The 113,718-nt window shown below is 59.5% G+C and carries 106 protein-coding genes (2 of these 106 cut by a window edge); 49 read left to right on the top strand and 57 right to left on the bottom strand.

Going from position 1 to position 113,718, the window contains the following annotated elements:
* The 5 genes from ACM6IK_RS19990 to ACM6IK_RS20010 all read right to left on the bottom strand — a co-directional run.
* A protein-coding gene (locus ACM6IK_RS19990) for a hypothetical protein (protein ID WP_414875692.1) crosses the window boundary here: on the bottom strand, positions 1 to 1,629 show its 5' portion. 486 nt of this gene lie to the left of the window's left edge; 1,629 of the gene's 2,115 nt are visible here — the first part of the coding sequence; the start codon lies at positions 1,627 to 1,629; the stop codon falls past the left edge of the window.
* Entirely contained in the window at positions 1,616 to 2,812 is a 1,197-nt protein-coding gene (locus tag ACM6IK_RS19995; protein ID WP_414875693.1) for a DUF3142 domain-containing protein, read from the bottom strand. Before ACM6IK_RS19995 ends, ACM6IK_RS19990 begins: the two co-directional genes overlap by 14 nt.
* Before the next feature lie 276 nt (positions 2,813 to 3,088).
* Positions 3,089 to 5,119 (bottom strand): pyridoxamine 5'-phosphate oxidase family protein, encoded by a 2,031-nt coding sequence (locus tag ACM6IK_RS20000; RefSeq protein WP_414875694.1) that lies wholly within the window; start codon positions 5,117 to 5,119, stop codon positions 3,089 to 3,091.
* Between the two features lie 63 nt (positions 5,120 to 5,182).
* Positions 5,183 to 5,809 (bottom strand): glutathione S-transferase family protein, encoded by a 627-nt coding sequence (locus ACM6IK_RS20005; RefSeq protein WP_414875695.1) that lies wholly within the window; start codon positions 5,807 to 5,809, stop codon positions 5,183 to 5,185.
* Positions 5,810 to 5,935: 126 nt separating this feature from the next.
* Positions 5,936 to 6,838: a LysR family transcriptional regulator gene (locus ACM6IK_RS20010; RefSeq protein ID WP_414875696.1), complete on the bottom strand. Its 903-nt coding sequence runs from the start codon at positions 6,836 to 6,838 to the stop codon at positions 5,936 to 5,938.
* Positions 6,839 to 7,416: 578 nt separating this feature from the next.
* Here ACM6IK_RS20010 and ACM6IK_RS20015 point away from each other — a divergent pair.
* Genes ACM6IK_RS20015 through ACM6IK_RS20030 form a run of 4 tightly spaced genes read left to right on the top strand, consistent with a single transcriptional unit; the run spans position 7,417 to position 12,226 of the window.
* Positions 7,417 to 8,574 (top strand): AI-2E family transporter, encoded by a 1,158-nt coding sequence (locus ACM6IK_RS20015; protein ID WP_414875697.1) that lies wholly within the window; start codon positions 7,417 to 7,419, stop codon positions 8,572 to 8,574.
* A 14-nt stretch (positions 8,575 to 8,588) separates the two neighbouring features.
* Entirely contained in the window at positions 8,589 to 10,100 is a 1,512-nt protein-coding gene (locus ACM6IK_RS20020) for an efflux transporter outer membrane subunit (RefSeq protein ID WP_414875698.1), read from the top strand.
* The gene (locus tag ACM6IK_RS20025) at positions 10,093 to 11,211 is read left to right on the top strand and encodes an HlyD family secretion protein (protein WP_414875699.1); all 1,119 of its coding nucleotides are present in this window, start codon (positions 10,093 to 10,095) and stop codon (positions 11,209 to 11,211) included. Before ACM6IK_RS20020 ends, ACM6IK_RS20025 begins: the two co-directional genes overlap by 8 nt.
* Positions 11,201 to 12,226, top strand: a complete 1,026-nt coding sequence (locus tag ACM6IK_RS20030) for a DUF2955 domain-containing protein (RefSeq protein ID WP_414875700.1) — start codon at positions 11,201 to 11,203, stop codon at positions 12,224 to 12,226. The genes ACM6IK_RS20025 and ACM6IK_RS20030 overlap by 11 nt, the downstream gene beginning before the upstream one ends.
* Before the next feature lie 46 nt (positions 12,227 to 12,272).
* Here ACM6IK_RS20030 and glmS read toward each other — a convergent pair whose 3' ends face one another.
* The 21 genes from glmS to rpmH form a co-directional block, all read right to left on the bottom strand.
* Positions 12,273 to 14,105, bottom strand: a complete 1,833-nt coding sequence (gene glmS, locus ACM6IK_RS20035) for a glutamine--fructose-6-phosphate transaminase (isomerizing) (protein WP_414875701.1) — start codon at positions 14,103 to 14,105, stop codon at positions 12,273 to 12,275.
* 1 nt (position 14,106) lies between these two features.
* Positions 14,107 to 14,883 carry a DeoR family transcriptional regulator gene (locus tag ACM6IK_RS20040; protein WP_108218803.1) on the bottom strand — a complete coding sequence of 259 codons (777 nt, stop codon included), beginning with the start codon at positions 14,881 to 14,883 and terminating at the stop codon, positions 14,107 to 14,109.
* A gap of 204 nt (positions 14,884 to 15,087) precedes the next feature.
* Positions 15,088 to 16,455, bottom strand: a complete 1,368-nt coding sequence (gene glmU, locus ACM6IK_RS20045) for a bifunctional UDP-N-acetylglucosamine diphosphorylase/glucosamine-1-phosphate N-acetyltransferase GlmU (RefSeq protein ID WP_414875702.1) — start codon at positions 16,453 to 16,455, stop codon at positions 15,088 to 15,090.
* A gap of 114 nt (positions 16,456 to 16,569) precedes the next feature.
* The gene (locus ACM6IK_RS20050) at positions 16,570 to 16,995 is read right to left on the bottom strand and encodes a F0F1 ATP synthase subunit epsilon (protein ID WP_007985046.1); all 426 of its coding nucleotides are present in this window, start codon (positions 16,993 to 16,995) and stop codon (positions 16,570 to 16,572) included.
* A 45-nt stretch (positions 16,996 to 17,040) separates the two neighbouring features.
* Complete coding sequence (atpD, locus tag ACM6IK_RS20055) at positions 17,041 to 18,420, bottom strand: F0F1 ATP synthase subunit beta (RefSeq protein WP_108218801.1); 1,380 nt, start codon at positions 18,418 to 18,420, stop codon at positions 17,041 to 17,043.
* Between the two features lie 27 nt (positions 18,421 to 18,447).
* Positions 18,448 to 19,308, bottom strand: coding sequence for a F0F1 ATP synthase subunit gamma (gene atpG / locus ACM6IK_RS20060; protein WP_007934344.1), 861 nt, complete (start codon positions 19,306 to 19,308; stop codon positions 18,448 to 18,450).
* Between the two features lie 50 nt (positions 19,309 to 19,358).
* Positions 19,359 to 20,903, bottom strand: coding sequence for a F0F1 ATP synthase subunit alpha (atpA, locus tag ACM6IK_RS20065; protein WP_108218800.1), 1,545 nt, complete (start codon positions 20,901 to 20,903; stop codon positions 19,359 to 19,361).
* 21 nt (positions 20,904 to 20,924) lie between these two features.
* The gene (locus tag ACM6IK_RS20070) at positions 20,925 to 21,461 is read right to left on the bottom strand and encodes a F0F1 ATP synthase subunit delta (RefSeq protein WP_108218799.1); all 537 of its coding nucleotides are present in this window, start codon (positions 21,459 to 21,461) and stop codon (positions 20,925 to 20,927) included.
* 12 nt (positions 21,462 to 21,473) lie between these two features.
* Positions 21,474 to 21,944 (bottom strand): F0F1 ATP synthase subunit B, encoded by a 471-nt coding sequence (locus ACM6IK_RS20075; protein ID WP_116262423.1) that lies wholly within the window; start codon positions 21,942 to 21,944, stop codon positions 21,474 to 21,476.
* A 58-nt stretch (positions 21,945 to 22,002) separates the two neighbouring features.
* Positions 22,003 to 22,260 carry a F0F1 ATP synthase subunit C gene (atpE, locus tag ACM6IK_RS20080; protein WP_003097235.1) on the bottom strand — a complete coding sequence of 86 codons (258 nt, stop codon included), beginning with the start codon at positions 22,258 to 22,260 and terminating at the stop codon, positions 22,003 to 22,005.
* Positions 22,261 to 22,394: 134 nt separating this feature from the next.
* Positions 22,395 to 23,264, bottom strand: a complete 870-nt coding sequence (gene atpB, locus ACM6IK_RS20085) for a F0F1 ATP synthase subunit A (protein ID WP_414875703.1) — start codon at positions 23,262 to 23,264, stop codon at positions 22,395 to 22,397.
* A 16-nt stretch (positions 23,265 to 23,280) separates the two neighbouring features.
* Positions 23,281 to 23,688, bottom strand: a complete 408-nt coding sequence (locus ACM6IK_RS20090; RefSeq protein ID WP_108218796.1) for a F0F1 ATP synthase subunit I — start codon at positions 23,686 to 23,688, stop codon at positions 23,281 to 23,283.
* A 148-nt stretch (positions 23,689 to 23,836) separates the two neighbouring features.
* On the bottom strand, positions 23,837 to 24,709 hold the full coding sequence (locus ACM6IK_RS20095) for a ParB/RepB/Spo0J family partition protein (RefSeq protein WP_414875704.1): 873 nt from the start codon (positions 24,707 to 24,709) through the stop codon (positions 23,837 to 23,839).
* 9 nt (positions 24,710 to 24,718) lie between these two features.
* On the bottom strand, positions 24,719 to 25,516 hold the full coding sequence (locus ACM6IK_RS20100; protein ID WP_007969897.1) for a ParA family protein: 798 nt from the start codon (positions 25,514 to 25,516) through the stop codon (positions 24,719 to 24,721).
* Between the two features lie 18 nt (positions 25,517 to 25,534).
* The gene (gene rsmG, locus ACM6IK_RS20105) at positions 25,535 to 26,179 is read right to left on the bottom strand and encodes a 16S rRNA (guanine(527)-N(7))-methyltransferase RsmG (RefSeq protein WP_007969895.1); all 645 of its coding nucleotides are present in this window, start codon (positions 26,177 to 26,179) and stop codon (positions 25,535 to 25,537) included.
* Positions 26,176 to 28,074 carry a tRNA uridine-5-carboxymethylaminomethyl(34) synthesis enzyme MnmG gene (gene mnmG / locus ACM6IK_RS20110; protein WP_414875705.1) on the bottom strand — a complete coding sequence of 633 codons (1,899 nt, stop codon included), beginning with the start codon at positions 28,072 to 28,074 and terminating at the stop codon, positions 26,176 to 26,178. The genes rsmG and mnmG overlap by 4 nt, the downstream gene beginning before the upstream one ends.
* A gap of 550 nt (positions 28,075 to 28,624) precedes the next feature.
* Positions 28,625 to 29,995, bottom strand: coding sequence for a tRNA uridine-5-carboxymethylaminomethyl(34) synthesis GTPase MnmE (mnmE, locus tag ACM6IK_RS20115; RefSeq protein ID WP_414875706.1), 1,371 nt, complete (start codon positions 29,993 to 29,995; stop codon positions 28,625 to 28,627).
* 79 nt (positions 29,996 to 30,074) lie between these two features.
* A complete protein-coding gene (gene yidC / locus ACM6IK_RS20120) occupies positions 30,075 to 31,754 on the bottom strand; it encodes a membrane protein insertase YidC (protein WP_414875707.1) in 1,680 nt (559 codons plus the stop codon).
* 2 nt (positions 31,755 to 31,756) lie between these two features.
* Entirely contained in the window at positions 31,757 to 32,002 is a 246-nt protein-coding gene (gene yidD, locus ACM6IK_RS20125) for a membrane protein insertion efficiency factor YidD (protein ID WP_010207715.1), read from the bottom strand.
* Positions 31,995 to 32,396, bottom strand: a complete 402-nt coding sequence (gene rnpA, locus ACM6IK_RS20130) for a ribonuclease P protein component (protein ID WP_056727027.1) — start codon at positions 32,394 to 32,396, stop codon at positions 31,995 to 31,997. The genes yidD and rnpA overlap by 8 nt, the downstream gene beginning before the upstream one ends.
* Before the next feature lie 16 nt (positions 32,397 to 32,412).
* Positions 32,413 to 32,547 (bottom strand): 50S ribosomal protein L34, encoded by a 135-nt coding sequence (gene rpmH / locus ACM6IK_RS20135; RefSeq protein WP_003213577.1) that lies wholly within the window; start codon positions 32,545 to 32,547, stop codon positions 32,413 to 32,415.
* A gap of 566 nt (positions 32,548 to 33,113) precedes the next feature.
* On the opposite strand from rpmH, the gene dnaA reads away from it, so the two are divergent.
* The 4 genes from dnaA to gyrB all read left to right on the top strand — a co-directional run bounded on the left by dnaA (position 33,114) and on the right by gyrB (position 39,484).
* Complete coding sequence (dnaA, locus tag ACM6IK_RS20140) at positions 33,114 to 34,634, top strand: chromosomal replication initiator protein DnaA (protein WP_414875708.1); 1,521 nt, start codon at positions 33,114 to 33,116, stop codon at positions 34,632 to 34,634.
* Between the two features lie 39 nt (positions 34,635 to 34,673).
* Entirely contained in the window at positions 34,674 to 35,777 is a 1,104-nt protein-coding gene (dnaN, locus tag ACM6IK_RS20145) for a DNA polymerase III subunit beta (RefSeq protein WP_007969885.1), read from the top strand.
* A 180-nt stretch (positions 35,778 to 35,957) separates the two neighbouring features.
* Complete coding sequence (recF, locus tag ACM6IK_RS20150; protein WP_007985068.1) at positions 35,958 to 37,061, top strand: DNA replication/repair protein RecF; 1,104 nt, start codon at positions 35,958 to 35,960, stop codon at positions 37,059 to 37,061.
* A gap of 5 nt (positions 37,062 to 37,066) precedes the next feature.
* Positions 37,067 to 39,484, top strand: a complete 2,418-nt coding sequence (gyrB, locus tag ACM6IK_RS20155; RefSeq protein ID WP_108218879.1) for a DNA topoisomerase (ATP-hydrolyzing) subunit B — start codon at positions 37,067 to 37,069, stop codon at positions 39,482 to 39,484.
* Between the two features lie 263 nt (positions 39,485 to 39,747).
* Here gyrB and ACM6IK_RS20160 read toward each other — a convergent pair whose 3' ends face one another.
* From ACM6IK_RS20160 to glyQ, 4 genes are all read right to left on the bottom strand, one after another.
* Positions 39,748 to 40,527: a lysophospholipid acyltransferase family protein gene (locus ACM6IK_RS20160; protein WP_414875709.1), complete on the bottom strand. Its 780-nt coding sequence runs from the start codon at positions 40,525 to 40,527 to the stop codon at positions 39,748 to 39,750.
* 91 nt (positions 40,528 to 40,618) lie between these two features.
* A complete protein-coding gene (gene gmhB, locus ACM6IK_RS20165; RefSeq protein ID WP_414875788.1) occupies positions 40,619 to 41,164 on the bottom strand; it encodes a D-glycero-beta-D-manno-heptose 1,7-bisphosphate 7-phosphatase in 546 nt (181 codons plus the stop codon).
* 4 nt (positions 41,165 to 41,168) lie between these two features.
* The gene (gene glyS / locus ACM6IK_RS20170; RefSeq protein ID WP_414875710.1) at positions 41,169 to 43,223 is read right to left on the bottom strand and encodes a glycine--tRNA ligase subunit beta; all 2,055 of its coding nucleotides are present in this window, start codon (positions 43,221 to 43,223) and stop codon (positions 41,169 to 41,171) included.
* On the bottom strand, positions 43,220 to 44,173 hold the full coding sequence (glyQ, locus tag ACM6IK_RS20175; RefSeq protein ID WP_003187265.1) for a glycine--tRNA ligase subunit alpha: 954 nt from the start codon (positions 44,171 to 44,173) through the stop codon (positions 43,220 to 43,222). Before glyQ ends, glyS begins: the two co-directional genes overlap by 4 nt.
* 81 nt (positions 44,174 to 44,254) lie before the next feature.
* Here glyQ and ACM6IK_RS20180 point away from each other — a divergent pair, with 81 nt between their 5' ends.
* Together ACM6IK_RS20180 and ACM6IK_RS20185 are read left to right on the top strand one after the other, a co-directional pair.
* Positions 44,255 to 44,812, top strand: coding sequence for a DNA-3-methyladenine glycosylase I (locus ACM6IK_RS20180; RefSeq protein WP_414875711.1), 558 nt, complete (start codon positions 44,255 to 44,257; stop codon positions 44,810 to 44,812).
* Between the two features lie 40 nt (positions 44,813 to 44,852).
* On the top strand, positions 44,853 to 45,740 hold the full coding sequence (locus tag ACM6IK_RS20185) for a lysophospholipid acyltransferase (RefSeq protein ID WP_414875712.1): 888 nt from the start codon (positions 44,853 to 44,855) through the stop codon (positions 45,738 to 45,740).
* Between the two features lie 126 nt (positions 45,741 to 45,866).
* On the opposite strand, the gene ACM6IK_RS20190 is transcribed toward ACM6IK_RS20185, so the two are convergent.
* From ACM6IK_RS20190 to def, 5 genes are all read right to left on the bottom strand, one after another.
* Complete coding sequence (locus ACM6IK_RS20190; protein ID WP_218431485.1) at positions 45,867 to 46,181, bottom strand: tetratricopeptide repeat protein; 315 nt, start codon at positions 46,179 to 46,181, stop codon at positions 45,867 to 45,869.
* Positions 46,182 to 46,348: 167 nt separating this feature from the next.
* The gene (trkA, locus tag ACM6IK_RS20195) at positions 46,349 to 47,725 is read right to left on the bottom strand and encodes a Trk system potassium transporter TrkA (protein WP_104450374.1); all 1,377 of its coding nucleotides are present in this window, start codon (positions 47,723 to 47,725) and stop codon (positions 46,349 to 46,351) included.
* 22 nt (positions 47,726 to 47,747) lie between these two features.
* Complete coding sequence (gene rsmB / locus ACM6IK_RS20200; protein WP_414875713.1) at positions 47,748 to 49,058, bottom strand: 16S rRNA (cytosine(967)-C(5))-methyltransferase RsmB; 1,311 nt, start codon at positions 49,056 to 49,058, stop codon at positions 47,748 to 47,750.
* Positions 49,055 to 50,014, bottom strand: a complete 960-nt coding sequence (gene fmt / locus ACM6IK_RS20205; RefSeq protein WP_414875714.1) for a methionyl-tRNA formyltransferase — start codon at positions 50,012 to 50,014, stop codon at positions 49,055 to 49,057. The genes rsmB and fmt overlap by 4 nt, the downstream gene beginning before the upstream one ends.
* Positions 50,015 to 50,071: 57 nt before the next feature.
* Entirely contained in the window at positions 50,072 to 50,578 is a 507-nt protein-coding gene (def, locus tag ACM6IK_RS20210; protein ID WP_108218782.1) for a peptide deformylase, read from the bottom strand.
* A 184-nt stretch (positions 50,579 to 50,762) separates the two neighbouring features.
* Here def and ACM6IK_RS20215 point away from each other — a divergent pair, with 184 nt between their 5' ends.
* The 3 genes from ACM6IK_RS20215 (at position 50,763) to ACM6IK_RS20225 (ending at position 53,387) form a co-directional block, all read left to right on the top strand.
* A complete protein-coding gene (locus ACM6IK_RS20215) occupies positions 50,763 to 51,587 on the top strand; it encodes a peptidoglycan-binding protein (RefSeq protein ID WP_414875715.1) in 825 nt (274 codons plus the stop codon).
* An 81-nt stretch (positions 51,588 to 51,668) separates the two neighbouring features.
* Positions 51,669 to 52,775, top strand: a complete 1,107-nt coding sequence (gene dprA, locus ACM6IK_RS20220; protein WP_414875716.1) for a DNA-processing protein DprA — start codon at positions 51,669 to 51,671, stop codon at positions 52,773 to 52,775.
* Positions 52,776 to 52,829: 54 nt separating this feature from the next.
* Complete coding sequence (locus tag ACM6IK_RS20225; protein ID WP_414875717.1) at positions 52,830 to 53,387, top strand: L-threonylcarbamoyladenylate synthase; 558 nt, start codon at positions 52,830 to 52,832, stop codon at positions 53,385 to 53,387.
* A gap of 150 nt (positions 53,388 to 53,537) precedes the next feature.
* Here ACM6IK_RS20225 and ACM6IK_RS20230 read toward each other — a convergent pair whose 3' ends face one another.
* Entirely contained in the window at positions 53,538 to 54,515 is a 978-nt protein-coding gene (locus tag ACM6IK_RS20230) for an NADPH:quinone reductase (RefSeq protein WP_414875718.1), read from the bottom strand.
* Positions 54,516 to 54,678: 163 nt separating this feature from the next.
* Here ACM6IK_RS20230 and hemF point away from each other — a divergent pair, with 163 nt between their 5' ends.
* Together hemF and aroE are read left to right on the top strand one after the other, a co-directional pair.
* Complete coding sequence (gene hemF / locus ACM6IK_RS20235) at positions 54,679 to 55,593, top strand: oxygen-dependent coproporphyrinogen oxidase (RefSeq protein ID WP_414875719.1); 915 nt, start codon at positions 54,679 to 54,681, stop codon at positions 55,591 to 55,593.
* A 13-nt stretch (positions 55,594 to 55,606) separates the two neighbouring features.
* Positions 55,607 to 56,428, top strand: coding sequence for a shikimate dehydrogenase (gene aroE / locus ACM6IK_RS20240; protein WP_414875720.1), 822 nt, complete (start codon positions 55,607 to 55,609; stop codon positions 56,426 to 56,428).
* A gap of 114 nt (positions 56,429 to 56,542) precedes the next feature.
* On the opposite strand, the gene ACM6IK_RS20245 is transcribed toward aroE, so the two are convergent.
* The 3 genes from ACM6IK_RS20245 to betC form a co-directional block, all read right to left on the bottom strand.
* A complete protein-coding gene (locus ACM6IK_RS20245; RefSeq protein ID WP_414875721.1) occupies positions 56,543 to 58,111 on the bottom strand; it encodes a SulP family inorganic anion transporter in 1,569 nt (522 codons plus the stop codon).
* A 143-nt stretch (positions 58,112 to 58,254) separates the two neighbouring features.
* Positions 58,255 to 59,175, bottom strand: a complete 921-nt coding sequence (gene choX / locus ACM6IK_RS20250; RefSeq protein ID WP_414875722.1) for a choline ABC transporter substrate-binding protein — start codon at positions 59,173 to 59,175, stop codon at positions 58,255 to 58,257.
* A gap of 17 nt (positions 59,176 to 59,192) precedes the next feature.
* Positions 59,193 to 60,707 carry a choline-sulfatase gene (gene betC / locus ACM6IK_RS20255; RefSeq protein WP_414875723.1) on the bottom strand — a complete coding sequence of 505 codons (1,515 nt, stop codon included), beginning with the start codon at positions 60,705 to 60,707 and terminating at the stop codon, positions 59,193 to 59,195.
* A gap of 114 nt (positions 60,708 to 60,821) precedes the next feature.
* On the opposite strand from betC, the gene ACM6IK_RS20260 reads away from it, so the two are divergent.
* From ACM6IK_RS20260 to ACM6IK_RS20310, 11 genes are all read left to right on the top strand, one after another.
* Positions 60,822 to 61,772, top strand: coding sequence for a choline sulfate utilization transcriptional regulator (locus ACM6IK_RS20260; protein WP_414875724.1), 951 nt, complete (start codon positions 60,822 to 60,824; stop codon positions 61,770 to 61,772).
* 61 nt (positions 61,773 to 61,833) lie between these two features.
* Positions 61,834 to 62,160 (top strand): DOPA 4,5-dioxygenase family protein, encoded by a 327-nt coding sequence (locus ACM6IK_RS20265; RefSeq protein WP_223544842.1) that lies wholly within the window; start codon positions 61,834 to 61,836, stop codon positions 62,158 to 62,160.
* Positions 62,161 to 62,521: 361 nt separating this feature from the next.
* A complete protein-coding gene (locus ACM6IK_RS20270) occupies positions 62,522 to 63,829 on the top strand; it encodes a CitMHS family transporter (protein ID WP_414875725.1) in 1,308 nt (435 codons plus the stop codon).
* 85 nt (positions 63,830 to 63,914) lie between these two features.
* Complete coding sequence (locus ACM6IK_RS20275) at positions 63,915 to 64,682, top strand: TerC family protein (RefSeq protein WP_414875726.1); 768 nt, start codon at positions 63,915 to 63,917, stop codon at positions 64,680 to 64,682.
* A gap of 293 nt (positions 64,683 to 64,975) precedes the next feature.
* Positions 64,976 to 66,634 (top strand): Na/Pi cotransporter family protein, encoded by a 1,659-nt coding sequence (locus ACM6IK_RS20280; protein ID WP_414875727.1) that lies wholly within the window; start codon positions 64,976 to 64,978, stop codon positions 66,632 to 66,634.
* 56 nt (positions 66,635 to 66,690) lie between these two features.
* Complete coding sequence (locus ACM6IK_RS20285; RefSeq protein WP_414875728.1) at positions 66,691 to 68,067, top strand: M16 family metallopeptidase; 1,377 nt, start codon at positions 66,691 to 66,693, stop codon at positions 68,065 to 68,067.
* Positions 68,068 to 68,141: 74 nt separating this feature from the next.
* Complete coding sequence (locus ACM6IK_RS20290) at positions 68,142 to 69,170, top strand: DUF5924 family protein (RefSeq protein ID WP_414875729.1); 1,029 nt, start codon at positions 68,142 to 68,144, stop codon at positions 69,168 to 69,170.
* A gap of 54 nt (positions 69,171 to 69,224) precedes the next feature.
* On the top strand, positions 69,225 to 70,373 hold the full coding sequence (locus ACM6IK_RS20295) for an MlaE family lipid ABC transporter permease subunit (protein WP_414875730.1): 1,149 nt from the start codon (positions 69,225 to 69,227) through the stop codon (positions 70,371 to 70,373).
* Positions 70,367 to 71,173, top strand: coding sequence for an ABC transporter ATP-binding protein (locus ACM6IK_RS20300; RefSeq protein ID WP_414875731.1), 807 nt, complete (start codon positions 70,367 to 70,369; stop codon positions 71,171 to 71,173). The genes ACM6IK_RS20295 and ACM6IK_RS20300 overlap by 7 nt, the downstream gene beginning before the upstream one ends.
* Position 71,174: 1 nt before the next feature.
* On the top strand, positions 71,175 to 72,113 hold the full coding sequence (locus ACM6IK_RS20305; RefSeq protein ID WP_414875732.1) for an MlaD family protein: 939 nt from the start codon (positions 71,175 to 71,177) through the stop codon (positions 72,111 to 72,113).
* On the top strand, positions 72,110 to 72,733 hold the full coding sequence (locus ACM6IK_RS20310) for an ABC-type transport auxiliary lipoprotein family protein (RefSeq protein WP_414875733.1): 624 nt from the start codon (positions 72,110 to 72,112) through the stop codon (positions 72,731 to 72,733). Before ACM6IK_RS20305 ends, ACM6IK_RS20310 begins: the two co-directional genes overlap by 4 nt.
* A gap of 125 nt (positions 72,734 to 72,858) precedes the next feature.
* Here the strand turns inward: ACM6IK_RS20310 and ACM6IK_RS20315 are convergent, their stop codons facing one another.
* Entirely contained in the window at positions 72,859 to 73,509 is a 651-nt protein-coding gene (locus tag ACM6IK_RS20315) for an HAD family hydrolase (protein WP_414875734.1), read from the bottom strand.
* 26 nt (positions 73,510 to 73,535) lie between these two features.
* Positions 73,536 to 74,081: a gamma carbonic anhydrase family protein gene (locus ACM6IK_RS20320; protein WP_414875735.1), complete on the bottom strand. Its 546-nt coding sequence runs from the start codon at positions 74,079 to 74,081 to the stop codon at positions 73,536 to 73,538.
* A gap of 88 nt (positions 74,082 to 74,169) precedes the next feature.
* Here ACM6IK_RS20320 and prlC point away from each other — a divergent pair, with 88 nt between their 5' ends.
* The gene (gene prlC, locus ACM6IK_RS20325) at positions 74,170 to 76,221 is read left to right on the top strand and encodes an oligopeptidase A (protein WP_414875736.1); all 2,052 of its coding nucleotides are present in this window, start codon (positions 74,170 to 74,172) and stop codon (positions 76,219 to 76,221) included.
* Entirely contained in the window at positions 76,218 to 76,505 is a 288-nt protein-coding gene (locus ACM6IK_RS20330; RefSeq protein ID WP_414875737.1) for a YheV family putative zinc ribbon protein, read from the top strand. Before prlC ends, ACM6IK_RS20330 begins: the two co-directional genes overlap by 4 nt.
* 41 nt (positions 76,506 to 76,546) lie before the next feature.
* Here the strand turns inward: ACM6IK_RS20330 and ACM6IK_RS20335 are convergent, their stop codons facing one another.
* The gene (locus ACM6IK_RS20335; protein WP_414875738.1) at positions 76,547 to 77,191 is read right to left on the bottom strand and encodes a dual specificity protein phosphatase family protein; all 645 of its coding nucleotides are present in this window, start codon (positions 77,189 to 77,191) and stop codon (positions 76,547 to 76,549) included.
* Between the two features lie 562 nt (positions 77,192 to 77,753).
* Entirely contained in the window at positions 77,754 to 78,059 is a 306-nt protein-coding gene (locus ACM6IK_RS20340; protein ID WP_414875739.1) for a hypothetical protein, read from the bottom strand.
* Between the two features lie 205 nt (positions 78,060 to 78,264).
* Here ACM6IK_RS20340 and ACM6IK_RS20345 point away from each other — a divergent pair, with 205 nt between their 5' ends.
* The 3 genes from ACM6IK_RS20345 to ACM6IK_RS20355 all read left to right on the top strand — a co-directional run bounded on the left by ACM6IK_RS20345 (position 78,265) and on the right by ACM6IK_RS20355 (position 81,915).
* A complete protein-coding gene (locus tag ACM6IK_RS20345) occupies positions 78,265 to 79,323 on the top strand; it encodes a PA0069 family radical SAM protein (RefSeq protein ID WP_414875740.1) in 1,059 nt (352 codons plus the stop codon).
* 243 nt (positions 79,324 to 79,566) lie between these two features.
* Positions 79,567 to 80,298: a carbonic anhydrase gene (locus tag ACM6IK_RS20350; protein WP_414875741.1), complete on the top strand. Its 732-nt coding sequence runs from the start codon at positions 79,567 to 79,569 to the stop codon at positions 80,296 to 80,298.
* Between the two features lie 90 nt (positions 80,299 to 80,388).
* On the top strand, positions 80,389 to 81,915 hold the full coding sequence (locus tag ACM6IK_RS20355) for a SulP family inorganic anion transporter (RefSeq protein ID WP_414875742.1): 1,527 nt from the start codon (positions 80,389 to 80,391) through the stop codon (positions 81,913 to 81,915).
* A 119-nt stretch (positions 81,916 to 82,034) separates the two neighbouring features.
* Here the strand turns inward: ACM6IK_RS20355 and ACM6IK_RS20360 are convergent, their stop codons facing one another.
* Positions 82,035 to 82,685, bottom strand: a complete 651-nt coding sequence (locus tag ACM6IK_RS20360) for a hypothetical protein (RefSeq protein WP_414875743.1) — start codon at positions 82,683 to 82,685, stop codon at positions 82,035 to 82,037.
* Between the two features lie 369 nt (positions 82,686 to 83,054).
* Here ACM6IK_RS20360 and coxB point away from each other — a divergent pair, with 369 nt between their 5' ends.
* The 4 genes from coxB to ACM6IK_RS20380 all read left to right on the top strand — a co-directional run bounded on the left by coxB (position 83,055) and on the right by ACM6IK_RS20380 (position 87,439).
* The gene (coxB, locus tag ACM6IK_RS20365; protein WP_414875744.1) at positions 83,055 to 84,182 is read left to right on the top strand and encodes a cytochrome c oxidase subunit II; all 1,128 of its coding nucleotides are present in this window, start codon (positions 83,055 to 83,057) and stop codon (positions 84,180 to 84,182) included.
* An 82-nt stretch (positions 84,183 to 84,264) separates the two neighbouring features.
* Complete coding sequence (gene ctaD / locus ACM6IK_RS20370) at positions 84,265 to 85,857, top strand: cytochrome c oxidase subunit I (protein WP_414875745.1); 1,593 nt, start codon at positions 84,265 to 84,267, stop codon at positions 85,855 to 85,857.
* A gap of 117 nt (positions 85,858 to 85,974) precedes the next feature.
* Positions 85,975 to 86,526 (top strand): cytochrome c oxidase assembly protein, encoded by a 552-nt coding sequence (locus tag ACM6IK_RS20375; RefSeq protein WP_414875746.1) that lies wholly within the window; start codon positions 85,975 to 85,977, stop codon positions 86,524 to 86,526.
* Positions 86,527 to 86,551: 25 nt separating this feature from the next.
* A complete protein-coding gene (locus ACM6IK_RS20380; RefSeq protein ID WP_414875747.1) occupies positions 86,552 to 87,439 on the top strand; it encodes a cytochrome c oxidase subunit 3 in 888 nt (295 codons plus the stop codon).
* An 80-nt stretch (positions 87,440 to 87,519) separates the two neighbouring features.
* On the opposite strand, the gene ACM6IK_RS20385 is transcribed toward ACM6IK_RS20380, so the two are convergent.
* The gene (locus ACM6IK_RS20385) at positions 87,520 to 87,723 is read right to left on the bottom strand and encodes a twin transmembrane helix small protein (protein ID WP_223455081.1); all 204 of its coding nucleotides are present in this window, start codon (positions 87,721 to 87,723) and stop codon (positions 87,520 to 87,522) included.
* Between the two features lie 71 nt (positions 87,724 to 87,794).
* On the opposite strand from ACM6IK_RS20385, the gene ACM6IK_RS20390 reads away from it, so the two are divergent.
* From ACM6IK_RS20390 to ACM6IK_RS20410, 5 genes are read left to right on the top strand one after another with little or no spacing between them, the layout of a single operon-like run.
* Positions 87,795 to 88,535: an SURF1 family protein gene (locus ACM6IK_RS20390; RefSeq protein ID WP_414875748.1), complete on the top strand. Its 741-nt coding sequence runs from the start codon at positions 87,795 to 87,797 to the stop codon at positions 88,533 to 88,535.
* Complete coding sequence (locus ACM6IK_RS20395; RefSeq protein WP_414875749.1) at positions 88,501 to 89,094, top strand: hypothetical protein; 594 nt, start codon at positions 88,501 to 88,503, stop codon at positions 89,092 to 89,094. Before ACM6IK_RS20390 ends, ACM6IK_RS20395 begins: the two co-directional genes overlap by 35 nt.
* Before the next feature lie 10 nt (positions 89,095 to 89,104).
* On the top strand, positions 89,105 to 90,178 hold the full coding sequence (locus tag ACM6IK_RS20400) for a COX15/CtaA family protein (RefSeq protein ID WP_414875750.1): 1,074 nt from the start codon (positions 89,105 to 89,107) through the stop codon (positions 90,176 to 90,178).
* The gene (gene cyoE / locus ACM6IK_RS20405; protein WP_414875751.1) at positions 90,166 to 91,065 is read left to right on the top strand and encodes a heme o synthase; all 900 of its coding nucleotides are present in this window, start codon (positions 90,166 to 90,168) and stop codon (positions 91,063 to 91,065) included. The genes ACM6IK_RS20400 and cyoE overlap by 13 nt, the downstream gene beginning before the upstream one ends.
* A complete protein-coding gene (locus tag ACM6IK_RS20410; protein ID WP_414875752.1) occupies positions 91,062 to 91,697 on the top strand; it encodes an SCO family protein in 636 nt (211 codons plus the stop codon). Before cyoE ends, ACM6IK_RS20410 begins: the two co-directional genes overlap by 4 nt.
* Positions 91,698 to 91,865: 168 nt before the next feature.
* On the opposite strand, the gene ACM6IK_RS20415 is transcribed toward ACM6IK_RS20410, so the two are convergent.
* From ACM6IK_RS20415 to zur, 7 genes are all read right to left on the bottom strand, one after another.
* Entirely contained in the window at positions 91,866 to 92,636 is a 771-nt protein-coding gene (locus tag ACM6IK_RS20415; RefSeq protein ID WP_414875753.1) for a MetQ/NlpA family ABC transporter substrate-binding protein, read from the bottom strand.
* A gap of 62 nt (positions 92,637 to 92,698) precedes the next feature.
* A complete protein-coding gene (locus tag ACM6IK_RS20420; RefSeq protein WP_414875754.1) occupies positions 92,699 to 93,373 on the bottom strand; it encodes a methionine ABC transporter permease in 675 nt (224 codons plus the stop codon).
* The gene (locus ACM6IK_RS20425; protein WP_218431444.1) at positions 93,373 to 94,380 is read right to left on the bottom strand and encodes a methionine ABC transporter ATP-binding protein; all 1,008 of its coding nucleotides are present in this window, start codon (positions 94,378 to 94,380) and stop codon (positions 93,373 to 93,375) included. The genes ACM6IK_RS20420 and ACM6IK_RS20425 overlap by 1 nt, the downstream gene beginning before the upstream one ends.
* 367 nt (positions 94,381 to 94,747) lie before the next feature.
* Positions 94,748 to 95,464, bottom strand: a complete 717-nt coding sequence (locus tag ACM6IK_RS20430; RefSeq protein ID WP_414875755.1) for a PA5502 family lipoprotein — start codon at positions 95,462 to 95,464, stop codon at positions 94,748 to 94,750.
* A 37-nt stretch (positions 95,465 to 95,501) separates the two neighbouring features.
* On the bottom strand, positions 95,502 to 96,290 hold the full coding sequence (gene znuB, locus ACM6IK_RS20435; protein WP_007989405.1) for a zinc ABC transporter permease subunit ZnuB: 789 nt from the start codon (positions 96,288 to 96,290) through the stop codon (positions 95,502 to 95,504).
* The gene (gene znuC / locus ACM6IK_RS20440; protein ID WP_414875756.1) at positions 96,283 to 97,068 is read right to left on the bottom strand and encodes a zinc ABC transporter ATP-binding protein ZnuC; all 786 of its coding nucleotides are present in this window, start codon (positions 97,066 to 97,068) and stop codon (positions 96,283 to 96,285) included. Before znuC ends, znuB begins: the two co-directional genes overlap by 8 nt.
* Positions 97,068 to 97,550, bottom strand: coding sequence for a zinc uptake transcriptional repressor Zur (gene zur, locus ACM6IK_RS20445; protein ID WP_108218739.1), 483 nt, complete (start codon positions 97,548 to 97,550; stop codon positions 97,068 to 97,070). Before zur ends, znuC begins: the two co-directional genes overlap by 1 nt.
* 66 nt (positions 97,551 to 97,616) lie before the next feature.
* On the opposite strand from zur, the gene ACM6IK_RS20450 reads away from it, so the two are divergent.
* Positions 97,617 to 98,537 (top strand): zinc ABC transporter substrate-binding protein, encoded by a 921-nt coding sequence (locus ACM6IK_RS20450; RefSeq protein WP_414875757.1) that lies wholly within the window; start codon positions 97,617 to 97,619, stop codon positions 98,535 to 98,537.
* Positions 98,538 to 98,628: 91 nt separating this feature from the next.
* Here the strand turns inward: ACM6IK_RS20450 and ACM6IK_RS20455 are convergent, their stop codons facing one another.
* On the bottom strand, positions 98,629 to 99,579 hold the full coding sequence (locus ACM6IK_RS20455) for a homoserine kinase (RefSeq protein WP_414875758.1): 951 nt from the start codon (positions 99,577 to 99,579) through the stop codon (positions 98,629 to 98,631).
* Between the two features lie 60 nt (positions 99,580 to 99,639).
* Positions 99,640 to 99,927 carry a DUF2782 domain-containing protein gene (locus ACM6IK_RS20460; protein WP_223459216.1) on the bottom strand — a complete coding sequence of 96 codons (288 nt, stop codon included), beginning with the start codon at positions 99,925 to 99,927 and terminating at the stop codon, positions 99,640 to 99,642.
* A 74-nt stretch (positions 99,928 to 100,001) separates the two neighbouring features.
* Here ACM6IK_RS20460 and polA point away from each other — a divergent pair, with 74 nt between their 5' ends.
* Complete coding sequence (polA, locus tag ACM6IK_RS20465) at positions 100,002 to 102,806, top strand: DNA polymerase I (protein ID WP_414875759.1); 2,805 nt, start codon at positions 100,002 to 100,004, stop codon at positions 102,804 to 102,806.
* 349 nt (positions 102,807 to 103,155) lie between these two features.
* On the opposite strand, the gene yihA is transcribed toward polA, so the two are convergent.
* Positions 103,156 to 103,800: a ribosome biogenesis GTP-binding protein YihA/YsxC gene (gene yihA / locus ACM6IK_RS20470; protein WP_008002192.1), complete on the bottom strand. Its 645-nt coding sequence runs from the start codon at positions 103,798 to 103,800 to the stop codon at positions 103,156 to 103,158.
* 191 nt (positions 103,801 to 103,991) lie between these two features.
* On the opposite strand from yihA, the gene ACM6IK_RS20475 reads away from it, so the two are divergent.
* The 7 genes from ACM6IK_RS20475 to ACM6IK_RS20505 all read left to right on the top strand — a co-directional run bounded on the left by ACM6IK_RS20475 (position 103,992) and on the right by ACM6IK_RS20505 (position 111,261).
* Complete coding sequence (locus tag ACM6IK_RS20475; protein ID WP_095942973.1) at positions 103,992 to 104,282, top strand: c-type cytochrome; 291 nt, start codon at positions 103,992 to 103,994, stop codon at positions 104,280 to 104,282.
* 45 nt (positions 104,283 to 104,327) lie between these two features.
* A complete protein-coding gene (locus ACM6IK_RS20480) occupies positions 104,328 to 104,957 on the top strand; it encodes a c-type cytochrome (protein WP_414875760.1) in 630 nt (209 codons plus the stop codon).
* A gap of 200 nt (positions 104,958 to 105,157) precedes the next feature.
* Positions 105,158 to 105,799: a thiol:disulfide interchange protein DsbA/DsbL gene (locus ACM6IK_RS20485; RefSeq protein ID WP_414875761.1), complete on the top strand. Its 642-nt coding sequence runs from the start codon at positions 105,158 to 105,160 to the stop codon at positions 105,797 to 105,799.
* A 14-nt stretch (positions 105,800 to 105,813) separates the two neighbouring features.
* The gene (locus ACM6IK_RS20490; RefSeq protein WP_414875762.1) at positions 105,814 to 106,692 is read left to right on the top strand and encodes an endonuclease/exonuclease/phosphatase family protein; all 879 of its coding nucleotides are present in this window, start codon (positions 105,814 to 105,816) and stop codon (positions 106,690 to 106,692) included.
* A complete protein-coding gene (locus tag ACM6IK_RS20495) occupies positions 106,689 to 108,683 on the top strand; it encodes a diguanylate cyclase (RefSeq protein WP_414875763.1) in 1,995 nt (664 codons plus the stop codon). Before ACM6IK_RS20490 ends, ACM6IK_RS20495 begins: the two co-directional genes overlap by 4 nt.
* Before the next feature lie 103 nt (positions 108,684 to 108,786).
* Positions 108,787 to 109,566 (top strand): N-acetylmuramoyl-L-alanine amidase, encoded by a 780-nt coding sequence (locus tag ACM6IK_RS20500; protein WP_414875764.1) that lies wholly within the window; start codon positions 108,787 to 108,789, stop codon positions 109,564 to 109,566.
* Between the two features lie 75 nt (positions 109,567 to 109,641).
* Positions 109,642 to 111,261 carry an EAL domain-containing protein gene (locus ACM6IK_RS20505; protein WP_414875765.1) on the top strand — a complete coding sequence of 540 codons (1,620 nt, stop codon included), beginning with the start codon at positions 109,642 to 109,644 and terminating at the stop codon, positions 111,259 to 111,261.
* A gap of 7 nt (positions 111,262 to 111,268) precedes the next feature.
* On the opposite strand, the gene ACM6IK_RS20510 is transcribed toward ACM6IK_RS20505, so the two are convergent.
* Complete coding sequence (locus tag ACM6IK_RS20510; RefSeq protein WP_414875766.1) at positions 111,269 to 113,059, bottom strand: ATP-binding protein; 1,791 nt, start codon at positions 113,057 to 113,059, stop codon at positions 111,269 to 111,271.
* Positions 113,060 to 113,069: 10 nt separating this feature from the next.
* Positions 113,070 to 113,718, bottom strand: the 3' end of a protein-coding gene (algB, locus tag ACM6IK_RS20515) for a sigma-54-dependent response regulator transcription factor AlgB (RefSeq protein ID WP_414875767.1). 698 nt of this gene lie beyond the right edge of the window; only the last 649 of its 1,347 coding nucleotides appear in the window; the start codon falls outside the window, past its right edge; the stop codon is at positions 113,070 to 113,072.

Raw genomic sequence — 113,718 nt, forward strand, 5'->3', positions numbered from 1 at the left:
CGCCATTTCGTAGCCCAGGATGTCCATGCCCCACAAGCGGGCCGTCCAGGCCGCATTGAACAGCGCAGCGGCGCGACGGGTCGGCCACCAGGCTGAATCAGCCGCCATACGTTGCTCGCCATACTGTTTGGCCTTGTGCCACAAGCTTTCATTGTCGAAGTACGCCGGTGCTTGCTCGTAATCCCCCTCGCGCAACAAACGCCGGCCCAGCAGATTGCGCAAGCTCGCCGCCACCGGCAAGGGCACGTAGTTGTCGCGGTCCTGCTGGCTGAGCGGCGGCGGGGCCGGCACCTGCGTGTCGACGTAGTGCTTGAGTTCTTCAAGGGTCAACACTCGCTCGGCAACGGTGGCGGCATCGAACCAGTAAATGCTTTGGCTGCGATACAGCTGATCGAAGGCTTGCAGGTAATCCCCGCGTTGCAAGGCCAGGATCGCACTTTCACCCTCGACCCGGCATTTGGGCTGAAGCGTTTCGTAATCGTAGTCCGGGGTCCGTCGCTCGCCCCAGGACTCATTCTGCGGGAAGGCCCGGGCCGCTTTGGCATAGGCTGCGGCGGCCGCGGTTTTATCGCCCTCACGCACCGCCAGTTTTGCCCGCAACCACCAAGCCAACCCGCCATCGCCGGCATGTTCGAGGAAAGCCTTGGCGCTGGCGTAATCGCCCTGTTGATAATTCATCGCCGCCAGACGATCGGCGTTTTCAAGACTGCCGCGGGTGCTGTTTTGCAGCAGCTTGATCATTTTTTGTTCGTTGGCAGGTTGGTCGCCAAACGACCAACCCAACCGGCTGATCAGCGACGCGGTCACCAACTGCTGCACGGGCTGCCCCTTGAGCAACTCGGCCACTTGATCCTCCGGCAGCGTTATCAAGTCCGCCATCAACAGCTTCAACGAGGTGTAGCCCACCGCGGAACCGTGCAGATTTTGCGTGGCGTACAGCTCGATGGCGCGGTTCCAGTCGCCTGCGGTGCGCACCACCCGGGCTTCTTCGCCGAGGCTGGCGACGCCCAGTTCCAGTGGATCGCTGAAGCCGTCGATGCTCAGTTGCCGGGTTTGCTCAAAGGCCTTGCGCGATTGTTCGAGCAGATCCGGGGCCGCATTGGCTTCGACGCTAATGGCGAACAACGCACGCCCCAGCGAGTAAGCCGCCCAGGTACTGCGCGAGGCCCTTTGCTCGGCGGGCAAGGCCAGCACTTTCTTGAAATACCCGGCGGCCAAGGCAGGATCACCCGCGCCAAATGCCACGGCACCCGCCAGGTACAACTTGAGTTCGGGCGGCAGTTGCGCCCCTTGGGTTTCAACCTGGCGGGCATCCGTCAGGCTGCGCAGGTGTTTCACCAACACTTGTTGCTCAGCGGAAAGTCCGGCCTGCTCGGCCTGATCGCGCAGCGCTACCGGGTCAGGTTCATCCGCGTAGTTGGCGCCAGCGGTCACGTTCTTCAACCCGTTGATGGCGTGGCCGAGGCGGCCGATCTCGAAGCGGAAGTTGCCTTCCGGCAGTTCCGCCAGCGACTGGCCTCGGTTATCCAGCAGACGCATGGGGAAGTCCGGGCCGCAGGCCAGCGCCGAACCCAGTGGCAGGCTGAGGCTCAGGCAAAGCAAATGACGCGGCCAGTTACGGGTGAACATTCGAACCTCCTTGATCAATGTGTGCGCAACGAGCCCAACCAATGGCACGCTGTCCGCCGGCCGGTATTCGGCCGTCGCGCAGTCGGGTGAAAGTAAGCAGATCCGGGCGCTGTTGCAACGCGTAACCGGCCAAGGCATCGGCCCCCTCACAACCGCTGACCGCCAGTGTCATGCGTTCGGGCCAGGCACGGTCGAGATTGCCCTGGTTGCTGATGCCGATGTCATAGAGGCCATTGTCGGCCGAGAGTTTCAGCGCCAACTGACCATCGAGGGCATCACCACGCGCCACGGCGCGCAAAGTGATCAAGCTCCAGGCCCGGCGGTCGTTGGCCAATGGCAGGCGAAACCAGATCAGGCCCGCCAGATGTTTCGGTGGATCGGCACGCAGCTCTGTACCGAGGGTGCGCAACGTCTGCGGGTCGGCGAGTAATTCCCGACGCTGGCCTGCACGCTCTAGCGTCACTTCGCTTTCCACCACAGGCGCGCCGCCCACCGACGGCAGCAACGCCACGCCATAAGCCGGCAGCGCCAGAAAGAAAGGTTTTGTTGTGACGCGGCTCCAGGCCTTCGCCCATTGCCGGGCTTGATCGGCATCAAACAAGCCACGACGCGGATCGCTAACCGCGTGCACCTGCAACACGCTGCTGTCGACTGTGGATAACAGCGCCGGCAGTTCACGACTGTCGAGCCAGGACGGCAACGCCGTGATGCTCAGCGACAGCGAAGACGGCAACGCTTCGTGCAAATGCGCGAGAAACTCGCGGTACGCCGGTAGCCGGGCATTACCGGCGTCGTGGTCGATTTCCACGCCGGTGAGGTTCACCCCCTGTCCCTGCCAATCGCTGATCACCTGCCGGATCTGCGCAGTGACCTCGACCTGATCCAGCGCCTTGAGCTGCCCATCCAGGCGAACCACCGCAATCACCGGCCGGCCATCACGCTTGAGCAGTACCGGGTCAATTCGGGCCCGGCTCCAGCCGGCGTTAGGAAAGGCCTGCAGGGCCAGTACTCGCAACGTCGAAAAGTCGGCGCGGCTGTCCCTGAGGGCAGCGTCGTGGGCCGGCGTCCACTGCCGCTGCCAGACGTAGAGTTGTTGGTCCAGCGGCGGTGCATCCTGTCTTTCGCATCCGGTGGTGAGCCCCAGCGCCATCAGCAAGACCATCGAGCGAGTAAAAAAGACCATTGAAACGCCTGTTCCTGAAATGCAGAAAGGGCCATTGCGGCTAATGTCGATCAGTTAAAACACGAAATCTGTGGGAGCGAGCTTGCTCGCGATGGCGGCAAAACACTCAACATCAATGTTGACGGACCTGCCGCTATCGCGAGCAAGCTCGCTCCCACAAGGATTGCGGTGTTCAATGCCTCAACTGATCGGCATAAGCCTCTGCGGCCCTTTTTCGTTCTGCTCACTACCCTACCCAGCCATCGACCGGCGGGCAATGTTGGCCTGCAACGATCTTCAGATATCGAGCACCAACGGCTGCTCCCCCTGCGCCGGAATCGCACAGCAAATCAGCACCTGTCCGTCATCCGGCACCTCCGCTGGCGGCAGTGGGTAATGCACCTGACCGCTGACTAATCGCGTCTTGCAGGTGCCGCATGAGCCACCGCGACAACTGAATTCCGGGCGCAGGCCACGGCTTTCCGCCAACTCCAGCAAGCTGCCGCCCTCCGGCTGCCAGCGCGCTTCCTTGGCCGAGCGCTGGAACATCACGGGCACCGACGTGGTGGCGGCTGGCGGCTGCTCGATGACCACTGCATCGGGGTCCGGTCGCCGACGCAAGGTGGACGGACCGAAGGTTTCGGCGTGAATCCGCGAATCGCGAATGTCCAGTTCACGCAAGCCGTCATACAACGCCTGGGTAAAAGTTCCGGGGCCACAGACGACAAAATCCAGCTGATCGTAGTCCTCGACTGTCAGCAGATCCTTGAGCAGCGCGATGTCGATCCGTCCGCTGAGGTCGAAGTCCTCTCCTGGCATTGCCTCGGCTTCCGGTTGACTGAGCAAACGCACCACCCGCACCGCGTCACCGGCATCCTCAAGCAAGCGATCCAGCTCCCGGCGAAACGGCTGATCGGCCAGTGTGCGCGAACTCTGGATGAACCATGTCGGGCGGATACGGCGGGTGCGCAAGCCTTGGTAAACCACCTCCCGCAACATCGACAACAGCGGTGTGATACCGACCCCAGCCGCCAGCAACACCAATGGCCGACGCTCAAGGGGCGCCACGGTGAAATGCCCTTGCGGCGCCCGCGCCTCCAACAGGTCGCCGACACGAATCTGCTCATGCAAATGCGTAGACACCCGCCCGTCGCGCTTTACGCTGATGCGGAAAAAATCATCGGACGGCGCGCTCGATAAACTGTACGTGCGGATGTGCACTTCACCGTCAATGTTGAAACGCAGGGGCAAATGCTGCCCGGCCTGGAACAGTGGCAACCCGGCTCCGTCGGCAGGCTCCAGGTAAATCGAGCGAATGTTGTGGCTTTGCGCTTCAATCCGCGCCACCCGCAACGGCCGCCATTGATCACCCAAGGCTTTGGCCTGCATACGCGCCTTGGTCTGCTCCCATGTGCCGGTGAGCAAACTGGTGGGTGAAACACCGTCGAAGCGCCAGCGCAAGGCCAGGGCGGCGGGGCGCCGTACCACCTGCTCGACATCGATTGTCCACAGGCGCTCGGCTCCCTGGAACGCCTCGACCTGCGGGCCCTCCAGGATAATTTCAGTGCGTCCGCTGAGCTGCAGCAAATCACCGCTATTGAAATCGATGAACAACAATCCGGCCCGGGGGTTGAGCAGCAGGTTGCCCAAGGTGTTGAAATGCAAATTGCCGGCGAAGTCCGGAATGGTCAGGCGATTGCCTTCCACGCGTACAAAACCACTCTGCCCGCCACGGTGAGACACATCCACCGAGCGTTCACCGTCGACATCCACATAACTGGCAACAAAGAACGTGTCCGCCTCGGCGATCATGGCTTTGGCCGCGTCATCCAGTTCGTTGAAATGCTGGGCGGCACGCATCGAAGGATCGGTCAGCGGCACCGAGCGAAACTGGCGCAACTGAATGTACTGCGGGCAATTGCCGAAGGACTGGTCTACCGTCACCGCGAAACCACCCGTAGACATGGCGCGGACATGGCCATTGATACGGTTGCGACGGCGAGTGTGCAGTTCGATACCCAACAGGCCAATGGCCGAGCCATCGCTCATCTGCGCAGGATCGTCAACGGCAGGCAGGCTGCGAAATTGCAGTAAGCCCGGTTCTGGGGAGTGGGCGAAACCAGGCTCACCTTCAAGGATGCTGGCCCAGGGATGACCGTCGGCATCCACCGCCCCGTACAGCATGAACGGCAATTGCTGATAGAACGTGCGGTGCTGGTCCGGCATCTCGCTGCGAATCACCTTACGACCGAACACCTCCATTCGCTCGGCAACGCCCACATGCGCCTGCAATTGCTTCTCGCCGGCATGCCAGGGTGAACGGTCCATACGGCTGCTCCCTTGCGCCAGTGGCGCAGAACGGGGCGGCCCGGCAATACCGGGCCACCAACATCAGGCGGTTTTTTGCAGACCGGCAACGGTGCGCGGCATGCCGACGAAACCTGGCAAGGCTTCGATGCGGGCCAGCCAGGCGCGAATGTTTGCGTACTCGTCCAGCGACACATTGCCCTCGGGCGCATGGGCGATGTAGCTGTAGGCGGCGACGTCGGCAATCGTCGGCTCAGTGCCGGCCAGATACGGCGTATGGGCCAATTCGTGATCGATCACTTTGAGTACGGTATGGGCGTAGGCAATTACTTCTTCAGCGTTGTAAGGCGCGCCGAACACGGTGATCAAACGTGCCCGGGCAGGGCCGAAGGCAATCGGGCCGGCAGCCACCGACAACCAGCGCTGGACCTTGGCCGCACCCACCGGATCAGCCGGCAGCCAGCGACCGTTGCCGTATTTTTGCGCCAGATACACCAGAATCGCGTTGGAATCGGCCAACACCACGCCCTGGTCATCAATCACCGGCACTTGGCCGAATGCATTGAGCGCCAGGAACGCCGGTTGCTTGTGCTCGCCCTTGGCCAAGTCAACGAAGATCAGTTCGGTCGGCAATTTCAGCAGGGACAGCATCAATTCGACACGGTGAGCGTGGCCGGAAAGTGGGAAGTTGTAGAGTTTGATCGCTTGCATGGTCGACACCTCAGGTGAGTGGTGCTGCTCAGGAAGACCAGCGCCGATGAGGCGAATACTCTACCTTCAACCAAAACAACAGAATCACCATAAAACGCAATCAATTATTTCATTGGGTGAAATAACTCAACACTTGAGCGCCGGATGCTCGCGCAGGGTCTTCACCGCGAAATCAACAAAGCTGCGCACCCGGGCCGGCGCTTTGCGTCCGCCCTGATAGACCACATGGATGGGCAACGGCGGCAGTTCGAAGTCGGCCAGAATGATTTCCAGCTCTCCGGCAGCCACCTTGCTCGCGACTTGATAAGACAGTACCCGCGTGAAGCCCAACCCCAGACAGGCTGCCGTGATGGCCGCCTGATTCGCTGTCACCACCAGTCGCGGTTCAGCCCGCACACTCAAGGTTTCGCCGTCTTCAATGAATGGCCAACTCCGCAATTGGCCTATGGCCGATGTCGCAATGATCGGCGCCACAGCCAGCTCCTGTGGATGCCTGGGCCGACCATGGCTGGCCAGATACTGTGGCGATGCGCAGATCACCCGCCGCACCTCACCCACGCGGATCGCATGCTGGTTGCTGTCGGGGAGTTCGCCGATGCGAATCGCCACATCGACGCCCTCCTCGACCACGCTCACTACCCGGTCCACCAGCAGCGCGTTGATGCAGACTTCGGGGAATTGCGTCAGGTAGCTCACCATCAGCGGCGTAACAAACAGCTCGCCAAACAAAACCGGAGCGGTGATGGTCAATTGCCCACGAGGATAGATATGGCTGCCAGCTGCCGAATCCTCGGCTTCCTGCACCTCGGCGAGAATTCTCCGACAGTCCTCCAGATATCGCTGACCGGCCTCGCTCAAATACACGCTGCGCGTGGTACGTGTGAGCAGTTGCGTGCCAATACGCTTCTCCAGCGCCGCCACCGCTCGGGTAACGCTGGCCGCCGACAGCCCCAGACGCCGCGCCGCCGCCGAAAAACCCTGTTCCTGGGCGACGGCAGCGAAGACCTGCATTTCCTGGAAACGGTCCATGGGCATGTCCTCATTACAGACAGATAAATCGCAATAAAAGGCCGGGATGTTAAACGCAATTGTTCAATAACAAAGTTGGACGTCCGACCATCAAGTAAATCAATGGGCTGCTGCAGCCTAGCGCCTGCGCTGTAAAAACCAAGCGTGGCACAAACCGCAAAGAGCAGACCGCGGATTATTGATAATTAATGAGGATTATTTTCTTGCGACAGACGCGACTGTTCGCAATTATCCGGACCCGTCCGCTGCACCGGCTAATGCCTGACAGGGAAAAAGAGCCACTGGCTCGGCTCCCAACCCGTTTCCAGGCAAGGGCTCGTCAGCGGACGAGATCCACAGCGGCAGAATTCCAGCTTGCATAAACAGGCGGAATATACGACTGCTCCTATACTACAAGCCACCCTGCTACCTATTGAGTATTAGTAGGTACCTCGTTGAAATCTTCCCTACGTGAAATAAGGCGTTAGTTGTTAACACTTGGGCGCCTGTCCATCGATCTTGCTTTCAAGAGTCACTCCGTAGGGAAGAGTGATCTTCAACTAGCTGGCCAACCTGGTGACACCGCAAGGAGTTCGAGAATGTTGCGCACAAACATTTCCACAAGAGCACTGTCCGGTGGTTTGCTCGATGTACTGATACGCGCCGGGCTGATTACCGTGCTGGTGCTGTTCTGCTTCCAGATCTTCCACCCGTTCCTCAACCTCATGCTCTGGGCGCTGATTCTGGCCATCACCCTGTATCCACTGCATGCGCTCATCAAACGCAAGTTGGTCAACAAGGACGGTCGTGCCGCCACCCTGATTGTGGTAGTCGCCCTGGCGTTGCTGATGGTGCCGATCTACCTGCTGGGCACCTCGATCAGTGAATCGATCCATGGCACCCTGGCGGTCCTCAAGTCCGATACGCTGCAGATTCCGCTTCCCAACGAAAAAATCGCTTCCCTGCCGCTCATTGGCCAGCCGCTCTATGACTACTGGACGCAAGCCGCCACCGACATGAGCAGCGTGGTGATGAAGGTGATGCCTTACATCAAGTCCGTCGGCCTGACCTTGTTGGGCAAAATGGCCGACGTTGGTGTGGGCTTTCTGTTGTTCATCGGTGCCCTGATCATTGCCGGCGTGCTCATGGCCTATGGCGAAAACGGCGAAAGAAGCGCCCTTGCCATCACCTCGCGCCTTTCGGGACCTGAGCGTGGCCCACGCATTACCGAGCTGTGCACTGCCACCATCCGCGCGGTCGCCCAAGGCGTGGTAGGCATCGCGTTCATTCAGATGTTGCTGGTGGGCGTGGGCTTCGTGCTCATGGGTGTCCCCGGTGCCGGCCTGCTGGCGATGGTTGCGCTGCTGATGGGGATCATGCAATTGCCAGTACTGCTGGTGACCCTTCCGGTGATCGCGTATGTCTTCGCCACCGATGGGACCAGCCTGGCCACCATCGTGTTCGGCATCTACAGCCTGATTGCCGGGATGGCCGACAACGTCCTCAAGCCATTGATGTTGGGCCGCGGCGTCGATGTCCCGATGCCGGTGATTCTGATTGGCGCCCTGGGCGGTATGGTGAGCGGCGGCTTCATTGGTCTGTTCATCGGGCCGGTTGCGCTGGCGGTGGGCTACCAACTGTTCTGGCAATGGGTCCAGGACCAACCGTCTGCCGAGGTAATGAACGAAACACCCGAGATAGAGGTGGTTAACGAGACACCGAAGATAGAGGCAATGAACGATCAGCGTCCCCTCTGAGGAGTGTGCGCTTGATGCCTCGCCCTGCTCGCGTCAGCCGGCTGCTGCTCTGTGGCACCGTTTTACTGGGCGGCTGCGTGCAACTGGGGCCGGATTTTCAGTCACCGGCCCAGCCCTGGGTCGACCACTGGAACAGCCCGGCCCTGGAGATCGCCGGCCAACGACAAGCGCAACCGGACAGCCGCCAATGGTGGCGCGTATTCAACGATCCGGTGCTGGACCATTTGATCGCCGAAGCCGACGCCCACAACGCCGACCTGCAGGTCGCTGGCCTGCGGGTCATGGAGTCTCGCGCGCAATTGGGCATCGCCCTGAGTGGACGCTACCCGCAATTGCAACAAGCCAGCGCCGACAGCCTGTACCTGAACCGTCGACAGTCGGGCGGCGCCAACCCCCAGGACACGCATTTCTGGCAACACAGCGTCGGCTTCGATATCGGTTGGGAGCTGGATTTCTGGGGGCGTTTCAGCCGTGCCATCGAGTCGGCCGACGCGTCCTGGTTTGCCGCCCAGGCCAACTATGAAAATGCCTTGGTGCTGTTGCACGCGCAACTGGCACAAAACTACTACGCCTTGCGCACCGCCGAGGCGCGCCTGCAAATAGCCCGCAGTAACGCCAAATTGCAAAAGCGCAGCTACGAGATCACCGAGCGCCTGTTCAACAGCGGGGCCGAAGCCGAGCTCGATCTGCAACAAGCCAAGACCCAGTATCTGGGCACCCTGAGCACCATCCCGGATTTCGAAAGCCAGGTAGCCAGCTTGCGCAATGCGTTGTCCACCCTGATCGGCCAACCACCCGGCTCGATCCCGGACCTGAATCGCAACACCGCAGTGGTGCCATTGCTCGATACAGCAGTCTTGCAGGATGTGCCGGCCAACCTGCTGGTGCGGCGCCCCGATGTACGCGCTGCCGAGCTGCAAGTGGCGGCGCAGTCGGCGTTGATCGGTGTGGCCGAGACCGACCTGTACCCCTCCATCAGCCTGCTGGGCAGCATCGTCTGGTCCGCCAACTCGCTCAACGGTGCGCCCAATACCCTCGACATGGTGGCCGGACCCAGCCTGCGCTGGGACATCTTCGACCACGGCCGGATCACCAACAACGTCCGCGTGCAGGATGCCCGCCTGCAGCAGCTGATCGTTATCTACCAGGACAGCGTGCGCCAGGCGGCGCGCGAGGCTGACGATGCCGCTACCGGTTTGATCAAAGCGTTGGAGCGCGACCAGATCCTCAGCGAAGCCTCAATAGCCGCCGAACGTTCGGTGACCCTGGCCAATGCCCAATACCGCGAAGGCTATTCGGATTTCCAGCGCGTGCTGGATGCCCAGCGCGCCCTGTTTGCCCAACAGGATATCTATCTGGTCAACCGTGGCACCGCCGTCAACAGCCTGATCGCCCTGTACAAAGCCCTGGGCGGCGGCTGGTACAGCGACCAGCCGATGATCGACCCGGCCACCCGCCAACAGATGCAACAACGGACCGATTGGGGCGATCTGCTCGACGAACCGAAGGAAAGTGCCCATGACTGACAGCCAACAACCGGCCGCCGAGAACGCCTCGGCCCCCGCCGCCGACCCGGCCAGAAAAGCGATCAACTGGGTGGTGCTGCTGATCATCCTGAGCCTGGTCTGGTACCTGATGGCCGACCGTTATACGCCCTACACGCAACAGGCACGGGTGCAGGCCTTCGTTGTGCCGGTGGCGGCTGAGGTATCCGGCCGGGTGACCAAGGTGCATGTACGCAACAACCAGGACGTCAAGGCCGGTGAGTTGCTGTTTGAAGTCAATCCCGAGCAATACCAGATTGCCGTCGATCGCGCCCGCGCCGACCTTGAGTCGACGCGTCGCCAGGTGGGCGCCAACACCGCTGGCGTCGACTCCAAGCAAGCGTCCCTGCGCGCGTCCCAGGCCAACGAGCTCAAGGCACGCCAGGACATCCAGCGGCTCGAGCGCCTGTACCGCGAAGACCCGGGCACCATCTCGTTGCGACGCCTGGAGATATCCCGCGCCACTCTGGAGGAGTCCATCAGCCAAGTCGCCGCGGCCAAGGCCGAAGTGCAACGTGCACGGGAACAACAGGGCGGTAACGAAGACGAAAACGCCCAGTTGCTCAGCGCCGCCAGCAACCTTGAAAAAGCCGAGCTGGACTTGAGCAATACCAAGGTCCACGCACGCTCGGCCGGCCTGATCACCGATTTGCGCACCGATGTCGGCCAATTCGCCGCCGCCGGTGCGCCGGTGATGACCCTGATCGCCATCCACGATGTGTGGATCAGCGCCGACATGACGGAAAACAATCTGGGAAGTGTCCAGCCCGGGACGCCGGTGTCCATCGTCCTCGACGCCCTGCCAGGAAAAATTTACCAAGGCCATGTGCGTAGCGTCGGCTATGGCGTCGATATCGGCCAGACCACCCAGCCGGGCAGCCTGCCGAAAGTGGAGAACAGCCGCGATTGGCTGCGCCCTGCCCAGCGCTTTCCGGTCATCATCGAGTTCGAGCCCGGTGAGTTGACCAGCCCGCAGGGCATCCGGTCCGGCGGGCAGGCCGAAGTCATGGCATTCCCGAGTGAAGGTAACCCGCTGAATATCCTGGGGCGCCTGTTCCTGCGCCTGATGAGCTGGATGTCCTATGCGTATTGAGCGCCCGGCCCGGGTTCAGCGCGCCCTGCGCCTGAGCTTCGGCACGGCGCTGTGCCTGGCCGCGAGCTTCGGTCTGGCCCTGCCCATCCCGTTCCTCGCGCCGATGCTGGCGCTGATGATGCTGGCAGCGATGAACCGACCGTTGCCGTTCAAGGCCAGCCTGGGTCTGATCCTGATCCTGATGTTGACCACCGGGACCGGCCTGCTGCTCATTCCCCTGCTGCGTTACTACCCGTTCAGTGGTGTGCTGCTGGTCGGACTGTGCCTGTTCATGGCCTTCGGGTATGGCCTGCGCGGCGGCAACCCGCTGGTGGCGACTTTCCTGGTGGTGGGCCTGACCTTGATCAGTTCGGCGGGAACCGCTGAATTCGCCCTGGCGCTTGAGGTGATCGTGGCCCTGGTCAAGGGGCTGTTCCTGGCCGTGACAACGCTGACCATCAGCCATTGGCTGTTTCCCGACCCAGCCAGTGCCCCCGCGGCAAAGCCCGGCCCAAGCCTTTCTCTAACCGAAAGCAGTTGGCTGGCCCTGCGTGCCACGCTGGTGGTGCTGCCAACCTTCCTGCTGGCCATGGTCGACCCGGCCAGCTACCTGCCGATCATCATGAAAGCCGTCAGCCTCGGCCAACAAAGCTGCGCGACCAGCGCCCGCACCGCCGGCCAGGAATTGCTCGGCTCGACCCTGCTCGGTGGCCTGATGGCGATTCTTTTTTGGTGCGCGCTGAGCTTGTTCGTCAACTTGTGGATGTTCTTTCTGTGGATGTTGCTGTTCGGCTTGCTGGCGGCCAGAAAACTCTATGGCCTGGCCCGGACCCGACAACCACCGAGTTTCTGGCTCAACAGCCTGGCGACCCTGATCATTCTGCTCGGCCAATCGGTACAGGACAGTGCAGCGGGCAAGGACGTCTACACCGCCTTCGCTATCCGCATGGGGTTATTCATTCTGGTGACTTTGTATGCCTGTGCGATGGTCCATTTGCTGGATACGCGGCGGCAACGTCGAATTACGTCCACCTAGAAACAGAAAAACCCCCTGAAGAGGGGGTTTTTCATCTGTGGATAACTTATTCCACAGTGACCGACTTCGCCAGGTTACGCGGCTGGTCAACGTCAGTACCCTTGAGCACGGCGACGTAGTACGACAGCAGTTGCAGCGGGATGGTGTAGAGGATCGGCGACAGGATGTCGTGGATGTGCGGCATGTGTACCACGTGGGTGCCTTCACCGTTGGTCATGCCGGCCTTCTCGTCAGCGAAGACGATCAACTGGCCACCGCGGGCGCGAACTTCCTGGAGGTTGGACTTCAACTTCTCCAGCAGCTCGTTGTTCGGCGCCACGGTCACTACTGGCATGTCGTTATCCACAAGCGCCAACGGGCCGTGTTTCAGCTCGCCGGCCGGATAGGCTTCAGCGTGGATGTAGGAGATTTCCTTGAGCTTGAGTGCCCCTTCCATCGCTACCGGGAACTGCGCGCCACGGCCGAGGAACAGCGTGTGGTGTTTCTCGGCGAACAGCTCGGAGATTTTTTCCACGGTGCTGTCCATGGCCAGCGCTTCGCCCAGGCGGGTTGGCAAACGACGCAGTTCTTCGACCAGCGTCGCTTCGACGCCTTTGGCCAAGGTGCCACGAACCTGGCCCAGGGAAAGCGTCAGCAACAACAGGCCAACCAATTGCGTGGTGAAGGCTTTGGTCGAAGCCACACCGATTTCGCGACCGGCCTGGGTCAACAGGGTCAGGTCGGATTCGCGCACCAGCGAGCTGATGCCGACGTTGCAGATCGCCAGGCTGGCGAGGAAGCCCAGTTCCTTGGCATTGCGCAGTGCGGCCAGGGTGTCGGCGGTTTCGCCGGACTGGGAAATGGTCACGAACAAGGTGTCCGGCTGCACCACCACCTTGCGGTAGCGGAATTCGCTGGCGACTTCGACCTGGCAAGGAATGCCGGCCAGCTCTTCGAGCCAGTAACGCGCGACCATGCCGGCGTGGTAGCTGGTGCCACACGCGACGATCTGTACGTTACGCACTTTGGCGAACAGCTCGGCCGCCTGTGGGCCGAATGCCTGTACCAGCACCTGGTTTTGGCTCAGGCGACCTTCCAGGGTGCGCTGCACCACGGACGGTTGCTCGTGGATTTCCTTGAGCATGAAGTGGCGGAACTCGCCCTTTTCAGCGGCTTCGGCACCGTCGCGATACTGCACGGATTCGCGTTCGACAAGCTTGCCGTCAACGTCCCAGATCTGCACGCTGTCGCGGCGGATTTCGGCGATGTCGCCTTCTTCCAGGTACATGAAGCGGTCGGTGACTTGACGCAGGGCCAACTGGTCGGACGCCAGGAAGTTTTCCCCCAGGCCCAGGCCGATCACCAACGGGCTGCCACTGCGGGCTGCGACCAGGCGATCCGGTTGCTGCGCGCTGATCACTGCCAGGCCGTAAGCACCGTGCAACTCTTTGACGGTCGCCTTGAGGGCCACGGTCAGATCGCGCAGATCCTTGAGTTTGTGGTTCAGCAGGTGTGAGATGACTTCGGTGTCGGTGTCCGAGGTGAACACGTAGCCCAGGGCTTTGAGTTGTTCACGCAGGGCTTCGTGGTTTTCGATGATGCCGTTGTGCACCACCGCCAGGTCACCGGAGAAATGCGGGTGAGCATTGCGCTCGCACGGTGCGCCGTGGGTGGCCCAGCGCGTGTGGGCGATACCCAGACGACCGACCAGCGGCTCGCTGGCCAATGCCTGCTCCAGCTCACTGACCTTGCCCGGGCGACGCAGGCGCTCGAGTTTTTCGTCGTTGGTGTAGACCGCTACGCCAGCGCTGTCATACCCACGGTATTCGAGGCGCTTCAGGCCTTCGACGAGGATGGCGGTGATGTTACGTTCTGCGACTGCGCCGACAATTCCACACATGCTATTTCTCCTGACTGACAGCCGCGCAAATCAAATTGATACCGCGGGCCTGAATCTGATCGCGAGCCTCAAGCGGCAGGCGTTCATCCGTAATAAGGGTATGGACACTGCTCCAGGGCAGTTCCAGGTTGGGAATCTTGCGGCCGATCTTGTCGGCCTCCACCATCACGACCACTTCGCGGGCGACTTCGGCCATGACCCGGCTCAGCCCGAGCAGTTCATTGAAGGTGGTTGTACCGCGAACCAGATCGATGCCATCGGCGCCGATGAACAGCTGGTCGAAGTCGTAGGAGCGTAGTACCTGCTCGGCAACCTGCCCCTGAAAGGACTCGGAATGCGGGTCCCAGGTGCCACCGGTCATCAACAGCACCGGTTCGTGCTCAAGTTCGCTCAGGGCATTGGCGACATGCAGCGAGTTGGTCATCACCACCAGACCGGGTTGCTGTCCGAGTTCCGGGATCATGGCGGCGGTAGTACTGCCACTGTCGATAATGATCCGCGCATGCTCGCGAATCCGCGCGACGGCGGCACGGGCGATGGCTTGCTTGTATATGGAAACCGGCTGACCAAGGTCCGCAACCAGCTCCTGAGGCATGGTGATCGCCCCGCCGTAACGACGCAGCAACAGACCATTGCTTTCAAGCGCTGCCAGATCCTTGCGAATCGTAACTTCCGACGTTTCGAAGCGCTTGGCCAACTCATCCACACTGACTTCGCCCTGCTCATTGAGCAAGGCGAGGATGTTGTGGCGACGCTGAGGTGTGTTGCGCTTCGACATAAGCTGATAAGTTTCGATTCGAAAGATAGCGGAAGCAATCAAAACCTATCAGCGAAACTTCGTCAAGCGCCAAGCGATAAAAAGAGCTGTGGATAACTTGCCCGCGATGGGCGTGAACGATAACGCACTCCTTCTGGAAAAATGCGTCGCTCTCGAATTCATCGCGAGCAAGCTCGCTCCTACAAGAAGAGAGTTGTGGATAACTCAGCTCTTCTTGATCTTCTCCGGCCGCTTCCAGCCGTCGATGTTTTTCTGGCGAGCACGTCCGATGGCCAACTGGGATTTATCCACAGTCGAGGTGATGGTCGAACCGGCCGCTGTCGTTGCACCGGCGAGGATATCCACAGGCGCCACCAACGAGTTGTTGGAACCGATGAACACATCTTCGCCCAACACGGTTTTCCACTTGTTGGCGCCATCGTAGTTGCAGGTGATGGTGCCAGCACCGATGTTGGAGCGCGCGCCCACCTCGGCATCGCCCAGATAAGACAGGTGACCGGCCTTGGCGCCTTCGCCCAGGTGAGCGTTTTTCAGCTCGACGAAGTTACCCACATGCGCGCGGGCTTCCAGCACGGTGCCTGGACGCAGACGGGCGAACGGGCCGGCATCGCTGCCTTCACCCAGAATGGCACCCTCGATATGGCTGTTGGCCTTGATGACCACGCCTTTGCGCAGGGTGCTGTCCTTGATCACGCAGTTCGGGCCGATCACCACATCGTCTTCGATGACGACCTTGCCTTCGAGGATCACGTTGATATCGATCAGCACGTCGCGGCCAACGGTGACTTCGCCGCGCACATCGAAACGTGCCGGGTCGCGCAGGGTCACACCTTGGGCCATCAAACGACGGCCGGCGCGCAGTTGATAGTGACGTTCGAGTTCGGAAAGCTGCTTGCGGTCGTTGGCGCCCTGCACTTCCATGGCGTCGTGGGGTTGTTCGGTGGCCACTACCAGACCATCGTTGACCGCCATTTCGATCACGTCAGTCAGGTAATACTCACCCTGAACATTATTGTTCGACAGGCGGCTCGTCCAGTCGGCCAAGCGATCGGCAGGAACAGCGAGGATACCGGTGTTGCCTTCGCGGATCGCGCGTTGCGCTTCGTTGGCATCCTTGTGTTCAACGATGGCAGCGACTTTACCGTCAACGTCGCGCACGATGCGGCCATAACCGGTCGCATCGTCGAGTTCTACAGTCAGCAGGCCCATCTGTCCTGGCACTACCTGAGTCAGCAGGCGTTGCAGGGTTTCCACTTCAATCAACGGCACGTCACCGTAAAGAACCAGCACGGTGTCGGATTTGATGAAGGGAACTGCCTGGGCCACGGCGTGGCCGGTTCCCAGCTGTTTGTCCTGCAGGACGAAGTTCAGGTCGTCAGCGGCCAGACGTTCGCGCACGGCGTCGGCACCATGACCTATCACGACGTGGATGCGCTGTGGATCAAGTTGCCGGGCGCTGTGGATAACATGGCCGAGCATCGAATTGCCGGCAATCGGGTGCAAGACTTTCGGCAAGGCGGAACGCATGCGCGTGCCTTGGCCAGCAGCGAGAATAACGATTTCAAGGGACATGACTGGCTACCAATCCAGGGTGGTCAGCGACTGCGACCAAGGTTATAAAATGTCGAAAAAGAAAAAGGGTAGCCGAGGCTACCCTTTTTTATCAATCACACAACAAGCGCTGCCTTAATGGCCGAACTTCTTGCGGATCTGCTGGACGGTGCGCAGCTGAGCTGCAGCCTCGGCCAGTCGAGCAGCAGCAGAACCGTAATCGAATTCCGCGCCTCGCTCATGCAGGGCTTTCTCGGCAGCCTTAACGGCTTCCAAAGCTGCGGCTTCGTCCAGGTCGGCAGCACGTTGCACGGTGTCGGCAAGAACCTTGACCATGTTCGGCTGAACCTCGAGGAAACCACCGGAGATGTAATACACCTCCTCTTCCCCGCCCTGCTTGACCAGGCGGATCGGACCTGGCTTCAGATTAGTGATCAGCGGCGCGTGACCCAGAGCGATACCAAGATCACCCAGTGCACCGTGCGCAATCACCATCTCGACCAGACCGGAAAAGATTTCTCCTTCCGCGCTGACGATATCGCAATGGACTGTCATAGCCATCTGATTGCCTCAACCTAAATTAGCGCCCGTTGCCGGGCGCCGGGATTACAGTTTCTTGGCTTTCTCGATCGCTTCTTCGATGCCGCCAACCATGTAGAACGCTTGTTCTGGCAGGTGGTCGTAGTCACCGTTGAGGATGCCTTTGAAGCCAGCAATGGTGTCTTTCAGGGAAACGTATTTACCCGATGCACCGGTGAAGACTTCAGCCACGAAGAACGGCTGCGACAAGAAGCGCTGGATCTTACGAGCACGGTTTACCAACTGCTTGTCGGCTTCCGACAGCTCGTCCATACCCAGGATCGCAATGATGTCCTTCAGTTCTTTGTAACGCTGCAGAACGTACTGAACGCCGCGAGCGGTGTCGTAGTGGTCCTGGCCGATCACGTTCGGGTCCAGCTGGCGCGAAGTCGAGTCGAGTGGATCGACCGCCGGGTAGATACCCAGGGAAGCGATGTCACGGGACAGAACGACGGTGGCGTCCAAGTGGGCGAAGGTGGTCGCTGGCGACGGGTCGGTCAAGTCGTCCGCAGGTACGTATACCGCCTGGATCGAAGTGATCGAACCTTCCTTGGTCGAAGTGATACGTTCTTGCAGAACGCCCATCTCTTCAGCCAGGGTCGGCTGGTAACCCACTGCCGAAGGCATACGGCCCAGCAGTGCGGATACTTCAGTACCGGCCAGGGTGTAACGATAGATGTTGTCGACGAACAGCAGAACGTCGTTACCTTCGTCACGGAACTTCTCGGCCATGGTCAGGCCGGTCAGTGCTACGCGCAGACGGTTACCCGGCGGCTCGTTCATCTGACCGTAAACCAGTGCCACTTTGTCCAGAACGTTGGAGTCCTTCATCTCGTGGTAGAAGTCGTTACCCTCACGAGTACGCTCACCCACACCGGCGAACACGGAATAACCGCTGTGCTCGATGGCGATGTTACGGATCAGTTCCATCATGTTTACGGTTTTGCCTACACCGGCACCACCGAACAGACCGACTTTACCGCCTTTGGCGAACGGGCAAACCAGGTCGATAACCTTGATGCCGGTTTCCAGCAGGTCGTTGCCGCCTGCCTGTTCAGCGAACGAAGGCGCTGGACGGTGAATGCCCCAACGCTCTTCGGTGTCGATCGGACCAGCTTCGTCGATCGGGTTACCGAGGACGTCCATGATCCGGCCCAGGGTCGCTTTACCGACCGGTACGGAGATGGCTGCGCCAGAGTCGACAACGTCCAGACCGCGCTTCAAGCCTTCGGTGGAACCCATCGCAATGGTACGAACCACGCCGTCGCCCAGCTGTTGCTGAACTTCCAGGGTGGTCCCGGCCGCGCTTTGTACAGTCAGCGCGTTGTAGATGCTCGGTACGCTGTCGCGTGGAAATTCCACGTCGATAACGGCGCCGATGATTTGAACGATACGTCCGCTACTCATAGCTGGATCCTCTGAATATTTGAACCGTTAAACCGCGGCAGCGCCGCCGACGATTTCCGAGATCTCTTGGGTGATCGCAGCCTGACGCGCCTTGTTGTAGACCAGCTGCAAATCGCTGATCAAATCACCGGCGTTGTCGGTAGCGTTCTTCATCGCGATCATCCGCGCAGCCTGTTCAGCCGCGTTGTTCTCGACCACCGCCTGGTAGACCTGCGACTCCACGTAACGGACCATCAAGCCGTCAAGCAGCTCTTTGGCGTCCGGTTCGTAGAGATAGTCCCAGTGGTGCTTGAGTTCTTGATCCGGGGTTGCCACCAGTGGAATCAACTGCTCCACGGTAGGCTGTTGCGTCATGGTGTTGATGAACTTGTTGGACACCACGGACAGGCGGTCAATACGGCCGTCCAGGTAGGCATCCAGCATCACCTTGACGCTGCCGATCAGATCATTGATCGACGGCTCTTCACCCAGGTGGCTGATAGCTGCTACGACGTTACCGCCGAAGTTGCGGAAGAAAGCCGCACCCTTGCTACCAACAACACACAGATCGATCTCGACGCCGTTTTCGCGGTTTACCGCCATGTCCTTGACCAGAGCCTTGAACAGGTTGGTGTTCAAGCCACCACACAGACCACGGTCACTGCTCACTACGACATAACCAACTCGCTTTACTTCACGGTCGATCATGAACGGGTGGCGATATTCCGGGTTAGCGTTGGCCAGATGGCCAATAACCTGGCGGATGCGCTCCGCATAAGGACGGCTAGCAGCCATGCGCATTTGTGCCTTGCGCATTTTACTGACCGCCACTTTTTCCATGGCGCTGGTAATCTTTTGCGTGCTTTTGATGCTCGCAATCTTACTGCGAATCTCTTTTGCGCCTGCCATGTAACACCTATCAGGTTAGCAAGCGGGAGCCTTGCGGCTCCCGCTGCGGCTTACCAGGTTTGGGTGGCCTTGAACTTCTCGATACCGGCTTTCATGCCAGCGTCGATTTCGTCATTGAAGTCACCTTTCACGTTGATCTTCGCCATCAAATCGGCGTGATCGCGGTTGAAGAAAGCAATCAGCGCTTGTTCGAAGCTGCCGATCTTGGCGATTTCAACGTCAGTCAGGAACCCACGCTCAGCGGCATACAGCGACAGCGCCATGTCAGCGATCGACATTGGTGCGTATTGCTTCTGCTTCATCAGCTCGGTAACGCGCTGACCATGCTCAAGTTGCTTACGGGTCGCTTCGTCCAGGTCAGAAGCGAACTGGGCGAATGCCGCCAGTTCACGGTACTGAGCCAGAGCGGTACGGATACCACCGGACAGCTTCTTGATGATCTTGGTCTGAGCGGCACCACCCACACGGGATACCGAAACACCGGCGTTCACTGCAGGACGGATGCCCGAGTTGAACATGGCCGATTCCAGGAAGATCTGACCGTCGGTGATGGAAATCACGTTGGTCGGAACGAACGCGGAAACGTCGCCAGCCTGGGTTTCGATGATCGGCAGTGCGGTCAGGGAACCGGTTTTGCCGGTCACTGCGCCGTTGGTGAACTTCTCTACGTATTCTTCCGAAACGCGGGATGCGCGCTCCAGCAGACGGGAGTGGAGATAGAACACGTCGCCTGGGTAAGCTTCACGGCCTGGTGGACGGCGCAGCAGCAGGGAAATCTGGCGGTAAGCCACTGCTTGCTTGGACAGATCGTCATAAACGATCAGCGCGTCTTCACCGCGGTCGCGGAAGAATTCACCCATGGTGCAACCGGAGTACGGTGCCAGGAATTGCAGCGCCGGAGATTCCGAAGCACTGGCAGCCACGATGATCGTGTTGGCCAGGGCGCCGTTTTCTTCCAGCTTGCGAACCACGTTGGCGATGGTCGATTGTTTCTGACCGATGGCTACGTAGACGCAGAAAATGCCGCTGTTCTTCTGGTTGATGATCGCGTCGATCGCCAGAGCGGTTTTACCGATCTGACGGTCACCGATGATCAGCTCACGCTGGCCACGGCCGACCGGGATCATGGCATCGACAGCCTTGTAGCCAGTCTGTACAGGCTGGTCTACCGACTTACGCCAGATCACGCCTGGAGCAACTTTCTCGACCGCGTCGGTCTGGGTGTTGCCCAGTGGACCTTTGCCGTCAACCGGGTTACCCAGTGCGTCGACTACGCGACCCAGCAGTTCCTTACCCACCGGAACTTCGAGGATGCGGCCGGTGCACTTGGCGCTCATGCCTTCAGCCAGAGACTGGTAAGCGCCCAATACAACGGCACCTACGGAGTCTTGCTCCAGGTTGAGGGCCATACCGAAGACGCCGCCCGGAAACTCGATCATCTCGCCGTACATTACGTCGGCCAGACCGTGAATCCGCACGATACCGTCAGATACGCTGACGACAGTGCCTTCGTTACGGGCTTGGGAGGTCACATCGAGCTTGTCGATGCGGCCCTTGATAATTTCACTTATTTCGGAAGGATTGAGTTGCTGCATTGCTCTGCTGCCCCTTCAAACTCAAGATTTCAATGCTTCGGCCAGTTTCGCGATTTTGCCGCGAATCGAGCCATCGATAACCAGGTCGCCGGCGCGGATGACGACACCACCAATAAGGGCAGCGTCCTCCGCAACTTGCAGGCGCACTTCCCGGTTGAGTCGTGCACTGAGAACCTTGGCGAGTTTGTCTTGCTGTTCTTGGTTCAATGCAAAAGCACTGGTCACTTCAACGTCTACCGACTTCTCTTGCTCGGCCTTGTACAGGTCGAAAAGAGCGGCGATCTCCGGCAATAGCAGGAGACGGTCGTTTTCGGCAACGACATTGATGAAGTTCTGTGCCTTGGCATCAAACTTGTCGCCACACACGTCAATGAACGTGGTGGCCTTTTCTGCGCTCGTCAGTCGCGGGGCCTTGAGCACGCGCTGCAGGGTGTCGTCTTGCGACACCGCTGCAGCCAGGCCGAGCATGGCTGACCAATTGGCCAGTTGCTGGTGGGCCTGAGCGTGCTCGAAGGCCGCCTTAGCGTAAGGTCGGGCCAACGTGGTCAGTTCTGCCATGATCGCCCTCGCTTAGATTTCAGCAGCCAGTTGGTTAACCAGCTTTGCGTGCGCGTTTTGATCGATTGTGGCACCCAGGATCTTCTCGGCGCCTTCGACTGCCAGCAAGCCCACTTGGGCACGCAGCACGTCTTTGACACTGTTCAGTTCCTGTTCGATCTCGGCCTGAGCCTGAACCTTCACACGGTCAGCGTCGACACGGGCTTTTTCAACAGCCTCTTCGACAATCTGATTACCGCGTTTCTTGGCTTGCTCGATGATTTCAGCTGCCTGAGCTTTCGCTTCGCGCAGTTGCTGACCCGCTTTCTCTTGGGCCAACTCCAGGTCGCGAGCTGCTCGGCTGGCAGCGTCCAGACCATCAGCGATCTTCTTTTGACGTTCATGCAATGCCGCAATGACCGGAGGCCATACGAACTTCATGCAGAACAGTACAAAAATCAGGAACGCAACGGACTGGCCAATCAGGGTCGCATTAATGTTCACGCCAACACCTCGCAGTTACGTTGTCCATCACACCAAATTACCCGGAAGATCCGAGTAATCAGCCAGCGATTTGACCAACGAACGGGTTCGCAAAGGTGAAGAACAGAGCGATACCAACACCGATCATGGTTACGGCGTCGAGCAGACCGGCAACGATGAACATTTTAACTTGCAGCATTGGAACCATTTCTGGCTGACGCGCTGCGCCTTCCAGGAACTTGCCGCCCAGCAGGCCGAAACCAATTGCGGTACCCAGTGCGCCCAGGCCGATCAACAGTGCAACAGCGATAGCGGTTAGACCAACTACAGTTTCCATCTTTCCTCCCGACTTTTACGTCGTATGGTTTAGGTTTTTTTAATTTAAAGCGGTAAAACAAATCGTTTCAGAGGCCCCGTTAAGAGCCCCCTCCCGTTTAACGGGGAGGGACATCAGACTAGTCGAGACTGGCCTTAATGGTTTTCTTCGTGTGCCATCGACAGGTAGACGATGGTCAGCATCATGAAGATGAACGCCTGCAGGGTGATGATCAGGATGTGGAACACAGCCCACGCCCACTGCAGAACAACGCCCAGGCCACTAAGCCAGAGCAGACCGCTGCCGAACATCACAGCAATCAGAATGAAGACCAGCTCGCCGGCATACATGTTGCCGAACAGACGCAGAGCCAGGGAGATCGGCTTGGCGATCAGGGTCACGAATTCCAGCAGGAAGTTCACCGGGATCAGCAGGGCCTGAAGGAAGACGTTCTTGCTGCCGAAAGGGTGCAGGGTCAGCTCGCCGATGAAGCCGCCGAGGCCCTTGACCTTGATGCTGTAGAAAATGATCAGTGCGAAAACCGAGAACGCCATGCCCAGGGTCGCGTTCGGGTCGGTGGTCGACACGGCGCGGAACGGGATGTGGTGGTCGCCGGAGATCAGGATGGCCAGTTGAGGAATCCAGTCGACCGGTACCAGGTCGACGGCGTTCATCAGGAACACCCAGACGAAGATGGTCAGTGCCAGCGGTGCAATCACCGGGCTTCGGCCATGGAAGCTGTCTTTCACGCTGCCATCGACGAATTCGACCAATACTTCAACGAAGTTCTGCAAAGCACCAGGCTGACCGGAAGTCGCCTTCTTGGCCGCCATGCGGAAAAGAAGAACGAAGATCAGACCCAATGCGACCGACCAGCCGAGAGTATCGACGTGGAAAGCCCAGAAGCCCATTTCCTTGGCTTCTGCTGCGGTATGGGCAAAGCCCCAGCCGCCGTTAGGGAGCTGACCGAAGGTCAGGTTCTGCAAGTGGTGCTGGATATAGCCCGAAGCGGTTGTTTCTGCCATGGTTGCCTCAAACGCCCTAAGGTCTCGAAAGTCTTGTTCTCATCAGCAGGGGAGCGAACCAGCTGACCAGTTGGGTCAGCACGAAGACGCCGAATACAGCCAGCGGCGCCAATGGCTTCACACCTGCGAACGTCAATGCAAAAAGCACCGCCGTCAAAATCAGTTTGCCCGCCTCGCCGGCATAAAAAGACCGGACGATGGCTTGAGCTGCCCGGGCGCCGGTAAACCGAAATGCCCTGTGAGCGAAATAAATATTCGGAAGCAAGGCTATCAGGCCTCCGCAGAGTCCCGAGTACCCGGCAACGACTCCATACCGTTGCCAGAGCGCCAAAGCGGCAATGAGCAGAACGACAAATTGAGCCATTAACACCGGAAAAACTGCCAGGCGATGGAAGGGCAGGCGGTTTGGCGTGCGGGTTTCCATCACTTTTACTCCCCAATGGTCGGCTGCCAGAATTCAATAACTTGGCATAATTTGTGCCGACAAAATGCGCGCAGAGTATAGGGGCGGTTCTGCCCCTATTCAACTGTCAGGTAGTGATTTCCGACTTCACGCTACATGAGGAATTGTTTCAGCGGATGTGTGCAAGCACACCTTGAAGCTCATCAAGAGAGTTGTAGCCGATCACCAGTTGTCCCTTACCCTTCTTTCCGTGGCGGATCTGCACCGCAGAGCCTAGGCGCTCGGCCAGACGTTGCTCGAGGCGGGCGATATCCGGGTCCGGTTTTGTCGGTTCAACAGGCTCCGGTTTACCACTCAACCACTGGCGAACCAGTGCCTCGGTCTGGCGCACGGTCAGCCCCCGTGCGACAACATGTCGCGCCCCTTCAACCTGTTGAATTTCCGGCAAACCGAGCAAAGCTCGGGCATGACCCATTTCCAGGTCGCCGTGGGACAACATGGTCTTGATGACTTCCGGCAAGGAAATCAGGCGCAGCAGGTTAGCCACGGTCACCCGGGACTTGCCCACCGCCTCGGCCACCTGTTGCTGGGTCAGCTGGAACTCCTGCTGCAAACGCTGCAGGGCCACCGCTTCTTCAATCGGGTTCAGGTCTTCGCGCTGGATGTTCTCGATCAGAGCGATGGCGATCGCGGTTTCATCGGGTACATCGCGGACCATCGCCGGGATGGTTTCCTTCCCGGCTTGCTGGCTGGCGCGCCAGCGGCGTTCGCCGGCAATGATCTCGAAGCGGCCGCTGCCGATCGGGCGCACCACAATGGGCTGCATGACGCCCTGGGCCTTGATCGACTGCGCCAGCTCTTCGAGCGCCTGCGGATCCATGTCACGACGCGGCTGGTATTTGCCGCGCTGGAGCAGATCCAGGGGAAGGTGTTGCAGCTCACGCTGATCGGCTTGCGCCGCTTGTTCTTCCAGCGAACTGACAGTCGGACCACTCAACAGAGCATCCAGTCCACGTCCGAGACCTCGTTTCTTGACGGCCATGGGGATTCCTTAAGTTGCCTGAGCAGCGGCGATGCGTGAGTTTTTGCGTTGACGACGAACCATTTCGCCCGCCAATGCCAGATAGGCAACGGCGCCTCGCGATGCTTTGTCGTACGCCAGCGCCGGCATGCCGTAGCTTGGCGCTTCGGCCAGACGGATGTTGCGCGGAATGACGGTGTCGTAGAGTTGTTCGCCGAAGTGTTCCTTGAGCTGCGCCGAGACATCGTTCATCAGGCTCAGGCGCGGGTCGTACATCGTCCGCAGCAGGCCTTCGACCTTGAGGTTCGGGTTCAGCAGTTCAGCGATACGCTTGATGTTATCCACAAGGTCGCTCAAGCCTTCGAGTGCGAAATACTCGCACTGCATGGGGATAATGACCCCGTCGGCGGCAACCAGTGCGTTCAAAGTCAGCATCGACAGCGACGGCGGACAGTCGATCAGGATGTAATCGTAGTTTTCCCGGATCGGCGCCAGCGCACTGCGCAGACGGCTTTCCTTCATCTGCATTTCCAGCAGCACCACTTCGGCCGCGGTGAGGTCGCGGTTGGCTGGCAACAACTGGTAACCACCGTGTTCGGAGAAGTGCATGGCCTGGGCCAAGTCGCATTCGCCGATCAGCAGGTCGTAGACCGAGTTTTCCAGGCCATGTTTATCCACACCGCTACCCATGGTGGCGTTGCCCTGTGGATCAAGATCGATCAACAGCACCCGGCGCTTGGTCGCGACCAGGGATGCTGCGAGGTTGATGCAGGTGGTGGTTTTGCCCACGCCACCCTTTTGGTTCGCAATCGCGAATACCTTAGCCATTCTTGCTTGTGTTCCCAATCATGCCGTGCGGCGCAGTATCAGCAGATGGCGTTGGCCTTGGCAACCAGGTACGGCCAGGGCGTGTTCGCTATCGAGGTGGAAGTCTGCCGGCAATGCTACCAGCTCATCGGCCGGATGAACGCCCTTCATTGCCAGCCAGCGTGTTTCGCTATCGCCGAGGTGGCGAGTCCAGTTGCTGAAGTTCTCCATGCTGCTGAACGCCCGGGAAATGATCCCGTTGAATGGCTGGGCAGGCTGGAAGGCTTCGACGCGACTGTGGATAACTTGCAGGTTATCCAGTTTGAGTTCGAGTTTGACCTGAGTCAGGAAGCGGGTTTTCTTGCCATTGCTGTCCAGGCAGGTCACCTGGGACTCGGGAAACAGGATGGCCAGCGGAATGCCAGGCATGCCGCCGCCACTGCCGACGTCGAGCCAGCGCCCGTTTTCGATGAATGACATCACGCTCAGACTGTCGAGCAGGTGACGGGAGACCATTTCGTCCGGATCACGTACGGCGGTGAGGTTGTAAGCCTTGTTCCATTTGATCAACAGGGCCAGATAACCCAGCAGTTGCGCGTGCTGGGTTTCTGTCAGCGTGACGCCAAGCTGGCGGGCACCTGTGGATAACTCTTCTGCGTGTTGCGAAGTGACCAACGAACTCAAGCGCTTTGCTCCAACTGACGGCCCGCGCCGCGTTTTTTCAAATGAATCATCAACAGCGAAATGGCTGCCGGTGTTACGCCCGGGATACGCGAGGCCTGGCCCAAAGTCTCTGGACGGGTCGCGCCGAGCTTGCTCTGGATCTCCTTGGAGAGACCGGAAATGTTCGTGTAATCGATATCCACAGGCAGTTTGGTGTCTTCGCTGGCACGCAAGCGGGCGATTTCATCCTGTTGGCGATCGATGTAACCGGCGTACTTGGTCTTGATCTCGACCTGTTCGGCAACCTGTGGATCTTCTGCGCCCCCACCGGTCACGGCGATCAGACCAGCGTAGTCGATTTCCGGACGACTCAAGAGATTGAGCAGGTTGTATTCGTGAGTCAGTGGCGTGCCGAATTTTTCGGCAATGGCATCACCCTGTTCGGTGCCTGGGCGTACCCAGGTGCTTTTCAGGCGCTGCTCTTCCAGTTCGATGCTTTCGCGTTTTTTGCAGAAAGCGGCCCAGCGCACGTCATCCACCAAGCCCAGTTCGCGACCTTTTTCGGTCAAACGCAGGTCGGCGTTGTCTTCGCGCAGAATCAGACGGTATTCGGCACGGGAGGTGAACATCCGGTACGGCTCTTGGGTACCGAGAGTAATCAGGTCGTCGACCAATACGCCGATATAGGCCTCGTCGCGACGCGGGCACCAAGCGTCTTTTCCTTGTGCACGCAGTGCCGCGTTGGTCCCGGCCAGCAAACCCTGGGCACCGGCTTCTTCGTAACCGGTGGTGCCGTTGATTTGCCCGGCAAAGAACAGGCCGCCGATGACTTTGGTTTCCAGGCTGTATTTCAGGTCGCGCGGGTCGAAGTAGTCGTACTCGATCGCGTAGCCCGGGCGCACGATGTGGGCGTTTTCCATGCCGCGGATCGATTGCACGATCTGCAGTTGCACGTCGAACGGCAGGGATGTGGATATCCCGTTCGGATACAGCTCGTTTGTCGTCAGGCCTTCCGGTTCGATGAAAACCTGATGGCTTTCCTTGTCGGCAAAGCGATGGATCTTGTCTTCGATCGACGGGCAATAACGCGGGCCGATGCCTTCGATCTCACCGGCAGCGGAATACATCGGCGAACGGTCGAGGTTCGCGGCAATGATTTCGTGGGTGCGCGCATTCGTGTGGGTAATCCAGCAACTGACCTGCTGTGGATGCTGTTCCTTGTTGCCCATAAACGACATCACCGGGATCGGCGTATCGCCCGGTTGTTCGGCCATCACCGAGAAATCCACAGACCGCCCGTCGATACGCGGCGGAGTACCGGTTTTCAAACGACCCACACGCAATGGCAGTTCACGCAGACGGTGAGCCAGCGCAATCGACGGCGGATCACCGGCGCGACCGCCGGAAAAATTCTGCAAACCGATGTGGATAAGTCCACCGAGGAACGTACCGGTGGTCAACACCACGGAATCGGCGAAGAAACGCAGGCCCATTTGGGTGACAACACCACGGACTTGCTCCTGCTCGACGATCAGATCGTCAGCGGCCTGTTGAAATATCCACAGGTTCGGCTGGTTTTCCAGGATTTCGCGGACAGCGGCCTTGTACAGAACCCGGTCTGCCTGCGCGCGGGTTGCACGTACGGCCGGGCCTTTGCGGCTGTTCAACACGCGAAACTGGATACCGCCCTTATCGGTAGCCATGGCCATCGCGCCACCGAGGGCATCGATTTCCTTGACCAGATGGCTTTTGCCGATCCCGCCAATGGCCGGGTTGCAACTCATGGCACCGAGGGTTTCCACGTTATGCGTCAGCAACAGGGTTTTAGCCCCCATACGTGCTGAGGCCAGTGCTGCCTCGGTACCGGCATGACCGCCGCCGATGACGATCACTTCAAAACGGGAAGGGAAATCCACCACGCACCTCGTGCCTGCTTAAGTAGGTAATTCAGGAATAGTTTGAGCTCAGGTTTTTGGACCTGGTCGACAAGTATAGGGACTTCGCCGTTCCTAAAGAACCCTTTGCACAAAATTTAACCAGCTGTGGAAAAGTCTGAGTTATAGAAATTAAAAAGAAAGAAATTTATTAAATCTTTGTTTTTATGTTTATTTCTATGCAGACCACTATCTGTGGATAGATCTATGTAGCCCTTTGTTTCCAATATGTACAGAGATTCAAAACCCTGTGTTCATGTGCCAATGAGGCCCTTGGATAACCGGTTTAAGCCTGTGGATGAAAGGGGTGGTTATCCACAGAGGCGGTTATGTTCAGTTTTCGACCCCTGTTATCAACTGACCTTAGCTGCGGTTATTCACAGGGCTTAATCCACAGAAAAGTGCCGTTCGCTCGAAATTCGGGTACAGGAATTTCGCCCAAGCAGACGACGTCCGCTCGGCACTGGAGGTTTTTTTCAGAAAAGGAGGGAGCAGACAGGCACGAATGGCCTGTCTGTGAATAACAGGAGGGCTACTTGCCGATACAGAAGCTGGAGAAAATTCGCCCCAGCAGATCGTCAGAGCTGAAAGCACCGGTGATTTCCCCCAGCGACTGCTGAGCCTGGCGCAAATCTTCGGCCAACAACTCGCCAGCGCCGGCCAGGGTCAATTGAGCACGCCCATGCTCGAGGGCAGCACTGGCATGACGTAGCGCCTCAAGGTGTCGCCGGCGAGCGCTGAAGCTACTTTCTGACGTTTGTTCATAGCCCATGCAGGCCTTGAGGTGATCACGCAGCAGCTCCAGCCCGACACCACCAGACTTGGCGCTCAGGCTGATGGTGACATGGCCGTCGTCGCTGACGTCCATGGCAATGGCTTCGCCCGTAAGGTCGGCCTTGTTGCGGATCAGGGTGACTTTCGCGGGATCGGGACGGATTTCGAGAAACTCCGGCCAGAGTGCAAACGGATCGAGGGCTTCCGGTGCCGTGGCATCGACCACCAGCAGCACCCGATCCGCTTCGCCAATGGCTTTGAGGGCTCGCTCGACGCCGATTTTTTCCACGTGATCATCGGTATCGCGCAGGCCGGCGGTATCCACCACGTGCAACGGCATGCCATCGATGTGGATATGTTCACGTAGGACATCCCGGGTAGTGCCGGCAATTTCGGTCACGATCGCCGCTTCACGCCCCGCCAGGGCATTGAGCAGGCTGGACTTACCGGCATTCGGACGACCGGCAATCACCACGGTCATGCCGTCACGCAGTAAGGCGCCCTGCCCGGCTTCACGCATGACGGTGGATAACTCGTCGCGCACCTTGTCGAGCATGCTCAGAACGTGGCCATCGGCGAGGAAATCGATTTCCTCTTCCGGGAAATCGATCGCCGCTTCGACATAAATCCGCAGGCCGATCAGTTGCTCGGTGAGGTTATGCACACGTGACGAGAAAGCACCTTGCAGAGAGCGCAACGCGTTTCGCGCAGCCTGGGCAGAACTGGCTTCAATCAGGTCGGCAATGGCTTCCGCCTGGGCGAGGTCCAGTTTGTCGTTGAGGAAGGCGCGCTCGCTGAATTCTCCTGGTCGGGCGAGCCGGCAACCCAGTTCCAGGCAGCGCTTGAGCAACATATCCAGAACGATCGGACCGCCATGGCCTTGCAACTCCAGCACATCTTCGCCTGTGAAAGAGTTCGGGCCAGGGAAATACAAGGCAATGCCCTGGTCCAGAACTTCGTCGTTTTCACTGAAGAACGGGCCGTAGTGAGCAAATCGCGGCTTGAGCTCGCGACCACTGAAGGCCTTGGCCGCAACGCTGGCCAACGGCCCGGAAATACGCACGATGCCTACACCGCCGCGACCTTGGGCGGTGGCGACGGCGGCGATGGTTTCACGAGGAATGCTCATAAACCGGTATCCAGACAAAAGTGACAGATAGCAAAACGCCCCACTAGGGGGCGTTTTGAGTGGTTATCCACAGTGTAAATCAGGCAGCTGCTTTGGTAGCCGCTTCGATTTTACGCGTGATGTACCACTGTTGGGCGATCGACAGGCAGTTGTTCACTACCCAGTACAGCACCAGACCCGCCGGGAACCACAGGAAGAAGAAGGTGAAGATGATTGGCATCAGCTTCATCACCTTGGCCTGCATCGGATCCGGAGGAGTCGGATTCAGCTGCTGCTGGATGAACATGGTTGCACCCATGATGATCGGCAGAATGAAGAACGGATCCTTGATCGACAGGTCAGTAATCCACAGCATGAACGGCGCCTGACGCATCTCGACGCTTTCCAGCAGAACCCAGTACAGCGAGAGGAAAACCGGCATCTGCACGAGGATTGGCAAGCAACCACCCAGCGGATTGATCTTCTCTTTCTTGTACAGCTCCATCATGGATTGCGACATTTTCTGCCGGTCATCACCATGTTGCTCTTTCAGCGCAGCCAGTTTCGGTGCCACTGCACGCATGCGCGCCATGGATTTGTAGCTGGCAGCCGACAGCGGGAAGAAAATCCCTTTGATCAGCATGGTCAGGAAGATGATCGACCAGCCCCAGTTACCCACAATGGCGTGGATGTGTTGCAGCAACCAGAAGATGGGTTGGGCGATGAACCACAGAATGCCGTAGTCGACCGTCAGTTCCAGACCTGGGGACAACTCTTTCAGCACGGCCTGGCTTTTCGGACCTGCATATAGAACGGCGCTGGTTTCAGCTTTGGCACCCGGCGCAACACTCATCGATGGGCCGGTGTAGCCGATGATGTAGTTGCCTTTGCTGTCTTTACGGGTCTGGACGACGTTGTTTTCGCCCTTGACCGGAATCCATGCGGTCACGAAGTAATGCTGCAACCAGGCAACCCAACCGCCAGTGACGGTTTCTTTCAGCGCCGCCTTGTCCATGTCCTTCATGGACACTTTCTTGTACGGCTCGGAACTTGTCCACAGGGCAGCGCCCAGGTAAGTCGCGGTGCCGGTGGCGGTTGTGGAAGATGGATCGGCACTGGCGTCACGCTTCAATTGCGCGAACATCGCACCGGACCAGGGCTGAGCGCTCTGGTTGTCGATCAGGTAGGAAACGGTTACGTCGTACAGGCCGCGTTTCAGGGTGAAACGCTTGATGTAGTTGACGCCGTCCTTGCTGAACTTCAGGTCTACGACCAATTGGTCCTGACCGTCAGCCAGTTGATAAACCTTCTTCTCCGAGGAATAAACCGGACGACCGGCCGGATTTGCGTCCGGACCGTTGCTTCCGATCAGACCGCTTTGCGCCAGATAAGTACGTTCGCCGCCGTTATCGAACAGCTGGAACGGAATTTCCGGGTGATCCTGACGACGCGGATACAGCGGCAGGGTCAGTTGGGCAACATCGCCACCTTGTGGATCGACAGCCAGGTCCAGTACATCCGTTTTGATCTGGATGAGGTCCTTGCTCACAGCCACCGGCGTTTCGGCAGGTGCGCTGGTGTCGCTTGCAGCACGTGGAATGTCGTCACTGGCGGAAGCGTTGGAGCCAGATGCCGTATCCGGCAGGCCCGATGCAGTCGTATTGGTGGCAACATTCTGAGTCGGCAGGGCAGCCTGACCATAGTCCTGGTTCCATTTAAGAACCATAACGTAGGACACGATTGCCAGGGCGACGATCAGGATCGTGCGTTTGATATCCATGATTACTCGGCCATCGAAGAAGAACGGGAGGTAGGGATAGGTGGAACCGGGTCATAACCACCGGGATTCCACGGATGACAGCGACCTAAACGACGAAAGGTCAGCCAGCCACCGCGAAGAAGACCATGATTTTCGATGGCTTCTAACGCGTAGCAGGAACAACTGGGGTAGAAACGACAGTGACTGGCCATCAGGGGACTAATGGCATAGCGATAAAACTGGATCGGAACGAGTGCCAGTTTACGCATCTGGACTGTCTACCCCTACAGTTTCGGTTTTGACTGCTGGTACCGGCGAACTGCGAGCCAGACGCTTCCAGAGTTTGCCGAAATGCTGAATCAATTCGGGGTTTTCTACATCACCCAAACCTTTGCGCGCGACGATAACGATGTCCCAGCCGACCAGAGAATCCTGGTTCAGGCGAAACGATTCGCGCATCAGACGTTTGAGGCGATTGCGCTCGACGGAGAGCTTTACGCTCTTTTTCCCGATAACCAACCCGAGACGGGGGTGATCAAGATCGTTGTTGCGCGCAAGGAGCAGGAGATTTTTCCCCGGAACCTTGCCGGTAGGGGAGTCAAAGACTGCCTTGAATTGCCGGGGGGTAAGCAGACGCTTTTCCCGACTGAAGTCCTGACTCACCTCCAGTGCCGGATTATCAAACTGCCAGACGCGCACGACCTTTGGCGCGACGACGCGACAGGACGGCACGACCGTTCTTGGTAGCCATGCGAGCACGGAAACCGTGGGTACGAGCGCGTTTGATAGTGCTTGGTTGGAAAGTACGTTTCATTGTCGTGTTACCTGGTTCGTCCACAACGGGCCGGAATGGCCCCCGTTTTAAGAGACCGGGGATTCTAGAGAAAGCAAGCCTTCAGGTCAATTTCCAACCAGCGTTTCCTTATAAATAGATCTCCGGACGTTTTGCGCTGAACGAACCGTCGGCAAATATAAGAATAAGAAAGGAAAGTATTTAAAGCTTTTCTGTAAAGCTTATAAAAGCTAGGCCCGCAGCCTTCTGTGGATAAGTCGATTTGGCCCTTGTTTTACCTGATGTACAGAGAATGACAACTACAGTGGAAAACAGTGTTCAGCCTGTGCTGCGCTGTCGGATAACCTGTGTGTGGAAGCTCGGTTTATCCACAGGCCGGTTATCCACCGAGTTTCGCCCCCACTTGTGCAATGACCTTAACCCCGGTTATCCACAGAGCTTATACACAGACCGCTGGTCGTCTTTTTTGCGTATGAAACGGCGATTCTTCTTGGTCGATGAGCCACCTTCGTGTGGATAAGTCGGCGTCTGGTCGCTACAATGGCCGCTTGTTTTTGCCTCACCGGCTTTCAACTTAGGGGATATCCGTGTCAGTGGAACTTTGGCAGCAGTGCGTGGAGCTTTTGCGCGATGAGCTGCCTGCCCAACAATTCAACACTTGGATCCGTCCACTACAGGTCGAAGCTGAAGGCGACGAGTTGCGTGTCTATGCACCCAATCGTTTTGTTCTGGACTGGGTCAATGAAAAGTACCTGGGGCGTGTTCTCGAATTGCTCGATGAGCACGGCAATGGCATGGCACCTGCGCTTTCCTTGTTAATAGGCAGCAAACGCAGTTCGGCACCCCGTGCCGCGCCCAATGCTCCCCTGGCTGCCGCGGCTTCCCAGGCCCAGGCTGCTCAAGCGCCTGCCAGTCCACCGCCAGCACCTGCCACCGCGTCGACCAAACGTGCGACGCAAAAAGTGGCTGAGGTCACCGAGCAAGAACCTTCCCGTGACAGCTTCGACCCTATGGCCGGCGCCAGTTCGCAACAGGCCCCGGTTCGCGCCGAGCAACGTACCGTGCAGGTCGAAGGTGCGCTCAAGCACACCAGTTACCTGAACCGCACCTTTACCTTCGAGAACTTCGTTGAAGGTAAATCCAACCAGTTGGCGCGCGCCGCCGCCTGGCAGGTGGCAGACAATCCCAAGCACGGTTACAACCCACTCTTCCTATATGGTGGCGTCGGCCTGGGTAAAACCCACTTGATGCACGCTGTGGGTAACCATCTATTAAAGAAGAACCCGAATGCCAAGGTGGTGTACCTGCATTCCGAGCGTTTTGTGGCGGACATGGTCAAGGCCCTGCAACTGAACGCGATCAACGAGTTCAAACGCTTCTACCGTTCGGTGGATGCTTTGCTGATCGATGACATTCAGTTCTTTGCCCGCAAGGAGCGTTCCCAGGAGGAGTTTTTCCACACCTTCAACGCCCTGCTCGAAGGTGGCCAGCAGGTCATTCTCACCAGTGACCGCTACCCGAAGGAAATCGAAGGCCTTGAAGAACGTCTCAAATCCCGCTTTGGCTGGGGCCTGACCGTAGCGGTCGAGCCGCCGGAGCTGGAAACCCGCGTGGCGATCCTGATGAAGAAGGCCGATCAGGCCAAAGTCGAGTTGCCGCACGACGCCGCGTTCTTCATTGCCCAACGCATTCGCTCCAACGTCCGTGAGCTGGAAGGTGCGCTCAAACGTGTGATCGCCCACTCGCACTTCATGGGCCGCGATATCACCATCGAGCTGATTCGCGAATCCCTTAAGGACTTGTTGGCGTTGCAGGATAAACTGGTCTCTGTGGATAACATTCAGCGCACCGTCGCCGAGTACTACAAGATCAAGATCTCAGATTTGCTGTCCAAACGCCGTTCGCGTTCGGTCGCTCGTCCGCGTCAAGTCGCCATGGCGTTGTCCAAGGAACTGACCAACCACAGCTTGCCGGAAATCGGCGATGTGTTTGGCGGTCGCGACCATACAACGGTCTTGCACGCGTGCCGCAAGATCAACGAACTTAAGGAATCCGACGCGGACATCCGCGAGGACTACAAGAACCTGCTGCGTACGCTGACCACTTGATGAACACCAGCGCAGCTTATTAAGGCAAGGGACTAGACCATGCATTTCACCATTCAACGCGAAGCCCTGTTGAAACCCCTGCAACTGGTCGCAGGTGTCGTCGAACGTCGACAGACCTTGCCGGTGCTTTCCAACGTGCTGCTGGTTGTCGAAGGCCAGCAATTGTCGCTGACCGGTACCGACCTGGAAGTCGAGCTGGTCGGTCGTGTTCAACTCGAAGAGCCGGCGGATCCGGGTTCCATCACCGTGCCCGCGCGCAAGCTGATGGACATCTGCAAAAGCCTGCCGAACGATGCGCTGATCGACATCAAGGTCGACGAGCAGAAGCTTGTGGTCAAGGCCGGCCGTAGCCGCTTCACCCTGTCGACACTGCCGGCCAATGACTTCCCTACCGTGGAAGAAGGCCCGGGATCGCTGACCTGCAGCCTGGAACAAAGCAAACTGCGTCGTCTGATCGAACGCACCAGCTTCGCCATGGCCCAGCAGGACGTGCGTTACTACCTCAACGGCATGCTGCTGGAAGTGTCCGCTGGCGTGATCCGCGCCGTCGCCACCGACGGTCACCGACTGGCCATGTGTTCGATGCAGGCCGATATCGGCCAGCCTGATCGTCACCAGGTCATCGTACCGCGCAAAGGTATCCTCGAACTGGCACGCCTGCTCACCGAGCCGGACGGCAATGTCAGCATCGTGCTGGGTCAGCACCACATCCGTGCCACCACCGGTGAGTTCACCTTCACTTCGAAATTGGTCGACGGCAAATTCCCGGACTATGAGCGTGTTCTGCCTAAAGGCGGTGACAAGCTGGTACTGGGCGATCGCCAGGCGCTGCGCGAAGCGTTCAGCCGTACCGCGATTCTGTCCAACGAGAAGTACCGTGGTATCCGTCTGCAACTGGCCAGCGGTCAGCTGAAGATCCAGGCGAACAACCCGGAGCAGGAAGAAGCGGAAGAAGAAGTGGGCGTTGAATACAACGGCGGCTCCCTGGAAATCGGCTTCAACGTGAGCTATTTGCTCGACGTACTGGGTGTGATGACCACCGAGCAGGTTCGTCTGATCCTGTCCGACTCCAACAGCAGTGCGCTGGTGCAGGAATCGGATAACGACGACTCGGCCTACGTTGTCATGCCGATGCGTCTGTAATCATGTTCAGCAGATGTTAGTGGCCTGTGTGGCTAATTCGTGCACTCAACTTCGGCGCCAGTACTTGCCAGACTGCGTTGCCATTCCTCGCCGTAGCGGGCTACGACTCGTCATGGCGCCTTGCCTGGCAAGCCCTGGCACTCGAATTTGAGTACTCGAATTAACCGTACAGGCCACTAGATGTCCTTAAGTCGCGTCTCGGTCACCGCGGTGCGCAATCTGCACCCGGTGACCTTCTCCCCTTCCCCCCGCATCAATATTCTTTACGGCGCCAACGGCAGCGGCAAAACCAGTGTTCTGGAAGCCATCCATCTGCTGGGGCTTGCCCGTTCGTTTCGCAGCACCCGCCTGTTGCCGGTCATTCAATACGAACAGCTTGCCTGTACGGTCTTTGGCCAGGTTGAGCTGGCGGAGGGTGGGCATAGCGCCTTGGGCATTTCGCGGGATCGCCAAGGCGAATTCCAGATTCGTATCGATGGGCAGAATGCGCGCAGCGCCGCGCAACTGGCCGAGATCTTGCCACTGCAACTGATCAATCCGGACAGCTTTCGATTGCTGGAAGGTGCGCCAAAGATTCGCCGACAGTTTCTCGACTGGGGTGTGTTCCACGTGGAACCGCGCTTCATGTCAACCTGGCAGCGCTTGCAGAAGGCCCTGCGCCAGAGAAACTCTTGGCTGCGGCATGGTACACTTGACGCCGTTTCGCAAGCGGTTTGGGACAGGGAGCTGTGCCAGGCCAGCGCTGAAATAGATGAATACCGCCGCGCTTATATCAAAGCCTTGAAACCAGTCTTTGAACAGACCTTGAGCGATCTGGTTGAGCTTGAAGGCTTGACGCTCAGCTATTACCGCGGCTGGGACAAAGATCGTGAACTGAGTGCTGTGCTCGCCGGGTCTCTGCAGCGGGATCAGCAAATGGGGCATACCCAGGCCGGACCACAACGTGCTGATTTGCGTCTCAGACTGGGCGCGCACAACGCCGCGGACATCTTGTCCCGTGGCCAGCAGAAGTTGGTGGTTTGCGCATTACGGATTGCCCAAGGGCACCTGGTCAGCCAGGCTCGACGCGGTCAGTGTATTTATCTGGTGGATGACCTGCCGTCCGAGCTGGACGAGCACCACCGCCGCGCGCTTTGCCGCTTGTTGGAAGACTTACGCTGCCAGGTGTTTATCACCTGTGTAGATCACGAATTATTGAGGGAAGGCTGGCAGACGGAAACGCCAGTCGCTCTGTTCCACGTGGAACAGGGCCGTATCACCCAGACCCACGACCATCGGGAGTGAAGGCATTGAGCGAAGAAAATACGTACGACTCAACGAGCATTAAAGTGCTGAAAGGCCTGGATGCCGTACGCAAACGTCCCGGTATGTACATTGGTGACACCGACGATGGCAGCGGTCTGCACCACATGGTGTTCGAAGTGGTCGATAACTCGATCGACGAAGCTCTCGCCGGCCACTGCGACGACATCAGCATCATCATCCACCCGGATGAGTCCATCACCGTTCGTGACAACGGTCGTGGCATCCCGGTAGACGTGCACAAAGAAGAAGGCGTTTCGGCAGCCGAGGTCATCATGACCGTGCTGCACGCCGGCGGTAAGTTCGACGACAACTCCTATAAAGTATCCGGCGGTCTGCACGGTGTAGGTGTGTCGGTGGTGAATGCGCTGTCCAAAGAACTGGTCCTGACCGTTCGCCGTAGCGGCAAAATCTGGGAACAGACTTACGTACACGGTGTTCCGCAAGAACCAATGAAAATCGTTGGTGAGAGCGAAACCACGGGCACCCAGATTCACTTCAAGCCATCGGCTGAAACCTTCAAGAATATACACTTCAGCTGGGACATCCTGGCCAAGCGGATTCGTGAACTGTCCTTCCTCAACTCCGGTGTCGGCATCGTCCTCAAGGACGAGCGCAGCGGCAAGGAAGAGCTGTTCAAGTACGAAGGCGGCCTGCGTGCGTTCGTTGAATACCTGAACACCAACAAGACTGCGGTCAACCAGGTGTTCCACTTCAACGTCCAGCGTGAAGACGGCATCGGCGTGGAAATCGCCCTGCAGTGGAACGACAGCTTCAACGAGAACCTGTTGTGCTTCACCAACAACATTCCACAGCGCGACGGCGGTACTCACTTGGTGGGTTTCCGTTCCGCGCTGACGCGTAACCTGAACACCTACATCGAAGCAGAAGGCCTGGCGAAGAAGCACAAGGTCGCCACCACCGGTGACGATGCCCGTGAAGGCCTGACCGCGATCATTTCGGTAAAAGTGCCGGATCCTAAGTTCAGCTCCCAGACCAAAGACAAGCTGGTGTCTTCCGAAGTGAAGACCGCGGTCGAACAGGAAATGGGCAAGTACTTCTCCGACTTCCTGCTGGAAAACCCGAACGAAGCCAAGCTGGTCGTCGGCAAGATGATCGACGCGGCCCGTGCCCGTGAAGCGGCACGTAAAGCCCGTGAGATGACCCGTCGCAAAGGCGCGCTGGACATCGCCGGCCTTCCGGGAAAACTGGCAGACTGCCAGGAAAAGGACCCTGCCCTGTCCGAACTGTACCTCGTGGAAGGTGACTCCGCGGGCGGCTCTGCCAAGCAGGGACGTAACCGTCGGACCCAGGCCATCCTGCCGCTGAAGGGCAAGATCCTGAACGTCGAGAAGGCGCGTTTTGACAAGATGATCTCTTCGCAAGAAGTGGGCACCTTGATCACCGCGCTGGGCTGCGGCATCGGCCGCGACGAGTACAACATCGACAAGCTGCGTTACCACAACATCATCATCATGACCGATGCTGACGTCGACGGTTCGCACATCCGTACCCTGCTGCTGACCTTCTTCTTCCGTCAGTTGCCGGAGCTGATCGAGCGTGGCTACATCTACATCGCTCAGCCGCCGCTGTACAAAGTGAAGAAAGGCAAGCAAGAGCAATACATCAAAGACGACGACGCCATGGAAGAGTACATGACGCAGTCGGCCCTTGAAGATGCGAGCCTGCACCTGAACGAAGAAGCACCTGGCATTTCCGGGGAAGCACTTGAGCGTCTGGTGAATGACTTCCGTCTGGTGATGAAGACCCTCAAGCGTCTGTCGCGCCTGTACCCACAGGAGCTGACCGAGCACTTCATCTACCTGCCAGCAGTGAGCATGGAGCAACTGTCCGATCACGCAGCGATGCAAGATTGGCTGGCTCAGTACGAAGTTCGCCTGCGCACCGTCGAGAAGTCCGGCCTGGTTTACAAAGCCAGCCTGCGTGAAGACCGTGAACGTAACGTCTGGCTGCCGGAGGTCGAATTGATCTCCCACGGCCTGTCGAACTACGTCACCTTCAACCGCGACTTTTTCGGCAGCAACGATTACAAGACTGTCGTTTCGCTAGGCGCTCAACTGAGCACCCTGCTGGACGACGGCGCGTACATCCAGCGTGGCGAGCGCAAGAAGCCGGTGACCGAGTTCAAGGAAGCCCTTGAATGGCTGATGGCTGAAAGCACCAAGCGTCACACCATCCAGCGATACAAAGGTCTGGGCGAAATGAACCCGGATCAGCTATGGGAAACCACCATGGACCCAAGCCAGCGCCGGATGCTCAAAGTGACCATCGAAGACGCCATTGGCGCAGACCAGATCTTCAACACCCTGATGGGTGATGCGGTCGAACCTCGTCGTGACTTCATCGAGAGCAATGCTCTGGCGGTGTCCAACCTGGATTTCTGATCCCGGTCGATGCCAACGAAAAGGCCAATGCATTCGCATTGGCCTTTTTATTGGTGCGTTTTACTCGCGCGCCGGAGCAACTCTTAGCAATTGTTCCAGGCATAAAAAAACCGGCTATATCAGCCGGCTTTTTTACGTCCTAAAAAAACTTATGCACGTTTTTATGGTTTTTATCATTCAAAGAAATATGTAAACAAATCATAAAGTTACGTACAAGAAACGACGCTTTTCAATGAAACGGTACACAGGTTATCCACAGAATCTCAGACAGCCAGCTGATCGTTTGAAACCGGCGCTTGCGGAGCCGGTGGCAGCGAGCCCATTTCCCGTTGCATCTGCTCGTTCCACGCCTGGACCCGGTCGTTCAATTCAGCAATGGCTCGCGGTCCTGTGCCTGCGGCATACATCGGTTCGCCAATGATCACAGTGATGACGCCCTGCTTCTTCGCCCAACCGGTTTTCGGCCAGAACTTGCCTGCGTTGTGCGCAATCGGCAGCACGGGCAATTCGGCGTTGACCGCCAAGGCGCTGCCACCGCGCGAGAACTTTCCGACGGTGCCGAAAGGAACGCGCGTGCCTTCAGGGAAGATCAGCACCCAGACATTGTCCTTGAGCAGTTCATCGCCCTTCTTTGCTACATGCTTGAGTGCGGCTTTCGGGTTGTCGCGATCGATGGCGATCGGTCGCAGCATGGCCATGGCCCAGCCAAAGAACGGCACATAGAGCAATTCACGTTTGAGCACCTGGCTCAGCGGTGAAAAGTAGGCAGAGAGAAAGAACGTCTCCCACGTGCTCTGGTGGTTTGACTGAATGACACAAGGCCTTTCAGGTACGTTCTCGGCACCCTTCACTTCGTAGCGGATACCCAGAAACACTTTGCTCAGCCACAAGGCGCAGCGGCACCAGTACACGTTGATAAAGCGGTAGCGTGCCTTGAATGGCAGAAACGGCGCGATAAAAAAACTCAGGCTGCACCACAGCAAGGAACTGGTGCCCAGCAGCAGGTAAAAGAGGAAGGTTCTGATGGCCTGCAATATCGACATGGTGACGTTTACCGTTGCGGGAATTGCCCGTCCTATATAAAGCGCACTTCCCTTTCATCCCTGGTCAGGACCAATCGAAGCGCACACTTACTCAAGGGCATTTGTGGATAAGTTCTGCGGCAATTGCCGCCAGATCGTCAAAAATCAATGTGCCTACCGGAAGGGGCAAGCCCTGAGTCTTTTCGCCTTTCCCGGTCTTTACCAAAACTGGCTGTGAATCGACGGCTTTGGCGGCTTCCAGGTCACCAAGGCTGTCGCCGACGAACCAGAGATTGGTCAGCGACACGTTGTAATGAGCGGCGATGGTTTTCAACATCCCGGGTTTCGGCTTGCGGCAATCGCAGCCTTCGTCCGGCCCGTGGGGGCAATAGACGATCAGGCCGACTTCACCGCCCTGCTCCGCCACCAGCGCGCGCAAGCGCTCGTGCATGGCATCCAGGGTGGCGAGGTCGTAATAACCGCGAGCGATGCCCGACTGGTTGGTAGCGACCGCTACCGTCCAGCCGGCCTTGCTCAACTGCGCGATGGCCTCGATTGATCCGGGGAGCGGAATCCACTCCTCCACCGACTTGATGTAAGCGTCGGAGTCGTAATTGATCACTCCGTCCCGATCGAGAATCAGCAGTTTCAACAGCAGTCCCTCAACCCAGCAGCGAAATGTCGGCGACGCCGAGGAACAACCCACGCAGACGCGCCAGCAACGCATAACGGTTGGCGCGGACTTTTGCGTCCTCTGCGTTGACCATCACGGCTTCGAAGAACGCATCCACCGGCTCGCGTAGTGCAGCCAGGCGTGCCAGGGATTCGCTGTACTGACGCGAGGCGGCCATTGGCTGTACAGCCTGGTCAGCCTGCTGGATCGCCGAGTACAGGGAGAACTCGTTGGCATTGTCGAAGTACTTGGCTTCCACGACGGTAGGCACCGAGCCTTCGACCTTGCTCAGCAGGTTCGACACGCGCTTGTTCACGGCGGCCAGGGCAGCGGCTTCCGGCAATTTGCGGAAGGCCTCTACCGCTTGCACGCGCTGGTCGAAGTCCAGGGCCGAGCCTGGCTTCAAGGCACGTACCGACAGGTAGGTCGCAACATCGACGCCTTCGTCTTCGTAACGGGCACGCAGGCGGTCGAAGATGAACTCCAGCACCGATTCGTTCAGGCCGGCAGCCTTGATCTTGGTCCCGAATGCATTCACGGCGAAGGCCACGGCGTCGTTCAGGTCCAGGTCCAGTTGCTTCTCGATCAGGATACGCAACACGCCCAGTGCGGCACGGCGCAGGGCGTACGGGTCTTTGCTGCCGGTCGGCAGCATGCCGATACCGAAGATACCCACGAGGGTGTCGAGCTTGTCGGCAATGGCCACGGCCGCACCGGTCAGGGTGCTCGGCAGTTCAGCGCCGGCACCGCGCGGCATGTACTGCTCGTTCAGCGCCAGTGCGACATCTTCCGGCTCGCCATCGTTGAGGGCGTAGTAGTAACCGGCGACACCTTGCATCTCCGGGAACTCGCCGACCATTTCGGTCGACAGGTCGCACTTCGACAGCAGGCCCGCACGAGCAGCCCACGAAGCGTTGCCGCCAATGCGCGCGGCGATGTAGGCGGCGAGTCTGGAAACGCGCTCGGCCTTGTCGTAGACGCTGCCGAGTTTTTCCTGGAACACCACGTTCTGCAGGCGTTGGTTGAAGTCTTCGAGCTTCTGCTTCTTGTCTTGCTTGAAGAAGAACTCGGCGTCGGTCAGGCGTGGGCGAACCACCTTCTCGTTACCGGCGATGATCTGCTGCGGGTCTTTGCTTTCGATGTTGGCCACGGTTATGAAACGTGGCAGCAACTTGCCGTCGGCGTCCAACAGGCAGAAGTACTTCTGGTTGTCCTGCATGGTGGTGATCAGTGCTTCTTGTGGCACGTCGAGGAAGCGTTCCTCGAACGAGCACACCAGCGGCACCGGCCATTCGACCAGAGCGGTCACTTCATCGAGCAGGGCTGGCGGAACGATTGCCGTGCCTTCCTGACGGGTGGCCAGCTCTTCGGTGCGCTTGCTGATGATCTCGCGACGCTCGTTGGCGTCGGCCAAAACGTAGGCGGCACGCAGGTCGGCCAGGTAGCTGGACGGCGAACCGATGCGCACGTTTTCCGGGTGATGGAAGCGGTGACCACGGGAATCGCGGCCGGCCTTCTGGGCGAGGATGGTGCAGTCGATGACCTGGTCACCGAGCAGCATCACCAGCCATTGGGTCGGACGAACGAACTCTTCCTTGCGCGCGCCCCAACGCATGCGTTTCGGGATCGGCAGGTCGTTCAGGGAATCTTCGACGATGGTCGGCAGCAGGCTCGCGGTCGCCTTGCCGGCAATGCTCTGGCTGTAGCGCAGTTTCGGGCCGCTCTGATCGATTTCGCTCAGATCGACGCCGCACTTCTTGGCAAAGCCCAGTGCCGCCTGGGTCGGGTTGCCTTCGGCATCGAACGCGGCCTGACGTGGCGGGCCGTCGAGGTTGATGCTGCGATCCGGTTGCTGGGTGGCCAGCGAGGTGATCAGCACAGCCAGGCGGCGCGGCGCGGCATAAACGGTTTTGGTCTCGTAGTTCAGGCCGGCAGCTTGCAGGCCCTTGTCGATACCGGCGAGGAACGCCTCGGCCAAGGTGTTCAGGGCTTTGGGTGGCAGTTCTTCAGTGCCCAGTTCAACCAGAAAATCCAGAGCACTCATTGTGCAGCCTCCAGCTTGGCCAGTACTTCATCACGCAGGTCCGGGGTCGCCATCGGGAAGCCCAGCTTGGCGCGAGCCAGCAGGTAGGCTTGCGCAACGGAACGCGCCAGGGTGCGTACACGCAGGATGTATTGCTGACGCGCAGTCACGGAAATTGCCCGGCGCGCATCCAGCAGGTTGAAGGTATGGGAGGCCTTCAACACCATTTCGTAGCTCGGCAACGGCAGCGGCTGGTCGAGTTCGATCAGGCGCTTGGCTTCGCTTTCGTAGAAATCGAACAGTTCGAACAGCTTGTCGACGTTGGCGTGTTCGAAGTTGTAGGTCGACTGTTCCACTTCGTTCTGGTGGAACACGTCGCCGTAGGTCACTTTGCCGAACGGGCCGTCAGCCCAGACCAGGTCGTAGACCGAGTCCACGCCTTGCAGGTACATGGCCAGACGCTCGAGACCGTAAGTGATTTCGCCGGTCACCGGGTAGCACTCGATGCCGCCCGCTTGCTGGAAGTAGGTGAACTGGGTCACTTCCATGCCGTTGAGCCAGACTTCCCAGCCCAGCCCCCAGGCACCGAGGGTCGGCGATTCCCAGTTGTCTTCGACGAAGCGGATGTCGTGGACCAGCGGGTCCAGACCGACGTGCTTGAGGGAGCCCAGGTACAGTTCCTGGAAGTTGTCCGGGTTCGGCTTCAGGACGACCTGGAACTGGTAGTAGTGCTGCAGACGGTTCGGGTTTTCGCCGTAGCGGCCGTCAGTCGGACGGCGGCTTGGCTGCACGTAGGCGGCGTTCCAGGTTTCCGGGCCGATGGCGCGCAGGAATGTAGCAGTGTGGAAAGTGCCGGCGCCTACTTCCATATCGTAGGGCTGAAGTACCACACAACCTTGCTCGGCCCAGTATTGCTGGAGGGCGAGGATCAAGTCTTGGAAGGTACGCACGGCTGGCGTAGGCTGGCTCACGAAATTCACCTGTTTCTTGGGCTGCGATTTAAAGAGCGGGAGTATACCCGATTCATGGCTGCGCACGCCCCCTGGAGCCTTATGCCACGCTGCTTTTGGTGTTCCGAAGATCCGCTGTACATGGCATATCACGATCAGGAGTGGGGCACGCCGCTACGCGATGCGCAGGGATTGTTCGAGTTGCTTTTGCTCGAAGGGTTCCAGGCCGGCCTCTCCTGGATCACCGTGCTGCGCAAACGCGAGCATTATCGTGAGGTGATGTTCGGTTTTGATGTCCAGCGTGTGGCGCAGATGAGCGATGCCGAAATCGACGAGTTGATGCTCGATCCGGGCATCATCCGCAACCGCCTCAAGCTCAACGCGGCCCGGCGCAATGCCCAGGCCTGGCTGGCGCTGGAGGACCCGGTGGAATTTCTCTGGTCGTTCGTCGGAGGCGTGCCTGTGATCAATCATTTCAAGGATCGCGGCGAAGTCCCGGCCGTGACGCCGATCGCCGTGGAAATGAGCAAGGGCTTGAAAAAAGCCGGTTTCACCTTCGTCGGGCCGACCATTTGCTACGCGCTGATGCAGGCCTCGGGCATGGTCATGGATCACACCCGCGATTGCGACCGCTACGCGCAGCTGGCGAACGGCGGTTAGAATGGCCGCCTCGCGCACAGCACAAAATCAGGAGTGACCTGTGGATAAGTTGAAAGGCGCCTTGCTGGTAGGCGCTCTGCGGCTGTTTGCCCTGCTTCCGTGGCGGGCCGTGCAGACCGTGGGCTCGGCGATTGGCTGGGTCATGTGGAAAACCCCGAACCGTTCCCGCGACGTGGTACGGATCAATCTGTCCAAGTGCTTTCCGGACATGGACCCCGCCGAGCGCGAACGTTTAGTCGGACAGAGCCTTAAGGACATCGGCAAGTCCCTGACAGAGAGCGCCTGCGCCTGGATCTGGCCGGCCCAGCGCTCCATCGACCTGGTGCGCGAGGTCGAGGGCCTCGACATATTGAAGGACGCCCTCGCCTCCGGCAAAGGCGTGGTCGGCATCACCAGCCACCTGGGCAACTGGGAAGTGCTCAACCACTTCTATTGCAGCCAGTGCAAACCGATCATTTTTTACCGTCCGCCCAAATTGAAGGCGGTGGATGAGCTGCTGCAAAAGCAGCGGGTGCAACTGGGTAACAAGGTCGCTGCTTCCACCAAGGAAGGCATCCTCAGTGTCATCAAGGAGGTGCGCAAAGGTGGTGCAGTGGGCATTCCCGCTGACCCGGAACCGGCCGAATCCGCCGGGATCTTCGTGCCGTTCTTCGCCACTCAGGCGCTGACCAGCAAGTTCGTGCCGAACATGCTCGCTGGCGGCAAAGCGGTCGGCGTATTCCTGCATGCCCTGCGGCTGCCGGACGGTTCAGGCTACAAGGTAATCCTGGAGGCCGCGCCCGAAGCCATGTACAGCACCGATACCGAGACCTCGTGCGCGGCCATGAGCCAGGTGGTCGAGCGCTATGTGCGGGCGTATCCGAGCCAGTACATGTGGAGCATGAAGCGCTTCAAGAAGCGTCCGCCAGGTGAAGCTCGCTGGTATTGATGCTGTGGATAACCCCGTAGGAGCTGCCGCAGGCTGCGATCTTTTGATCTTGCTTTGATAAAAATCAAAAGATCGCAGCCTGTGGCAGCTCCTACAAGAGCTTCCTACAAGCTGCGTTATCTCTGATCAATGCGCCTGACGCTCGAGCTTCTTCAGGAACACCGTCATTTCCTTTTCGGCCTGTTTGTCACCATGGCCGCGAGCAGCTTCCAGGCCTTGCTCCCAGGCTTGGCGCGCGGCCGCAAAGTCCGCCAGCGCCAGGTGGGCCTTGCCCAGTAGTTTCCACGCCGCCGAATACTTCGGATCGAATTCGACGCAACGTTGAAAATGCTCCACTGCCTTAGCGTTCTCCCCCAGATCCAGATAGCCCTTGCCCAGGCCGAAGCGTAGCAAAGCGTTATCCACACCCTTGGCGAGCATTTTTTCCAGGGATTCGATCATGGGGGATTCCTTGCGTGAGGCATGTCAGGGATTGATTTATTGTAGGAGCGAGCCCTGCTCGCGATGAACCTGAGAGCGACGCGGGGTGTCTGGTTTCCAGCGTTATCGTTGACGACCATCGCGAGCAGGGCTCGCTCCTACAAAGGCAGGCCAGCGCTAAATCCGCATTAGAAGAAGCTCAACCCCACATGGAACAGCTTCTCCACATCGCGAATATGCTTTTTATCCACAAGGAACAAAATCACATGGTCGCCCGTTTCGATCACGGTGTCGTCATGGGCAATGATCACTTCTTCGTCGCGGATGATCGCACCGATGGTGGTACCCGGCGGCAGGCCGATATTCTCGATGGCCTTGCCGATCACCTTGCTCGATTTCGCATCGCCATGGGCAATCGCCTCGATGGCCTCCGCCGCGCCCCGGCGCAGTGAGTGCACGCTGACGATGTCGCCCCGGCGCACGTGGGCCAGCAAGGTGCCGATGGTGGCGAGTTGAGGGCTGATGGCGATGTCGATGTCGCCACCCTGGATCAGGTCGACATAGGCCGGGTTGTTGATGATGGTCATCACCTTCTTCGCACCCAGGCGCTTGGCCAGCAGTGACGACATGATGTTGGCCTCGTCGTCGTTGGTCAGGGCGAGGAACAGATCCGCGTCGGCGATGTTCTCCTCCAGCAGCAGGTCGCGGTCCGAAGCGCTGCCCTGCAACACCACGGTGCTGTCGAGGTGGTCCGAGAGATGACGGCAACGGGCCGGATTCATCTCAATGATCTTTACCTGATAACGGCTTTCGATGGCTTCGGCCAAGCGCTCGCCGATCTGCCCGCCACCGGCGATGACGATGCGTTTATAGGTCTCGTCGAGACGGCGCATTTCGCTCATGACCGCGCGAATGTTCGCTTTGGCGGCGATGAAAAATACTTCGTCGTCGGCCTCGATCACCGTGTCGCCCTGGGGCAGGATCGGCCGGTCGCGACGGAAAATCGCCGCGACACGGGTTTCCACGTTTGGCATGTGCTCACGCAACTGCCGCAGTTGCTGGCCCACCAGCGGTCCGCCGTAGTAAGCCCGCACTGCCACCAGTTGCGCTTTGCCTTCGGCGAAGTCGATCACCTGCAAGGCGCCCGGATGCTGGATCAGGCGCTTGATGTAGTTGGTAACCACTTGTTCCGGGCTGATCAGCACGTCCACCGGAATCGCTTCGTTCTGGAACAACTGCTCTTCGCGGGTCAGGTAGGCGGCTTCGCGAACCCGGGCGATTTTGGTCGGGGTGTGGAACAGGGTGTGGGCGACCTGGCAGGCGACCATGTTGGTTTCATCACTGTTGGTCACCGCGACCAGCATGTCGGCGTCATCGGCTCCAGCCTGGCGCAACACGGTCGGGAACGAACCGCGACCTTGAACGGTGCGAATGTCCAGGCGGTCGCCAAGGTCGCGCAGGCGTTCGCCATCGGTGTCGACCACAGTAATATCATTGGCTTCGCTGGCCAGGTGTTCCGCCAGCGAACCGCCGACCTGCCCTGCGCCGAGGATGATGATTTTCATCCAGTCACTCCATTGAATCCATTTAACCGCGAGCGGCGGCGATCTTGATCAGCTTGGCGTAGTAGAAACCGTCGTGGCCGCCTTCCTGGGCCAGCAGCTGACGACCATGGGGCTGCTTGATGCCCGCCGCTGTGGCGAGGTCCAGTTCGCGGGCGCCCGGCGTGCGGGCGAGGAAGGCTTCGATGACTTCGGTGTTTTCGGTCGGCAGCGTGGAACAGGTGGCGTACAGCAGGATGCCGCCCACCTCCAGCGTGTTCCACATGGCGTCGAGCAATTCGCCTTGCAGCACCGCCAGCGCGGCGATGTCGTCGGGTTGGCGGGTCAGCTTGATGTCCGGGTGACGACGAATCACGCCGGTGGCCGAACATGGCGCATCCAGCAGGATGCGCTGGAACGGCTTGCCGTCCCACCACGCCTGGGTGTCGCGGCCGTCGGCGGCAATCAGTTCGGCGCTCAGTTTCAGGCGTTCGAGGTTTTCCCGCACCCGCACCAGGCGCTTGGCCTCCAGGTCTACCGCCACGACGCCGGCCAGTTTTGGCTCGGCTTCGAGAATATGGCAGGTCTTGCCGCCCGGTGCACAGCAGGCGTCCAACACCCGTTGACCGGGGGCCAGGTCGAGCAGATCGGCGGCCAGTTGCGCGGCTTCGTCCTGCACGCTGATCCAGCCTTCGGCGAAACCCGGCAGGCTGCGCACGTCGGCGGCGGCTTCGAGCACGATGCCGTCGCGGCTGTAGACACACGGCGTGGCGGCGATGCCGGCATCTGTCAGCAAACCGAGGTAGGCATCGCGACTGTGATGGCGACGGTTGACCCGCAGGATCATCGGCGGATGCGCGTTGTTGGCGGCGCAGATGGCTTCCCACTGCTGCGGCCAGAACGCCTTCAGGGATTTCTGCAGCCAGCGCGGGTGAGCGGTGCGCACCACCGGATCACGCTCCAGCTCGGCGAAAATCGTTTCGCTGTCGCGCTGAGCATTGCGCAGCACAGCGTTGAGCAAACCCTTTGCCCAAGGCTTTTTCAGCTTGTCGGCGCAACCGACGGTTTCACCAATGGCGGCATGGGCCGGGACGCGGGTGTAGAGCAACTGATAAAGACCGACCAGCAACAACGCCTCGACATCGGCGTCGGCGGCCTTGAACGGTTTCTGCAGCAGCTTGGCCGCCAGCGCCGACAAGCGTGGCTGCCAGCGCGCGGTGCCGAACGCCAGGTCCTGGGTGAAGCCGCGATCACGGTCCTCGACCTTGTCCAGCTGCGTTGGCAGCGAACTGTTGAGCGATGCCTTTCCGTTCAGGACAGCGGTGAGTGCCTTGGCGGCGGCCAGACGCGGGTTCATTGAGCGTCCGCCGCTTGACCGAGGACAGTGCCGATGGCGAATTTTTCGCGGCGGCTGTTGAACAGGTCGCTGAAGTTCAGCGCCTTGCCGCCGGGCAATTGCAGGCGGGTCAGGCACAGGGCCTGTTCGCCGCAGGCGACGATCAGGCCGTCCTTGCCGGCGCCGAGGATTTCACCCGGGGCGCCTTTGCCTTCGGCCAGGTTCGCGGCCAGCACTTTCAGGGCTTCGTCGTTCAAGGTGCTGTGGGTGATCGGCCACGGGTTGAAGGCGCGGACCAGACGCTCGAGCTCAAGCGCCGGGCGGGTCCAGTCGATGCGTGCTTCGTCCTTGTTCAATTTGTGCGCGTAGGTCGCCAGGCTGTCGTCCTGCACTTCGCCCTCCAAGGTTCCGGCGGCGAGGCCGGCAATCGCCTGGACCACGGCCGGAGGGCCCATTTCGGCCAGCCGATCGTGCAGGCTGCCGCCCGTATCTTCGGCGCTGATCGGAGTGGTGACCTTGAGCAGCATCGGCCCGGTGTCGAGGCCGGCTTCCATGCGCATCACGGTCACGCCACTTTGCGCATCGCCCGCTTCCACGGCGCGCTGGATCGGCGCTGCACCACGCCAGCGCGGCAGCAGCGAGGCGTGGCTGTTGATGCAACCCAGACGCGGAATATCCAGCACCACTTGCGGCAGGATCAGGCCGTAGGCGACCACCACCATCAAGTCCGGCTTCAACGCGGCCAGATCCGCTTGTGCGTCTTCGTTGCGCAGGGTGGGCGGTTGCAGCACCGGGATGTTGTTCTCCAGAGCAAGCTGCTTGACCGGGCTCGGCATCAGTTTTTGCCCGCGACCGGCCGGACGATCCGGTTGGGTGTAGACCGCGACGATCTCGTAAGGGCTGTCGAGCAGGGCCTTGAGGTGTTCGGCGGCGAATTCCGGGGTGCCGGCAAAGACAATGCGCAGTGGCTCAGTCATGGGTGACGTCTCTTGAAAAGAAAAAGGCTTGCCGCAGCAAGCCTTTGAAGATGGGCATCAGGCGTTCTGGCGATGGAGCTTTTCCAGTTTCTTCTTGATGCGGTCGCGTTTGAGCGTGGACAGGTAATCAACGAACAATTTGCCGTTGAGGTGGTCGCATTCGTGCTGGATGCACACGGCGAGCAAATCTTCGGCGATCAGTTCGTAAGGCTGGCCGTCGCGGTCCAGCGCCTTGACCTTGACCCGTTGCGGGCGATCGACGTTTTCGTAGAAACCCGGTACCGACAGGCAGCCTTCCTGATACTGGCCCATCTCGTCGGTCAACGGTTCGAACTCGGGGTTGATGAACACTCGCGGTTCGGTGCGGTCTTCGGAGAGGTCCATCACGACGATACGTTTGTGCACGTTGACCTGGGTCGCGGCGAGGCCGATGCCAGGCGCTTCATACATTGTTTCAAACATGTCGTCGACCAACTGACGCACTTCGGCGTCCACTACGGCCACTGGCTTGGCGATAGTGCGCAGGCGCGGATCAGGGAATTCGAGGATGTTCAAAATGGCCATAAGCTTGATGATTGCACGTGTGAAGTAAGGTCAGGTCGATGGCCTGGCGGTCCGAAGATGCCGGCTACCGTTGTAAAACGTAGCTCCCTTCTGTTGACAAGCAAGTTTTGACAAGCAAGCCGGGAGCGAGCCACTGAGGGCTCTGGCGTTTCACGCGAACATACATAATAAAGGGATTCACCGCATGAGGAAATCACTACTCGCCCTGCTGCTCCTGGTCTCTGCAGGTTGGGCGCATGGGCAAGTGCAACTCAGGGAAGACATTCCCACCATTAAGCTCTCGCCTCAGGTGCGCAGCAGCCCGGTGAGCGAGGCTATCCCCGGCATTGCGCTGAAATCGATCAACAGCTTTCTGCTGAGCAACCGCATCGTCGACAAGGCCGAGGATTTCGACAAGGCGCCCTACATCGTCGCCGGCGATGCCGAGCGCGTACTCAGCGGCGCGGGTGACCGCATCTTTGCCCGCGGTCATTTCGATCTGGCGCAACCGGCGTACGGCATCTTCCGCCAGGGCAAGGTCTACACCGATCCGCAGAGCAAAGAGATTCTAGGGATCAACGCCGACGACATCGGTGGTGGTGAGGTCATCGCCATCGAAGGAGACGTCGCCACCCTGGCCTTGCAACGCACGACTCAGGAAGTGCGCATCGGCGATCGCTTGTTCAGCGGTGAAGAGCACGCGATCAACTCGACCTTCACGCCCAGCAAACCTAGCCACGGAATCAACGGTTTGATCATCGATGTGCCGCGTGGGGTCACGCAGATCGGCGAGTTGGACGTGGTTACGCTGAACAAGGGGCAGCGCGACGGCCTGGCCGAAGGCAATCTGCTTGCGGTGATGAAGACCGGCGAAACCGTGCGCGACCGGATCACCGGCCAGCCATTGAAAATTCCCGATGAGCGCGCTGGTCTGCTGATGGTTTTCCGTACCTACGACAAACTCAGTTATGGGCTGGTGCTAAGCGCTACACGCTCGCTATCGGTAATGGACAAGGTGCGAAATCCGTAAGCCTGCCTCACAAGTTACCAACAGAGTTATCCACAGCTTATTCCCGTTTGTACGGGTGCTTATTACGATCAAGGATGATCCATGTCGCTGTCTACTGTTACACCGGTTTCCCCCGCGGAACTGGAAGCTCGATTACGTCTGCATCGTTTGCCGGAACTCGGTCCTGCGCGTTTCAAGAAATTGCTCGAAGCCTTCGGCTCGGCATCCAAAGCCATCAGCGCACCGGCCAGTGCCTGGCGTTCGCTGGGTTTGCCACTGGCCTGTTCCGAGGCCAGACGAAGCACTGAGATTCGTGACGGCGCCAGCCACGCATTGGCCTGGTTAGAGCATCCGGCCCAGCATTTACTGATGTGGGACCAGCCGGACTACCCGGCACTGCTGGCACAAATCAGCGATGCACCACCACTGTTATTTGTCGCGGGCAATCCAGGCATTCTGGAAAAACCACAACTGGCGATGGTCGGCAGCCGGCGCGCGTCCCGGCCGGGGATGGACACTGCTGCAGCGTTTTCCCGCAGCCTGGCCGGTGCCGGTTTTGTCATTACCAGCGGCCTGGCACTGGGCATTGACGCCGCCGCGCACCAGGCCGCTCTCGACGTCGGCGGGCAAACGGTCGGTGTGCTCGGTACGGGACTCGAGAAGTTTTATCCACAGCGAAACAGACGCCTGGCAGACGCCATGGTCGCTTCGGGCAGCACAGTGCTTTCGGAGTTCCCGCTGGATGCCGGCCCCAGCGCCGGCAACTTCCCTCGACGCAACCGGATCATCAGTGGTTTGTCACTCGGGGTGCTGGTGGTCGAAGCCAGTGTCGCCAGCGGTTCACTGATCACCGCGAGGCTGGCGGCGGAACAGGGGCGCGAGGTGTTTGCGATGCCCGGGTCGATCCATCACCCCGGCGCCCGAGGCTGTCACCAGTTGATCCGTGACGGTGCGGTGCTGGTGGAAACCATCGAACATATCCTCGAAGCCTTGCGCGGCTGGCAGCGACTGCCGTTGTCCACAGAAACCTGCCCCCCTGCAACGACTCATCCACTGCTGAAACTGCTGCATGCCGCGCCTCTCACCAGTGAAGCGCTGGCCGACGCAAGCGGCTGGGCTTTGCCGAAAGTGCTGGCTGCGTTGACGGAACTGGAAATGGATGGCCGCGCCGTGTGCGAAAGCGGACGCTGGTTTGCGCGGGTGAGCTAGGTTTTATAAACAAGATCGGTAAACTGCGCAGAGCCTTAGTCTGGAGTGTTTTTCATGGTCAACAGTTGGCGTGTGCAACAAGCCGCACAAGCAATTCGCGCCGGGGCGGTGATTGCCTACCCAACCGAAGCAGTCTGGGGCCTGGGTTGCGACCCGTGGGACGAGGAAGCGGTGGAGCGTCTGCTGCTGATCAAGGGCCGGCCTGTGGACAAGGGGCTGATTCTGGTCGCCGACAATATCCGTCAGTTCGACTTCCTCTTCGAGGACTTCCCCGAATTGTGGATGGACCGCATGGCCAGTACCTGGCCGGGACCGAACACCTGGCTGGTACCGCACCAGAACCTGCTGCCGGAGTGGATTACCGGGGTGCATGAAACCGTGGCGCTGCGGGTCAGCGATCATCCGCTGGTGCGGGATTTGTGCGCACTGGTCGGGCCGCTGGTGTCGACGTCGGCCAACCCGCAGGGGCGCCCGGCGGCACGTACGCGGATTCGCGTCGAACAGTATTTCCGTGGCCAGGTGGATCTGGTGCTGGGTGGCAATCTGGGCGGGCGCAAGAACCCGAGCGTGATTCGCGACCTGGCCACCGGCAAGGTTGTGCGCCCGGGCTGATACCGAGGTGACCTGTGGTGAGGGGGCTTGCCCCCGTTGGATGGCGAAGCCATCCCAAAATCAGCAACCACGGTGTATCAGGCACACCGCGTTCAATGGTTTTACGATTGCTTCGCAATCGAACGGGGGCAAGCCCCCTCGCCACAAGAGTTAAGGCAACAAAACCACCGAGCCCGTCGTGCGCCGCGCCGACAGCTCGGTCTGTGCTTTCGCCGCTTCAGCCAGTGGATAACGCTGGCTGATGTTCACGGTCAGTTTGCCGCTGATAATCATCTCGAACAGTTCGTCGGCCATGCGTTGCAGGTTCTCGGCGTTGTTCGCATAAGTGCCGAGGGTTGGCCGGGTCACGTACAGCGAGCCTTTGCCCGCCAGGATCCCCAGGTTCACGCCGTCGACCGCACCAGACGCATTGCCGAAGCTCACCACCAGCCCACGCGACGCGGCGCAGTCGAGTGAAGTCAGCCAGGTGTCCTTGCCGACGCCGTCGTACACCACCGGGACTTTTTTGCCGTCAGTCAATTCCAGCACGCGTTGGGCGACGTTTTCATGGCTGTAGTCGATGGTCGCCCAGGCTCCGTTGGCCTTGGCCAGTGCCGCTTTCTCTGCCGAGCTGACCGTACCGATCAGCTTCACGCCCAGGGCCCTGGCCCATTGGCAAGCCAGGGTGCCGACACCACCGGCCGCGGCGTGGAACAGGATGGTTTCGCCACCCTTGAGTTCATAAGTCTGACGCAGCAGGTACTGCACGGTCAGGCCCTTGAGCATCACCCCGGCGGCCTGTTCGAAGCTGATGGCATCCGGCAGTTTCACCAGATTGGCCTCGGGCAAGACGTGAACTTCGCTGTAGGCGCCCAGAGGGCCGCTGCCATAGGCCACACGATCGCCGATCTTGAAGCGGGTCACTTCGCTGCCCACCGCCTCGACCACGCCCGCGCCTTCAGAGCCGACGCCCGATGGCAGGGATGGCGGCGCATACAGACCGCTGCGGTAATAGGTGTCGATAAAGTTCAGGCCGATAGCCTTGTTGGTCACGCGCACTTCCTTCGGACCAGGCTCGGCGGGTTGGTAATCCACATACTCGAGTACTTCGGGGCCGCCATGGGCGCGGAACTGGATACGCTTTGCCATCTGAACTCTCCATAGGTCGTTTTACCAAGCACCCTATCGGACTCCTAAGCTTGATCTTCGTCAACTGCGAAGGGGCAACGTGCGATGTTATGCTACGGACCCATTTGCGCAGGCTGAGCTCCAATGGAGCACCGCGTAGTTTTGCCCGATTCAAGGTGATGACATGACGACCCGCACCGAGGCCGTAAAAGCCTACCTGCTCGACCTGCAAGAGCGCATTTGCGCTGCCCTGGAAGCCGAAGACGGCGGCACGCAATTCGTCGAAGACGCCTGGACCCGGCCTGCCGGCGGCGGTGGTCGCACCCGCGTGATCGAAAACGGCGCGGTGATTGAAAAGGGCGGCGTCAACTTTTCCCATGTCTTCGGCAGCGGTCTTCCACCGTCTGCCAGCGCTCATCGACCGGAACTGGCGGGCCGTGGCTTTGAAGCCCTGGGCGTGTCGCTGGTGATTCACCCGCACAACCCCCACGTGCCGACTTCCCACGCCAACGTGCGCTTTTTCATCGCTGAAAAAGAAGGTGAAGAACCGGTCTGGTGGTTCGGTGGCGGCTTCGACCTGACCCCGTATTACGGCAACGAAGAAGACTGCATCCACTGGCACCGCGTCGCCGAGCAGGCCTGTGCGCCGTTCGGCCCGGACGTTTACCCGCGTTACAAGGCCTGGTGCGACAGCTACTTCCACATCAAGCATCGTCACGAGCCGCGTGGCATCGGCGGGCTGTTTTTCGACGACCTGAACGAGTGGGACTTCGACACCAGCTTCGCCTTCATGCGCGCCATCGGCGATGCGTACATCGACGCCTATCTGCCGATCGTGCAGCGCCGCAAGAACGATGCGTTCACAGCCAAGCAGCGCGAGTTCCAGGAATTCCGCCGTGGCCGCTACGTTGAATTCAATCTGGTCTACGACCGTGGCACGTTGTTCGGCCTGCAATCGGGTGGGCGGACCGAGTCGATTTTGATGTCGCTGCCACCGCAAGTGCGCTGGGGTTACGACTGGAAGGCCGAGCCTGGCAGCGAAGAAGCGCGCCTGACCGAGTATTTCCTGCAAGACCGCGATTGGTTGGCCGGCGCCTGAACGAGGAAACCTGATGGACCGTTATGTCGTATTCGGAAACCCGATCGGCCACAGCAAGTCGCCGTTGATCCATCGCCTGTTCGCCGAGCAGACTGCGCAAAAGCTGGAATACAACACGCTGCTGGCGCCACTCGACGACTTTTCCACCTGTGCCCGGACGTTTTTCCTCGAAGGTCGCGGTGCCAACGTGACGGTGCCGTTCAAGGAAGAGGCCTATCGATTGGCCAACAGCTTGACGGCGCGGGCGCAGCGGGCGGGTGCGGTCAATACCTTGAGCAAACTGGCCGATGGCAGTCTGCTGGGCGACAACACCGACGGCGCCGGGCTGGTGCGGGATCTGAGGGTCAACGCCGGTTTCAGCCTCAAGGGCAAACGCATCCTGTTGCTCGGTGCCGGCGGTGCGGTGCGCGGTGCCCTGGAGCCGCTGCTGGCCGAGCAACCGGCATCGGTGATCATCGCCAACCGCACGGTGGAAAAGGCCGAGCTTTTGGCGGAACTGTTCTGTGATCTGGGACCGGTCTCGGCCAGTGGCTACGACTGGTTGCAGGAGTCGGTGGACCTGATCATCAATGCGACCTCCGCGAGCCTGACGGGCGATGTGCCGCCGATTGCGCCCAGCCTGATCGAACCGGGTAAAACGGTGTGCTACGACATGATGTACGGCAAGGAGCCGACCTCGTTCTGCCGCTGGGCCAGTGAACACGGCGCGGCGGTGGCGATGGATGGCTTGGGGATGCTGGCCGAACAAGCGGCGGAAGCGTTTTTCCTGTGGCGCGGAGTACGCCCGGATACGGCGCCGGTGTTGGCTGAACTTCGCCGGCAACTGGCCCTATAACCCCTGTAGGAGCGAGCCTGCTCGCGATTGCGGTGGGACAGTCAGCAGAGATGTTGAATGTGATTCCGTCATCGCGAGCAGGCTCGCTCCTACAGGGATTTGCGAAACGTCGGATTAATCTTCAAACCGGATCGGGCATTTCTCTGCCCCTTCCAGCTTCCTCAATTCTTCCACCACCTGCGGCCGGGCCCGGCGCAGGGTCAGGCTGCGGTCCTGGCGCAGCAGGCGGCGTGCCTCCTGATGCAGCATTTCCACCCCTGAATAGTCGATGAAGTTGATCTGCTGCGCCTCGATCACCACGCGCGCGCCGTGCATGCGTTGCAGGCGCACTTGCAGGTAATGGCTGGCACCGAAAAAGATCGAACCGCCCACCCGCAGAATGTCTTCCTCGCCATCTCGCACATGCTGCACCCTTGGTTGCGAGGTGCGCTTGAGGTAGAAAAAAAGCGAGGCCAGCACGCCGGCGTAGATCGCCGTTTGCAATTCCAGCAGCAGGGTGGCGACGCAGGTCAGCGCCATGACCACGAATTCGGCGCGGCTGACCCGTAGCAACGCGCGAATGCCGCGGTGGTCCACCAGCCCCCAGGCGATCAACAGAATGCTCCCGGCCATCGCCGGGATCGGGATGTGCGCGATCAGGCTCGCGCCGAAGATCGCGAACAGCGCCACCCACAATGCCGAAAAAATCCCCGCCAGCGGTGAACAGGCCCCCGCTTCATAGCTCAGGCCAGAGCGAGTGAAAGAGCCGGCCGACAGCGATCCGGAAAAAAACGCCCCGACGATGTTCGACAGGCCTTGGGCACGGACTTCCTGATTGGCATCGAGCAGTTGCTGCGAACGCGCTGAGATCGAGCGGGCAATCGACAGGCTGGTGACCAGCCCGAGCATGCCCACTGCCACGGCGCTGGGCAGCAGGCGCAGGATCAGATCGAGGTCCAGCGGCAACGGACTGAAGGGCGGCAGCTTGCCGGTGAAGGCGCTGACCAGTTGCACATGGCCGAACATTGATGGCCAGAGCCAAACCAGCAAACCGCCGAGAATCAGGGTGATCAAGAGCGTCGGCCAGCGTGGCAACCACAGCTTGAGGGTCACGCCCACCACCACCGTCGCCAGCCCCAGTGCCAGCGAAGGTTTGTCCATTTCGCCGAGATGGCGCAACAACGTGATGAAACTATCCAGAGCGGTGGCCTGGCTGGGCAAGTCGAGCCCCAGCAGGTTAGGCAATTGACCGATGGCAATCACCACGGCAGCACCCAGGGTGAAGCCGAGTACTACCGAGTGAGAGACGAAATTCACCAATGCGCCAAACCGCAGCAAACCCAGCAGCCACTGGAAGATACCGGCAAGAAACGTCAGCAACAGAATCAACATGACGTAATCCTGCGAGGCTGGAACGGCCAGAGGACTCACGCTGGCGTACAGGACAATCGAGATGGCCGCCGTAGGGCCGCAGATCAAATGCCACGACGAACCCCACAGGCAGGCGATCAACACCGGGATGATTGCGGCGTAGAGGCCGTATTCCGGTGGGAGGCCGGCAATCAGTGCGTAGGCAATGGATTGCGGCAACGCGAGAATCGCGCCGCTGAGGCCGACGATCAGGTCGCGCCCGACGCTGGCGCGGGTTTGCCGGGGTAGCCAGGTGAGGAAAGGGAAGAGTGAATGGCGGCTTGGCAGGGCCATGGGGCCTCTCGGGTGGGGATTTTTCGCAAGGGTAGCAGGACATGACCTGTGGGAGCGGGCTTGCTCGCGAATGCGTAGTGTCAGTCGACATAGATGTCGGATCTGATGGCCCTTTCGCGAGCAAGCCCGCTCCCACATGGGTTCTAGAGCTTGGCTTTGACCGCCGGCAACGCATCCTTGCCATCCACGGTCTTCACGCCATCGAGCCATTTATCCAGTACCGCCGGATTGGCCTTGATCCAAGCCTTGGCCGCGTCGGCATTGCTGACTTTCTTGTTCACCACCTCGGCCATGATGCTGTTCTCCATGTCCTGAGTGAAACTCAGGTTGGTCAGCAGTTTGCCGACGTTCGGGCAGGCCTGTGCATAACCTTTGCGGGTCAGGGTGTGCACGCTGCCGGTGTCACCGAAGTATTTCTCGCCACCCTTCAGATAGTGCATTTTCAGCTGCACGTTCATCGGATGCGGGGTCCAGCCGAGGAAGGTCACGAATTTCTGTTTTTTCACCGCGCGGGATACTTCCGCCAGCATCGCCTGCTCGCTGGACTCGACCAGTTTCCACTGGCCCATGTCGAAATCGTTTTTCTTGATGATCTCTTGCAGCGAGATGTTCGCCGGCGCGCCGGAGCCGATGCCGTAGATCTTGCGGTCGAACTTGTCGGCGTATTTGTTCAGGTCGGCAAAGTCATGCACACCCGCGTCCCACACGTAATCCGGAACGGCGAGGGTGAATTCGGTGCCGTCGAGGTTCTTCGCCAGTTGCGTGACATCGCCGTTGGCGACGAACTTGTCATAGAAGCCCTGCTGCGCCGGCATCCAGTTACCCAGGAACACATCGACCTGGCCATCCTTGAGCCCGCCAAAGGTGATCGGCACCGCGAGGGTGTCGACCTTGGCCTCGTAGCCCATGCCGTCCAGCAGAAACCCGGCGATGGCATTGGTCGCGGCGATATCGCTCCAGCCCGGGTCGGCCATTTTCACGGTCTCGCAACTCTGATCGGCAAACGCCGATGCACTGCCCAGAGCCAGGAGCCCGACCGTCAGTACTGTGGATAACCTTTGCATGGACTTTCCCCTTAACATTATTGGTTTTGGCAGGGTTGTGGATAACGTGCTTTACGCTCCAGATCGTCGAGGTCGATGTGGTTGCGCATGTATTGCTGACTGGCGTCCACCAGTGGCTGGTGATCCCAGCTCTTCAGCTTGCCGAGGGTCAGTGCCTCGGCCACGAACCGCCGGCGCCGCTGGCTGGCGAGCACCTGCTGGTGAATCGCCGGAATGTTCCATTTGGCCCGCGCTTCGGCGAGAAAATCGTCGAACAGTTGGCGATGTTGCGGCGAATGACTGAGTTCTTCCAGTTCACACGGGTCATTGTGTAGGTCGAAGAGCAGGCAAGGGTCGTCTTCGCTGTAGATGAATTTGTAGGCGCCGCGGCGGATCATCATCAATGGGCTGATGGTGCCTTCGGCCATGTATTCGCCGAACACCTCGTCGTGACCACCCTGCCCTTGCAGGTGTGGGACCAGTGAGCGGCCGTCCAGCGGCAAGCCCGGTTCCAGCGAGCCACCAGCCAGTTCAACGAAGGTCGGCAGCAGATCGGCCGTGGAAACACTGGCGCTGACCCGACCGGTACCGAATTGCCCTGGCGCGCTGATCAGCAGCGGCACCCGTGCGGCCATCTCGAACCAATGCATTTTGTACCAGAGCCCGCGTTCGCCGAGCATGTCGCCGTGGTCACCGGAGAACACGATGATGGTGTCGTCGATCAGCCCGGTATCCTCGAGAGTTTGCAGGAGTTTGCCGACGTTGCTGTCGATATAGCTGCAAGCGCCGAAATAGGCGCGGCGAGCGTCGCGGATCTTATCCACAGGCAGTGGCTTGTCCCACAGATCGTAAACCTTGAGCAAACGCTGCGAGTGTGGATCGAGGTCATGCGGGTCCGGAGTCGTGGGCAACGGGATATCGGCGTCGTCGTACAGATCCCAGAAAGCCTTGGGAATCGTGTACGGGTCGTGTGGGTGAGTCATGGAAACGGTCAGGCAGAACGGCTGCTCGCCGTCCTCGCGAATATGGTCGAACAGGTACTGCTGGGCCTTGAACACCACCTCTTCGTCGAAATCCAGCTGATTGGTGCGCACGCACGGGCCGGCTTGCAGTACCGACGACATGTTGTGGTACCAGGTCGGGCGCACGTCCGGCTCATCCCAGTTCACCGCCCAGCCGTAGTCGGCCGGGTAAATGTCACTGGTCAGGCGTTCTTCGTAGCCATGCAACTGGTCCGGTCCACAGAAATGCATCTTGCCCGACAGGGCGGTGCGGTAGCCGAGGCGGCGCAGATAGTGGGCGTAGGTCGGTACGTCGGCGGGGAAATCGGCGGCGTTGTCATAGGCGCCGATATTGCTCGGCAACTGGCCGCTGACCAGGGTGAACCGCGACGGCGCACACAGGGGGCTGTTGCAATAAGCGGAGTCGAACACCACGCCTTGTGCGGCGAGGCGGCTGAGATTGGGCAGCTTGATGGGCGATGGGCCGTAGAACGGCAACATTGGCGCGGCCATTTGATCGGCCATGATGAAAAGAATGTTCTTGCGCTTCATGTGATCGCGGCATTCCATAGTGGATGTTTATGCGAGAGTGCTGGCTTCGAGAATGAAACCCTCGCACCTTGCGGTAAAGCCCATGCGCGGCAATGACTAGGATAAGCACAGCTTATGTATGACGCCCTTGGTGACCTGTCACTGGATCTGCTTCGCGCCTTCGAAGCGGCGGCCCGCCAACGCAGCTTCACCGCCGCGGCGGTTGAGCTGGGCACCACGCAACCGGCCATCAGCCAGCAGATCAAGCGCCTTGAAGAACAACTGGCGACACGCCTGTTCGACCGCATTTATCGCGGCATCGAACTGACCGAGGCCGGGCAGATTCTTTTCGAGCAGGTTCAGCTAGGGTTGCAGAATATCGACGCAGGATTGAGCGCAATCAGCGCACAACAACAGCATGAGGTACTGCAGGTCGCCACGGATTTTGCCTTCGCCGCCTATTGGTTGATGCCGCGACTGCACCGCTTTCATGCGGCCAATCCGCAGGTGGATGTCAGCCTGGTGACCAGTGAACGCAGTCATAACATGCTACGTACCGATATCGATGTGGCGGTGCTGTTCGGCGATGGCCGCTTCAAGCAGGGTGAAAGCCATTGGCTGTTCAGCGAGGAAGTGTTTCCGGTATGCAGTCCGCAGTTGTTGGGTGAGCGTCCCCTGCCCTTGCCGGCCCAGGCATTGCTGGAGTTTCCGTTGCTGCACCTGCGTGGGGAGCACAGCAGCAACTGGTTCGACTGGAGTGGTGTGTTCCGCGAGCTGGGCATCACCTCGCCCCCGGCGCCCGGGCAATTGCGCTTCGACAACTACACGCTGCTGATTCAGGCGGCTATTGGTGGTCAGGGCGTGGCCATCGGCTGGCGCCACCTTGTGGATAACCTGCTGGCCCAGGGATTGTTGTGCCGACCGATTGCCGAAACGGCGATGTCGAGGCTGGGTTATTACGTGGTTCTGCCCCAGCGCAAACGACGCGGAGCGTTAATTCGACAGTTTGTGGATTGGTTGATGGCCGAACAGGCCGGCAGTGCGCAGTCGTTGTCGGGGTTGTCATTGCCTTCGATTGCAGTGTGAAACGTGAAAAGATCGCAACCTGTGCCCCGTGATCTGCTCGACCGGATTTAGAGGATTTCAAATGCAACGCATAACGGGCTACCACGCCCATGTCTATTTCGACGCCAATACCATCGATCAGGCGCGGGCCTTGTGTGAGCAGGCTGCACAACTGTTCCCTCTGAAAATGGGCCGTGTGCACGAGCGCCCGGTCGGTCCGCACCCGGACTGGAGCTGTCAGTTGGCGTTCGAGCCGCAGGTGTTGGGCGACGTGCTGCCGTGGCTGGCGCTCAACCGCAAGGGCCTGGTGGTGTTTCTGCACCCTGATACCGGTGACGATCTGCGTGACCATACCGAGCATGCCATCTGGATGGGCGCAATACGGCCGCTGGATCTGTCTGTTTTTTGATCAGAGTATTTCTTCAGCCTCGCCGGGCAAGTGTTCGTCCATGTTCAACCTCCTGCCCTGTGTGCGGGGATTGAAACCCAATCCGACGATCGGTTGCACATCCGGTCCCTGCTTTCATTGGCGAAAGCTGGCTGAAAGCTTCCCCGATTAGGATCGCCCCCACTACCGGCAACAGACCGGTTGGCCAATGCCAGCGTTTTATCGCTCGCACAGCCCATTTAACAACAACAATGGTGATTCTGATGTCCTCTTCTACCCGCCGCTTCGCTGTAACTCCGCCCGTACGTCTCGTGCTTCCCGTTCTGCGCTGATCCCGCCCGGTCCGCCCATTCCCTAGCTGCGCTACGCCTGGAGTATTCCCATGCTGACTTTCCTTGGCTTTGCCATGGTCATCACGTTCATGTTCCTGATCATGACCAAGCGCCTGTCCGCGCTGATCGCCCTGATCATCATTCCGATAATATTCGCCATGTTCGGCGGTTTTTCGCCGAAGATCGGTCCGATGATGCTTGAAGGCATCACCAAGCTTGCGCCAACCGGCGTGATGCTGATGTTCGCTATCTTGTACTTCGCCCTGATGATCGACTCCGGCCTGTTCGACCCGGCCGTGCGCAAGATCCTCAAACTGGTCAAGGGCGACCCGTTGAAAGTTTCGGTCGGCACCGCCGTACTGGCGCTCGTCGTTTCCTTCGATGGTGACGGCGCGACCACTTATATGATCTGCGTGGCCGCCATGCTGCCGCTCTACAGCCGTATTGGCATGAGCCCGCGGATCATGGCCGGCCTGATCATCCTCGCCGGTGGCGTGATGAACATGACGCCATGGGGTGGCCCGACCGCTCGCGCTGCCAGTGCGTTGCATGTGGACCCGTCCGACATCTTCGTACCGATGATTCCTGCGATGCTGGCCGGTGTGGTGGCGATCCTGGTCATCGCCTACTTCTACGGCAAGCGTGAACGTGCTCGTCTGGGTGAACTGCACCTGGTGGGTGATGAAATCGACCACAGTGAAATCAGCGTTTCGCAGTTCCCGGATGCCCGTCGTCCGAACCTGATCTGGTTCAACGGCGCCCTGACCCTGGCCCTGATGGGCACCCTGATCGCCGGCCTGCTGCCATTGCCGGTGCTGTTCATGGTGGCGTTCAGTATCGCGATGATCGTCAACTATCCTTGCCTGCAACAGCAGAAGGATCGCGTAGCGGCTCACGCCGGTAGCGTGCTGGCGGTAGTCGGGTTGATCTTTGCGGCCGGTATCTTCACCGGTATCCTGACCGGCACCGGGATGGTCGACGCCATGTCGAAAAGCCTGCTGGCGGTGATTCCGGATTTCCTCGGCCCGTACCTGGCGGTGATCACGGCGCTGGTGAGCATGCCGTTCACTTTCTTCATGTCGAACGATGCATTTTATTACGGCGTGTTACCGGTACTTGCCGAAGCTGCGAGCCATTACGGTATAACCGCGGTGGAAATGGCACGTGCCTCGATCGTCGGTCAGCCCGTCCACCTGTTGAGCCCGCTGGTTCCATCGACCTACCTGTTGGTGGCCCTGGCCGGCATCGATTTCGGTGACCACCAGCGCTTCACCCTGAAGTGGGCAGTGCTGGTTTGTACCTGCATACTGATCGCTGCGCTGCTGTTGGGGACTTTCCCGGTGTTCAGCACTCTATAAGCCCAAGACTCACTACTTCGGGTCCAGGCTTCGTTGTTTGAAGCCCGGGCCCGTTGTGGTTTAACAATCGCTCAAAGGAATACACATGGAATGGCTGACCAACCCTGAAATCTGGGTTGCCTTCTTCACCCTGACCGCCCTGGAAATCGTCCTGGGCATCGATAACATCATCATGATTTCGATCCTGGTCAGCCGCATGCCCAAGCACATGCAGGCGCGTACCCGGATTTTCGGTCTTGGGCTGGCCATGATCACGCGGATCCTGCTTCTGCTGTCGATCACCTGGGTTATGCGCCTGACCGCCGATCTGTTCGAAGTGTTCGGCCAGGGTATTTCCGGACGCGACCTGATCCTGTTCTTCGGTGGTCTGTTCCTGCTGTGGAAAAGCTCGCAAGAGATGTACCACGCGCTGGAAGGTGAAGATGAAAGCAGCGACGAACCTTCGGGCAAGGGCGGCAACTTCCTCTACACCATTATCCAGATCGCGATCATCGACATCGTGTTCTCCCTGGACTCGGTGATCACCGCGGTCGGCATGGTCTCCCACGTTCCGGTCATGGTCGCAGCAATCATCGTGGCCGTGCTGGTGATGATGTGGGCATCTGGCACCATCAGTGAGTTCATCGACAAGCACCCATCGCTGAAGATGCTGGCGTTGTCGTTCTTGTTGATCGTCGGTACGGTGCTGATTGCCGAATCCTTCGACGTGCACGTGCCAAAAGGCTACGTCTACTTCGCCATGGCGTTCTCGCTGGCAGTGGAAGCGATAAACATCAGGATGCGCACCGCCATCGCGAAAAAAAAGAAACAGCAGGATCCGGTAAAGCTGCGCAAGGACATTCCGGGCCAGTAACCCGAAAGCGCTAAATACGCAAAGCCAGTGGGAGCGGGCTTGCTCGCGATGGCGGTCCGTCAGTCAACATCAATGTTGAAGCTGATGGCCTCATCGCGAGCAAGCTCGCTCCCACAGTGTTTTGTGTGGCTGGAAGATCGCCGGTTTCATGACAGTTTTATTTCAATCCCTTCTTTGGCTGTGCGATGCTGGCGCGTAGACCGTTAGCCAACTACAGCTTAAGTACAGAACGTAGAACGTCACGCGGTACCGTCAACTTGCTCCTTTGGGGCGCTACACCACAGGGGGTCATTATGCTCACCCTGCTCAATTTGCTTTCTGCAGTGGCCCTGTTGATCTGGGGTACGCACATCGTCCGAACCGGCATCCTGCGGGTCTACGGCACCAACTTGCGTCATGTCATCAGCCATAACATGTCCAACCGCTGGCTGGCTTTCCTCTCCGGGATCGCCGTCACGGCGATGGTCCAGAGCAGCAACGCCACTGCCATGCTCGTCACCTCCTTTGTCGGCCAGGGCCTGATGGCGCTTACGCCTGCGCTGGTCACCATGCTCGGTGCCGATGTCGGTACGGCGCTGATGGCGCGGGTGTTGACGTTCGATCTGTCGTGGTTGTCGCCCCTGCTGATTTTTGCCGGGGTGATTTTCTTTCTGTCGCGCAAGCAGACCCGACTCGGGCAGATGGGCCGTGTCGCCATTGGCTTGGGCTTGATCATTCTGGCGCTGCAACTGATTGTCGAAGCCGCGCACCCGATTACCCATGCCAAAGGGGTGAAGGTGATTTTCGCTTCGCTCACCGGCGACCTCCTGCTCGACGCTCTGGTTGGCGCGCTGTTCGCGATGGTTTCCTATTCCAGCCTGGCCGCTGTGTTGCTTACGGCGACCCTGGCGGGCGCCAACGTGATCAGTCTGCCGGTGGCCATCGGGCTGGTGATCGGCGCCAATATCGGCAGCGGCGTACTCGCCTTCCTCAGCACCAGCATGCAGAACCCCGCCGGGCGCCAAGTGGCGCTGGGCAGCCTGCTGTACAAACTGATTGGTCTTTTATTGATCATTCCGGTACTCGATCCGCTGGTGCGCTGGCTCGATAGCCTCGATTTCAGCCCTCAGGAAATGGTCATTGGCTTTCACTTGCTCTACAACACCGCGCGCTGTCTGATCCTGCTGCCCAGCGTCGGGCCGATGGCCAGGTTTTGTGCCTGGGTGCTGCCTGAACGCCCGCAGGCCAACGGCACGGCCAAGCCCCGGCACCTTGACCCCACGGCGTTGGTCACCCCCGGATTGGCGCTGGCCAACGCGGCCCGGGAAACCCTGCGCATGGGCGACCTGATCGACAACATGCTCGAAGCCATGCTCGATGTTTTGCGCGGCAAGCAAACAGCCGTCACCCAGGAAATACGCCGCCTGACCGACGATGTCGAAGCGCTCTACAGCGCAATCAAATTGTATCTGGCGCAAATGCCCCGGGAAGATCTCAGCGATCAGGACAGCCGGCGCTGGGCGGAAATCATCGAGCTGGCGATCAACCTGAAACTCGCCAGCGACTTGATCGAACGCATGCTGCGCAAAGTCCAGCAGCAGAAAACCTCGCAGCGTCGGTCGTTTTCCGAAGTCGGGCTGGACGAATTGACCGGGCTGCATACTCAGTTGATTTCCAGCCTGCGGCTCGGGATGTCGGTGTTTCTCAGTGGCGACCCGGAAAGCGCTCGTCAGCTGGTACGTGAAAAACGTCGTTTCCGCGCACAGGAGCGGCGCTTGGCCCATGCCCATGTCAGTCGCCTGCATCGTAAAATCGTGCAGAGTATCGAAACCAGTTCGTTGCACCTGGAGCTGATCGCCGACATGAAGCGTCTGAATTCGCTGTTTTGCAGCAGTGCCTACGTGGTGCTGGAAACATCCGACACCGGCGCATTGGTCGTCGATGATTTGACTGACATTACTCATTCACCCTGAACGTCCACAGTTGCCTGAAGTCTGTTGAACTTACGCCAGTGGTACGGAAGCTCGTTATGCGTTGTCTGTTGTTCGCCTGTCTGCTGCTTGGTTCTTTTCCGTCGCTGGCCCTGGATCGTTTCCAGGTCGAGGGCTACACCCTGCGCAACGGTTTGCAGATGCTGCTCAAACCCGGCACTGACCGCGGGCATGTGGCGATCCGGCTGGTGGTCGGCGTTGGCCTGGACGATTTCAATTGCGAAGAAAAGGAATTGCCGCATCTGCTGGAACACCTGCTGTTCAGCGGCATCGACGCCAGTGGCGAAGGTGGCCTGGAAGAAAGCATGCAGGCCCTGGGCGGTGAGTGGAACGCCTTCACCAGCAATGCCGATACGACTTTCGTCATCGAAGCCCCGGCCAAAAACCAGCGCAAGGTGCTCGACCTACTGTTGGCGCTGCTGACCCAGACCCGTTTCGACGACAACGCCATCAACGCCGCCAAGCAAGTGGTCGAGCGTGAAGACGGCGGTCACTACTCGCACCTGCAGCGCTGGCTCGATCGGCAGGACCTGGGCCACACGGCCAGCAACCAATTGGCCGTGGAGCTGGGCCTCAAATGCCCGGAGCGGGCGCAAGTCGATGACCTGACCCGTGAGCAACTGGAGCGGGTGCGCAAAGACTGGTATGCGCCGAACAACATGACCCTGATCGTGGTCGGCGATCTCGACAAGTTGCTGCCGGCCTATCTGGAGCGTACGTATGGCGCACTGGAAGCGATTACTCCTGGCGAGCATCCACCGCTGCCGCAAATCCAGGCCAGCGCCGCCCACGAGCGCACGCTGCCCCTCGGCCTGGTCGGTAACGGCGCCAAATTGCACTGGCTGGTGCCGGAGCCTGTGCTGGACGACGGGCACGACCAAACCTTCGATTTGCTCAAGGATTATCTGGATTGGGCGCTCTATCGCCAGATGCGCCTGGCTCACGGTTTATCCTACGGCCCGTGGGCGGAACGCGAGGTGTTCGGCGGCGTGGGTTTCATGAGCCTCAATGCCGACCTTGAGCGCGACGACGTGCTTGCGGCCGAACAAGTGCTCGATGACTTGAAGGCTGCACTGCTCAAGGACGGCCTCAATGCCGACACCTTCAACCGGCTCAAGCAGGCCGCGATTGCCCGCCAAGCCTGGGCCGTACAAGGCAACAGTGCGTTGGCCGACTACTACTGGAGCGCCATCGGTGATTATGAGGACGGCCGTTTCGCCAACCCGGCCCGGGAGCTGCAAGGGGTGACACTGGAAGAGGCGAACAAGGCCGTGCGTGAGCTGCTGTTGCAGCCGGGGTATTTGCGGATCGAGAAGCCGTTGTTCAGTTATGACCAGTTGATGTGGCTAGTGGTCGGGGGGGCGGGATTGCTGGTGTTGAGTTTGGTGGCTTGGCGCATTCATCGCAAAAGATAGCCATTGCTCGCCACAGGGCTGTACCAACGGTACCCTGTCGAGGTTTTTTCCTACGACTACTGTGAACCCGCCGAATGCAAAACCTGACCCTTTTCGTACAGCGCATCCTCGAATTGATGAAGCGCTATCCTGGGGTTATTGCACTTTGTGGTTTCATCTCCGGGGTGGGCAGTTTCATTCTGGTCGATCGCCAGCAAGGCCTGGCGAGCTGGATCACCACCATCATGCTGATCAGCTGGATCTGGCTGATGCTGGAAAACAGCCTGACCAAGCTGTTCACGCGCATTTTCAAGCGCGAAATTCCGGAACCGTTGCTGCGTTATGCAACGCAGATGATCCATCAGGAAAGCCTGTTCTTTGTCCTGCCATTCTTCTTCATCACTACGACGTGGAACAGCGGCCAGTTGGTTTTCACCGGGCTGCTGGGCGTCGCGGCGCTGATTTCGATCATCGACCCGCTCTACTACAAATGGTTGGCGCCGCGGCGCTGGGCGTTTCTGGCCCTGCACACCCTGACCCTGTTCGCCGCCCTGCTCACCGCGTTGCCGGTGATCATGCACCTGACCACCGCACAAAGTTTCAAATGGGCGCTGGGCATCTCGGTGCTGTTGTCGTTCCCGAGCCTGGCGTCGATCTTCCCGATTCGTACTGTACGCAGTGCGTTGGCGATTTTGAGTATCACCCTGGGTATTGGCGTCGTCGGTTGGGAGCTGCGCTCGTGGGTGCCGCCAGCGACACTGTGGATGACCGACGTGGCCATCAGCACGCAAATGCAGGACCGCACGCCTGGTGCCAGCCTCGACGAAGTCAGCGCCGAGCAGATTCGCAATGGCGGGCTCTACGCGTACACCGCGATCAACGCCCCGCGTGGCCTGGACGAGCGGATTTATCACGTCTGGCAGTTCAACGGTAAAGAGGTCGACCGCATTCCTCTGGATATTCGCGGCGGGCGCAAGGAAGGTTACCGGGCCTGGACCCACAAGCAGAACTTCCCGGGCAATCCGGCCGGCAAATGGCAGGTTCGGGTGCTGACCGAAGATGGCCAGGTCATCGGCGTGCTGCGCTTCAAAGTCACAGACAGCACAGCGGTCAAAGAAAAGTAGTGAGGTTCGTGCTATTACGTAAAGCTGCGTAATCACTGAACAAGCACGGAGCTTATGATCAGCAGCACGATGGCCGGCAACGCCAGATTAGACACGTCGATAAGCCCTGCTCGGTTGCGGGTGACGGGCGACTGGACGCTTGCCCATTACGCTGACCTCAAGCTGTTGAGTGAAAAACTCCACGGCCAGTACGACGTCAACACCCCCGTCGACCTCAATGGATTGGGCGCCCTCGACACCGCCGGCGCCTCGCTGCTGGTAGAGCTGCTCGGCTCCGAGCGCCTCGGCCGCTCCGCCGAACATCCTGATTGCACACTCTGCGCCGCCGATCGCGCGTTGCTGCAAACCGTCTACTGCTCGCTGACCGATTTCTGCGTACCGATCAAGGAACCGGAGGTCAGCGTTTCCATTCAATTGCTGACCCGTATTGGCCGTGCAGTGGACGCTGTCTGGCAGGACACCCTGCAGCTGCTGGGTTTCGTTGGCCTGATCATCGAAACCATTGTCCGCAGCCTGTTCCGGCCCAAACGCTGGCGCGTTACGTCGATGATTGCGCACATCGAGCAGACTGGCCTCGACGCCGCGCCGATTGTTGCGCTGCTGACCTTTCTGGTGGGCGCCGTGGTGGCGTTTCTCGGGTCGACGGTACTGGCCACTTTCGGTGCCACTGTCTTCACCGTGGACCTGGTGGGATTTGCCTTTTTGCGCGAATTCGGTGTGCTGCTGACTGCGATCCTGATGGCCGGGCGCACCGCCAGTGCGTTCACGGCGCAAATCGGTTCGATGAAGGCCAACGAAGAAATCGACGCCATCCGTACGCTGGGCCTGGATCCCGTGGAGTTGCTGGTGGTGCCGCGGGTCCTGGCGTTGCTGATCTCCCTGCCGATGCTGACCTTTCTGGCGATGCTGTCGGGGATTATCGGCGGTGCCGTGGTCTGCGCAGTGGCGTTGGGTATCTCGCCGGCAATGTTCATATCTCTGCTGCAATCGGACATCGGCGTTCAGCACTTTCTGGTGGGGATCGTCAAAGCGCCGGTCTTCGCTTTCCTGATCGCCGCAATTGGTTGCCTCGAAGGCTTCAAGGTCAGTGGCAGTGCTGAGTCTGTCGGCGCCCACACCACGTCGAGCGTGGTGCAGTCAATTTTCGTGGTGATCGTGATGGATGCGATAGCCGCAATGTTTTTCATGGAGATGGGATGGTGAGTCGTGTGCCCCGAGCGCCCTCGGAGGCGGTGATAGAAGTCCGTGGGCTGTGCAACCGCTTTGGTCGCCAGAGCGTGCACGAGAACCTCGACCTGGATTTGTACAAAGGCGAGATCCTCGCCGTGGTCGGCGGCTCCGGCAGCGGCAAATCAGTGCTGCTGCGCAGCATTGTCGGGTTGCGCCAGCCCAGCGAAGGCGTGGTGAAAGTCTTCGGGAAAAACCTGCCGACCTTGTCCGAACACGAACGTTCGCTGGTGGAGCGGCGATTCGGTGTGCTGTTCCAGAAGGGAGCGCTGTTTTCCTCGCTGACAGTGACCGAGAACGTCGCCCTGCCACTGATCGAACACGCCGGCTTGAGCCGCAACGACGCCGAGCACCTGGCAGCGGTGAAAATGGCCCTGGCCGGATTGCCGCTGTCGGCGGCGGAGAAGTACCCTTCGTCGCTGTCCGGCGGCATGATCAAGCGTGCCGCATTGGCCCGGGCGCTGGCACTGGACCCGGACATCCTGTTTCTCGACGAGCCCACCGCCGGTCTCGACCCGATCGGTGCCGCCGCGTTCGACCAATTGATCCTGACCCTGCGCGACGCCTTGGGCCTGAGCGTTTTCCTGGTGACCCACGACCTTGACACGCTTTACACCATCACCGACCGGGTGGCGGTGTTGGCGCAGAAAAAGGTGCTGGTGGCGGACGCCATCGACAAGGTGTCGGAAACCAACGATGCGTGGATTCACGAATACTTCCATGGCCCTCGCGGCCGCGCGGCATTGACGGCCGCCCAACAGCTCAAAGAGGTCTGACATGGAAACCCGAGCCCATCATGTATTGATCGGCCTGTTCACCGTGATTGTGGTGACGGCCGCGCTGCTGTTTGGCCTGTGGCTGGCCAAGTCCAGTGTCGACACCGAGTTCAAGGACTACGAGGTCGTGTTCAACGAGGCGGTCAGCGGTTTGTCCAAGGGTAGTTCGGTGCAGTACAGCGGGATCAAGGTCGGCGACGTGATCTCGCTGCGCCTGGACCCGAAAGACCCGCGCCGGGTGCTGGCGCGAATTCGTCTGGCCGGCGATACCCCGGTCAAGGAAGACACCAATGCCAAGTTGGCCCTGACCGGCGTCACCGGGACCTCGATCATCCAGCTCAGTGGCGGCACGCCTCAGAGCCCGACGCTCAAGGGCAAGGGCGGCAACCTGCCGACCATCGTCGCCTCGCCCTCGCCCATCGCCCGCCTGCTCAATGACAGCGAAGACCTGATGGCCGGGGTGACCACGCTGATGCATAACGCCAACCTGATGTTCTCCACGCAAAACATCGAGCGCATCAGCAACACCCTGGAGCACCTGGAACAAACCACCGGGACCATTGCCGAGCAGCGCGGCGATATCCGCCAGGCCATGCAGCAACTGGCGTCGGTGGGCAAGCAGGCCAACACCATGCTGGAGCAGACCACGGCGCTGATGCGCAATGCCAACGGTCTGCTCAATGATCATGGCAAGGAGGCGCTCGGCAGCGCCGAGCAAGCGATGAAGTCGTTGCAGGAGAGTAGCGCCACCCTCAACAAACTGATCACGGCCAATCAGGATTCGCTCAACAGCGGTATGCAAGGCCTCAATGGCCTGGGCCCGGCGGTGCGCGAGATGCGCGAAACCCTGAGTTCGTTGCGCACCATTACCACACGCCTGGAAGCCAACCCCAGCGGTTACCTGCTGGGCAGTGAAAAGACCAAGGAATTCACGCCATGAAGCTGATTCGGATTGCCCTCCTCGCTGGCTTCACGCTGATCAGTTCGTGCTCGATCCTGCCCAAGCCCGAGCCCTTCGAGGTCTATCGATTGCCGTCGGCCCAGAGTGCATCGGCCAGCCATGGAGCGCCGCAACGCTGGTCGCTGCGCGTGACCAAATTCCAGTCCAGCGACGCGTTGGACAGCCCGAACATAGCCGTGATTCCTCAGGGTGATGTGATCAGCCACTACCAGGGTTCGCGCTGGAGCGACCCGGCACCGGTACTGGTACGCAATCGCCTGCTGGAAGGTTTCCTGTATGACGGACGGGTGCCGTTGTTGAGCACTGATGACAGCATTTTCCAGACCGACCTTGAATTGGGCGGCAGGCTGCAGGCGTTCCAGACCGAATACCAGGGCGCGACTGCCAGCGTGGTCGTGCGTCTGGATGCGTTGCTGGTGCGCAGTTACGACCAGCGCATCCTCGCCAGCCACCGCTTTGAAGTGCGCCAGCCTTTGAGCGATGTGCAGGTTCCGGCGGTGGTGGTCGGGTTTGGTCAGGCGAACGATCAGTTGACCGCGCAGGTGGTGAGCTGGGCGGTTGAGCAAGGGCAGAAACTCGCCCCGCCGCCAAGGCCTTGAAAGCCTGCACAGCCCTTGTGGGAGCGAGCTTGCTCGCGATGACTGAGGCACATTCACAATCAATGTGCCTGACACATCGCTATCGCGAGCAAGCTCGCTCCCACAGTTGAAGTGTGTCGGCCTTATCAGCCCTGCAAAAACGCCCGATGCATCTCTTCCAGCGTTTCAAAGTGATACGCCGGAGCCTCGGCGCTCAGTTCTTCGTGGCTGCCGAACCCGTAACCCACCGCCGCCGCGTCCAGCCCGTTGCTGCGTGCGCCGATCAGGTCGTGCTTGCGGTCGCCGATCATCAGGGTGTTGGCCGGGTCCAGGCTCTCTTCGGCCATCAGGTGAGCGATCAGCTCGACCTTGTTGGTCCGGGTGCCATCCAGTTCGCTGCCGTAAATCACCTTGAAGTGTTTGGCAAAATCGAAATGCCGGGCGATCTCGCGGGCGAACACCCACGGCTTCGAGGTGGCGATGTACAGTTGCCGGCCTTGTCCGTTCAGGGTTTCCAGCAGCGGCGTGACACCCTCGAACACCCGGTTTTCGTAGAGGCCGGTGACCTTGAAGCGCTCACGGTAGAAATTCACCGCCTCCCATGCCTTCGGCTCGTCAAAGTCATAGAACTGCATGAACGCCTGCAACAGCGGCGGGCCAATGAAGTGTTCGAGTTTGGCCAGGTCCGGCTCATCGATACCCAGTTTACCCAAGGCGAACTGGATCGAGCGGGTGATGCCCTCGCGCGGATCGGTCAGAGTGCCATCGAGGTCGAACAAAACGGTTTGGTAATGCATGTCGAATCCTGAATAAGAGGGCCGGGTCAAAGCTGGTCGTAACCTTCGGCCAGATGCAGGTCCTTGAGCTTCACGTAGTTCGCTGCGCTGTAGGTGAAAAAGGCGCGCTCCTTGTCGGTCAGCGGGCGGATCTGCTTCACCGGGCTGCCCACATACAGGAAGCCGCTTTGCAAATGCTTGCCCGGCGGCACCAGGCTGCCGGCACCAATGATCACATCATCGTCGACCAGCGCACCGTCCATGACGATGCTGCCCATGCCGATCAACACCCGGCTGCCCACCGAACAGCCATGCAGCATGACTTTGTGAGCGATGGTCACATCATCGCCGATCAGCAACGGAAAGCCATCGGGGTTGAACGGACCGGCGTGGGTGATGTGCAACACGCAGCCATCCTGCACGCTGGTGCGCGCGCCGATGCGGATGCGGTGCATGTCACCGCGGATCACCGTCAGCGGCCAGACCGAGCTGTCTTCACCGATTTCAACGTTGCCGATCACCACCGCCGAGCGGTCTACAAAGGCGCCTTTGCCGAGCAGCGGCGTGTGGTTCTGATACTTGCGAAGGTTCACGATAGGGTTTCTCTCTGTCGCTGATAGCTGCGGTGAGTGCCGATTGTAATTAAGATGGCTACATGTTTCTCCAGCCAAGGTATCAACCGTGAGCGTGAACAACCCTCTTTTGCAGCCCTACGACCTGCCACCGTTCTCCGCCATCCGCGCCGAACACGTACAACCGGCCATTGAACAGATCCTGGCTGACAACCGTGCCGCCATCGTCGAGATCCTCAAGTCCCAGGTCAGACAGCCAACGTGGGCTGGCCTGGTGCTGGCGATGGACGAACTCAATGACCGCCTGGGCGCTGCCTGGAGCCCGGTCAGTCACCTCAACGCGGTGTGCAACAGCGCCGAACTGCGTGAAGCCTACGAGTCGTGCCTGCCGGCCTTGAGCGCCTACTCCACAGAATTGGGTCAGAACCGCGAACTGTTCCAGGCCTTCGAAGCCCTGGCCAGCAGCCCGGAAGCGGCCGGTTTCGAGGTGGCGCAGAAAACTATCCTGGAACACTCCCTGCGTGACTTCCGTCTGTCGGGTATCGACCTGCCGGAAGCCGAGCAGAAGCGTTACGCCGAAGTACAAAGCAAGCTGTCCGAGCTGGGCAGCCGTTTCTCCAACCAGTTACTCGACGCCACTCAGGCGTGGACCAAACACATCACCGATGAAGCCGCCCTCGCCGGTCTGACGGATTCCGCCAAGGCGCAAATGGCCGCCGCGGCCCAGGCGAAGGACCTGGATGGCTGGCTGATCACGCTGGAATTCCCGAGCTATTACGCGGTGATGACCTACGCCCAGGACCGCGCACTGCGTGAAGAAGTCTACGCGGCTTACTGCACCCGTGCGTCGGACCAGGGGCCCAATGCCGGTCAGAACGACAACGGCCCGGTCATGGAAGAAATCCTCGACCTGCGTCAGGAGCTGGCCAAGCTGTTGGGTTTCAGCAGTTTCTCCGAGCTGAGCCTGGCGACCAAAATGGCGGAATCCAGCGATCAGGTACTGAGTTTCCTGCGCGATCTGGCCAAGCGCAGCAAGCCGTTCGCCGCCCGGGATCTGGAGCAGCTCAAGGCTTACGCCGCCGAACAAGGCTGCCCGGACCTGCAGAGTTGGGACAGCGGTTTCTACGGTGAAAAACTCCGTGAACAGCGTTACAGCGTGGCCCAGGAAGCCCTGCGCGCCTACTTCCCGATCGACAAGGTGTTGAGTGGTCTGTTTGCCATTGTTCAGCGCCTGTACGGCATCGAAATCGCCGAGCTCAAAGGCTTCGACACCTGGCACCCGGATGTCCGCCTGTTCGAGATCAAGGAAAACGGCCAGCATGTCGGTCGCTTCTTCTTCGACCTGTATGCTCGTGCCAACAAGCGTGGCGGGGCCTGGATGGACGGCGCCCGGGACCGTCGTCGTACCGCTGGCGGCGTGCTGCAAAGCCCGGTGGCGAACCTTGTGTGCAACTTCACCCCGGCCGACAGCGGCAAGCCTGCGCTGCTGACCCACGATGAAGTCACCACCTTGTTCCATGAATTCGGTCACGGCCTGCATCACTTGCTGACCCGCGTCGAGCATGCTGGCGTGTCCGGCATCAACGGCGTGGCCTGGGATGCCGTCGAACTACCAAGTCAGTTCATGGAAAACTGGTGCTGGGAGCCGGAAGGCCTTGCGCTGATTTCCGGTCATTATGAAACCGGCGAACCGCTGCCTCAGGACCTGCTCGGGAAAATGCTCGCGGCGAAAAACTTCCAGTCCGGCCTGATGATGGTCCGTCAACTGGAGTTCTCTCTGTTCGACTTCGAATTGCACGCGACCCACGGCGACGGCCGCAGCGTGCTGCAAGTGCTCGAAGGCGTGCGCGACGAGGTCTCGGTGATGCGCCCGCCGGTCTACAACCGCTTTCCCAACAGCTTTGCGCATATCTTCGCCGGTGGTTATGCCGCGGGTTATTACAGCTACAAATGGGCTGAAGTGCTGTCGGCCGATGCGTTCTCGAAGTTCGAAGAAGAAGGCGTGCTCAATGCCGACACCGGTCGCGCCTTCCGTGAAGCGATCCTGGCACGCGGCGGTTCCCAGGAGCCTATGGTGTTGTTTGTCGACTTCCGTGGCCGTGAGCCATCGATTGACGCACTCTTGCGCCACAGCGGCCTGAGTGAGGACGCAGCAGCATGAGTGAGGGGCCTGTGATTACGAAAAAACGCTTTATCGCCGGGGCGGTCTGCCCGGCATGCAGCGAGCCGGACAAGTTGATGATGTGGAACGAAGACAGCGTGCCACATCGTGAATGTGTGGCTTGCGGTTACTCTGACACTCTCAATGAACAAGGGTTGTCGGTGCCCAAGGAGTTGGGTACGCGGGTTAACACCAGCGCACTCAAACCAGCCGACACCAAGGTTCAGGCGGTTCAGTTCTTCCCGAACCCGAAACTGAAGAAAAAGCCTGGCGAACAACACTGAGTGAAAAAAGCCTCCGTTGCGCAATGCCGCGGGGGCTTTCTTTATTCGATGTGAGCGGACTTGAACCAGCTCTTCATCGAACACGCCGCAAATGGGCTCGTGCTGCAATCGCCGTTGGCCAATGCAGTGCGAAGCTTGTCCACGTCAGCCTGCATCATGTAACGAATACCGTCCTTGAAGTGGGTGCTGTCACCAAAGCCACCCTGGGTCATTTCGTTCAATGCCTCTTCCTTGCTCCAGCCCTGGATGACAACCCGGTACATGGCCGCCATCAGGCCAGTACGGTCTGAGCCGTGTTTGCAATGCATCAGCACCGGGCCTTTGGCTTCGGCGGTTTGAATGGCTCGCAAAGCCTTGAGTACATCGGCGTCATCCACGTGGTTGGTGCGATAAGGCAGCTGTACTTGCGTGATGCCTGGCGTGGACAACCAGCTGGAGTCTGCTTCAGGCAGGAAGTTGATCACCGTGCCGACCTTGAGTTTCTCCAGCAGCGGCACCGCCCCTTTGTCCGGCAAGGCGCTGCGATAAAGCGTCGGCGACATCTGGAAGAGGTTGTATTGCTTCTCGACAGGTTGAGCCCAGTCTGCCGGACGGTGCGCAGTACTGTCGTCGGCAAACGCGGGTGTCTGGCTGAACAGAGCGACCAGCAAAAGGCACAGTGCAGGGAAAAGGCGTGGTAGGAACATGCTCGAGTGACCGTTCAGGAAGAGTCTGGATATTCACAAGCAGCATCATCTCTCACCGGTCAAAGGCCTGTGAGGGTCGTGTGAATGAAATGTGAAACATCGGCACCCGTGTTGATCGCAGAGGTGCCAAAGCGCCTGGACAGCTTTCAGTAAGCCAGATTTACAATTTGAACCTGATGAATGTTTTGACCCGTTCGTTCAGGTCCGTAATGGCCTCGACGTTCTTCTCATCAATGCTATTATCGCCGTTGATATTCAATTCGGACCACGGATCAAAGTCGAGTTTATGCTCGTCGGTACCCTCGTAATTAAAATTCAAGCTCATGGTTTTTATGTTGTTGTAGACGTTGTCAGAGAATGAGTTTGGATTATTTTCGGTGTTTTCTATTATCAATTTTATCGTTATTTATATATATCGCGGAGTTTGTATTTCTTGTAAAAAACGCCTGAATTTCTAGGCGCCCACATATTAATATCCCTTTTTTAGTCTGCTGCGCATGATCTCCAGACGCAGCAGATCAGTGTGGTTTTCTATTTTCTCAAAGTGAGGATCAGTCCCCGATCACGGATTTTCGAAACCTGCATAAGCTTTAGCCAGCGCCAACAGCTTAGCCTTGTCATTTGTATCGATATCACCGTCACCGTCGATATCTTTATTGGCATTGCGGATACTGAACGTTTGTCCGCCATCATTCGAGACTGCCGTAAGCGTAGTGGAATCCACCAGGGCAGTAGTGACTACGGAGTTTTCCGCATCCCAGCCCTCCTGTTTCAATGCAAACTGCATCGATACCAGTACTTCGTTCGGGTTTACAGACGTTGGGCCGAGTTTTTGCAAAAAAATACCGCGACTGTTTAAAATTGACATAATCAAATCCCTTTATGAAATATCAATATTCAAGTTTGTTTCGACGGAAATAGTACCGACGCCTTTGCCATGTCTGCCAGACTTTATATGTGTCTCGTGGTTGCCTGGACAGAATGTATTCAATAAAAAAGCAGATGCCGAACGGCACTGGTGATCTGCCATTTTTAGCGATACTGTATGTGCATACAGCTATCAGGATTTTGCCATGCACACGCCATTGCCTCCCCGTGGCCGCGGCACCGCCACCAACCCGCACAACCGCTTTGCCCCCAGCCATTCGGTGGCTGAGGACGATGGCTGGTACCAGGAAGTACCGCTCACACAGGGCACCGAGGTGCGCATCGAAACGGCGAAAACCATCATTACCCGCAACACGTCGCCGGACTTGCCCTTCGATCGCTCGATCAATCCCTATCGCGGCTGCGAGCACGGTTGCATTTATTGCTATGCGCGCCCCAGTCACGCCTATTGGGACCTGTCGCCGGGGCTGGACTTCGAGACAAAGCTGATCGCCAAGACCAACGCCGTGGATGTACTGGAGGAGCAGTTGTCCAAACGTGGCTATCAATGTGCGCCGATCAACCTCGGTTCCAATACCGACCCGTATCAGCCGATTGAGCGTGAATACCAAATCACCCGCCGAACCCTCGAAGTGTTGCTGCGCTACCGCCATCCGGTGACCATCGTCACCAAGGGCTCGTTGATTCTTCGTGACCTGGACCTGCTGACCGAGCTTGCCAGCCAAAGACTGGTTGCGGTAATGGTCAGCCTGACCACCCTGGACGACGAACTCAAACGCATCCTCGAACCGCGCGCTGCAGCGCCCAAGGCCCGGTTGCGGGCGATCCGGGTCATGCGCGATGCAGGCATCCCGGTAGGCGTGCTGTGTTCACCGATGATTCCGATGATCAACGACAGCGAACTCGAAAGTCTGCTCGCCGAGGCCCACGGCGCCGGCGCACAGAGCGCCGCTTACATGATGCTGCGCTTGCCGCTTGAAGTGGCGCCCCTGTTCGAGGAATGGCTGGGCACCCACTATCCGCAACGGGCGGCGCATGTGCTGAGCCTGATTCGCCAGAGCCGTGGCGGCGAGCTTTATGACAGCCGCTTTGGTGCGCGGATGCGCGGTGAAGGCCCGTTTGCGGACTTGCTGGCGCAACGCTTTGCCAAAGCGATCAAACGACTGGGACTCAATCACCGGGAGGGGTTCAATCTGGACTGCGAAGCCTTTTGTCCGCCGGGTCGCCAAATGTCGTTGATTTGAGGACAATTGGCCTATGGTTGAGCACTGGAGAGCGCGCTCACGCGTTAGGCTGGTCACGTTTTTTTTGACCTGGAACACACGTCCTAGAGCGTTTTATTCAGTTTCAATTAAGATTCGATCGCTACCTTGTTCATCGAGTGACTGATGGGTCGAGATGTTTCGCCTGGATGTTTTTTAACCAGCCACTGGCTTCACACCGGAACACGCGGGATGACTTCCTGACTCCGCCAATGAGGATGAATCATGAGTGACAAGGATAAACAGCCGTTGGCTGCGTCGGCATCGCCCGAACCCGAGGCGGAAACCGCCGATGCAGCGTTGCAGCATATCGTTGACGGTTTTTTGCATTTTCATCATGAGGTCTTTCCCCAGCAGGAAGAGCTCTTCAAAAAACTCGCCACGGCCCAGCGGCCACGAGCGATGTTCATTGCCTGCGCCGATTCGCGCATCGTGCCGGAGTTGATTACCCAAAGCTCCCCAGGCGACCTGTTCGTGACCCGCAATGTCGGCAACGTTGTGCCGCCTTACGGGCAAATGAACGGCGGTGTTTCCACGGCGATCGAGTACGCCGTACTGGCTCTGGGGGTGCATCACATCATCATTTGCGGGCATTCCGACTGCGGCGCCATGCGCGCGGTGCTCAACCCGCACAGTCTGGAAAAAATGCCCACGGTCAAAGCCTGGCTGCGCCATGCCGAAGTGGCCAAAACCATGGTGCAGGAGAACTGCAACTGCTCTAGCGAAAGCGAAAGCATGCACATTCTCACCGAAGAGAATGTGATCGCCCAATTGCAGCATCTGCGCACCCATCCGTCAGTGGCCTCACGCATGGCCAACGGTCAGCTGTTTATCCATGGCTGGGTCTACAACATCGAAACCAGCGAAATCAAAGCGTACGACGCCGATCAAGGCTGTTTCCTGCCGCTAAATGGCAGCCTGCCGATTCCTGTGGCGACGCCAAAAGCGCGCTACTAAATCCTCCTAAATCGTTGCGTGGTTTAGCCAAGGCCGCCGTTCAGGCAGCCTGGCTTTGCCATGCCTGAAGAAAACTTCGGGAGACTCACCATGCGTGCTGCTCGACTCAAAGCTGTTCTGCCACGGGAGCTGCTGGCTTCGGTGGTTGTGTTTCTGGTCGCCCTGCCCCTGTGCATGGGCATTGCGATTGCCTCGGGACTGCCGCCGGCGAAAGGGCTGATCACCGGCATCATCGGTGGCTTGGTAGTCGGCTGGTTGGCCGGTTCACCACTGCAAGTCAGCGGCCCGGCGGCGGGCCTGGCCGTTCTGGTATTCGAACTGGTCCGCCAGCACGGCATCGCCATGCTTGGGCCCATACTGTTGCTGGCAGGTTTTCTGCAACTGGTGGCTGGCCGTTTGAAGCTGGGCTGCTGGTTTCGGGTGACGGCACCTGCGGTGGTATACGGCATGCTGGCCGGGATTGGCGTGCTGATCATCCTGTCTCAGGTGCATGTGATGCTGGATGCCGTGCCCAAACCCTCGGGCCTGGATAACCTGGCAGCCTTCCCGGCGGCACTGGCTCAGGCGTTGCCCACGTTTGGCTGGCAAGCCGGTTTGCTCGGTTTGTCGACGATTGCCGTCATGTGGCTGTGGGAAAAGCTCCGTCCACAATCCCTGCGCTTCATTCCTGGCGCGCTACTTGGCGTCGGTCTGGCCACGCTTGCCAGTCTGGTGCTGGCGTTGCAGGTCAAACGGGTTGAGGTACCGGCCAACCTGACGGAGGCCATCGACTGGCTGAAGCCAGCGGATCTGCTCAATCTGGCTGATCCGACCTTGCTGATCGCCGCGTTTGCCGTAGCCTTCATCGCTAGCGCCGAAACGTTGCTCTCAGCCGCCGCGGTTGATCGCATGCACAGTGGTCAGCGCTCGGACTTCGACCGGGAACTGTCGGCACAAGGTATTGGCAATATGCTGTGCGGCTTGCTTGGGGCGTTGCCGATGACGGGCGTTATCGTACGCAGTTCGGCGAATGTTCAGGCCGGAGCAACTACACGGTTTTCGACCATTTTCCACGGCCTGTGGCTGCTGGCGTTCGTGCTGTTGCTGTCCAGTGTCCTGCAAAGCATTCCGGTGGCAAGCCTGGCGGGCGTGCTGGTGTACACCGGTTTCAAACTGGTGGACCTCAAAGTCTTCCGTGGTTTGGGCCGGTATGGTCGGGCGCCGATGTTCACTTACGCGGCAACCGCGCTCGCCATCGTTTTCACGGACCTGCTGACTGGCGTGTTGATTGGCTTCGGCCTGACGCTGGTAAAACTGGCGCTGAAAGCTTCGCGGTTGAAAATCAGCCTGATCGACCTGCCTCAGGAAGGGCAAATGGAATTGCGCCTGGTGGGCGCGGCGACCTTCCTCAAAGTGCCGGCGCTGACCCAAGTGCTGGGTAGTATTCCACCAGGCGCGACGGTGCATGTGCCGCTCAATAATTTGAGCTACATCGATCACTCGTGTCTGGAGTTGCTGGAAGAATGGGGCCGGGCGAATGCGGCCAAGGGTTCGAAGCTGTTGATTGAATCGCGTGGGTTGAAGCGCAGGCTTGAGGGGCGGGTGCGGACGAATACAGGCATAGGTGCGGCTGGCTGAGGACCAATGTGGGAGCGAGCTTGCTCGCGATGGCGGCGGATCAGTCAACTTTGATGTTGAATGGCATGACCTCATCGCGAGCAAGCTCGCTCCCACAGGGGATTGTGTTTACCGATGGATCAAGCCGCCGGCTGATCCAGTTCCAGGCCTACGCCCAAACGGCGCGACATGCACGGCCAGCGCTTCCACGCGGCACCGGTGTCCGGGCTGCTGAGCTTGTCGCGGTAGGCTTCCACCGACTCTAGCGCAAAGCTCTCTTCGGTCAACATTTGGTCGAACGCGTGATGTACGACTTCGTCCAGTTGGTTGGCAAACTCCTCACCGATCAATTGGTGAGCAATCAGGTTGGCGACAGTCATGTCCAAGGGGATCAGAGGCTGGCCGAAATGCTTGATGTACAGGTCGTTGACCTCTTCGACAAACCGATGCGCCAGGTAGGCTTCATCCAGCAGGCTGTCGAGCCCGATATGGCCGGCCATGATGGCTGGCGGCTGGAGGAAGTACTGCTCGGCGATTTCCAGCACCGGTTTGATCTGTGACTCAATGCCCGCTTCCCTGGCGACTTCATTGGCTGCATCCAGCAGATCGGGCACTTCTTCGATGTAGGCGGCGACAAATCGCGTCAGTACGCCGTTGGTATCGGTTTCCGGCAACTGGATCGCCGGGTGTAGATGAGGCAGTTTACTTTCCAGCTGACGCGTCAGCAGGCCGGTCTCGGCTTCATGTTGTTGGGCTTTTTGGATCTGCTCGCGCAATGCGGCGGTGTTCATGAAAACTCCAGGAAACAAGGCAATGAAATAGGGAAGACATAACTTAGCTGGCTTACGAAAAATGCTAAGACGCATTTGTCATAATTATTTCATCCTTGATGCATCTGCGTTATATCGATTTGCCACCACTCGTCTGCATCCTTCTCCAATCGTGCCCTTGAACGCAAGTCCCCGCTGTTTCAGATCATTTACGTCATCGCGTTGCGTGGTCGGAGTCGCTGTCTATACTCGCCATTGAATGGAGTTAGCTGATGACGCCCGACTGCATATGCAGCAAGGCCCGGTGCTCAAGTTCGTAGTCTGATGCAGCCGCTCCCTTGCCGCAGGTGAAAGCCGGCGGGATAACAAGAACGATAAGGGGAACCCGCAATGATGCGACATCCACATGTCTGGATGGGCCTCCTGTTGTGGTCGATTTTCAGTCAGGCGCAAGCGGCCTGGACTGTGAATATGGCGCCTGGAGCGACTGAAATCAGTCACGCAGTATTCGATCTGCACATGACCATTTTCTGGATCTGTGTGGTGATCGGCATCATCGTTTTTGGTGCCATGTTCTGGTCGATGATTCTCCACCGCCGCTCGACCGGACAGGTGGCCGCCAAATTTCATGAAAGCACCACCGTCGAAATCCTCTGGACCATCGTGCCCTTCCTGATCCTGGTGGCCATGGCGGTTCCCGCTACCGCAACCCTGATCAAGATGTACGACGCCAGCGAGCCGGAGATCGATATCCAGATCACCGGCTACCAGTGGAAGTGGCATTACAAATACCTGGGCCAGGACGTCGAGTTCTTCAGCAACCTGACCACCCCCCAGGATCAAATCCACAACAAGGAAGTCAAGAGCGAGCACTACCTGCTCGAAGTCGACAAGCCATTGGTGCTGCCGGTCGGCACCAAGGTGCGCTTCCTGGTGACCTCCGCCGACGTGATCCACTCCTGGTGGGTGCCGGCTTTCGCGGTCAAGCGCGATGCGATTCCCGGGTTCGTCAATGAGGCCTGGACCCGCATCGACAAGCCCGGCATCTACCGTGGCCAGTGCGCCGAGTTGTGCGGCAAGGATCACGGCTTCATGCCGACGGTAGTCGAGGTCAAGGAAAAGGCCGATTACGAAAAATGGCTGGCCGATCGCAAGGTCGAGGCCGCGCAGCTCAAAGAGCTAACCAGCAAGGAATGGACGCTCGATGAACTCAAGGATCGCGGTGACAAGGTCTATCACACCACCTGCGTGGCCTGTCACCAGGCCGAAGGCCAGGGCCTTCCGCCGATGTTCCCGGCGCTCAAGGGCTCGAAAATCGCCACCGGACCGAAAGACGCTCACCTGAGCATTGTCTTCCACGGCAAGCCCGGCACCGCAATGGCGGCGTTCGGCAAGCAACTATCGGAAGTGGATATCGCGGCGGTCGTGACCTATGAACGTAATGCCTGGGGCAACAACAAAGGCGACATGGTCACCCCTAAAGAAGTGCTGGAGCTGAAACAGGCGGAAAGCAAATGATCCGGTTAATTGCGCACGTAAGGAACCGCTCGGGACATGACGCCCCGGCCTGCCCAGCCCATCCGTTTGCAGGAGACAGGACATGACTGCTGTAGTCGATGACCATGTTCATACCGCCACCGACCACGCCCACGGTCCCGCCAAGGGCTTGATGCGCTGGGTGCTGACCACCAACCACAAGGACATTGGCACGCTGTACCTGTGGTTTGCATTCTCCATGTTCCTGCTTGGCGGCTCGTTCGCCATGGTGATCCGTGCCGAGCTGTTTCAGCCGGGGCTGCAAATCGTCCAGCCGGAGTTCTTCAACCAGATGACCACCATGCACGGTCTGGTGATGGTCTTCGGTGCAGTGATGCCGGCTTTCGTCGGCCTCGCCAACTGGATGATCCCGCTGATGATCGGCGCGCCGGACATGGCCCTGCCGCGGATGAACAACTTCAGCTTCTGGCTGTTGCCGGCAGCGTTCCTGCTGCTGGTATCGACCCTGTTCACCGCCGGCGGCGGGCCGAACTTCGGCTGGACCTTCTATGCACCGCTGTCGACGACCTACGCGCCGGAAAGCGTGACCTTCTTCATCTTCGCCATTCACTTGATGGGGATCAGTTCGATCATGGGGGCGATCAACGTGATCGCGACCATCCTCAACCTGCGCGCCCCCGGCATGACGTTGATGAAAATGCCGCTGTTCGTCTGGACCTGGCTGATCACCGCGTTCCTGTTGATTGCGGTGATGCCGGTACTGGCGGGCTGCGTGACCATGATGCTGATGGACATCCATTTCGGCACCAGCTTCTTCAGTGCCGCCGGTGGCGGTGACCCGGTGCTGTTCCAGCATGTGTTCTGGTTTTTCGGTCACCCCGAGGTGTACATCATGATCCTGCCGGCCTTCGGTGCCGTCAGCTCGATCATTCCGGCTTTTTCGCGCAAGCCATTGTTCGGCTACACCTCGATGGTCTACGCCACGGCGAGTATCGCGTTCCTGTCGTTCATCGTCTGGGCGCACCACATGTTCGTGGTCGGCATTCCGCTGGTGGGCGAGCTGTTCTTCATGTACGCCACACTGCTGATTGCAGTGCCAACGGGCGTGAAGGTGTTCAACTGGGCCAGCACCATGTGGCAAGGCTCGCTGACCTTCGAGACGCCGATGCTGTTCGCCGTGGCGTTCGTGATCCTGTTCTCCATCGGCGGATTCTCCGGGTTGATGCTGGCCATCGCCCCGGCGGACTTCCAGTACCAGGACACCTACTTCGTGGTTGCGCACTTCCACTACGTACTGGTGCCGGGGGCGATCTTCGGGATCTTCGCCTCGGCCTACTACTGGCTGCCTAAATGGACTGGCCACATGTACGACGAAACCCTCGGCAAGCTGCATTTCTGGCTGTCGTTCATCGGCATGAACATGGCCTTCTTCCCGATGCACTTCGTGGGCCTGGCGGGGATGCCGCGACGGATTCCGGACTACAACCTGCAATTCGCCGACTTCAACATGGTGTCGTCGATCGGTGCATTCATGTTCGGCGCCACGCAGATCTTCTTTCTGTTCATCGTGATCAAGACCATTCGCGGCGGCCCCCCAGCACCGGCCAAACCGTGGGACGGGGCTGAAGGCCTGGAGTGGAGCATCCCGTCACCGGCGCCGTATCACACCTTCACCACGCCGCCGGAAGTGAAATGAACACCTGCTCTTCTGTGGGAGCGAGCTTGCTCGCGATAGGGCCAACTCGGTGTGTCAGACACACCGCTATCGCGAGCAAGCTCGCTCCCACAGGGATTGGTGTTGAGGTTCGAAACCATGGCTGACTCTATTTCGATGAAAAAACTGGTCACGCGCCTGCTGACCGTGGTGGTGGCGATGTTTGTGTTCGGGTTTGCACTGGTGCCGATCTACGACGTGATGTGCAAGGCGTTCGGCATCAACGGCAAGACCGCCGGGCAGTACCAGGGCGAGCAAACGGTGGACACCTCGCGGCAGGTGCGCGTGCAGTTTCTGTCGACCAACACCGCCGATATGCCTTGGGACTTCTATCCCAAGGGCGAGGAGCTGGTGGCCCATCCGGGGGCAGTGAACGAAATGATCTTCATCGCCCACAACCCCACCGATAAGCCGATGAGCGCCCAAGCGGTGCCGAGCATTGCGCCGAGCACCGCGGCGGCGTACTTCCACAAGACCGAATGTTTCTGCTTTACCCAGCAAGTGCTGCAGCCCGGTCAACGGATCGAGATGCCGGTGCGTTTCATCGTTGACCGTGACATGCCCAAGGAAGTGAAGCACCTGACGCTGTCTTACACGCTGTTCGATATCACCGCCCGACATCCCCCGGTAGCTGTAAACACTGGCGGCTGAGCGTGCCCGATAAGGAGAACAATAAATGGCAACTCATGAACATTATTACGTTCCCGCCCAGAGCAAATGGCCGATCATCGCCACGCTCGGCATGGTCACCACTGTGTACGGCCTGGCTACCTGGTTCAACGATCTGAAAGCGGCGCGTCCGGAATCCCACGGGCCGCTGATCTTTTTCGTCGGTGGCCTGTTGGTGGCTTACATGTTGTTCGGCTGGTTCGGCACGGTGATCAAGGAAAGTCGCAGTGGTTTGTACAGCGCGCAAATGGATCGCTCGTTCCGCTGGGGCATGAGCTGGTTCATTTTCTCGGAGGTGATGTTCTTCATCGCCTTTTTCGGTGCGCTGTTTTATGTGCGTCACATCTCCGGGCCGGCGCTCGGCGGTGAGGGCGCCAAAGGCATCGCGCACATGCTGTGGCCGAACTTCGAGTTCACCTGGCCGCTGCTGAGCAACCCCGACTCGAAACTGTTTCCGCCGCCCAAGGAAGTCATCAGCCCTTGGGGCCTGCCGCTGCTCAACACCGTGTTACTGGTGAGCTCCAGCGTAACCGTGACCATCGCCCACCACGCCTTGAAAAAGGGCCATCGCGGCGCACTGAAACTCTGGCTGGCGCTCACCGTACTGTTGGGCTGTGGGTTCCTCACCTTCCAGGCCGAAGAGTACATGCACGCCTACCACGAATTGGGGCTGACCCTGGGTTCGGGCATCTACGGCGCGACTTTCTTCATGCTTACCGGGTTCCACGGCGCCCACGTGACCATCGGCACCATCATCCTGTTCGTGATGCTGATGCGGATCATGCGGGGGCACTTCGACAGCGAGCATCAATTCGGCTTTGAAGCGGCGAGCTGGTACTGGCACTTCGTGGATGTGGTGTGGATCGGGCTGTTCGTTTTCGTCTATGTGCTGTAGGAGCGAGCTTGCTCCGGGCGGCGTTCCGACGAAGGTTTATCAGTCGAAATCAGGGTGACTGACACGCCTTGGCGAGCAAGCTACCAAGGCACGTGAGAGACCAACTGGCCGCTGAAAAAACCCCAGGCGATCAGACCGAGGGTAAGGGCGGCCAGCGTCACTCGCACACTCAAGGCAATGACGAGGCGGTTTGAGCGGCTGTCGTCCTTGACCAGAAAAAACAGGCCGCTGAACAGGCTGACAACCGTGGCAATCAGCATCAGGACGATGGCTGCTTTGAGCATGGTGAGACTCCGGGGGGAGAAGCGATGCATTTGAGTATAGCTATCGCGATGACCAACATTCTGGCGACGCCATGAAGCGCTTTCGGCCAGGTATCGTGCCAACGCTGGTGGTGGCGTCGTTGCTGCCGCTGCTGGTGTCTTTGGGGTTCTGGCAATTGAGCCGGGGCGCGGAGAAAAGCGCGCTGCTGCAAACCTACGCCGAGCGCCGGGCCGCCGAGCCTATGGCCAGCACCGAACTGCAACACACGACAGACCCGGCCTTCCGTCGGGTTCACCTGAACGGTCAGTTCGATGCCGAACACAGCCTGCTGCTGGACAACAGTCAACGCAACGGCAGGGTTGGTGTCGAGCTGTTGCAACCGTTTCACGACCAGGCCACCGGGCTTTGGCTGTTGGTCAATCGCGGCTGGCTGCCGTGGCCGGAGCGCCGCACACCACCCCAATTCAATACACCCACCGAAGCGGTCAGCCTCGACGCATGGGTCTACGTCTCCCCCGGTGCGACGTTCCAATTGCACGCAGATCCCACAACGTTGACATGGCCGAAGCTGATTACGGCCGTTGAGCCAACCAGGCTCTGGACTGCGCTGAGCCGCGAAGGCTTTGCCTTTGAGCTACGCGCCGAAACCGGCCCCGCCACTTATCAGGCCGACTGGCCAGTGGTGGCCATGGGGCCGGAAAAACACATTGCTTATGCCGTGCAGTGGTTCGCCATGGCGATCGCCCTGTTCGGCCTTTATTTCTATCTCGGCTGGCACAACGCAAAGGAGAAACACCATGGGAGCGGCCATGAATCCACCCAGCATGTCTGAGGCGAAACCGTCGGTGAACCGGCGCAAGGGCCGCTTGCAACTGCTGCTGATCCTGCTCGGGGTGATCGGTCCGATGATCCTCGCCACCGGCATGTACAAGCTGAATTTCTGGGTGCCCGAGGGCCGCAGTTATCACGGCGAACTGATCGGTAACGGCCAGACCCGTGCCGACATCGGCGTGCAGGCTCAGGAGGATCGCTGGCAGATACTGGTAACGGCGCCCAGGGATTGTGCGGTGGACTGCCAGCAACTGGTGTATCTGGCGCGGCAGATCCAGATCGGCCTCGGCCGCGATGCGTCCCGCGCCAGCCATGCATTGGCTGCCGCGCAGACGCTGAACAGCGATTACGAGACTAAACTTCAACGCGAGTACCCGCAGTTGCAACGCTATTCACTGGACTTGCCGACCTACACTAAAGGTGCTCAGAGCAATGACGCACCGCACCTGTGGATCATCGACCCTCACGGCAACCTGGTGCTGCGCTATGACCCGTCGGTGAAGGGTAAGGACCTGCTCAACGACCTGCGTCACCTGCTGAAACTGTCGAATATCGGATAAGGGCATCGTCATGGCCAAACCTGGATTTCGCCTCGCGTTGTTTGCCACCTTGCTGGCATTGATTGTGGTGTTGCTCGGCGCCTACACCCGCCTGACCCACGCCGGCCTCGGCTGCCCGGACTGGCCCGGCTGCTACGGCTTCATCAGCGTGCCGAAAAGCGAAGCCCAGCTGGCCCATGCCGAATTGCATTTCCCGGACACTCCAGTCGAGGCCCACAAGGGCTGGAACGAGATGATCCACCGTTACTTCGCCGGCACGCTGGGGATATTGATCACGGTGTTGGCCGGTCGCGCGTGGTTGCATCGCCGTCATCCGGGACAACCGGTGAAGTTGCCGTTGTTTTTGTTGGCGGTGGTTTTTGGCCAGGCCGCGTTCGGCATGTGGACAGTAACGCTCAGGCTCTGGCCGCAGGTGGTTACCGGGCATTTGCTTGGCGGTTTCGCGACCTTGAGCCTGTTGTTTCTGCTGACCTTGCGTCTGTCCGGCGTACTGCCGGCGCTGACCGTGCCGCGACGCCTGCAGCACTGGGCGACGGCCGGACTGCTGCTGGTGATCGGGCAAATCGCCCTCGGCGGCTGGGTCAGTTCCAATTACGCTGCCGTGGCCTGTATCGACTTTCCTACTTGCCACGGCCAATGGCTGCCGCCTGCCGACTTCGCCAATGGCTTTCACCTGACCCAACACATCGGTCCGAACTATCTCGGCGGGCAACTGGACAGCGATGCCCGTACGGCCATTCACCTGACCCATCGCATCGGTGCGGTGCTGGTCACCCTGGTGTTGCTCGGTCTGGCCTGGCAATTGAAAGTTGTCGGCATGACGCGCCTGGCAGGCCTGGTGCTGATCGCCCTTGGCGCACAAATCACACTGGGCATCAGCAACGTGCTGTTCCATCTGCCGCTGCCAGTGGCTGTCGCGCATAACGCGGGCGGCGCGGCGCTGTTGCTGACCATGGTGCTGGTCAATTACCACGCCCGAACCAGTCTGGTCCGGGTCAAGCAGCCAACGCGCTGGCACTTCAGCCCGCGTAAACACTCAGCCGGGCCCATAACAATAAAAGGAGAGATGCCATGGCGATTCTGATCAGCGAACGTCCCAGTCAGGCGATCTGGCGTGACTACCTGGAGCTGACCAAACCCAAAGTCGTGGTGCTGATGCTCATCACTTCACTGGTGGGGATGTTCCTCGCGACCCGTGCCGGCGTGCCGTGGACGGTGCTGATTTTCGGCAACCTGGGCATCGCTTTGTGTGCCGGTGGCGCGGCGGCGGTCAATCACGTAGTGGACCGGCGCATCGACGCAGTCATGGCGCGCACCCAAAAACGGCCGCTCGCCGAAGGTCGGGTTTCACCAACCGCCGCGCTGACGTTCGCGTTCGTATTGGCGGCCCTCGGGCAAGCCATGTTGCTGACGTTCACCAACCCGTTGACCGCATGGCTGACCCTCGCCTCGCTGCTCGGCTACGCGGTGATCTACACCGGATTTCTCAAGCGCGCGACCCCGCAGAACATTGTCATCGGTGGTCTGGCCGGTGCTGCGCCGCCGTTGCTCGGCTGGACCGCCGCCACCGGTCACGTCAGCGCCGAACCGCTGCTGCTGGTGCTGATCATCTTCGCCTGGACCCCGCCGCACTTCTGGGCACTGGCGATCCATCGCAAGGAGGAATACGCCAAGGCCGACATCCCGATGCTGCCGGTCACTCATGGCGTGCACTACACCAAGATTCATATCCTGCTGTATACCTTCGCGTTGCTCGCTGTCAGCCTGATGCCTTACGTGATCCACATGAGCGGTATGCTGTACCTGGTGTGTGCGCTCGGGCTGGGTGCGCGATTTCTGCAATGGGCCGTGGTGCTGTACCGTGGCACTCGGCCGCACGCGGCGATCAACACGTTCAAGTACTCTATTTACTACTTGTTCCTGCTGTTTATCGCCCTGCTCGTAGACCACTACTTACTGTTGAACCTATGACCCGAACCCAGAAAACCGTCTTCATTCTCGTTGCCCTGGTCGCACTGATCCTGGGCCTGACCGTCAACAAGGTGCTATCCGGGAAGAATCAGGGCGATCCGACAGCGCTGATCGACGCCGGAATCATCTTGCTGCCGCAGAGCCGTAATCTGCCGGACGTGGCGATGACCAATCAGGACGGCCAGCCGGTCGCGATCAATGAATTGAAAGGCAAGTGGAGCCTGCTGTTCTTCGGCTACACCTTCTGCCCGGATATCTGCCCGACCACCCTCGCCCAGCTGCGACAGATCAAGAGCGAGTTGCCGCCAGAAGCGGTGGATAAACTGCAAATCGTGCTGGTCAGCATCGACCCCAATCGCGATACACCCAAGCAGCTCAAGCAGTACCTGGGTTACTTTGACCCGCAGTTCATCGGCCTGACCCCGGCGTCGACCGAAGAGCTGCAAAAGATCGCCAACGCGGTGAGCATTCCATACATTCCGGCGGACACCAGCAAGCCGAACTACACCGTCGACCACAGCGGCAACCTCGCGGTGATCGGGCCGGACGGCACCCAGCGCGGCTTCATCCGCGCGCCGTTGAATAATGCGAAGTTGGTGGCACAGTTGCCGGTGATGCTCAAACGTCAGTAACTACGCCACTAAACCCTGTGGGAGCGAGCTTGCTCGCGAAGGTGTGTCAGCTACATGGGTGTCGACTGACACTCCATCGCGAGCAGGCTCGCTCCCACAAAGGGGCTGTGTTTCAGGCACAAAAAAGGGGCGCATTCAATGCGCCCCTTTTTTCGTTGCAGCAGTCGGTCAGAACGCCGGCACTACCGCGCCTTTGTACTTCTCGAGAATGAAGGCCTTCACTTCCGGGCTGTGCAGGGCAGCGACCAGTTTCTTCATCGCTTCGCTGTCCTTGTCGTCCGGACGGGCCACCAGGATGTTCACGTACGGCGAGTCGCTGCCTTCGATGAACAGCGCGTCCTTGGACGGATCGAGCTTGGCTTCCAGCGCGTAGTTGGTGTTGATCAGCGCCAGGTCGACCTGGGTCAGCACGCGCGGGATGGTCGCGGCTTCCAGTTCGCGGACTTTCAGGTCCTTGGTGTTCTCGGTGATGTCCTTGACGGTCGACAGGATGTTGTTCGAATCCTTCAACTTGATCAGGCCGGCCTTGGCCATCAGCAACAGCGCACGGCCGCCGTTGGTGGCATCGTTCGGGATCACCACGTTGGCACCGCCAGGCAGTTCGGCAATGGTCTTGTACTTGCTGGAGTAAGCGCCCAGGGGCTCCAGGTGCACGCCGGCCACGGAAACCAGGTGGGTGCCCTTGGCCTTGTTGAACTCGTCCAGGTACGGCTGGTGCTGGAAGAAGTTGGCATCCAGGCGCTTTTCCGCGACCTGCACGTTCGGCTGGATGTAGTCGGTGAATACCTTGACCTTCAGGTCCACGCCTTCTTTGGCCAGGGCCGGCTTCACGAATTCGAGGATCTCGGCGTGTGGTACCGGGGTGGCCGCGACGGTCAGGGTTTGCGCATGGGCAGAGAACGCGGCAACGGCCGCGAAGGCCACGAGTAGTTTTTTCATTCAGCTAACTCCTTGTGCGGCGCCGGTTTCCGGCGCCTGCCAGCGAATGGCCGGCTCATGTCTTATTTACGGGAGAAATGCACAACCAGTTTGTCGCCAACGGTTTGCAGTACCTGGACCAGTATCAGCAGCAACACCACCGTCACCACCATCACATCGGTCTGGAAACGCTGGTAACCGAAGCGGATCGCCAGGTCACCCAGACCACCGGCGCCCACGACACCGGCCATCGCCGTGTAGGACACCAGTGTAATGGCAGTCACCGTAATCGCTGCGAAGATGCCCGGACGAGCCTCAGGCAACAACGCATTGGTGATGATCTGCCGCGTGGTCGCGCCCATGGCCTGGGTCGCCTCGATGATGCCGCGATCCACTTCACGCAGGGCGGTTTCCACCAGACGGGCGAAGAACGGCGTGGCACCCACCACCAGCGGCGGGATCGCACCGGCGACACCCAGGGACGTGCCAGTGATCAACACGGTGAACGGGATCATCACGATCAACAGGATGATGAACGGCAGCGAACGCAGAACGTTCACCACCAGTGACAACATCGCGTAGACGCCTTTGGCTTCCAGCAACTGGCGCGGGCTGCACAAGAACAGCAGCACCCCCAGTGGCAAGCCGAGCAGGACGGTGAACAACAGCGAACCGCCGAGCATCAGCAGGGTGTCGCCGGTGGCCAGCCAGATTTCGAACCAGTCGATATTGGCAAAGAAACTTGTCAGGGCTTCCATTAGCGCAGCACCTCCATGTGAACGTCGGCCGCGGTGAAGCAGGCGAAGGCCGCTTCCATGTCACCGCCGGTCACGGCCAGGGTCAGTTGCCCGTAGGGGACTTCTTTGATGCGGTCGATACGACCGGCCAGGATGCTGTAGTCCACACCGGTTTCCCGGGCGACGGTGCCCAGCAATGGCGCGTAGGTCGCTTCGCCCTGGAAGGTCAGACGCACGATGCGCCCCGGCACGTGAGCGAAGTCATCACGCTGTTCGCTTTCGTCGATCTGCTCGTCTTCCTGCACAAAACGCTTGGTGGTCGGGTGCTTCGGATGCAGGAACACCTCGGCCACCGAGCCTTGCTCGACAATCACGCCGGCATCCATCACTGCCACCTGGTCGCAGACCCGACGGATCACGTCCATCTCGTGGGTGATCAAGACGATGGTCAGTTTCAGCTCGCGATTGATCTCGGCCAGCAGCTGCAACACCGATGCGGTGGTTTGCGGGTCAAGGGCGCTGGTGGCTTCATCGCACAGCAGGATTTTTGGCTTGGTCGCCAGGGCGCGGGCAATGCCGACACGCTGCTTTTGTCCGCCGGACAATTGCGCCGGGTACTTTTTCGCGTGGTCGGACAAACCGACCCGCGCCAGCAACTCGGCCACGCGCGAGTCGATCTCGCTGCGCGACAGCTCGCCGGCCAGGGTCAGTGGCAGCGCGACGTTGTCGGCGACAGTCTTGGAGGCCAGCAGGTTGAAGTGCTGGAAAATCATCCCGACCTGCTGACGGAAGCGGCGCAGGCCATTGGCGTCGAGCGCAGTGACTTCTTCACCGTCGACGGTGATCTTGCCGCCACTGGCGTTTTCCAGGCGATTGATCAGACGCAGCAGGGTACTTTTTCCTGCACCGGAATGACCGATCAAGCCGAAAACCTGCCCGTTCTCAATCGTCAGACTGGTCGGATGCAGGGCGGGGATTTCCTTACCGGCGACGCGGTAGGTTTTATGGACGTTTTGAAACTCGATCACGTAGCGAACCTTGTGGGGCGCGTTAGAAAAGGATCAGCGGTTAGCCGGGCGCGCATTTTAGCCTGTCCGTATAGAGGTTCTTAGCATTTATTTCGCATTTGTCCTGTCATTTGGCAATAACGCGATCAAAGGTCAGAAAAAAGGAACGGCTGAAGAGGCTCGCCCAAGGCCGAAGGCAATTTCGACCTGCTGGGCAGCATCGGGTTTGGGACAGGGAGGCGAAGGCCAAGGCGATTCTGGCCTGAAGATCTGCGGAGCTAGAGCGACCGCCATCGCGAGCAAGCTCGCTCCCACAGTAGAGAAGTGTTGGTCACAAAATGTGTGGGCAACCCGAAACCCTGTGGGAGCGAGCTTGCTCGCGATGCTTTTAAGATTTGCGAGGGGTCAGAACCATCTGCGCCGGAACACTGCGCAAAATCTGCCGCTCAAGCTTCAGATCAAACTCAGGATCGAGCTTGTTCACCCGTTTGGTCAGCAAATTAGCTAGCCAAGGGTAATCATTGGTGCGCGGTGCCTGAATGCTCACGTCGCACTGGAAATTCACCACATCGGCGGCGATGGCATCCAGTTGGCGACGCAGTTTGCCCATATCGTTGATATTCAGCACGACCGTGGTGCTTTCAGCCGTTAGATCGATGACCTTGGCCTTTGGCTTGGCTTCGGCAGCCTTGAGGGCGGCTTCGGCTTTTTCCAGCTCGGCCTTGCGCGCTTGGGCAATCGAGCCGTTGACTCCACCGGTCAGTGCCGGAGCCTTGGGCATCAATGCGCGGGCACGACTAAGGGCGGTCGCGGCGGCATCCACGTCACCTTTTTGCAGTACGGTCTGGCTGCGGCGCAGATAGGCTTCGGCCAGTTGCCGCTGGTATTGCTCAAGGGAAGCATCGTTGGGCGTTTCGGCCTGCAGGGCTGCCAATTGGTCTTCGGCGATGGCCAGTTCATCGCTGGCGATGTTTTGTTCCAGCTGCACGATGGCCGTGGCCCGCGCATCGGCGGCCTCGGTGGCCGCCGGTGGCGTGCTTTGGCAGGCGCCCAGCAGCAAAGAAAATGCGACAAGGAGCAGATAACGGGAGGCGAACGACTTCATTCCTGCGACTCTCTATTTGCGCAAAAAACGAGCAAGTCTACACCCCTCGACGGGGCAGAACAAAACTCAGCAGAAACAGCACGGCGGCCGTCACCACAATCGACGGGCCGGCCGGGGTGTCCTTGAACCAGGACAGCGCCAGCCCGCCACACACGGCGAGTATGCCCAGCAGGCTCGCGCCCAGTGCCATCTGCTCCGGCGAGCGGGCGTGACGTTGCGCCGCAGCCGCGGGGATGATCAGCAACGAAGTGATCAACAACACGCCGACGATTTTCATCGCCACGGCAATCACTACGGCGATCAACAGCATTAACGCCAGGCGCAATCCCGCCACCGGCAAGCCTTCGACCCTGGCCAGTTCTTCATGCACCGTGATCGCCAGCAATGGGCGCCACAACGTCACCAGCAAGACCAATACCGCAGCACTACCGCCAAGAATCCAGGCCAGATCGGTCGGACTGATCGCCAGCAGGTCGCCGAACAGATAGGCCATCAGGTCGATCCGCACTTCGTGCATGAAGCTTAGTACCACCAGGCCCAGAGAGAGCGTGCTGGGTGCGAGAATCCCCAAAAGTGTGTCGGATGCCAGCGGCTGGCGTTGTTGCAAGGTCACCAGCAACACTGCCAACAGCAAGCAGCCGACGGTGACGGCAACGGTCGGGCTGACATCCAGCAGGAAGCCCAGGGCCACACCGAGCAATGCCGCGTGGGACAGGGTGTCGCCAAAATAGGCCATGCGCCGCCAGACCACGAAAGACCCCAGCGGGCCTGCAACGACGGCCAGGGCCAGGCCTGCAAGCAGGGCGTAGAGCAGAAAATCAGCCATGCTTGCAGCTATCTCCGTGAACATGGGGTTGGCCCGACGCGAGCGCCTTCACCACCGAACCATGCAAGTCGTGGGCGTGGTCGTGATGGTGGTGATAAATCGCCAGGCTTTGTGCGTTTTTTCCGAACAGCTCGACGAATGCCGGATCGCCACTGACCTGCTCGGGATGGCCGGAACAGCAGACGTGACGATTGAGGCAAACCACCTGGTCCGTGGTGCTCATCACCAGATGCAAATCGTGGGAGACCATCAGCACGCCGCAACCGTGACGGTCGCGCAGGCGGGTGATCAGGCTGTACAACTCAGCCTGGCCGGCCACATCGACACCCTGCACCGGTTCGTCGAGCACCAGCAGTTCCGGCTCGCGCAACAAGGCCCGGGCCAGCAACACGCGCTGCATTTCGCCACCGGAAACGCTTTGCACCGGGTTGTCGATCACCTGTTCGGCGCCGACCTCCTTGAGTGCCGCCAAGGCCATCGCACGGTCCACGCCCGGCACCAGGCGCAAGAAGCGCAAGACCGACAGTGGGAGGGTCGGATCGACGTGAAGCTTTTGCGGCATGTAGCCGACCCGCAGTTTCGGCTTGCGCCAGACGCTGCCGCTGTCCGGTTTCAACAGGCCGAGCACGGCACGCACGAGTGTGGTCTTGCCGGCGCCGTTGGGGCCGATCAGGGTAACGATCTGTCCCGGTTCGACGCTCAGCTCGATGTTGTCCAGCACCGGTTGCCCGGCGAACGTGACGGCAACCTGCTCAAGACGGATCAGTGCATTGCTCATCAAGCCCCCTGGCAACCCGAGCAGAGACCGATCACTTCAACGGTCTGGCCTTCGACGATAAACCCGACATCCCTGGCGCTGGCGATGATCGCGTCACTGATGGATTTTTGTTCGAGCTCGATGGCGGCGTGGCACCCACGGCAAATCAGGAACTGACCCTGGTGAGCATGTTCCGGGTGATTGCAGCCGATGAAGGCGTTGAGCGAGGAGATCCGATGGACCAGGCCGTTTTCCAGCAGGAAATCCAGTGCGCGGTACACCGTCGGCGGCGCAGCGCGGCGACCGTCCTGCTCGCTGAGGACCGCGAGAATGTCGTAGGCACCCAAGGGCTTGTGGCTTTGCCACACCAGTTCCAGCACCCGCCGGCGCAATGCGGTCAGGCGCAGGCCTTGACGTGCGCACAGGGCATCAGCCTCGGACAAAGCGCTGTGAACGCAATGTGAGTGGTCGTGGGGGCGGCTGGCAATCGGTGTTTTTAGCATGAGCGGCGACGAGTTTTGTGAGAGACGTTATTATGTTACCCGTTCTCGCCTCTTCGAGTGGTCATCGTGTCCCGACTTTTTTCTATCTTTGTCGCATTTGTCGCAAGTTTTCTGCTGATCGGTTCGGCGCAGGCCGAGGTCAAGGTCCTTACCAGCATCAAGCCTCTGCAATTGATCGCCGCGGCGGTGCAGGACGGTGTGGCGATTCCCGAGGTTTTGCTGCCACCTGGTGCATCGCCGCATAACTATGCGTTGCGCCCTTCCGACGTGCGCAAGGTGCAATCGGTGGACCTGTTGTACTGGATCGGCCCGGGCATGGAAGGTTTCCTGCCACGGGTGCTCAATGGTCGTACGTTGCCCAGCGTCGCCGTGCAGGATTTGCCGGGCATGAAACTGCGCCGCTTCGCCGAAGATAGCCACTCCCACGCCGAAGAAGCCGGCGAGCACGACCACGATCACCGTCCGGGCAGCCTGGATGCGCACCTGTGGCTGTCGCCGGTCAACGCCCGGGTCATCGCCACGAAAATGGCGGCCGACCTGAGTGCCGCCGATCCTGACAATGCCGCGCGCTATCAGAGCAACCTGAAGGCCTTCGACGAGCGCCTCGATGCGTTGGACGTGCGCCTGAAGAAACGCCTGGCCGATGTTCAGGGCAGGCCCTACTTCGTTTTCCACGAAGCTTTCGACTACTTCGAAGACGCCTACGGCCTCAAGCACGCGGGTGTGTTCAGCGTCGCGGCCGAAGTGCAACCCGGTGCCCAGCATGTCGCGGCGATGCGCGCGCGTTTGCAGGAGGTCGGCAAGACTTGCGTGTTCAGCGAACCGCCGTTGCGCCCGCGTCTGGCGGAAACGTTGGTGGCGGGTTTGCCAGTGAAACTGGCTGAGCTGGATGCGCTGGGCGGGTACACGCCCGCAACTGCCCAGGGCTATGAGCAGGTGCTGGAGAAGTTGGGGAATGATTTGGCAGGGTGTCTGGAGTCGTTGTAATTCGAAAAAAGGTGGCGCCCCCATTCGCGAGCAGGCTCGCTCCCACAAGGATCACCGTGTACCTGTGGGAGCGAGCCTGCTCGCGAAGCTTTTAAAGGGCGAAAGGCAGAGGCGTGTTGACCGTCTGCCGCTGCGCCAGGCGCAACTGGAACTCCATCGGATCGTGAATCAACACATCCTGCCCGGCGAACGACTCCGCGGCGATCAAGCGTGACAACCAGAACCGTACGCAAGCCACCCGCAGCATGGTCGGCCACAACTCGGCTTCCGCAGCGGTGAACGGTCGCAAGGCTGCGTAAGCGCCCAGCAAGGCCCGCGCTCGCGGTCCATCGATCACGCCATCGTCGTCCGAGCACCAGTCGTTCAAGGCAATCGCCACGTCGTAGAGCATCGGCCCGGAGCAGGCGTTGTAGAAATCGATCAGCCCGGTCAGGTGCGTGCCTTCGAACATCGCGTTGTCGCGGAACAGGTCGGCGTGAATGTTCGCCCGCGGCAGTGCCAGGATTTTTTCTTTATGCCGGGTGATTTCTTCCAGCGCCCGTTGCAGCAGGTCTTTCTGCTCGGCACCGAGGTGCGAGAGGAACTGCGTGCCCTCTTCCAGCATCCAGTCCAGGCCGCGATCGGTTTTGCGCTTGATCATATTGGCCTGGGTCGCCAGGTGCAGATGGCCGAGCAACTCACCGACCTGTGCGCAATGTTGTGCGTTGGCTTGCTTGATATGCTTGCCGGCCAGGCGTGGTTGCAGCAGCGCAGGTTTGCCCGCCAGTTCGCGCAAGGCCACGCCGTCTGTGGTACGCAGGGCGTAAGGTACCGGCAGGTCGGCGCCGTGCAGCACGTCGAGCAGTTCGATGAAGAACGGCATTTCCTGAACCGGACCGCGCTCGACCAGGGTCAGTACAAATTCGCCCTGCTCCAGGCTGATAAAGAAATTGGTGTTTTCGCTACCGGCGGCAATCCCCTGGAAATCAAGCAGGCGGCCGAGGCCATAAGGGGCGAGAAAAGCTTCCAGCTCGGGCCGAGCCAGGGGGGTGAACACAGACATGTTTAAGCTGCCAGTACGGGCGCCGCTGTTGAGCCAGCGCCGATTAAAGTTAGGGACGACTTACCACTTAAAAATTTCCCACGCCGGAATAAGCATATCCGGGTAGTCGGAGCGGATGAAGTTTCCCTCCGAGCCATCCGCGCGCACCAGGAAATACGGCTTGCCGCCTTTGGGTGTGACTTTGATCGCATACAGGAAGCCGTTTTGGCGATATTCCTGAATGAGCTTGTCCCCTTCCGTACGAATGGTGACATCCGGTTCCGGCGATGGCGCATCGTCCGCCGCCATGACGGCCAATGGTGCGATTGCAAACAATCCAGCCAGCAACAGGCGATTTAGTGTGCGCATGATAACCTTGTCCCTTTGTCGTCAACGGTCCCGCTATTCTAGCGCCGGACCCGCCGAAAAGGTTGATCCTGCTCATGAGCCAAGCCCCCCTCGTCCTGGTGGACGGTTCTTCTTACCTGTACCGCGCCTTTCACGCGCTGCCGCCGCTGACCACCTCCAAAGGCCTGCCGACCGGCGCGGTCAAGGGCGTGTTGAACATGCTCAAGAGCCTGCGCAAGCAGTATCCGGACAGTCCGTTCGCCGTGGTGTTCGACGCCAAGGGTGGGACTTTTCGCGATGACATGTACGCCGAATACAAGGCCAACCGTCCGAGCATGCCTGACGACATGCGCGTGCAAATCGAGCCGCTGCACCAGAGCGTGATCGCCCTGGGCTTCCCGCTGCTGTGCGTCGAAGGCGTCGAGGCCGACGACGTGATCGGCACTCTGGCCCGCAGCAGCGCGGCGGCGGATCGTCCGGTGATCATCTCCACCGGCGACAAGGACATGGCGCAACTGGTCGACGGTCACATTACCTTGGTCAACACCATGACCGGTAGCAGCATGGATGTGGAGGGCGTGAAGGAGAAATTCGGCGTCGCTCCCGAGCAGATCATCGATTATCTGGCGCTCATGGGCGATTCGTCCGACAACATTCCGGGCGTTCCGGGTATCGGTCCCAAGACCGCGTCCGGCCTGCTGGTGGGTGTGAACGGCGGCCTGACCGAACTCTATGCGCAACTCGATATCGTGCCGACCCTGCCGATTCGTGGCGCCAAGACCTTGCCGGCCAAGCTTGAAGAGCACAAGGAAATGGCTTTCCTTTCCTATCAGTTGGCGACCATCAAGATCGACGTGCCGCTGGACGTTGGGCTCGACGACTTGCAAATGGGTCCTGAAGATCCGGCCAAACTCTACGAGCTGTACACCCTGCTGGAATTCAAGAGTTGGCTGAACGACCTTGATCGCGACGCCAAACGCCTGGAACTGAGCGCTGCCGCCGAGCCTGCACCGGCCGCCGATCTGTTCAGCGAACCAGAGGCCGACCCACCGGTCGTCGCCGCTGGAGCCGTCTATGAAACCATCCTCGATCAGGCGGGGTTCGATGCCTGGCTGGAAAAACTGAAAAACGCCAAACTGTTTGCCTTCGACACCGAAACCACCGGCATCGATGCGCAGCAGGCACGACTGGTGGGCCTGTCGTTCGCGGTTCAGGCCAACGAAGCGGCCTACATTCCGTTGACCCATTCCTACATCGGCGTGCCGCAACAGCTGGACCGCGACACTGTTCTGCGTGCGCTCAAGCCGATTCTGGAGGACCCGAACAAACTCAAGGTCGGCCAGCACGCCAAGTTCGACATGAACATCCTGGCCAACTGCGCCATCGGCGGCGATCAGGACAACGGCATTACCGTGCGCGGCATCGCCTTCGACACCATGCTCGAGTCCTACGTGCTCAACTCCACGGCCACGCGTCATGACATGGACAGCCTGGCGCAGAAGTACCTGGACCACACCACGGTGAGTTTCCAGGACATCGCCGGCAAAGGCGTGAAACAGCTGACGTTCGATCAGATCGCCCTGGAGCAGGCCGGGCCTTACGCCGCCGAAGATGCGGATATCACCTTGCGTCTTCACCAGACTCTCTTCGAAAAACTGTCGGCCATTCCAAGTCTGGCCAGCGTGCTGACCGACATCGAAATCCCGCTGGTGCCGGTGCTGGCGCGCATTGAGCGCCAGGGCGCTTTCGTCGACGCTGCCCTGCTGGGTGTGCAAAGCATCGAACTGGGCGACAAGATGGTGGCGCTGGAGCGTGAAGCCTTCGAGATTGCCGGCGAAGAGTTCAACCTCGGTTCGCCCAAGCAACTGGGCGTGATCCTTTACGAAAAGCTTGGCTTGCCGGTATTGAAGAAAACCGCCAAGGGCCAGCCATCCACCGCCGAAGAAGTGTTGGCCAAACTGGCCGAAGACGACTATCGATTACCCAAAGTGCTCATGGAATACCGCTCCATGAGCAAGCTGAAAAGCACTTACACAGACCGTCTGCCGGAGCAGATCAACCCGCGTACCGGGCGGATCCATACCTCGTACCACCAGGCGGTGGCATCCACCGGGCGGCTGTCCTCCAGCGATCCGAACCTGCAGAACATTCCGGTGCGCACCGCCGAAGGGCGTCGCATTCGCCAGGCCTTCGTGGCCCCGGCAGGTTACAAGCTGCTGGCGGCGGACTATTCGCAGATCGAACTGCGGATCATGGCGCACCTGTCCCGCGACGAAGGGCTGATGAACGCCTTCCGCCACAATCTGGACGTGCACACCGCGACCGCCGCCGAAGTGTTCAAGGTTGAACTGGCGGACGTGACCTCCGATCAGCGCCGCAGTGCCAAGGCGATCAACTTCGGACTGATCTATGGCATGGGGGCGCAGAAGCTCGGCAAGGACATCGGCGTCGACACCAAGACCGCCAAGGCCTACATCGATACCTACTTCACTCGATATCCCGGCGTTCGCCAGTACATGGAGCGCACCCGTGCGCAGGCGGCGGAACAAGGTTACGTGGAGACACTCTTCGGACGTCGCCTGTACCTGCCGGACATCAACTCCAACAAGCCGCAAGAGCGCGCCGCCGCGGAACGCACAGCGATCAACGCACCGATGCAAGGCACTGCGGCGGACATCATCAAGAAAGCCATGATTGCGGTGGATAACTGGCTGACCACGTCTGGCCTCGATGCCAAAGTCATTTTGCAGGTGCACGATGAACTGGTGCTTGAGGTGCGTGAAGACCTGGTCGACCAGGTTCGCGATGAAATTCGCGTGCACATGAGCGAGGCCGCGAAACTGGATGTCCCGTTGCTGGTCGAAGTGGGTGTCGGAAATAACTGGGACGAGGCTCACTGAGCCTTCTTGTAGGAGCCAGCTCGCTCCTACAGAAAATTGTCGTGTTCTGCTGTGGCATAGTGCCGCGGCAGAAGGGCGCAAATCGCTTAGTCCGGAAGGCGCTTAGCGTTATTTCAAAGCCATTTGAAAAAAATCTGAACTAATCTTGTGAACTACCACTCAGAGTTACTGAATGGCTGGTGAAGCCCTTCGATGCTCCTATGTTGTGTTAAGTGTTGGCAGATATCTGGACCCCGCCCTAGCGGTCTAGAGCTTGAACCCCGGAACTTCTCCCTCCCCATATGAAGCCCGGGGTTTTTTTTGCCTCGAGAAAACTGCCTGCGTGCGCCGCAGGCAGTTTTCTCGGCACTTACTGAGCTTCTACTTCGGCACCCTTGTCCGCCAGCTCCATCCATCCAGCCAGTACGGTGTAGGCATCTTCCAGGCCCATGCGCTTGGGGGCCGAGAATAGCTGGATCGTCACGAGATCACCCCAGCCCTTGCGGATTTCTGCCTGAACCTTGAGCAGCGTGTTCTTGGCCGCGCCATAGGTCAGCTTGTCCGCTTTGGTCAGCAGAATGTGCATCGGCATGCCGGCAGCCACGGCCCAGTCGAGCATCAGCAGGTCGAAATCGGTCATCGGATGGCGGATGTCCATCATCAGGATCAGACCTTTCAAACTCTCGCGACCACCCAGATATGCCTCCAGGTGACGCTGCCAGTGTTGCTTGAGCGGGATCGGTACTTTTGCATAACCGTAGCCCGGCAGGTCGACCAGACGGCGTTCATCGTCTAGCTTGAAGAAGTTCAACAGTTGCGTGCGCCCCGGGGTTTTCGAGGTGCGCGCCAGGCTGGCGTGGGTCAGGGTGTTCAAGGCACTCGACTTGCCGGCGTTGGAACGCCCGGCGAAGGCGACTTCGAAGCCCTCGTCATCCGGACATTGGTCGACTTTGGCGGCGCTGAGCATGAAGGTGGACTGTTGGCACAGACCGAGGATGGGATTCTTGAGTTGCATGGGATTTCCGATGTGGGCGGCGCCAGGAATGGGTGCGGCAAGCAGTGTCGCTTCCGTTTCAGTGACGCCAGTATATAATGCCGCAGATTTTGTGTGCGCTTTGTCCCAGCGTAGGATGAAGTTCACGAGAGCGACAGACCTTGATTGCGCACTAGAACGCAGCACGCTCTCAACCCTGAAAAGGTCGTTTTATGACGAAATGGCTGCTAGCTGCCGGTGTCTTGATGCCGCTTTACAGCGCTCAGGCTACACAGGATCCGCAAGCTGTGTACAACCGTGTTTGTGGTGCCTGTCATTCCGGCCAACTCCCCATGGCGCCGAAAAAAGGCGATCAGGAAGCCTGGACGCCGAGGTTGGCGAAAGGTATGGAGACGCTGGTGCAACACGTGACCCAGGGTTTCAAGGCGATGCCGCCGCGTGGTTTGTGCATGGACTGCAGTGCCGAGGATTACCAAGCCATCATCCTTTGGATGAGCGAGTAAGCCCGGTCCATAACTCTTAACCCTTAGCCGTAGTTGGATTAGCTGATGAAGAAATTGATCGTGAGTCTGCTGTTGACCGTGGGCATCTCCGGCATGGCCCATGCTGCAGGTGAAGCAGTACAACCGGGTGATGCAAAAGCCGGCCAGGCCAAAGCTGCCGTCTGTGGCGCCTGCCACGGCCCGGATGGCAACAGCATGGCGCCAAACTTTCCAAAACTGGCAGGTCAGGGTGAACGCTACCTGACCAAGCAATTGCATGACATCAAGTCGGGCAAGCGCACCGTTCTGGAAATGACCGGTCTTCTGACCAACCTGAGCGATCAGGACCTGGCGGACATCGCCGCCTACTTCGCCAGCCAGAAAGGCAGCGTCGGCGCCGCCGATCCGAAAGTCGTCGCTCGCGGTGAAGCCCTGTTCCGTGGTGGTGACATGGCCAAGGGTATGCCAGCCTGCACCGGGTGCCATTCGCCAAATGGCGCAGGTAACGCGGCTGCCGGTTTCCCGCACCTCGGCGGCCAGCACGCTCAATACATCGCCAAGCAACTGACCGACTTCCGCAAGGAAGAAGGCGGCCGCAACAACGACGGCGATGCCAAGACCATGCAGACCATTGCCAAGAAGCTGAGCGACGAAGACATCGCCGCGGTGTCCAGCTACATTCAAGGCCTGCACTAAGGCCGGCGGATCGGGTGTTGAACAGGGTGCTTATCGCCTGCAACGTTAACGCTCGATTAATCCGTGACAGCCAGTATAAAAAGGGTGGCCTTGGCCGCCCTTTTTTGTGGCCGCTGCCGTTACACTACAGAACTCAAGCCCGCCAGGATCTGTCTGAAAACAAGTCGCGCGAGGCGATAAAATTTGTCCAGGAGTGAAGCATGCGTAATCTGATCATCAGCGCCGTTTTTGCCGCTGCCAGCCTGCTCGGCATGACCGCCCAGGCTGCTGAAGCCCCCGCCGCACCTTATGTGGAACTGAGCAATCCGGTTCCGGTCGCTGTGCCTGGCAAGATCGAAGTGGTAGAGCTGTTCTGGTACGGCTGCCCGCATTGCTACGCCTTCGAGCCGGTGATCAATCCGTGGGCGGAGAAGCTGCCTTCGGACGTGAACTTCGTCCGCATTCCTGCGATGTTCGGTGGCCCGTGGGACGCCCACGGTCAGATGTTCCTGACCCTTGAAGCCATGGGTGTCGAGCACAACGTTCACGCCGCGGTGTTCAACGCGATTCAGAAAGAACACAAGAAACTGACCGACAAGGATGACATGGCCGACTTCCTCGCTACCCAAGGCGTGGACAAGGACAAGTTCCTCGCGACCTTCGACTCTTTCGCTATCAAAGGTCAGATCGTCAAGGCGCGTGAACTGGCCAAGAAGTATGAAATCACCGGCGTTCCAACCATGATCGTCAATGGCAAGTACCGGTTTGACGTGGGTTCTGCCGGCGGTGCCGAACAGGCCCTGCAACTGGCCGACAAACTGATCGACAAAGAGCGGGCGGCTAACAAGGCTGCCGCCAACTAAGGGCAGTCACTGCCATGCGCCGATGGGGTACTGAACGCGTCGTTGGCCGGCATGATCCGCGGGTCAACGAGCATCATCTGGAGTCCACGGGCCTGCCCGTAGACAGTCGTCTGCGCTTGCTCAGCTTCAATATCCAGGTCGGCATCAGTACCGAGCGTTATCGGCATTACCTGACCCGGGGCTGGCAGCATCTGCTGCCGCACACCGGGCGTGCCGACAATCTGCAGAAAATCGGCAATCTGCTGGGCGATTTCGATCTGGTCGCCTTGCAGGAAGCCGATGGCGGCAGCCTGCGGTCAGGCTACGTCAATCAAGTCGAACACCTGGCCCAGCTCGGCGCCTTCCCCTACTGGTATCAACAACTCAATCGCAACCTTGGTCGCCTGGCCCAGCACAGCAATGGCGTGCTCAGTCGATTGCGCCCGTGGGCCATTGAAGATCATCCGTTGCCGGGGCCAAAAGGTCGCGGAGCCATTCTGGTACGGTTCGGCGAAGGCCCGGAAGCGCTGGTGGTGGTCATGATGCACCTGGCGTTGGGCGCCCGGGCGCGCAGCCTGCAATTGGCCTACATCCGCGAGTTGATTGGCGACTACAAGCATCAGGTACTGATGGGCGACATGAACACCCATGCCAGTGACCTGCTGCAAAACTCCGCGTTGCGCGATCTCGGCCTGCTTGCGCCGCAACTGGAAGCGACGTTTCCCAGCTGGCGCCCGCAGCGCTGCCTGGACCATATCCTGCTGAGCCCGAGCCTGACCCTGGAAAAGGTCGAGGTACTGGCACAGCCCATTTCCGATCACCTGCCGGTCGCGGTAGAGATTCGTTTGCCGGGTTCGCTCACGGCCGATGCAATTCCCGCGTTGAGTCCTGCCCTTCGCGGAACCTCTGAATGAGCGACGAAGCACAGCGCTGGAAAGAGAAATACCTCAAAAGCATCGAACAACAGGAAAAGCTCGAACATCGCTGGGACGCGCGGCTCGACTTGCTGCGTCGTGGGCTGGTGCGCAGCACCCTGGCAGCGGAAGGTACCGACCGCGCCGTTGACCAATGCATGAAGGAAATGCGTGAGGTCGTGCGTACCGACGACATGGACGCCGGCCTGGCCGCGCTGATTCCACGTCTGGAAAAAGCCGTGCTCGACTCTGAACAGCGTCGGGAAACCCGGGTCAACCAGACCAGTGCCGCCCTGACTGCGCTGGTCACTCAGCTGCAAACATTGCCGCTGCCACGGGATGTGAGCCGGCCACTCAAGAGTTTCGCCAAGCAACTGGAGGCGCGGGTCAGTCAGGCACGTGAGATACCGTTGTTGCTCAGCGAGTTGAGTGGCTTGCAAGGCAAGGCCCTGAGCCAGCTGGAAACCCCGGCGGAACCCGATCGGCCTGGCTTGCTGCAGCGGTTGTTCGGCGGTCGTGAAGCGCAGGAGACGGCGGCCTCAACGGCTACTTCTCCTGCGCTGGCTGCCCCTGTAGCCGAGAGCCCTGCGGCGATTATCGCGTCGGCCCCGGTCGTGATTGAGCCAGCAATCTGCGAGGTACCCGCTGTTGAGCGAGCTGAGGACGAGTCCGCGCCGACTGAGCCAGCCGTGGCTTTTGCCCCCCCGGCTGCGGAGCCTCAGCCAGCCAGTGCAGCTGCGACAGAAATCGAATCGGCCGAGCAACCAGCTCCGGAAACCATCGCGACGCCTCCGGAGTCGGAACCAAACCCCGACGAGCTGACCGCGCAAGCGTCGCCGGATAACTCGCCCTTGCCTCCGACTCCGAGGGAGGAAGTGGCTGTCGCCGATCAGGCACATTCCGAACACGACATTCTCTACGCACTCCCGGACTCCCCCGAGCCCTCCTACAGTTCGGTGGCCAGTCACATCGAAGACACGCTGCTAGGGCTGCTCGAAGACCTGACATTGCCCGAACGTTATCGCCCGCAAGCCGAATCCATGCGCGATCGTCTGAAAAACGGTTTGAACTGGTACGAATTGCTGCCGATCCTCGACGACTTCGCCACGTTGATGCTGGCCATTACCGACAGCGGCCAGCATGAGTTCGAAGCCTATCTACAACGATTGAACGAACGCCTCGAATCGTTCCAGAGCAACTTGCAGGCCGCCACCGCAGGGCACGCCGACAACCGTTCGGCTGCGCGGCAGATGGACACGCAGATTCGCGAACAGGTCGATGGCTTGCAAAGCAGCATGCAGGAAGCCGCGGACCTGGAAGATCTCAAGCACGTCCTGGAAAACCATCTCGAAGGCTTGCTGGGCACCATGGACCAGCACCAGAAACAGCGCGATGAGCGCGAGCAAGAGGTCGCTGCGCGCTTGCACAGCCTGGCCGAGCGGGTCGCCCATATGGAGCAGGAGGCCCAGGGCTATCGCGAGCATCTTGAAGAACAGCGGCAGAAGGCACTGGTCGACCCGTTGACCGGGCTGCCCAACCGTGCAGCCTGGAGCGAGCGCCTGGATCATGAAGTCACGCAATGGCAGCAACATGGCAACACGCTGCTGCTGGCCATGCTGGATCTCGATCATTTCAAGCGTATCAATGATAACTACGGGCACCTGGCCGGTGACAAAGTGTTGAAAATCATCGCCAGTGTGCTGCGCAAGCGACTGCGCGGGACGGATTTCATTGCCCGGTTTGGCGGCGAAGAGTTTGTGCTGTTAATGCCATCCACGGTGTCGGCGGCGGGGCTGAAGTTGCTGGAAAGCTTGCGTGCCTCGATTGAGGCCTGTCCGTTCCACTTCAAGGGAGAGCCGGTGACCATCACTGTGTCTATCGGAATGACGGCGTTCAGGCCGGGAGAGCACGGCGATCAAGTGCTTAAAAGAGCCGATCAGGCGTTGTATCGTGCAAAAAATGCCGGTCGCAATCGGGTGGAGCCGGGCTGACTATCATTTGTTCCATTTTGTTTAATTCGATGCGATTGCCGTCCGCTTGCAAGGCATTACGTTACACTGTTGCATTATTGTCTTGTGTGTACTGCCTTTCGCCATGAAATATTTTGCTCTGATCGTATCGCTGATTGTGCTTGCCGGCTGTGCCAGCGGTCCCCGTTTCGACACCAGCCACCCTTCGGCCAATCACGACAGCCGCGTGCAATTTGTGGTGGTGCATTACACCAACGCCTCGCTGGAGCGTTCGTTGCAATTGCTGACCCACGGTGAAGTCAGCAGCCATTACCTGATCGGCGACGACAAGGGCGCCACCATCTACAAGCTGATGGATGAAAATGTGCGCGCCTGGCACGCCGGGGAGAGCGAGTGGAATGGCCGCACCTGGCTGAACTCCAGTTCCATCGGTATCGAAATCGTCAACCCAGGCTTCAAGGACACCCCGACCGGACGCGTGTGGTATCCCTACACCGAAGATCAGGTCCAGTCGTTGATCGTGTTGCTCAAGGACATCAGCAAACGTCACGGCATAAAGCCAAGCGACATCATTGGCCATAGCGATATTGCACCCTTGCGCAAGCTGGACCCGGGGCCGCTGTTCCCCTGGAAGCGTCTGGCCGACGAAGGCTTGGGCCTCTGGCCGAATGAACAGTCGGTGGCGCGCCAGCAAATGTTGTTCGCCGAGCAGTTGCCGAGCATCAGCTGGTTTCAGGCGCAGTTGACCCGCTTGGGTTATGCCTCGCCACAAACCGGCGAGCTCGATGTCGCGACACGACATGTGATAGCGGCATTCCAGCTGCATTTCCGTCCGGCGCGCTTCGACGGCACTCCGGATGCGCAAACTGCAGCGCTACTTTTGGTGTTGAATCAGTCAAAATAATGACGCCGCCCGACGGTACGGGCATTTTCCCAATCAGCAGCTATAACTCATTGGTAATCCTTCGGATATTACACAATGCCTGCTGCTCGAGAGACCTTCCGTAGTTGGTTCCATCGCCCCTGGTTTCTGGGGCTGATGTCTGCTGTCTTGAGCACAACGTTACTGATGGCCGGCAGCCTGTTTGTCGCCATTCACCAGATCGAGCAAAACGAAAGCGAAGAAATGAATGCTCAGGGTGAGCGCTTCCTCGCCCGCCTGGAACAGCTCTTCGGGCAACTACGCGAAAGCCTTGACGACCTTGAAGCGCAGCCGTTGCGCGGCTGCGATGCGGACATGATCGCGACCTTGCAGCAGGTTACGTTCAATTATCGCTTCGTCTACGAAGCCGCCTACATGGACTCCTCGCGAATCTGCTCCAATCGCCCTCGCCAAGAGGGGTTGTCGCTGAGTCGATCACCAGACATCAAAGGCCCGACTTACAGTTATTGGCTCAACACCACTACAGAACCCGACGAGAACCGCGCCGCGCTGATGCTCGGGCGCGGGAATTTCCGGGTCGCGACCTCTCGCGGGCATTTGACCGATATGGTCGACCTGTCGCCGGGTAGCAGTCTGCTGGTGGTCCTTGACCATGGCGCGCGCGCGATTCCTGTGCTGGGCGCTTCTCAGGCCTGGCCGCCGACCGAGGCTTGGCCACCGAGAAACCGTGATGCACTGCAGATAACCCAGACGCGCCTGATATACCGTATGCCCACCGACAACCCGGAATATCAATTGGTGTTGATCAGCCCGCGCAGCGGCGTGCATATTCCGGCGGTCTGGTGGTGGCTGCTGCCGGCCAGCCTCGCGCTGGGCATATGCGTTGGTTTCCTGGTGTTTCTGCTGGTGCGCCAGCGGCAGTCGCTGGACGCCGAACTGACCGGCGCGATTCGCCGTGGCGAGTTGCAGGTGCTGTATCAACCGATCTTCGACCTCGATAGCCGCAACTGTGTCGGGGCTGAAGCGCTGCTACGCTGGCGCAGGCCGGACGGTACTCTGACCAGTCCCGACCTGTTCATCCCGATGGCGGAGAACACCGGGCAGATTCGCCAAATGACAGACTTCGTCCTGCAACGCCTGCTCGAGCAACTCGGCCAGTTGCTGCGTGCCAACCCGCAACTGTACATTTCGGTCAATCTCGCGGCGTGTGATGTGATGGTTCCGCGGATTGGTCAGGTGATGGCGCGGCTGCTGACCCTGCACCGTGTCGCTGCGCAGCAAATTGCCTTTGAGGTCACTGAGCGCGGGCTGGTCGATGTGGTGGTGGCCCGGGAAAACCTGCAGTCGTTGCGGGATGTCGGGCACCAGGTGTTGATCGATGACTTCGGCACCGGCTATTGCAGCCTCGCCTATTTGCAAACCCTGCCGGTGGATTGCCTGAAAATCGACAAGGCGTTCATCGATGCGTTGGGCCATGACGCCGCAAGCAGTGGTGTGGCCCCGCACATCATTCACATGGCCCAGTCGCTGCACCTGAAGGTGATTGCCGAAGGCATCGAACATGAGGCCCAGGCCGAATTCCTCAGCAGCGAAGGCGTGAAGTTCGGCCAGGGGTGGCTGTTCGCCCGCGCGCTGAGCGCCGTGCAGTTCATTGAATTGATAACCCGGGGCCGACGCCTGGCCGGCGCTGGCCGACGTCTGGATGACGAGGCGTGAAGGTGAGCTAAACGGTCAGTGCCATGTAGAACTGAGTACCTTGCCCCGGCCGTGAGTAGACGCCCATGCGCCCGCCATGCAATTGCACGATTTCCTTGCACAAGGCCAGGCCGAGCCCGGCCCCGCCCTTCTTGCGTCCGACCTGTACGAACGGCTCGAAGATCCGCCCCTGTTGGCCGTAGGCGATGCCTTCGCCGTTGTCCTCGACACTGATGATGACCCGGTCGCCATGGCGCCGGGCCTGCAGGCGTATCCGCCCGCCGGAGCCGGTGTGACGCAAGGCATTGTCGAGCAAGTTGTCGAGTACCCGGTCCAGTTGTGGCTGGTCGGCCTGTAACCGCGGCAAAGGCCCCTGCACTTCCACCAGCAGACTGATTTCCTTCTCTTCGGCCGATGTGGCAAAGCGTGATTGAGCCTGTTCCAGCAATGACTCGATGGAACATGGCGCCAGGGTGAGTTTCTGCAAGCCGTTCTGGTAACGGGAGAAATTCAGCAGGTCATTGATCAACTGCATCAGCCGCTGCATCTGTTCATTCACGGTATCGAGCAGGTCGGCTTCCCGGGAATCCGGGGCAAAGTGAGCGCGCTCGCGGAACAATCCGAAAGCCATGTGCATGCCGGTGACCGGTGTGCGCAACTCATGGGAGGCGCGCAATACGAATTCGCTGCGTACCCGTTCGAAGGCACGCTGTTCCGTGACGTCATGCAGCACCATCACGGCACCGAGAATATGTCCCTGGGTATGGCTTACCGGGGTCAGGCTATAGGTCAGTAGCCGCGACTCGCCATCGACTTCGATGCTCAGGTCTTCCGGCACCCGCTCCAACGTGCCGCCGCGCAGCACCAGTTGCAGCTGCTCATCGAGTTCGGGGCGCTCCAGCGCCGTGCCCAACCCTAGACCCAGGCGATCGGATTCCCAGCCCAGCTGGCGCTGGGCCACAGGGTTAAGGTGTTCCAGATGACCCTGACGGTCGATCATCAGCAGTCCGTCGTCAATGCTGTCGAGCACGGCCTGCAAACGCTGCTGACCGGCCAGCAGTTCATCGACGTTAGTGGCCTGATGCTCTCGCAGCGCTTGGGCCATGATCCCGAAACGCCGGGTCAGCTGGTTCAGCTCCACCGCCGAAGAGATTGGCAGGGTGACATCGTAATTGCCCTGGCCGATATTGTCCGCCGCCATGACCAAAGCCTCGATGGGCTCCCCGAAGCGCCGGGCGATGGTCTGCGCGGTCACGAAGCCGACGATCAGCACCGCCAGCCCCACCAGGCCAAGCAATCCGGCAATCAGCAGCGCCTGCTCCCGGGCCTGACGCTCGGTATCGTTGATGTTATCCAGTGCGCGCTTGTGCTCGGCGATCAGGCCATTGCGTAGCGCGTTGAATTTTTCCGTCAGGTTGCCGTTGCTGCCGAGCGCATTCGACGGGCCCGGGGTGGTTTCATAAGCCTGGATAAAGCGCTCGTAGTCGGCCTTGGCTTTTCTGAAGCCGTACTCGCCTCCGGACTGCGCTGGCTCCTGGGCGATGCCTTCCTCCAGCAGTTCGAAGTAATGCTGCTTCGAGGCGGCGAAAGCGGCGGAGTCAGGTTTCTCGCTGAGCATCATGATCAGTTGATCACCCAGGGTCTGACGCAGCTTGAGCCCCAGGTCCAGAGTGACGAAGTTGTTGCGGGTGGGCACTTCCCGGCTGCCGGCCATCTGCATCACGCTGACCAGCCCGAGCAAGAGCCCGAGCAACGCGATGGTCATCAGTGCGGAGATGCTCAGGAACAGCCGGGTCCGCAATTTCATCGCCAGTTTCATCCGCTGTTGCTCACAAGTTGTACTGTTTGCGTTTGCGGTACAGCGTCGAGGCGTCGATGCCCAGGGTTTTCGCCGCTTGATCCAGGGTGTCGGCAGTGGCGAGGACCGCGCCGATGTGAGCTTTCTCCAGCTCATCCAGGCTCAGTGCCGCGCCGATACGCGGTGCGTTGTGGACCGGGGTTTCAGCCATGCCAAGATGACTGATCTCGACCCGCTCCTGCGGACAGATGATGCTCGCCCGCTCGATCACGTTGCGTAGCTCACGGATGTTGCCCGGCCAACGATAGTCCAGCAGTGCTTCCCGGGCCTCGTCGCTGAAGGCGCGCGCGGGACGGGCGTATTCCTTGACGAAGCGTGCGAGGAAACGATCGGCGAGGTTGAGAATATCTTCGCGGCGCTCGCGTAGCGGTGGCAGGTGCAAGGTAATGACATTCAGGCGATAGAGCAGGTCTTCACGGAAGCGACCGTCGCGGGCCATGTCCTCAAGGTTGAGGTTGGTGGCCGCAAGGATGCGCACATCGGCGCGACGGGTTACTGGATCTCCGACACGCTCATATTCTTTGTCCTGAATGAAACGCAGCAACTTCGGTTGCAATGTCAGGGGAAAGTCGCCGATCTCGTCGAGAAACAGTGTACCGCCATCAGCCTGGTTGACTCGG

This window comes from Pseudomonas sp. IT-196MI5 (genome assembly GCF_949767415.1).
GTDB lineage: Bacteria > Pseudomonadota > Gammaproteobacteria > Pseudomonadales > Pseudomonadaceae > Aquipseudomonas.

What these genes read in the sequence shown, in the direction of transcription:
- ACM6IK_RS19995 (WP_414875693.1), bottom strand. Translation starts at nt 2,812, where the DNA reads ATGGTCTTTTTTACTCGCTCGATGGTCTTGCTGATGGCGCTGGGGCTC.
- ACM6IK_RS20000 (WP_414875694.1), bottom strand. Translation starts at nt 5,119, where the DNA reads ATGGACCGTTCACCCTGGCATGCCGGCGAGAAGCAATTGCAGGCGCAT.
- ACM6IK_RS20005 (WP_414875695.1), bottom strand. Translation starts at nt 5,809, where the DNA reads ATGCAAGCGATCAAACTCTACAACTTCCCACTTTCCGGCCACGCTCAC.
- ACM6IK_RS20010 (WP_414875696.1), bottom strand. Translation starts at nt 6,838, where the DNA reads ATGGACCGTTTCCAGGAAATGCAGGTCTTCGCTGCCGTCGCCCAGGAA.
- ACM6IK_RS20015 (WP_414875697.1), top strand. Translation starts at nt 7,417, where the DNA reads ATGTTGCGCACAAACATTTCCACAAGAGCACTGTCCGGTGGTTTGCTC.
- ACM6IK_RS20020 (WP_414875698.1), top strand. Translation starts at nt 8,589, where the DNA reads ATGCCTCGCCCTGCTCGCGTCAGCCGGCTGCTGCTCTGTGGCACCGTT.
- ACM6IK_RS20025 (WP_414875699.1), top strand. Translation starts at nt 10,093, where the DNA reads ATGACTGACAGCCAACAACCGGCCGCCGAGAACGCCTCGGCCCCCGCC.
- ACM6IK_RS20030 (WP_414875700.1), top strand. Translation starts at nt 11,201, where the DNA reads ATGCGTATTGAGCGCCCGGCCCGGGTTCAGCGCGCCCTGCGCCTGAGC.
- glmS (WP_414875701.1), bottom strand. Translation starts at nt 14,105, where the DNA reads ATGTGTGGAATTGTCGGCGCAGTCGCAGAACGTAACATCACCGCCATC.
- ACM6IK_RS20040 (WP_108218803.1), bottom strand. Translation starts at nt 14,883, where the DNA reads ATGTCGAAGCGCAACACACCTCAGCGTCGCCACAACATCCTCGCCTTG.
- glmU (WP_414875702.1), bottom strand. Translation starts at nt 16,455, where the DNA reads ATGTCCCTTGAAATCGTTATTCTCGCTGCTGGCCAAGGCACGCGCATG.
- ACM6IK_RS20050 (WP_007985046.1), bottom strand. Translation starts at nt 16,995, where the DNA reads ATGGCTATGACAGTCCATTGCGATATCGTCAGCGCGGAAGGAGAAATC.
- atpD (WP_108218801.1), bottom strand. Translation starts at nt 18,420, where the DNA reads ATGAGTAGCGGACGTATCGTTCAAATCATCGGCGCCGTTATCGACGTG.
- atpG (WP_007934344.1), bottom strand. Translation starts at nt 19,308, where the DNA reads ATGGCAGGCGCAAAAGAGATTCGCAGTAAGATTGCGAGCATCAAAAGC.
- atpA (WP_108218800.1), bottom strand. Translation starts at nt 20,903, where the DNA reads ATGCAGCAACTCAATCCTTCCGAAATAAGTGAAATTATCAAGGGCCGC.
- ACM6IK_RS20070 (WP_108218799.1), bottom strand. Translation starts at nt 21,461, where the DNA reads ATGGCAGAACTGACCACGTTGGCCCGACCTTACGCTAAGGCGGCCTTC.
- atpE (WP_003097235.1), bottom strand. Translation starts at nt 22,260, where the DNA reads ATGGAAACTGTAGTTGGTCTAACCGCTATCGCTGTTGCACTGTTGATC.
- atpB (WP_414875703.1), bottom strand. Translation starts at nt 23,264, where the DNA reads ATGGCAGAAACAACCGCTTCGGGCTATATCCAGCACCACTTGCAGAAC.
- ACM6IK_RS20090 (WP_108218796.1), bottom strand. Translation starts at nt 23,688, where the DNA reads ATGGAAACCCGCACGCCAAACCGCCTGCCCTTCCATCGCCTGGCAGTT.
- ACM6IK_RS20095 (WP_414875704.1), bottom strand. Translation starts at nt 24,709, where the DNA reads ATGGCCGTCAAGAAACGAGGTCTCGGACGTGGACTGGATGCTCTGTTG.
- ACM6IK_RS20100 (WP_007969897.1), bottom strand. Translation starts at nt 25,516, where the DNA reads ATGGCTAAGGTATTCGCGATTGCGAACCAAAAGGGTGGCGTGGGCAAA.
- mnmE (WP_414875706.1), bottom strand. Translation starts at nt 29,995, where the DNA reads ATGAGCATTCCTCGTGAAACCATCGCCGCCGTCGCCACCGCCCAAGGT.
- yidC (WP_414875707.1), bottom strand. Translation starts at nt 31,754, where the DNA reads ATGGATATCAAACGCACGATCCTGATCGTCGCCCTGGCAATCGTGTCC.
- yidD (WP_010207715.1), bottom strand. Translation starts at nt 32,002, where the DNA reads ATGCGTAAACTGGCACTCGTTCCGATCCAGTTTTATCGCTATGCCATT.
- rpmH (WP_003213577.1), bottom strand. Translation starts at nt 32,547, where the DNA reads ATGAAACGTACTTTCCAACCAAGCACTATCAAACGCGCTCGTACCCAC.
- dnaN (WP_007969885.1), top strand. Translation starts at nt 34,674, where the DNA reads ATGCATTTCACCATTCAACGCGAAGCCCTGTTGAAACCCCTGCAACTG.
- recF (WP_007985068.1), top strand. Translation starts at nt 35,958, where the DNA reads ATGTCCTTAAGTCGCGTCTCGGTCACCGCGGTGCGCAATCTGCACCCG.
- ACM6IK_RS20160 (WP_414875709.1), bottom strand. Translation starts at nt 40,527, where the DNA reads ATGTCGATATTGCAGGCCATCAGAACCTTCCTCTTTTACCTGCTGCTG.
- glyS (WP_414875710.1), bottom strand. Translation starts at nt 43,223, where the DNA reads ATGAGTGCTCTGGATTTTCTGGTTGAACTGGGCACTGAAGAACTGCCA.
- ACM6IK_RS20180 (WP_414875711.1), top strand. Translation starts at nt 44,255, where the DNA reads ATGCCACGCTGCTTTTGGTGTTCCGAAGATCCGCTGTACATGGCATAT.
- ACM6IK_RS20190 (WP_218431485.1), bottom strand. Translation starts at nt 46,181, where the DNA reads ATGATCGAATCCCTGGAAAAAATGCTCGCCAAGGGTGTGGATAACGCT.
- trkA (WP_104450374.1), bottom strand. Translation starts at nt 47,725, where the DNA reads ATGAAAATCATCATCCTCGGCGCAGGGCAGGTCGGCGGTTCGCTGGCG.
- rsmB (WP_414875713.1), bottom strand. Translation starts at nt 49,058, where the DNA reads ATGAACCCGCGTCTGGCCGCCGCCAAGGCACTCACCGCTGTCCTGAAC.
- fmt (WP_414875714.1), bottom strand. Translation starts at nt 50,014, where the DNA reads ATGACTGAGCCACTGCGCATTGTCTTTGCCGGCACCCCGGAATTCGCC.
- def (WP_108218782.1), bottom strand. Translation starts at nt 50,578, where the DNA reads ATGGCCATTTTGAACATCCTCGAATTCCCTGATCCGCGCCTGCGCACT.
- ACM6IK_RS20215 (WP_414875715.1), top strand. Translation starts at nt 50,763, where the DNA reads ATGAGGAAATCACTACTCGCCCTGCTGCTCCTGGTCTCTGCAGGTTGG.
- dprA (WP_414875716.1), top strand. Translation starts at nt 51,669, where the DNA reads ATGTCGCTGTCTACTGTTACACCGGTTTCCCCCGCGGAACTGGAAGCT.
- ACM6IK_RS20225 (WP_414875717.1), top strand. Translation starts at nt 52,830, where the DNA reads ATGGTCAACAGTTGGCGTGTGCAACAAGCCGCACAAGCAATTCGCGCC.
- ACM6IK_RS20230 (WP_414875718.1), bottom strand. Translation starts at nt 54,515, where the DNA reads ATGGCAAAGCGTATCCAGTTCCGCGCCCATGGCGGCCCCGAAGTACTC.
- hemF (WP_414875719.1), top strand. Translation starts at nt 54,679, where the DNA reads ATGACGACCCGCACCGAGGCCGTAAAAGCCTACCTGCTCGACCTGCAA.
- aroE (WP_414875720.1), top strand. Translation starts at nt 55,607, where the DNA reads ATGGACCGTTATGTCGTATTCGGAAACCCGATCGGCCACAGCAAGTCG.
- ACM6IK_RS20245 (WP_414875721.1), bottom strand. Translation starts at nt 58,111, where the DNA reads ATGGCCCTGCCAAGCCGCCATTCACTCTTCCCTTTCCTCACCTGGCTA.
- choX (WP_414875722.1), bottom strand. Translation starts at nt 59,175, where the DNA reads ATGCAAAGGTTATCCACAGTACTGACGGTCGGGCTCCTGGCTCTGGGC.
- betC (WP_414875723.1), bottom strand. Translation starts at nt 60,707, where the DNA reads ATGAAGCGCAAGAACATTCTTTTCATCATGGCCGATCAAATGGCCGCG.
- ACM6IK_RS20260 (WP_414875724.1), top strand. Translation starts at nt 60,822, where the DNA reads ATGTATGACGCCCTTGGTGACCTGTCACTGGATCTGCTTCGCGCCTTC.
- ACM6IK_RS20265 (WP_223544842.1), top strand. Translation starts at nt 61,834, where the DNA reads ATGCAACGCATAACGGGCTACCACGCCCATGTCTATTTCGACGCCAAT.
- ACM6IK_RS20270 (WP_414875725.1), top strand. Translation starts at nt 62,522, where the DNA reads ATGCTGACTTTCCTTGGCTTTGCCATGGTCATCACGTTCATGTTCCTG.
- ACM6IK_RS20275 (WP_414875726.1), top strand. Translation starts at nt 63,915, where the DNA reads ATGGAATGGCTGACCAACCCTGAAATCTGGGTTGCCTTCTTCACCCTG.
- ACM6IK_RS20280 (WP_414875727.1), top strand. Translation starts at nt 64,976, where the DNA reads ATGCTCACCCTGCTCAATTTGCTTTCTGCAGTGGCCCTGTTGATCTGG.
- ACM6IK_RS20285 (WP_414875728.1), top strand. Translation starts at nt 66,691, where the DNA reads ATGCGTTGTCTGTTGTTCGCCTGTCTGCTGCTTGGTTCTTTTCCGTCG.
- ACM6IK_RS20290 (WP_414875729.1), top strand. Translation starts at nt 68,142, where the DNA reads ATGCAAAACCTGACCCTTTTCGTACAGCGCATCCTCGAATTGATGAAG.
- ACM6IK_RS20295 (WP_414875730.1), top strand. Translation starts at nt 69,225, where the DNA reads ATGATCAGCAGCACGATGGCCGGCAACGCCAGATTAGACACGTCGATA.
- ACM6IK_RS20300 (WP_414875731.1), top strand. Translation starts at nt 70,367, where the DNA reads ATGGTGAGTCGTGTGCCCCGAGCGCCCTCGGAGGCGGTGATAGAAGTC.
- ACM6IK_RS20305 (WP_414875732.1), top strand. Translation starts at nt 71,175, where the DNA reads ATGGAAACCCGAGCCCATCATGTATTGATCGGCCTGTTCACCGTGATT.
- ACM6IK_RS20310 (WP_414875733.1), top strand. Translation starts at nt 72,110, where the DNA reads ATGAAGCTGATTCGGATTGCCCTCCTCGCTGGCTTCACGCTGATCAGT.
- ACM6IK_RS20315 (WP_414875734.1), bottom strand. Translation starts at nt 73,509, where the DNA reads ATGCATTACCAAACCGTTTTGTTCGACCTCGATGGCACTCTGACCGAT.
- ACM6IK_RS20330 (WP_414875737.1), top strand. Translation starts at nt 76,218, where the DNA reads ATGAGTGAGGGGCCTGTGATTACGAAAAAACGCTTTATCGCCGGGGCG.
- ACM6IK_RS20335 (WP_414875738.1), bottom strand. Translation starts at nt 77,191, where the DNA reads ATGTTCCTACCACGCCTTTTCCCTGCACTGTGCCTTTTGCTGGTCGCT.
- ACM6IK_RS20340 (WP_414875739.1), bottom strand. Translation starts at nt 78,059, where the DNA reads ATGTCAATTTTAAACAGTCGCGGTATTTTTTTGCAAAAACTCGGCCCA.
- ACM6IK_RS20345 (WP_414875740.1), top strand. Translation starts at nt 78,265, where the DNA reads ATGCACACGCCATTGCCTCCCCGTGGCCGCGGCACCGCCACCAACCCG.
- ACM6IK_RS20350 (WP_414875741.1), top strand. Translation starts at nt 79,567, where the DNA reads ATGAGTGACAAGGATAAACAGCCGTTGGCTGCGTCGGCATCGCCCGAA.
- ACM6IK_RS20355 (WP_414875742.1), top strand. Translation starts at nt 80,389, where the DNA reads ATGCGTGCTGCTCGACTCAAAGCTGTTCTGCCACGGGAGCTGCTGGCT.
- ACM6IK_RS20360 (WP_414875743.1), bottom strand. Translation starts at nt 82,685, where the DNA reads ATGAACACCGCCGCATTGCGCGAGCAGATCCAAAAAGCCCAACAACAT.
- coxB (WP_414875744.1), top strand. Translation starts at nt 83,055, where the DNA reads ATGATGCGACATCCACATGTCTGGATGGGCCTCCTGTTGTGGTCGATT.
- ctaD (WP_414875745.1), top strand. Translation starts at nt 84,265, where the DNA reads ATGACTGCTGTAGTCGATGACCATGTTCATACCGCCACCGACCACGCC.
- ACM6IK_RS20375 (WP_414875746.1), top strand. Translation starts at nt 85,975, where the DNA reads ATGGCTGACTCTATTTCGATGAAAAAACTGGTCACGCGCCTGCTGACC.
- ACM6IK_RS20380 (WP_414875747.1), top strand. Translation starts at nt 86,552, where the DNA reads ATGGCAACTCATGAACATTATTACGTTCCCGCCCAGAGCAAATGGCCG.
- ACM6IK_RS20385 (WP_223455081.1), bottom strand. Translation starts at nt 87,723, where the DNA reads ATGCTCAAAGCAGCCATCGTCCTGATGCTGATTGCCACGGTTGTCAGC.
- ACM6IK_RS20390 (WP_414875748.1), top strand. Translation starts at nt 87,795, where the DNA reads ATGAAGCGCTTTCGGCCAGGTATCGTGCCAACGCTGGTGGTGGCGTCG.
- ACM6IK_RS20395 (WP_414875749.1), top strand. Translation starts at nt 88,501, where the DNA reads ATGGGAGCGGCCATGAATCCACCCAGCATGTCTGAGGCGAAACCGTCG.
- ACM6IK_RS20400 (WP_414875750.1), top strand. Translation starts at nt 89,105, where the DNA reads ATGGCCAAACCTGGATTTCGCCTCGCGTTGTTTGCCACCTTGCTGGCA.
- cyoE (WP_414875751.1), top strand. Translation starts at nt 90,166, where the DNA reads ATGGCGATTCTGATCAGCGAACGTCCCAGTCAGGCGATCTGGCGTGAC.
- ACM6IK_RS20410 (WP_414875752.1), top strand. Translation starts at nt 91,062, where the DNA reads ATGACCCGAACCCAGAAAACCGTCTTCATTCTCGTTGCCCTGGTCGCA.
- ACM6IK_RS20415 (WP_414875753.1), bottom strand. Translation starts at nt 92,636, where the DNA reads ATGAAAAAACTACTCGTGGCCTTCGCGGCCGTTGCCGCGTTCTCTGCC.
- ACM6IK_RS20420 (WP_414875754.1), bottom strand. Translation starts at nt 93,373, where the DNA reads ATGGAAGCCCTGACAAGTTTCTTTGCCAATATCGACTGGTTCGAAATC.
- ACM6IK_RS20430 (WP_414875755.1), bottom strand. Translation starts at nt 95,464, where the DNA reads ATGAAGTCGTTCGCCTCCCGTTATCTGCTCCTTGTCGCATTTTCTTTG.
- znuB (WP_007989405.1), bottom strand. Translation starts at nt 96,290, where the DNA reads ATGGCTGATTTTCTGCTCTACGCCCTGCTTGCAGGCCTGGCCCTGGCC.
- znuC (WP_414875756.1), bottom strand. Translation starts at nt 97,068, where the DNA reads ATGAGCAATGCACTGATCCGTCTTGAGCAGGTTGCCGTCACGTTCGCC.
- zur (WP_108218739.1), bottom strand. Translation starts at nt 97,550, where the DNA reads ATGCTAAAAACACCGATTGCCAGCCGCCCCCACGACCACTCACATTGC.
- ACM6IK_RS20455 (WP_414875758.1), bottom strand. Translation starts at nt 99,579, where the DNA reads ATGTCTGTGTTCACCCCCCTGGCTCGGCCCGAGCTGGAAGCTTTTCTC.
- ACM6IK_RS20460 (WP_223459216.1), bottom strand. Translation starts at nt 99,927, where the DNA reads ATGCGCACACTAAATCGCCTGTTGCTGGCTGGATTGTTTGCAATCGCA.
- polA (WP_414875759.1), top strand. Translation starts at nt 100,002, where the DNA reads ATGAGCCAAGCCCCCCTCGTCCTGGTGGACGGTTCTTCTTACCTGTAC.
- yihA (WP_008002192.1), bottom strand. Translation starts at nt 103,800, where the DNA reads ATGCAACTCAAGAATCCCATCCTCGGTCTGTGCCAACAGTCCACCTTC.
- ACM6IK_RS20475 (WP_095942973.1), top strand. Translation starts at nt 103,992, where the DNA reads ATGACGAAATGGCTGCTAGCTGCCGGTGTCTTGATGCCGCTTTACAGC.
- ACM6IK_RS20480 (WP_414875760.1), top strand. Translation starts at nt 104,328, where the DNA reads ATGAAGAAATTGATCGTGAGTCTGCTGTTGACCGTGGGCATCTCCGGC.
- ACM6IK_RS20485 (WP_414875761.1), top strand. Translation starts at nt 105,158, where the DNA reads ATGCGTAATCTGATCATCAGCGCCGTTTTTGCCGCTGCCAGCCTGCTC.
- ACM6IK_RS20490 (WP_414875762.1), top strand. Translation starts at nt 105,814, where the DNA reads ATGCGCCGATGGGGTACTGAACGCGTCGTTGGCCGGCATGATCCGCGG.
- ACM6IK_RS20495 (WP_414875763.1), top strand. Translation starts at nt 106,689, where the DNA reads ATGAGCGACGAAGCACAGCGCTGGAAAGAGAAATACCTCAAAAGCATC.
- ACM6IK_RS20500 (WP_414875764.1), top strand. Translation starts at nt 108,787, where the DNA reads ATGAAATATTTTGCTCTGATCGTATCGCTGATTGTGCTTGCCGGCTGT.
- ACM6IK_RS20505 (WP_414875765.1), top strand. Translation starts at nt 109,642, where the DNA reads ATGCCTGCTGCTCGAGAGACCTTCCGTAGTTGGTTCCATCGCCCCTGG.
- ACM6IK_RS20510 (WP_414875766.1), bottom strand. Translation starts at nt 113,059, where the DNA reads ATGAAACTGGCGATGAAATTGCGGACCCGGCTGTTCCTGAGCATCTCC.